This window comes from Streptomyces sediminimaris (assembly GCF_047049295.1).
In the GTDB taxonomy this organism is placed as follows: Bacteria; Actinomycetota; Actinomycetes; order Streptomycetales; family Streptomycetaceae; genus Streptomyces; species Streptomyces sediminimaris.
In genome coordinates this window covers 7,043,341-7,153,177 of record NZ_JBJWOT010000001.1, presented here as the reverse complement: position 1 = coordinate 7,153,177, position 109,837 = coordinate 7,043,341, and the positions used below count along the sequence as shown (strand labels likewise).

The window sequence follows — 109,837 nt, the reverse complement described above, 5'->3', positions numbered from 1 at the left end:
AGCGCGTCGGCGAACTCGGTGACGTGCGCCGCCTCGGCCGCGCGGCGGACCTCGGCGTCGGTGGCGCCCGGCCGGGCGAAGGCGATGTTGTCGCGCAGGGTGCGGTGGAACATCGCCGGGTCCTGCGGCACGTAGGCGATCAGGCCGCGCAGGTCGGCCTGGCGCAGCGTGCTGATGTCCTGGCCGCCGATCAGGATGCGGCCGGACTGGACGTCCGTCATCCGCAGCAGCAGCCGGGTCAGGGTGGTCTTGCCGCCGCCGGACCGGCCGACGAGGCCCAGTTTCGTCCCCTCGGGCACGGTCAGGTCGAGGTTCTCGAAGAGGGGAGCGGCACCGTTGCCGTGGGCGAAGGTCACCCGCTCGAAGCGGACGTCGGCGGGGCCCGGCAGCAGCGGCTCCGGCCGGGCCGGGTCGAGTACGGTCGGCCGGGCCAGCAGCAGTTCGGTGAACTGCGCGGCCTCGGTCATCGAGCTCTCCAGGCGACGGTAGATCTGGTTGAAGTCGAACATGATCTTCGTGGCGTTGGTGTAGTACGTGAAGGCGACGACCACGGCCTCCACCCCGTGGCCGCCCCCGCCGATCGAGACCGCGAGCAGCAGGCCCAGGACGTTGGTCAGCACGGACATCGGCGCGACCAGCGTGTCGATGCGCAGGTTGCCGTAGTCCCACGACTTCAGCGTGAGCCGGCGCGAGTGGGCGACGCGGCGGCGGTGCTCGGCGGCCTCCATGGGCTCGGCGGCGAACGCGCGCACCGTGTCCATGTTCATCAGGCTGTCGGCGACGTGGCCCGCCACCCGGGCGATGGCTTCCTCGCGCCGGTCGACGAGCGCCTGGCGGCGCCGGATGAGCGGGGCGACGCACACCGCCGTCAGCGCGATCATCGCCAGCAGGCCGACGACGAGCAGGGGTTCGTAGCGCCACAGCACCACGGACCCGAACGCCAGCGGCACGAGACTGCCCAGGACGTTGAACGTCAGGGTGTCGGCGAAGTCGTTGAAGCGGGAGGCGAAGCTCAGCACCCGCTTGGTCAGCGCCCCGGCGAAGTTGTCGTGGAAGAACGCGGCGTCCTTGGCGAACAGCTCGTCCATCCCGATCACGTACAGGTGCTCGACGCCGAGGGCGCCGAGGCGGTTCAGACAGTGCAGGCCGATCCGCCACAGCACCTCCGCCAGCAGCAGGATGCCGGCGAAGCAGAGGACGTAGGGCAGAGCGGTTCTGATGCCGCCGTCGCCGTCGGCGGCGATACGGCTGACGAGCTTGGCGACGACGAGCGGCGCGACGTAGCTGATCCCGATGTTGCCCGCCGCCGGCAGCAGCATCGCGGGCACCGTCAGCCGCCGTAGCCGGGCCATCTCTCGTCCGTAGTGGCGCAGCGCCAGGAGCACGGAGCCCCCGCGCGGTGGAACCTCACGCGATTCAGGTAATCCCATCCCGATCCTGTGTGGTCGTCGCAATACGGGCAGGCAGGAAAGGGAGTGTCCCGCGAGAGGGCCCGCGCAGTCCAAGTGTTTTGTCCGGGTCGTCTCCGCCGGGCGCAGGCCGGCGCTTCCCGGGGGCCGCCGATCCGCCGCGTTACCCCCTCGGGGTACATTGACGGCGACGGGGCGTTTCAACTGGAGCACGGGCGGAAGCGATGGCGACAGCCGATCACCGAAGGGGTGACGTTCGTGGCGCCGCGCTCCGGTGGACGCACGCGGCCGCCGTGGTCCTGGTGGCGGTGCTCGCCGTTCTCGTCCACCACGAGACGGCCGGGGCGGTGGCCCATGCGCCCGCCGCCGCGGCCTCGGGGACGGCTCGCCCCGCAGGCACGCACCACTCGGCCGTGGCGGCCGTGCCCGCCGTCACGTGTGGTCACGCCGTCGAAATGGCGTCCGGCGCGACGGCGCCGGTCGCGTCCGACCCGGACGGGGCGTGCTCCGGCACCGGTACGCAGCACTGTTCCGCCGCGGGTGTCGACACGGCGAAGCTCGCGCCTCCCCACCGGCCCTTCACCGGCTGGGCCCCGGGCCTGCCTCCCGGTGCCGCCGCCGGCCGGGACGTCCCGGGCACGACGGACCGGGCCCCACCGGACCTCTCGGTCCTCTCTCGATTTCTGCTCTAGGCCGCCGCACACGGCCGCGCGCGTGCACACGCGCGCTCAGCCGTGCCCGCACGCGACTGGAACCAAGCGACATCGAGACAAGGACACCCCCTGTGAACAGCATGAACCGCCGCTCCGTCCTGCTGGCCGGACTCGGCGCCGCGGGCGCGGGCGCGCTCGCCGCCTGCAGCCGCTCCGGCAGTGCGCCGGCCCTGGTCAGCCCGTCGGGGCCGGCCGTGTCCGCCGTCGACGAACAGCGCGTCAGGACCGGCAGGACGCACGAGCTGACGCTGACCGCGGCCCGGGCCAAGGTCGATCTGGGCGCCGGAATCACCCCCGTGACCTGGGCCTTCAGCGGCCGGACGCCGGGCAGGGAGCTGCGCGTCCCGGCCGGCGACACGCTGGCCGCCACGCTGTCCAACCAGCTGCCCGGCCGGGCCACGACCTCCGTCCACTGGCACGGCATCGCCCTGCGCAACGACATGGACGGCGTGCCGCCGGTCACCCAGACGGCCGTGCGGGCGGGGCGCGACTTCACCTACCGGTTCACCGCGGACACCCCCGGCACCTACTTCTTCCACCCGCACGTCGGCGTCCAGCTCGACCGCGGCCTGTACGCGCCGCTGATCGTGGAGGACCCCAGGGAGCCCCTGCCGTACGACGAGGAGTGGGTGGTCGTCCTCGACGACTGGCTCGACGGCGTCACCGGCACCCCGGACGAGGTGTTCGCCGAGCTGCGGCACGGCATGGGCGGGACGGACACGGGCGGTGCGGGCATGGACGGTACGCACATGGGCGAGGACTCCGGCAGCCCGTCCGGCGCCCCGGGCCACGACATGGGCCACGACATGGGGGACATGGGCGGGACGGACATGGGCGGCTCCGGCTCCACGGGAGCGGCGAGCACGGCCGGTTCGCCGTCCCCGGCCGCCACTGGAGGCGCGGGCCACTCGTTCATGCTGATGGGCGCCGAGAGCCCGCTGCTCGGGGGAGACGCCGGCGACGTGAGGTACCCCTACCACCTGGTCAACGGTCGCGTTCCGGCCGACCCGGAGGTCTTCCGCGCCAAGCCCGGCAAGCGGGTCCGGCTCCGCCTGATCAACGCCGGCGGCGACACCGCGTACCGTGTCGCCCTCGGCGGTCACCGGCTCACCCTGACCCACACCGACGGCTTCCCCGTCCGGCACCAGCAGGTCGACACCGTGCTGATCGGCATGGGGGAGCGCTACGACGCGCTGGTCACCCTGGGCGACGGTGTCTTCCCCCTGGTCGCACTGGCGGAGGGCAAGAACGCCCTCGGCAGGGCGCTGGTGCGCACGGGCCCGGGCGCCGCGCCGGCAGCGACGGTGCGTCCGAAGGAGCTGGACGGAATGATCATGACTGCCTCGCAGCTGCGCGCGGCGGAGGACGTCCGGCTGACACAAAGGAAGACGGACCGGGTCCACCGGATCGAGCTGACCGGCGGCATGACGTCCTACGACTGGGCCGTCAACGGCAAGCGGTTCGATATGAGCCACCCGGCCGCGAACCCGATCACGGTCGAACGGGGCGAGCGGGTGCGGCTGGACTTCGTCAACACCACCACCATGTGGCACCCGATGCACCTGCACGGCCACACGTACCAGATCGGCGGCAGCGGCCCGCGCAAGGACACCGCGATCGTCCTGCCGAAGAAGACCATGTCGGTCTTCTTCGACGCGGACAACCCGGGGCGGTGGATGCTGCACTGCCACAACGCCTACCACGGCGAGGCGGGAATGATGGCTCTGGTGGGCTACCGGGCCTGAACACGAACGGCCGCTCTCCCCTTCACGGGAGAGCGGCCTCCGACCGCGTCAAAGCTGGTCGGGACGACAGGATTTGAACCTGCGACCCCTTGACCCCCAGTCAAGTGCGCTACCAAGCTGCGCCACGTCCCGGTGCGCCTCGCGTGGTGGAACCACGTGATCGCGCGGACAGTACTTTACCCCACGCCGGGGACCGCCTTCGAGACGGGCCGCGGGGCGCGCGACAATCGGTGCCATGGCCAGCACTTCCTCACAGGACTCAGGACGGTCGGCCCTCCCGCGGGACCGGGACGGCGAGGGGCGGGCGCGCAACGCGCGCCCGCGCGACGGGCTCGGGCGGCCGCTGCCGTACGGCGCGGAGGGGGTGGACCGGCAGCCCGAGGGCGTCGTGCGTACGCCCTGGCGGACCGTCGCCGAGGCGCAGGAGCTGCTGGACGCGGGAAAGCCCTTCCACGCGCACGAGGTGTTCGAGGACGCCTGGAAGTCGGGCCCGGAGCAGGAGCGGACCCTGTGGCGGGGGCTGGCGCAGGTCGCCGTGGGCCTGACGCACGCGGCCCGCGGGAACGCCACGGGCGGCGCCCGGCTGCTGCGGCGCGGTGCCGGGGCCGTCGAGGAGTGGGCCGCGCGGACGGGACAGCGACGGCCGTACGGGATGGATCCGGCCGGAGTGGTCCGCTGGGCGCGGGAGCTGGCGGCCGATGTGGAGGAGGGCGGCGGCCGGCCCGTCGACGCCGGGGCGCGGGCCCCGCGGCTGCGGGGCCGGACCCCGTAGGCAGGCACTGTCAGTGGCGTACGGCAGACTCGGGGTGTGCGAAGGATTCATGTCATCGGTATCGGCGCGGGCGACCCCGACCAGCTGACGCTTCAGGCGGTCAGGGCGCTGCGGAGCACGGACGTGTTCTTCCTGCTCGACAAGGGCGAGGTGAAGGACGACCTCACGCAGCTCCGCCGGGACATGCTGGACGCGCACATACCCGACCCGGGGTCCTACCGCGTGGTCGAGGCGCGGGACCCGGAGCGGGACAGGAAGGCCGGCGGCGCGGCCTACTCGCCCGCCGTCGGGGACTGGCGCCGTGCCCGCGCGGACATCTACGAGCGGCTGATCGCCGAGGAGCTGGGCGAGGACGACAGCGGCGCGTTCCTGGTGTGGGGGGACCCGGCGCTGTACGACAGCACGCTCGCGATTCTCGAGGAGGTGCGGGAGCGGGGCGGCGTCGACTTCGCGTACGACGTCGTGCCGGGCATCAGCAGCGTCTCGGCCCTCGTCGCCCGCCATCGCACGGGGCTGAACCGCGTCGGCCGGCCCGTTCAGATCACCACCGGGCGGCGGCTCGCCGAGGGCTTCCCCGAGGGGGTCGACGACGTGGTGGTGATGCTGGACGCGCACCAGTCGTTCCGCCAGTACGCGGGCGAGGACATCCACATCTACTGGGGGGCGTACCTGGGCACCCCGGACGAGATCCTCGTCTCCGGACCGATCGGCGAGGCCGGACCGGAGATCGAGCGGGTGCGGGCCGAAGCGCGGCAGCGCAAGGGCTGGATCATGGACACGTATCTGCTGCGCCGCCATCCCGGGAAGTGAGCACGCTCCTCCGGCCGCGTACGGGATGCCACGCCCGGCCGGGGGAACGGGTCCGGCGGGACGTCGGCCGCCCTCGGGCAGCCGGCGGGACGTCGGCCGCCCTCGGGCACCGATCCGCGGCTCGGGGCCGCGGGCACCGGTCCGCGGGGCCAGGGCCTCGGGCGCCGCCTGCGGGCTCGGGCCTCGGCACCCGGCCTGCGGGGGCAGGGCCTCGGGCGCTGCCTGCGGGGGCAGAGTCTCGGGCGCCGCCTGCGGGCTCGGGCCTCGGCACCCGGCCTGCGGGCTCGGGGCCTTGGGCACCGGCCTGCGGGGGCAGGGCCTCGGGCGCCGCCTGCGGGCTCGGGCCTTGGCACCCGGCCTGCGGGCTCGGGGCCTTGGGCACCGGCCTGCAGCCACGGGGATGGGAGCTGCGACCTGCGGATACGGGCCGAGGACACGAGCTGCGGACCCGAGCTGGCCCGCCGGGCCGCAGGCCGCAGGCCGCAGGCCGCAGGCCGCAGGCCGCAGCGGGCAGGATCGCGCGCGTCCGCCGGTCGGGGGCCCGGACCCGCGGGTGGTCGGCGGAGCCGGGGGCGAGCGGGCGGGCCGGACGGCGGTCAGGGCCCCGACCGGCGCCTTCCCGTCACCCCGTTCGTCTCACGGTGAGCCGAGACCCAGCCGTTCGAGCGCTCCCGCCACGTCCGGTACCGCGCGTACGCCCTGCGGCAACGGCGGCCGGCGAACCACCACCACCGGCAGCCCGAGTCGGCGTGCGGCCGTGAGCTTGGCGGCCGTCGCCGCTCCCCCGCTGTCCTTGGTCACCAGGACGTCGACGAGGTGCTCCCGCAGCAGCGAGGTCTCGTCGGCGACCGTGAACGGCCCCCGGGCGAGCAGCACTTCGGTGTGCGGGGGCATCGGCGGCCCGGGGGGCTCGACCGACCGTACGACGAAGTGCAGGTCCGTCAGGTGCGCGAAGGCGGCCAGGCCCAGTCGGCCGGTGGTCAGGAACGCCCGGGAGCCGAAGCGCGGCAGCAGCTCCGCGGCGGCGGTGAGCGACGGGACCATGTGCCAGCGGTCGCCGGGGCCGGGCCGCCAGCCCGGGCGGCGCAGCACCACCACGGGCACACCGCTCGCCGCCGCGGCCTGCGCCGCGTTCGCCGTGATCTTCTCGGCGAAGGGGTGCGTGGCGTCGACGAGGGCGTCCACGTGCTGTTCGCGCAGCCAGTCGGCCAGGCCAGCCGCCCCGCCGAACCCTCCGACGCGTACGTCCCCCACCGGTGCGCCCGGCCGGGTCACGCGCCCGGCCAGGGAAGTGGTGACACGCACACCCGGGCGCGCCGCGAGCGCGGCGGCCAGCTCGCGGGCCTCCGTGGTGCCGCCGAGGATCAGGATGTGGGGGGACATGGGGTGAGCGTACGAGGCAGTGGGCGGACCGGTGTGCGGGGGACCGCACTCGCGGCGCTCCGGCCACCGGGCACCGGCCACCGGCCAACGGCCACCGGCCACCGGCCACCGGCCGAGCGATCGGCGGCTCAACGTCCGACGGCTCACCGCTGATCACCGACGACCGCCTGGGCGGTGCGGTGGCCGAACGCCGGTGGCGCGGCGGCACGGTGGCCTGACCGCGGACGGCCGCCCGGTGGCATGCCGGGCGGCCGTCCGTGGTGGCGGACTCCGGGCCGCGTCAGCCCTGGCGGGCCTTGACGCGCGGGTCCTTCTTGTTGATGACGAAGACCACACCGCGGCGGCGGACCACCTGAGCGCCGGGCCTGGACTTCAGTGAGCGCAGGGAGTTGCGCACCTTCATGATTCTGCTCTCCTGGTTCTCCTACTTCTCCTGCTTTCCCTGCTTCTCCCGGTCGTCCTGGTTCTCCTGGTGACGCGTCGCAGCACGGCCGTAGCGGCGCTCGAAGCGCTCCACTCGGCCGGCGGTGTCCAGGACCCGCGACCTGCCGGTGTAGAAGGGGTGGCTCGCCGACGAGATCTCGACGTCGATGAGCGGGTAGGTGTTGCCGTCCTGCCACTCGATCGTCCTGGCCGAGTCGGCGGTGGAACGGGTCAGGAACGCGGCGTCCGCGGCGCGGTCGCGGAAGACGACGAGCCGGGAGTCGGGATGGATGCGGGGCTTCATGGGGTTACCTCCTCGGTGCCCTGGGTGCCGGGCGGCGCGGGTTCGTTCAGCGCTCCTCGCGGAACGCGACGTGCTCGCCGGCCACCGGGTCGTACTTGCGCAGGACCAGCCGGTCGGGGTGGTTCCGGCGGTTCTTGCGGGTCACGTAGGTGACGCCGGTACCGGCCGTCGACCTCAACCTGACGACGGGGCGCGCGGTGCTGCGTGCCATGAGGTCCTCCTTTCGCCCACGCCCTGGATCTTTGATCCGAGCATGCCAATCACAGTGACTGGAACACCGCCGCCCGCCGCCGCATTCCCGCCGCGCGCCGCCCGCCGCGGGGGCTCAGCGCAGCAGGAGCTGCAGCCCGCCCACGATCGTGGCCGCGATGACGAGCTGTTCGAAGAGGCGCTGGTTGATGCGGCTGACGGCCCACTTGCCGATGAACGCGCCGGGTACGACGAACAGGGCGAGGGCCGCGTCGAGGAGCAGCGAGGAGCCGTCGATCAGACCCAGGCCGGCGCTGAAGGGGACCTTGGAGACGTTCACGATGAGGAAGAAGAACGCCGACGTGCCCAGGAAGCCGAGCTTGCGGAAACCCGCGGACAGCAGGTACATCGACATCACGGGGCCGCCGGCGTTGGCGACCATCGTGGTGAAACCGCCGAGGACACCGTAGGAGCGGGCCTTGGCGCGGCCGGAGCGGGTGCCCACCGAGTCCGGCTCCTCCCCGGCCTCCGCCGTGCGCCGCCGCCAGAGGGTCACGCCCGCCATCAGCAGCAGGATCGCGCCGATCGACGTGCGTACGACGGCGTCGTCGGCCCAGACCAGGAACAGCGTGCCGGCCACCACGCCCGCCGCCACCGCCGGGAACAGCCGCCACAGCGTCGGCCAGTGGGCGTGGCGCCGGTAGGTCAGGACGGCGAGGACGTCGCCCACGATCAGGACGGGCAGGAGCACGCCCGTGGAGGCACGCGCGGGCAGGACCGCCGCGAAGACGGCGAGGCTGACCGTGTTGGCCCCGCTCACGGCGGTCTTGGAGAAGCCGACCAGGAGCGCGGCGAAGGCGAGGGCGGCGAACTCCCAGCCGGATATGTGCCAGAGCGTCATCGTGTTCATGCGGTGACCGATGGTATGTGCAGACATACGGGCCGGTAAGTACCGTCTCGCCTGTCGGCCCTTCCACCCCGCCTGTCGGCCCTTCCGCCGCGGGGAGATCCGGATCATGCTGAGAGTCTTGCGGCACCGTTCACCGACGCAGCTGGAGGAGACATGGCCGACGCCCGCGAGCACGTCCTGGCCGGCACCCGGGGCACGATCACCGCACGCGAATGGGCCCGCGAACGGCCGCGCTGCGTCGCCCTGGTGGTGCACGGCTACGGCGAGCACGTCGGCCGGTACGAGGAACTGGCCGCGGTACTGACCGGGTACGGCGCCGCCGTGTTCGGGCCCGACCACATGGGCCACGGCTCGTCGGCGGGCGAGCGGGTGCTGATCGAGGACTTCGAGGACGTGGTCACCGACGTCCACACCGTGGCCGACCTGGCCCGCTCGACGTGTCCCGGCGTGCCGCTCGTCCTCATCGGGCACTCCATGGGCGGCCTGATCGCGGCCCGCTACGCCCAGCGGTACGGCGACGAACTGGCCGCGCTGGTGCTGTCCGGGCCGGTGATCGGCGCATGGGAGCTGCCGGGGCGGCTGCTGGCGTTGGACGAGATCCCCGACACGCCCATCAGCCCGGCCGCGCTCTCCCGGGACCCGGCGGTCGGGGCGGCGTACGCCGGTGATCCCCTGGTCTGGCACGGGCCGATGAAGCGGCCGACGCTGGAGGCGTTCGCCCGGACGCTGGGGACCGTCGCCGAGGGCGGCGGCGTCGGCCGGCTGCCGCTGCTGTGGCTGCACGGCGACGACGACCGGCTCGTCCCCCTGCCCGGGAGCCGCGTCGGGGTGGAACGGCTCGGCGGCGAGCGCGTCACCGAACGGATCTACCCCGGCGCCCGGCACGAGGTCTTCAACGAGACGAACAAGGCCGAGGTCTTCGCCGACCTTGTCCGCTTCCTGGACGACGTACTCACGAAGTGAGACGGGGCAAGGCGCTCCGGCGGGTGTTTGCCCCACTTCGACCTGGGCACTCGCGGCCACGTGGAGGGGTCGCGGGTGCGGCCTGCGCGGGTGGAGGGCCCGGAGGGGCGGGTGCGGGGACCCGCGCGGGCGCACGCCGCACCGCTCCGCGGCGGCAGGCACTACGCCAGAAGGAGAGCACCCCTATGACTGTGGTGAAGAGCACGCTTCCGGAGCCGGCCCGCAAGATCGCCGGCGAGGCTCTGCAGGGCACCCTCGTGGATCTTCTCGGGCTCTCACTGATCGGCAAGCAGGCGCACTGGAACATCGTGGGCCCGCGGTTCCGCTCGATCCATCTCCAGCTCGACGAGGTGGTGGACACCGCACGCACCTACGCCGACACGGTGGCCGAGCGCGCCGCCGCGCTCGGTCTGCCGCCCGACGGCCGGCCCGAGACGATCGCGACGGGCTACACGCTGCCCGGCCCGAAGGAGGGCTGGCTGCGCGACACGGAGGTCGTCCAGGTGGTCGCGGACGCCCTGGAGGCGGCGATCGGACGGCTGCGCGAGCGCATCGCCGCGACCGGCGAGCCGGACCCGGTCACCCAGGACCTGCTGATCGGCATCACCGCCGAGTTCGAGAAGCAGCGGTGGATGTTCGACGCCGAGAACTGGCCGCGCGACAACTGACCCGCCCCCGGCCTCAGTACCGGCCGAGGGGCCCGGACGGGTACGCGGGCCGCGTACCGACGGACCGGAGCACATACCGACGGAAAGGGGTGCCCGATGACCGACGCCCTCGAACTCGACGCGCTGTGGGAGGACTTCCACCGCGTGGTGAACATGACCTCGCAGGAGCTGGCCGCCTGGCTGCGGGTCGCCGACGCCGACGAGACCACCGAGCCGCTGCCCGATCAGGCGGGCCCGCCCACCGGGCAGCACGTCCTCGCGATCCTGCAGAAGCGGCGCACCGACCTCACCGACGACGACATCCGGGTGATGTACACGGTGGTGGACACGGTGGCGGCGCAGACCGATCCGGAGAACGAGCCCGAGGCCGAGGACTCCGACCGCAGGCACCGGCTGATGACGATCGGCCACGACCCGCTGAAGCCGTGAGCGACCGGCAGAGCGTGGTGCGGGAGCTCGTCGGGGAGCACGGGCGGACGTACGCCGAGGACGCGGGCATCAAGCTCAAGGACACGCCCCAGCCGCTGTTCCAGCTGCTCGTCCTCGCGCTGCTGCTCAGTGCCCGCATCCGCGGGTCCATCGCCGTCGACTCCGCACGCGAGCTGTACGAGGCGGGGCTGCGCGACCCGCGGCGGATGGCCGGGGCCGACTGGCAGCAGCGGGTGGACGCGCTGGGCCGCGGCGGCTACCGGCGCTACGACGAGCGCACCGCCACCCAGCTCGGCGAGGCCGCCGAGCTGGTGAGCGAGCGGTGGGGCGGGGACCTGCGGCGGATGCGCGAGGAGGCGGACGGCGACACCGGCCGGCTGCGCGCCCTGCTCCAGGAGGTCCCGGGCCTGGGGCCGGCCGGCGCCGACATCTTCCTGCGCGAGGCCCAGCGGGTCTGGCCGGAGGTCGCGCCGTACCTGGACCGCAAGGCCCTCGACGGAGCGCGGCGCCTGGGCCTGCCGAAGGACCCCGACCGGATCGTGGAGCTCGCCGGGGACACCGAACCCGCCGTGCTCGCCGCCGCGTTGGTGCGGGCGGCGCTCGACAAGGAGGTGGCCGAGGACAGCCGCCGGCACGCCTCGTGACCGTAGGGTGGCGGGCCTCCGCCGGCCCGGTCGGCCGTGACCGGCCGCGGTGCCGTGCTGTGCCGCTCAGCCCAGCAGCCATCCCCCGTCCACGCTCAGCTCCACGGCGTTGACCGACCTGTTGCGCAGCAGGAAGTCCACGGCGTCCACGACGTCCGCCATGGTGGCGAGGCGCCCGGTCGGGGTCCGCGCCCTGAGGTCGGCCAGCACCGCCTCCGGTTTGTCCCGCCAGTAGGGGCTGTCGCCGACGACACCGGGGTGGACGGCGTTGACGCGGACCGGGGCCAGTTCGACCGCGAGGGTGTTCACCAGGCCCCGGACCCCCGCGTTGACCGTCGCGACCGTGGTGGCGCCCGGATAGGGGCGTTCCTTGGCCTGGCCGCCGAACACGACGATCGCGCTGTCGTCGTGCAGACGGGGCCGCAGACGGTGGACGACCTCGGTGTAGCCGACGAGCTTGAGGGTCACCAGGCGCAGTGCGGCGGTGATGTCGTACTCGGTGGCCCGGTTCTCGTCGCGGGAGACACCCGCGAGAACCAGGTGGTCGACGCGTCCGACATCGGTGAGCGCCCCGGCGAGCTCCCGCGGCCGGGCGAGGTCCAGGGCGAGACCACGGGCGCCGATCTCCTTGGCGACCGCGTCGGCGCGGTCGGGGTCGCGGCCGGTGAGGACGACCTCGTCGCCCCGCTCCGCGCGTACGCGTGCGAACTCGCGGCCGATGCCCGACGTACCGCCGACGACCACCACACTGCTCATGACTCCAGGGCCTCCCTCAGGTACTCCCAGTCCCGGGTGAACCGGTACGAGTGGCGCGGTGGCGGCTGCGGCGCCTGGGTCTCCAGCCACCGCAGCGGCCCCTGACCGGCGTTGGCGAAGCCGTGCACGCAACCGGCGCCGGCCCAGGCGCAGTCACCGGGCCCCAGCCGGTGGTGCTCGCCGTCGAAGACCGCGTCCGCCTCCCCTTCGAGGAAGTAGTAGGTCTCCTCGAAGGGGTGGTCGTGGCTGCCCGCGACGCCGTCGGGCGCGTACTGGACCATGAACATCGTCGAGGCGACCGCGCCGAGGTCGCCGTCGACCATCATCTTGACCGTGATGCCGCTGTAGACGAGCAGGGCGGTGCGCATGCTCGCGGAGACGGCCAGCAGGTCCTGGGACTGCTTGCCCGGGTCCATCTGGGCGGGTTCGAAGTGACCGAAGGAGCGGGTGCGCGGGTCGCGGACGTCGATGCGCACGGGGTGGCGCGCGGGCAGGTCGCGCACCCGCTGCGTGTCGTGCCCGTAGCGGGCCCGCGGCACGGGCGCGAGCATGTCCGCCCAGCGGGCGGCTGTGCCGCCGGTGCCGCGCCAGGCGTGCGGGACGCCCGTGGGGAGGACGCCGTAGTCGCCCTCCTCCAGCAGCCAGGACCCCTCGGGCAGGTCGAGGACGACGGTGCCGCCGAGGATGTGGAAGCTCTCCTCGTAGGAGTGCACATGGGCCGGTACCCGGCCGTCCGGCCGCAGTTCGCACACCCCGAAGCCGGTGTGCACGCTGCCGTCGTCCTCGCCGACCAGGGTCCTGCGCCGGTGACCGTGCGCGTCGTACGGCGGCTCGGGCACGTCCGCGGCCCGTCGCACCAGATACCCGGTCATGCCGTCCGTTTCGCCTCCTTCGCCGCCAGGAGCCGGTCGCGGGAGGCCTCGACGAGGCGGCGCGCCCGGGCGACGTCGCCGGTGAGCCGTCCGTCGCGCTTGCGGATCACGCCGTCGACGATGACCGTCTCGACGTTGGAGACGTCCGCGCACAGCGTGACCGCGGCGGCCGCGTCGTGCACCGGCGCCATGTTCGGCGCGGTGGCGTCGAGGGCGACGACGTCGGCGCGCTTGCCGGGGGTCAGGGAACCGGTGCGGTGCTCCAGTCCCGCGACGTGCGCGCCGTTGGCCGTCGCCGTCTCCAGCATCCGGCGTGCCGTCAGCATCGTTTCGGGGACGGGCACGTCGGCCTGCCAGCACTCGGCGTTGACCCGGGCCCGCTCGGCGCCGAAGGCCGCGCGGATCTGGGTGAACATGTCGCCGGGCACGGTGGTGACGACGTCGATGCTGAGGCTGGGCCGCAGGCCGTGTGCGACGGCTTTCATCACGGGCGGCCAGCCGTGCCCCATCTGCGTCTCCACCTGCGGCGCGATCGACACGGTGCCGCCGCTGTCGGCGACCATCCGCCACTCGTCCTCACTGAGGTAGCAGCAGTGGACGTAGGTGGTGTCGGGCCCGAGGAGCCCCATCTCGTGCAGCTGCCCGACCATGCCGAAGCGGCCGGCCAGCCGTCCCATGGCGACGTGCACGGTGATGGGGATGCCGAGTTCGCGGGCGAGGGCCCATTCGGAGGTGACGACCTCGCTCCGGCAGAAGCCGGGGCCGCGGGTGGCCAGGGCCATGGTCAGCAGGCCGTCGTCCGAGGCGAAGTACTTGGTGCGGATACGGCGGACGTCGTCCCCGGGTATCGCGATCTTGCTGTCGAACCAGTAGTCGGCGAGGGAGGTGTTGGCGCTGCCGTAGGCGTACTGGGCGCGGATGCCGCTCTCGGCGAGCGCCTGGACCGCGGCGTCCGGGTGGTCGGGGGTGTTGTTGATGTGGGACCAGTCGACGAGCGTCGTGATGCCGGCGTTGAGGCACTCCAGGGCACCGGCGAGGTTGGCCGCGTAGACGTCCTCGGGGGTGTAGAGCGGGGCGAAGGTGTCCAGGATGTCGACGAAGTAGTCGTCGAGGGTGGCGTCGGGGGCGACGCCGCGGATCGAGGCCTCCCAGGTGTGGCGGTGGGTGTCGACGAAGCCGGGGATCACGATGCGCCCGGTCATGTCCAGGACCTGGGCGTCCGCTCCGATCTCGGGCCGCACGGCCGCGACGCGGCCGTCCTCGATGAGGACGTCACCCCTCGGCAGCTCCCTGACGGAGGCGTCCATGGAGATCACGTGTCCGCCGCGAAGGAGTATCCGATCGGTCATCGCGCTTCCTCCTCAGGGGTGTTCAGTACGCGGCGAGACTCCTCACGGCCGCCACGACCTTGGCTACGGTGGGGATGACCCGCTCCTCGAGCGCGTCGGCGAACGGCAGCGGGACGCACTCGCCCGCGACCCGGCGCACGGGCGCGTCCAGCAGGGAGAACCCCTCGTCGGCGACGACCGACACGAGGGTGGCGCCCCAGCCGCCCTGGTAGGGGTTCTCCTCGACGGTCACCAGCCGCGAGGTCTTCGCGAGGGAGGCGAGGACGGTCGCGGTGTCCAGCGGGACGAGACTGCGCAGGTCCACGATCTCCGCGTCGACGCCCTCCTCGGCGAGCCGTGCGGCGGCCTCCAGCGCCACCGGCACCATCGCGGCGAGCGCCACCAGCGTCACGTCGGCGCCCTCGCGCACGACGGCCGCGCGGCCCAGCTCGACGACGTGGTCCGGTGGCGGCGGGGCGCCCTTGCTCGCGAGCAGCCCCTTGTGCTCGAAGAAGACGACGGGGTCCTCGCTGCGGACGGCCGCCGCCATCATCCCGATGACGTCGGCGGGGGTGGCGGGGGCCGCGATCTTCAGCCCCGGCACGGTCAGCGCCCAGTTCTCGGTGGCCTGGGAGTGCTGCGCGCCGAAGCCGAGGCCACCGCCGTTGGCGGTGCGCACGACGAGGGGAACGGTGACCTGGCCGCCCGTCATGTACCGCACCTTGGGGATCTCGTTGGCGAGGTAGTCCCAGCAGCAGGCCAGGAAGTCGGAGAACATGATCTCGGCGACCGGCCGCATCCCGGTCATCGCGGCGCCCATCGCCGCGCCCACGATGGCCTGTTCGGAGATGGGCGTGTCCCACACCCGCTCGGGCCCGAACTCCTTCAGCAGCCCGGCGGTGGTCTTGAACACCCCGCCGGCCTCGCCGATGTCCTCCCCCAGGCACACGACGGCCGCGTCGCGCCGCATCTCCCGTGCGATGCCCTCGGCGACCGCCTCCCGGTAGGTGATGACGTCACGGCCCGCCGTCACGTCCGCCATGCCGCACCCCCGTCCGCCCACACGTCGGTCAGCGCCTCGTCCGGATCGGGCGGCGGCGCGTGCTTCGCCGCCTCGACCGCCCGCCGCACGAGGTCGCGGGCGCGCTCGTCGGCGGCGGTGAGCGTCTCCCCGGTCACGCCCAGCTCGGCGAGGCGTCCGCGGGCCACGTCCAGCGGGTCGTGCCCGAGCCAGCGTTCGACCTCCTCGGCCGGACGGTAGGCGGCCGGGTCGGCGCGGCTGTGGCCGAAGTGGCGGTAGGTCTCGGCCTCCAGGAGAGCGGGCCCGTCTCCCGCCCGGGCCCGCCGGGCCAGGGCGGCCACCGCCTCCCGCACGGCGACGACGTCGTTGCCGTCGACGGTCTCGCCCGGGATGCCGTAGGAGGGGGCCCGGTCCGCCGCGGGCCGGGCGACGGCCGTGACGTCGGCGATCGGCGTGTACTCCATGTACAGGTTGTTCTCGCAGACGAACAGCACGGGCAGCTTCCACACGGCGGCCAGGTTGAGCGCCTCGTGGAAGGCGCCGATGTTGGTCGCGCCGTCGCCGAAGAAGGCGACCGCGATCTGTCCGGTGCCGCGCAGCCGGGCGGACCAGGCGGCGCCGACCGCCATCGGGAGGTGGGCGCCGACGATGGCGTAGGAGCCGAGCATGTTCTCGGACGCCTTCGTCAGGTGCATGGAGCCGCCCTTGGCCTTGCACAGTCCCGTCGCGCGGCTCATCAGCTCGGCCAGGCACTCCTCGGGGGTGGCGCCGCGGGCCATGGCGTGGTGGTGGCCGCGGTAGGTGGCGAAGACGTAGTCGTCGGGGCGCAGCGCGGCGCTCGCGCCGACGGCGATCGCCTCGTGCCCGGCGGCGAGGTGGGTGGTGCCCTTGACCAGGCCGGACAGGAACAGGTCGTGCGCGGCCTGCTCCGTACGGCGGATGACGGCCATCTGCTCGTACAGGGTGAGGAGTTCCTCCGGGCCGGCCATCAGGTGCTCCCGTCGCCGCGGGTGTTGAGGTGGGACTGGGACTCCCGGCGGGTGTTCAGCTCGCCGCCGACGGTCCAGTACTTGCGGCCCGCGACCAGCAGTTCCTCGGCCGGGAACTTGGTGATGACCTCGCAGCCGTCGGCGGTGACGACCAGCTCCTCCTCGATACGGGCGGCGGACCAGCCGTCGGCGGCCGGCCAGTAGGTCTCCAGGGCGAAGACCATGCCCTCTTCGAGGACTTCGGGGTGGTCGAGGGAGACCAGGCGGCTGAAGATGGGCTTCTCCCAGATCGACAGGCCGACGCCGTGGCCGTACTGCAGCGCGAAGGCGGCGGTCTCGTCGGCGAAGCCGAACTCCTCGGCGCGCGGCCAGACCCGGACGACGTCGGCCGTGGTCGCGCCGGGGCGGACCAGGGCGATGGCCTCGTCCATGTACGCGCGGCAGCGCACATAGGCGTCGCGCTGCGCCCGGGAGGCGCTGCCGACGGCGAAGGTGCGGTAGTAGCAGGTGCGGTAGCCGAGGTGGCTGTGCAGGATGTCGAAGAAGGCGGGGTCGCCGGGGCGGATCAGGCGGTCGCTGTAGACGTGCGGGTGGGGTGAACAGCGTTCGCCGGAGATCGCGTTGACGCCTTCGACGTACTCGCTGCCGAGGTCGTAGAGGACCTTGCTGACGAGGCCGACGCACTCGTTCTCGCGCACCCCGGGGCGCAGGTGTCCGTACAGTTCCTCGTAGGCGGCGTCCACCATCGCGCAGGCCTGGGTGAGCAGGGAGATCTCGTCGCGGGTCTTGGTGCGGCGGGCCTCCAGGAAGACCTGCTGGCCGTCGACGACGTCGATGCCCTCGGCGCGCAGGGCCATGAGGACGGGCATCTCGGCCACGTCGACGCCGAGGGGCTCGCCCGCGAGGCCGTGGTCGCGCAGTTCGCCGGCGATCTTGCGGGCCACGTCCTCGGCGATCCCCGCGTCCGGATGGAAGGCGCCGCGCAGGGTGGAGATCCCGGCCCGGGCGCCGGTGGGCTCGCCGCCCTTGCCGTCGCTGTAGTCGAGCCAGGGGTTGTAGAGCTGGTGGTGGCGGGCGGCGGAGCCGAAGTCCCAGACGACCGGTTCGCCGCCGCGCACCAGCAGGGCGAAGCGGATCAGCTTGTCCATCGCCCAGGTGCCGATGTGCGTGGCGGTCATGTAGCGGATGTTGGCGAAGTCGAAGCTCAGCAGGGCGCCGAGCGAGGAGCGGTTCAGCCGGTCGTTCAGCCGGGACAGGCGCTCCTTGCGCAGCCGGTCCAGGTCGACGCGCTCTTCCCAGTCGACGGCGTTCGGGCCGTACGTGCGGATCGCCATGGCGACCACCCCCACTCCGGAGTGAACGACCACACGGCGCAGGTGTCAAGTGTCACTGAACACGAACCAGATGCCGACGGCCGGTTCCTCTCCGTCGTTGCGGTAGCGGTGCGGGGTCGCCGACTCGAAGCACACCGCGTCGCCGGGGTGCAGCGGGTACTCCTCGAATCCGAGGGTGAGGACGAGTTCGCCCGAGGTCAGACAGCCGTACTCGGTGCCCGCGTGCCGCATCAGGCCGCCGGAGCCGGAGGATGCGCCGCCGGGCCGGTAGGTCACCCGCAGGAAGTCGACGTCCGTGCCGGGGACGTGCCCGAGCCGCTCCCACACCACCCCCGAGTCCAGCTCCAGCACCTCCCGCTCCCCCGGCGTGACCACCGGCCCGATACGGCGGCCCGGGTCGGCGGCGAAGGCGGCCAGCGCGTGCAGGACGGGCGCCCGGGCCGTCGCCGGGGACCCGACGGCGGCCGGCGGCACGCCGGGCGGGGCCGCGGCGGGCGGGACGGCGGTGGCCTCCCCGGCGTCGAAGAGCGACTCGACGGAGATCCCGAGCGCCGTCGTGATGGCGTACAGCGTGCTCACCGACGGCTGGCTCTTGCCGGTCTCGATCTGGGACACCAGGCTCGCGGAGACACCGACGTCCCGCGCGAGGGCGCGCAGGCTCACGCCTCTCGCCAGGCGCGCCTGGCGGATGCGTGCCCCGACGGGCGGCACGGCGGCGGGAGACACGGCGGCTCCTTCCTCGGGCGGGCATGTGCAGCCCCATTGAACAGCCGGGGCGGGCCGGGGCGCCAGGCCCGCGGGTGACGGCCCGTCGGGTGTCAGGCCTCCAGCCCGAGCACCCGGGCGATGGTGCGCAGCACGCCGTTGTCGTTGTTGGACGGGGCCAGGTGGCGGGCGCGGGCGATGACGTCCGGGTGGGCGTTGGCCATGGCGAAGGACCAGTCTGCGGCGTCCAGCATCTCCAGGTCGTTGAGGTAGTCGCCGAAGACCATGGTCTGGGCGGGCGTGACGCCCAGCTCGTGCTGGAGCCGGCGCAGGGCGGCGCCCTTGTCGGCGGTGCCGTTCATGACGTCGACCCAGTGCTCACCGGAGACGACGACCTTGGGGATCCCCCCGCTCGAGCGAAGTCGAGAGTGCGGGAGGGTGGCGGTGAAGGGCTCCAGCGCGGGGGCGGTGGTGCGCTCGGCGGCACCGAAGTCGAACAGGGCGACCTTGATGACGTCGTCGTCGAGCGCGGTGGCGTCCTCGACGACGCGGTGCTCGGCGTAGTACCTGCGCACCTCGGCCAGGAACGCCTCGTCGCCGCGCTCGACGTAGGCGGAGCGCTTGCCGCAGACGACGGCGCCCACGTCCACGCCGTCGGCCACCAGCTGCCGTACGGCTCGCACGACACCGGCCGCGACGCCCGGCTCCAGCGGGTCGGAGCTGAGCTCAACACCGTCCCGCACCACGTACGTGCCGTTCTCCGCGATGAACACCATCCCCTCGGCCACCTCGGCGAACTCCTTCGCCAGCGTGGCGTACTGGCGTCCGCTCGCCGGGCTGAACACCACCCCGCGCCAGCGCAGTTCGGCCAGCGTCCGCCACAGGCCGGGCGGGACGCGCTTGGCGTCGTCCAGGAGGGTGCCGTCCATGTCCGTGACGATCAGCCGGATGTCGGCGGAGCCGGTGGACGGACCGGTGGCGGTCAGGAGGGGCGACGGGGCGGAGGACACGGCCTGCTTCCGGGTCGGGGCGCGACGGGGCGCCGGGGGTCTGCGGCGGTCCGGTCACCCTACGCGAACCGTGTGAACGGTCAGTTTCCGGACCGGATCAGGCCCGTCAGATAGCGCCACAGCGAGGAGCGCCGCCCGGCGGAGCGGTCCGCCGCGGCCGGTGCGTCCGGCGGATCCGACGGCCGGGCCCCGCCCGCCGCGTCCGCGGTGTGCGGCGGCGCGAGCGACGGCTGCGGCCCGCCGGTCAGCTCGTAGCGCACGGGCAGCGAGCGCAGCCCGCGCATGAAGGGCGAGGAGCGCCAGGGCAGCTGGTCGACGGGAAGGGCGAGCTCGATGTGCCCGAACCGTTCGAAGAGGCGGCCCACGCCCGCCGCCGCGATGGCCGAGGCCAGCTCGCGGGCCGGGCACTGGCGGGGCCCCGCGCCCCAGGACAGGTGGGCCCGGCTGCTGATGCTGGACTCCGCCGGCCTCCGGCCGGCGAAGAGGGGGTCGGCGTGCGCGGCGGCGGCGGAGACCCACACCGGGTCGCCGGCGCGGACGGTGTAGCGGCCCAGCCGGGTGTCCTCGGTGGCGAACCGCGGCACGAAGTTGACCAGCGGCGGCTTGCGCATGACCACGCGGTTCATGGTCTCGCGCACCATTCCGGCGGACAGGGCGGTGCGTACGCCGCCCTCGCTCTCCCCGCAGATCACCTCCACGACGGTGTTGGAGATGAGGATGCCGACGTGGTCGGAGACCATGCCGAGCAGCATGAACAGCTCCCGGGCCAGCGCGTCGACCGACAGCTCCGGATGGGCGGCCGCCAGGTGGGAGGGGAAGTCGTCGCCGGGCTCGTCGGCCTTGGCTGCGGCCAGGTCGCGCAGCGTCACCAGCAGGCGTTCCAGGGCGGGTCCGGCGTCGGGCCCCGCGTCCAGCACACGCCACATGTCCATCAGGGCGTCGTCGCCCTGCGAGCCGGGGAAGCCGAGCAGATGGCTGGCGGCCATCAGCGGCAGCGGGCGGGCGAACTGCGCCGACAGGTCGGCCAGTCCGGTGCGGCCGCCGCGCGCGAGCAGGGTGATCAGCTCGTCGGCGTAGCCGGTGACGGCGGCCCTGAGGCGCTTGGTCCGCTGGTCGCGCGGGTCCTGGAACGGCCGCAGCGCCACGTCCCAGGCGGCGCGCAGGGTGCGGTGGGCGGGGCCGCCCTGGATCAGCACGTGGTTGACCTCGAGGGAGGGGCCGAGCGGCCAGTCGGCGGGCACCCGGCCCTCCGACCGGGCGCGCCAGTTCTCCAGGCCCTTGGGCCAGGCGGCGTCGTCCTGGAGCACTTCCAGCGACTCGCGGTATCCGAGCACCAGCCAGGCCGGCACGCCCAGCAGGTCGACCGGCGCGAGGGGGCCGTGGCGGTCGCGCAGCCGTTCGTAGACGAGCTCGGGGCGGGTCTCGTAGTCCCGGGTCAGCAGGGGCTGCGGGGCGAGGTCCTCCAGCGGGGTGCCGTCCGGCTCCGGGGGCCCTTCGCCGTCCTCGACCAGGTGGAACTCCATGCCTGCGGCGCCCCCTTCGACCCTGCGCGTGGCGGTCCGCGGGCGGCGGTGCGCACGGACCCGGGAGGGACCGTACCCCAGGCCTCACGCCGGTCACAGGGTGGGGTACTGACGAGTAGCAAGCCGGGCCCGGACGGCTGCTCCTGCTGACCGGGCGGTGCGGCCGCGGGCCGGCCCGTTCCGCACGCCGGCCGGCCGATCGCGCGCGAACGGCCGGCCGGTTCCCCGGCGTTCACCGGACACCGTGATCACCGGACGGCACAATGGCCGCGACGGCCACCGGTGTGCGAGGAGGAGCTGAGTCGTGACGGAGAGTCCCACCCCTTCGGACGGGTCGCCGGTGCCCGGCACCGGCGTGCCGCACAACGCGCGCGTGTGGAACTACTGGATCGGCGGCCAGGACAACTACGAGGCCGACCGGCGGGTCGGCGAGCACGTCGCCGGGATGTTCCCGGTCATCCGCGACGTCGCCCGCGCCGACCGGGGGTTCCTGGGCCGGGCGGTGCGCTTCCTCGCCGCGGAACGCGGGGTGCGGCAGTTCCTGGACATCGGCACGGGCCTGCCCACCGGGGAGAACACGCACCAGATCGCCCAGCGGATCGACCCCGGGGCGCGGGTCGTCTATGTCGACAACGACCCCGTCGTCCTCGCCCACGCCCACACCCTTCTCGGCGGCACCGGCGAGGGCGTCACCGAGTACCTCGACGCGGACGCGCGCGACCCGGACACGATTCTGCGACGGGCCGCCGGGACCCTCGACCTCGGCGAACCGGTCGCGGTGCTGATGCTGGGCGTCCTCAATTTCGTACCGGACACCGGCGAGGCCCGCGACATCGTCCGCCGGGTCATGGCCGGGACGCCCAGCGGCAGCTTCCTGGTCCTCACCCACCCGACCTTCGACCCCGAACTCGGCGGGGCGGGCCAGATTCCGGCCATGAAGTTCTGGAACGACAACGCCACCCCGCCCATCACCGCCCGCGGCGGCGCGGACGTCGCCGCCTTCTTCGAGGGCCTGGACCTCCTCGAACCGGGCCTGGTGTCCTGCTCGCGCTGGCGCGCCGGATCCGGAACACCCGCCGTCGTACCGCAGTACGGCGCGGTGGCCGTGAAACCCTGAGGCACGTGCCGCACACCGAGGACGTACCCGTGACGGACGTATCCGTGGAGGACGTATGACCACCCTTGCCGATCCCGTCCCCGGCGGGCGCCCCGGCGACGTCGAACGGGCCACCGCGCTCGGCGGCGAACTGTCGGCCCGTGGTGTGCACGGCGTCGTGCTGTCCTACGTCGACACCGCGGGCGTCGGCCGGATCAAGGCGGTCCCGACGGCCGGGCTCGCCTCCGCCGCCGCGTGGGGCGTCGGGATGTCGCCGGTGTTCGACACCTTCCTGGCGAACGACTCCATCGTCTCCACCGACGTCCTGGGCTCCCCGGACGGCGATCTGCGCCTCTACCCCGACCTCGACCACCTGACCGTCCTGGCGGGGCAGCCCGGCTGGGCCTGGGCGCCCGTCGACCGGATCACCCAGGAGGGCGAGCCGCATCCGGGGTGCGGGCGCACGGCCCTGCGCCGCGTCGTCTCCTCGGCGGCCGAGCGGTACGGCCTGACCTTCCGCGCCGCCGTCGAGGTGGAGTGGTCGGTCGGCTGCGGACCGGCGGAGGGCGGGGAGTTCCTGCCCGCCTGCTCGGGACCCGCGTACAGCGCCGCGCGGCAGATCGAACTCAGCGACTGCACCGCCGACCTGCTGGCCGCGTTCGCCGCGCAGGGCGTGGACGTCGAACAGCTGCATCCCGAGTACGCGGCCGGTCAGTTCGAGATCTCGGTGGGCGCCCTCGACCCGGTGGCGGCGGCCGACCGCAGCGTGCTGGTGCGGCAGACGATCCGGGCCGTGGCCCGGCGCCACGGACTCGTGGTCTCCTTCGCCCCGGCCGTCTTCGCGCAGGGCGTCGGCAACGGCGGCCACGTCCACCTCTCCGCCTGGCGCGACGGCGTCAACCTGCACTCCGGCGGCGGGGGCCGCCACGGCATGACGGCCGAGGCCGAGTCGTTCGCGGCCGGCGTGCTGGCGCACCTCCCGGCCCTGACGGCCGTGACCGCGCCCAGCCCGGCGAGCTACCTGCGGCTCAGGCCCTCCCAGTGGGCCGGGGTGTTCACCTGCTGGGGCCATGAGACCCGGGAGGCCGCGGTGCGCGTCGTCACGGGCACCGCGGGCCTGCGCGACCGGGCCGCGAACCTGGAGGTCAAACCGGTCGACCTGGCCGCCAACCCGTATCTGGCCCTCACCTGCCTGATCGCGGCCGGACTGGACGGCCTGGCCTCCTCCGCCCCGCTGCCGGAGGAGATCACCGGCGACCCGGCCCTCCTCGGACCGGACGACGCGGCGGCCCGCGGCGTACGGCGGCTGCCGGCCTCGCTCGCCGACGCGGTCACGGAGTTCCGCGCGGACCAGCGGCTGCGCGCGGCGCTCGGGCCGGTCCTCGCGGACGCCGTGATCGCCGTACGGCAGGGGGAGATCGCGGCGGTCGACGGACTGGACGACGAGCGGGTGGCGGCGGCGTACCGCTGGAAGTACTGACATGGGCGCGGTCCGGGAGGCGCTCGACGCGCTGGAGCTGGTGGACCACCACTGCCACGGCCTCGTCACCGCCGGCCTGTCCCGGGAACGCTTCGAGGAGCTGATCACCGAGGGCGGGTCCTGGCCCGGGATCTCGACCTTCGACAGTCCCGTCGGCGTGGCCGTCCGCCGGCACTGCGCCCCGCTGCTGGACCTGCCCCGGCACGCGCCGCCCGACGCCTACCTCGCGCGCCGCGCCGAGCTGGGCGCCGACGAGGTGCACCGGCGCTTCCTGACCGCCTCGGCGACGGGCGTGTTCTGCGTGGACACCGGCTGCGCGCCGGACCGCCCGACCACTCCGGCACAGCTGGCCGAGACGGCCGGCGGGACGGCGTACGAGGTCGTACGGCTGGAGAACACCGCCGAGGCGGTGGCCGCACGGGGCGTCGAGGCCGACGAGTACGGCGACGCCTTCCGGGCGGCCGCGCTGGAGGCGGTGGGGCGGCCGGGCGTGGTCGAGGTGAAGTCCGTGGCCGCCTACCGCACCGGCTTCGACCTCGATCCGGCCCGCCCGTCCCGGGCCGAGGTGACGCGGGCGGCCCGGCGCTGGCTGGCGCGCGGCGGCCGGCTGGACGATCCCGTCCTCGTACGGCACCTGCTGTGGACCGCCGTCGACCTCGGCCTGCCGCTCCAGCTGCACACCGGCTTCGGCGACAGCGACATCCGCATGCACCGGGTGGACCCCACCCACCTCACCGACTGGCTGCACCTGACCGGCGGCGCGATCCCGGTGCTGCTGCTGCACTGCTGGCCGTACCAGCGCCAGGCCGCCTATCTGGCGGCGGTGTTCGAGCACGTGTACCTGGACGTGGGTCTCACCCTGCACCACGTCGGCCCGGCGCGCGCCCGGGCCGTGCTGGCGGAGGCCCTGGAGATCACGCCGTTCCGCAAGCTGCTGTACAGCTCCGACGCCTATGGGGTGGCCGAGTTCTACTGGCTCGGCGCGCTCGCCTTCCGCCACGGTCTGGCCGCTCTGCTGCAGGACCGGGTGGACGCCGACGAGCTGAGCCTGCCCGACGCGCTGCGGATCGCACAGTGGGCAGGAGCACACAACGCCTCTCGGGTCTACCGGTTTTCCGGCCCCTGCTGAAAGTATGATCAAGCAATGTCTGACATGACCGAAACCACGCCGGGCTGGCTGAGCGCCGACGACCTCGAATCGGCGCGTGCCCGTATGCCGATCCTGTACGTCGAGGCCGTGCCCGTGCGCGTGGACGACAGCGGCGAAGTCACCAGTGTCGGCGTGCTGCTGCGCATCGGGCCGGACGGCACGGTCAGCCGGACCCTGGTCTCCGGGCGGGTGCTGCACCACGAACGGGTCCGTGACGCGCTGCTGCGCCACCTGGAGAAGGACCTCGGCCCGGTGGCACTGCCCCGGATCCCGGCGTCACTGCAGCCCTTCACGGTCGCGGAGTACTTCCCGACGCAGGGCATCACACCGTTCCACGACCCGCGCCAGCACGCGGTGTCCCTGGCCTACGTCGTCCCCGTCACCGGCGACTGCCGTCCCCGTCAGGACGCCCTGGACCTGGTCTGGTTCAGCCCGCAGGAGGCGGTGTCGGAGGCCGTGCAGAGCGAGATGCCGGGCGGGCACGGGGTGCTGCTCAAGCAGGCTCTGGCCCACGTGGGCTGCTCGGTTTGAGGGTCGCGCTGAACGGCGTGACCGGGCGCTCCTGGCGCTCGCCGTCCACGCTGATGTCGACGGCCTCGTTGAAGAAGGCGAGGAGTCCGCGGATCGGGCCCACCGCGGGCAGCGGGTCCGGGTAGCTCCAGACCAGGTTGGGCGGCACAGCGGCCCCGCCGCGCCAGGACCAGTACTCGGCGGTGCCCTTGTAGGGGCAGCCGCTGTGGTGGTCGGTGGGTTCGAGCAGGTCGAGGCGGACGTCCTGGCGCGGGATGTAGTAGCGGGTGGGCAGGGCGGTCTCGAACAGCAGCACCGGCCGGCGGGTGTCCGCGACGAGCGTCCCGTCGATCTCGACCTGGACGTGCCGGCTGCTGGGCAGGGCGTCGACGCGTTTGTGCGGGTCGCGGGGGTGGATGAAGATCTCTTCCTCCTCCTCGTACCAGTGGTCGAGGCCGGGGCGCCGGAACCACTCGAAGGCGATGTGGCCGGCCAGGTCGGCGGCCGGGAAGGTCCAGGCCGCGTTCGCCACCCGCTCCTCGCCGGCTTCGAGGTCGTAGAAGATCCGCGAGCCGGTGTGGGTGCCGGTGTGCGGGTGCTTGGCGGGGCGCAGGAGGTCCAGGCGGACGTCGGCGCGGGGGAAGGCGTACTGCGGTACGGGCAGCTCGGGCTCCCAGACGAGGACGGGGTGGCGGCTGTCGACGACCGTGACATCGCCCTTGACGCCGCGCACCCACCGCTCGCTGGGCTCCCACTGCAGGCCTTCGGGGGTGGTGCGGAGGCTTCGCTCGGTCGGGAGTGGGCTCATGCCTCAAGTCACGCACAGCGGGAGGGGACCTGCCAGGGGTGGTGTGCGCCATGATGGGCCCATGGACCTTGAGCCGTACCGGGGCGAGCTGGTGGCCTACTGCTACCGCATGCTGGGCTCGTTCCACGAGGCCGAGGACCTGGTGCAGGAGACGATGCTGCGGGCGTGGAAGGCGCGGGAGCGCTACGACGCCTCACGCGCGTCGGTGCGCACCTGGCTGTACCGGATCGCGACGAACGTGTGCCTGACCGCGCTGGAGGGGCGGGCGCGGCGGCCGCTGCCGTCCGGACTGGGGGCCCCGAGCGAGGACCCGGGCGCACCGCTGACGCCGGCCCTCGACATCCCGTGGCTGCAGCCGTTCCCCGACGCCCGCTACGACATCGAGGCACGGGCCGATCTGCGGCTCGCCCTGGTGGCGGCGTTGCAGTGGCTGCCCGCGCGGCAGCGGGCGGTGCTGGTGCTGCGGGAGGTGCTGGAGTTCAGCGCCGCGGAGGTGGCCGAGCAGCTCGGGACGACGGTCGCGGCCGTCAACAGCTCGCTGCAGCGGGCCCGGGCCGCACTCGCCCGTGTGGGCGATCCCGCCGAACTGCCCGAGCCGGACGACGCCGGGGCGCGGGACGTCGTACGGCAGTACGCGCGGGCCTTCGAGGCGGCCGACGTGCCCGCGCTGGTGCGGCTGCTGACCGACGCGGCCGTGCTGGAGATGCCGCCGGTGCCGCTGTGGTACCGGGGGCGCCGCGACTACGGCCTGTTCCTGGAGCGCGTCTTCGCGATGCGCGGCACGCACTGGCTCACCCGGCCGCTCACCGCGGGCGGACAGCCGGCGCTCGCCGCGTACGCGCCCGCGCCGGACGGCGGGCACCGGCTGCACACGCTGCAGGTCTTCACCGTCGGCGCGGGGCGGATCGCGCGCAACGTGGTGTTCGCCGATCCGCGGGTGTTCGCGGCGTTCGGCCTGCCCGGGGAGATCTCCGCGGAGAAATCCGGCAGCGGGCGATGAGTCCGGGCGGTGGCGCCGGTACGTACCGGTGACCATCGATCGTGACCTCCGAGAGGACATCGCCATGAGCGTCATCGTCATCGCGTTCAGCACGCTGGACGGAATCGTCTCCGACCCGGACGGCCGCGGGGGCACACCCGGCGGCGGCTGGATGTTCCGGCACGGCCCCGAGGCGGTCGCCGGGGACAAGTTCCGGCTCGGGGCCACCCTGGACGAGGGGGTCCTGCTGCTGGGCCGCACCACCTGGGAGCAGTTCTCCCGCCTGTGGCCGCAGCGCGAGGACGCGTTCTCCGCCCGCATGAACGCCGCGGCGAAACTCGTCGCCTCCCGCACCCTCACCGATGTCTCCGGCTGGGCCAACTCCCGGCTCCTGGACGGCGACCCGGCCGACGCGGTCGAGCGCGAGCCACGCGACGTGGTCGTCGCGGGCAGCCTGAGCGTCGTCCACGCGCTGAGGGCGCGGGACCTGGTGGACGAGTACCGCCTGATCACCCTGCCCAGCGTCCTGGGCACCGGCGACCGCCTGTTCCCCGCGGGCGGCCCGCCGGCGCACCTGGAGTGCGTGTCGGCCGAGCGGACCGGCCCGGCCGTCCTCACCTGCTACCGGCGGGCAGCCCGGCGGTGACGGGGCGCGGATCAGTGGGCCGCGTCCAGGCGCGCCCGCTGCTCCGCCGTCAGTTCCAGATCGGCCGCCGCCAGGTTCTCCTCCAACTGGGCCACCGACGAGGCGCCGACCAGCGGGATGGTCGGGAGCGCGCCGCCCAGCTGCCAGGCCAGGACGACCTGGTTGAGCGTCGCTCCCGTTTCGCGGGCCACCTCGCGCAGGGCGGCGAGGCGAGGCGGGGTGCCGGGGTGGTCGTAGTCGGAGGGGAGCCGGTCGGGGTGGGTGTAGGCGCCCCTCAGCAGGGGCGAGTAGGCGACGAGGGTCAGGGTGGGCTCGGCACGCAGGTAGGTGACGAGGTCGGGACCGGCATGACCGAGGCTGCCGTCGGGGAACATGTCGCTGGGGACGTCGGCGCGCGGGCGGAGGTAGCTGTGCGCGTACTGGAGGACCTCGTAGCCGGGCAGGCCGGCCCCGGCGGCGAGGGCGCGGGCCCGCTCCACCCGCCAGGTGGCCTGGTTGCTCACGCCGAGCAGTCCGACCGTGCCCTCGCCGACGAGTTCGGCGAACGCCTCGACCGTCTCGCGCTGCGGGACGGCGGGGTCGTCGATGTGGGCGTAGAGGAGGTCCAGCCGGTCCACGCCGAGCCGTTGCCGGCTGCGCTCGGCGGACTCGCGGATCACCTTGGCGGACAGGCCCTCCGGGTTGTCGACATAGCTGGTGCCGGGGGCGAGCGGACGGGCGCCGAGCTTGGTCGCGATGACGATCTCGTCGCCCACGCCGCGGCTGCGCCGCCACCGGCCGAGCAGTTCCTCGCTCTGACCGCCCTGGCCGCCGTCCTCCCAGAAGGCGTAGTTGTCGGAGGTGTCGATGAAGGTGCCGCCGGCCTCGACGTAGCGGTCGAGGACGGCGAACGACGTCTTCTCGTCCGTGCGTGAGCCCATGAGCATCGCCCCGAGGGCGATCACGCTCACCTCACGGCGGTTGGCCGGGTCGCTTCCGATCGTGCGGTACTTCATGGGTGTTCCTCCCGTTCGTACCCGGGTGTTCGGGCACGAACGGGAGTCTTCAGCCTGGAGCGCTCTCCAAGTCAAGGGGTCCGGCCCAGGGGGCCCGGCGCAGGGGGCTCGGCGCAGGGGGCCGTCCCGGGTGGCGAAGGGCCGGAGGGCGCAGGGCCTAGCGGGCGAAGGGGCCCTCCAGCGCCGCCCACTGCAGCAGCATGATGGTCTTGGCGTCGTTGATCTCGCCGGTGCGGATCATCTCCAGGGCGCGGCGGAAGGGCAGTTCGACGATCTCGATGTCCTCACCCTCCTCGTCGAGGCCACCGCCCTCGTGGGTGCGGGTCGAGGGTCCGTACGCGGCGGCGTAGAAGCTGACGCGTTCGGTGACGGAGCCGGGGCTCATGTAGACGTCGAAGACGTGCCGGACGGCGCCGATGGTGTGCCCGGTCTCCTCCACCACCTCGCGCCGCACGGCGAGTTCGGGGTGTTCGTCCTCGTCGTCGAGGAGTCCGCCGGGCGTCTCGATCAGCATGCCGTCGGGGTGGCCGTTGACGTAGACGGGGAAGCGGAACTGCCGGGTGAGCAGGACCGTTTCGCGTTCGGCGTCGTACAGCAGCATGGTGGCGCCGTTGCCGCGGTCGTGCGTCTCGCGCTGCTGGCTGCTCCAGGTGCCGTCGGCGTGCTGGAAGTCGAAGGTGGTGGCGCGCTCGACGTACCAGTGGCTGGAGAGCAGTTTCACCTCCCGCACCCTCACGCGCGGGTTTCCGGTCAGGTCCAGGCCGGTCCGGTCCAGGCCGGTGCGGCCGCGGCGGTCCGGGGTGTCGATGCCGGCGGTCATCGCGCGCCGCCGTTCCGGCTCGGGGTGGTGCGGGAGCTGTTCATGGTCCGCTTCTACCACGTGCGTCTGTCAGCTCGGCTTCTGCCACGTGCGTCTGTCAGCTCAGCGCCGGCACAGGGAACGGCCGGGCCGGCAGGTCGGCCGCCCGGCCGCCGCGGCGGCGCCCGTGCGCGGGCCTCGCCCCCGTGCGCCCGGGTATGCCCCGCCGCGCGGAGGAAGGCCGAGGGTGGGGGTGATCGGATGGGAGGGCCGCCGTTGGTGGGGTGGCTGCTGACAGCTCTCGGTACGGCCACGGGCGTGCTGTGCGCGGTGCGGTCCAGAGCGTGGACGGTGAAGGACCGGTGCGAGCGCCGTATCGCGCGGGCCGAGGCGGTGATGGGCGTCGGGATGGCCCTCATGGCGGCACCCGCGCTGGCCCGCAGGACCGGTGTCTGGGGCCCCGCGGTGCTGGCGGTGGTGTTCGTCGCGCTCGCCGTACGGGCGCTGCTGTTCGCCCGCGGTGAGCCGCACCGCCTGCACCACACGATCGATGCGGCGGTCATGGCCTACATGGCGGTGGTGATGGCGGTCGCCGCCGGCGGCATGACGCCCGAGGCGATGGCGGGCATGCGCCACGGCCACGCCCCGATGGGTTCGCCCCTGGTGGACCTGGCGCTGCTGGGCTACTACATCGCCTACGTGCTGTGGGCCGGGACGCGACTCGTGCCCGTGGCGGCCGTCGAGTGCGCCCCCGCGTCACCACTCCCGGTGGCCGGGCCCCGCCGTGCCGCGCCCAGCGTCTGGCAGGCCCCGGCGGTGGGCACGGCATGCCGTCTGTCGCTCGCCATCGGCATGCTCGCGATGGTCCTGACGATGTGAACGGCCCACCCGTACGCGCCGGTCGTCCTGGGTACCGCGGTCGTGCGGGTACCGGTCGCGCGGGTACCGGTCGCGCGGGTACGGACGGGTACGGGCCGCGTGGACCCTCAGGCGGGGTGGTCGCGGGCGGCGAGGCGGGCCAGGTAGGCGTTGTAGGCGGCCAGTTCGGCGTCGTGGTCGCGGTCGGCCTGGCGGTCGGTGCGGGCGGCGGTGCGGCGGTCGCTGCCCGCCCACTGGACGAGCACGGCCATCAGCACCAGCAGGGTGGGGATCTCGCTGAAGGCCCAGGCGATCCCGCCACCGGTGTTCTGGTCGGCCAGCGGGCTGAGGTGCCAGGCGGCCGGCGGGTGGGCGAAGAAGGTGACGGTCAGGGTGCTGGACATCATCACGGCGATGCCGAAGAAGGCGTGGAACGGCATGCCGATGAACAGTTCCAGCAAGCGCAGCAGGTGGGAGGGGCGCCGCGGTGCGGGATCAACGCCGAGGATGGGCCAGAAGAACAGCAGCCCGGTCGCCAGGAAGTGGGCCAGCATCCACTCGTGGCCCAGCCAGCTGCCCATCAGGAAGTCGAACAGCGGGGTGAAGTACAGCCCGTAGAGGCTGGCGATGAACAGGGGCAGGGTGAAGAACGGTGAGGAGACCACCCGAGCCGGGCGGCTGTGCAGCAGCCTGACGAGCACTTCCCGCGGGCCGGTGCGGCCGCGCCCGGCGGTGGGCAGCGACCGCAGCGCCAGGGTGACGGGCGCGCCGAGCAGCAGCAGGATCGGGGAGAGCATGGACAGCACCATGTGCTGCACCATGTGGACGCTGAACATCTCCATGCCGTAGCCGCCCACGCCGGTACAGGTGACGGCCGCGGCGGTGAGCACGCCCGCGGTCCACAGCAGGGTGCGGGTGAGCGGCCAGCCGTCGCCGCGGCGCCGCAGGCGCCACACCGCCAGGCCGTAGAGGGCCAGGGCGAGGAGACAGGCGAGGGGTTCCACCGGAAGCGGCTGGGGGTGCCAGGCCAGCAGGCGTGGCAGCGTCGGCGGCGCGGTGGGCGCCCACATCGGACCGGTCATGTGCATGTGCATGTTCATGTGCCGCATACCGTCCATGTCAGTCCTCCAGCAGGCTCTGGCCGACGTACTCGCCCGGTGCCGCGCCGCCCGGCACGGCGAACAGGGCGCTGGACTCGTGCCGGACGAATCGGGTGAGGTGGTCGGCGCCGTCGAGTCTCGTCCGCACCGTGAGGAAGGCGGCGGGGTCGGCCTGCCAGGCGATGAACAGCACTCCCGCGTCCGGTCGCCCGTCGGCGGTGCAGCCGTCGTGATGGGAGAAGCCGCGGACGGCGGTGCTGCCGGCCGAAGTGAGCGGCGCGGGGTGGTGCGCGCCCGCGTGGGCGGCCGTGCCGGCGCCCGCCCCGGCCAGGAGCCCGGCGGTGCCCGCCGCGCCCGCCGTGCCCAGCAGCCGCCTGCGGGAGATGGCGCCCCGCGCGTCGTCGTGTCGTGTGGTGTCTCGGGCCATGTCGGAGCCTTGTCGAACCTCGGGAACTCGGGGTGCGGATGTCCGGGTGGGCGAGGGCCGGCCGCGGTCCGTGCGGCTCGGTCGGCCCTCGCCGCCGGTCAGGACGGGGGCCGGTACGTCGCCGGCTCGACCGGCGCCCGTACGGTGAGCGAGTCGGACTCGGCGAACCGCAGACGGAGGGTGACGGTCTGCCCGGCCGTCGGCTTCTTCTTCAGGCCCGTCAGCATCAGGTGGTTGCCGCCGGTGCGCAGCACCAGGCTGCCGCCCGCGGGAACGGTGAATGCCTTCACCGGCTCCATCCGGTTCGCGGCCGTGGTGCGGTGCATCGTCACCCGGTCGGCGACGTCGCTGGTCACGCCGGTGAGTTTGTCCGGCTGCCGGCCGGTGTCGGTGATGGTGAGGTAGCCCGCGGCCATGTCGGGCGTGGGAGGCTGCCGTATGTAGGCACCGGTGACCTTCAGGACCGGGGTGTCGTACGCCGGTGCCGCACCGGACGACGACGAGCAGCCGGTGAGCGCGGTGGCGGCGAGCAGCAGCGTGGCGGCGGCGTGGGCGCGGGTCACGGCGTCTCCCCCGTCACGAGCTTCGGCAGGTCGGCCGCGTATCGCTGCTGCGAGGTTCCGGAGGTGTAGAAGAGGTGGGCTTTGTCGTCCTTGGGCGAGAAGGCGAACACCTCGGCGCCGTGGCTGACGGTCACGGTGCCGTCCTTGTGCCTCACCGGTGCGGAGATGCCGACGCCCAGACTTCGCGCCGCCTTCTGCACGGCCGGGAAGTCGCCGGTCAGACCGGTGAACGAGGAGTCGATCGCGCCGAGCCACCGCTTCAGCCGGCGGGGGGTGTCGCGGGCCGGGTCGGTGCTGACGAAGACCACGCGCAGCTCGCGCCGCTGCGCCGCCGGCAGTTTCCGGGCGGCCAGCGCGATGTCGGCCATCGTCGTCGGACACACGTCGGGGCAGTGGGTGTAGCCGAAGTAGAGCAGCGTCGGGTGGCCCGCGGTCTGCTCGACGAGGTCGTAAGGGTGGCCGTTCTGGTCGGTGAGCGTCAGGGCGGGCTTGGCGTCCGGTGTGTCCAGGGGAACGGTGCCGGACGCGGCGGAGGAGGAAGGGGTGGAGACGGCGGCGGCCGGCCGGCCGCCCGACGGGCCGGCGCAGGCCGTCAGGCCGAGCCCGGCGGCGAGCAGGGCCGCGGTCGCGGCTGTCCGGCGCGCGGTGAAGGTGTACATCGTGAAGCTCCTGTGAGCGAAGCGGCGGTGCGTGCGGCGCGCCCGCTGCGTGAGTGCGGGGGGCGGCGCATGCCCGTGCGTGTGCGCATGCGTGTGCGTGTGTGTGGAAGGTGAGGTGAGAGACCACCCGTGCCGCGGACGGAGCGCCGAGTGCGGCGCCCGACGACCGACCGCAGGACCCGTCCTCCCGTGGCCCCGGAGGACCCGAAGACCTGGCGGCCCTACGGAGGACCCGGAACGCGCGAGGGCGTGAAAGCCCGGGAAACCCGGAGGTCCGGGAAACCCGGAAGCCGGGGGCCCGGGGGCCCGGAGGTCTGGGGGCCCGGAGCACCGGAGGCCCGGGACGCCGAGAGCCGTGAGGCACCCGGGACCTGGAAGGCCGGCTGATCGGGTCACCGGGGTTATCAGGGCCACCGGGAGTCACCGGGGTTGTCAGGGCCACCGGTCTACCGGGGTGGTCGAACGGGTCACCGAGTTACCGGGGACACCCGGGTGGCAACCATGGCAGGCAGGCAGCCTGCCCCGCCCCGGCGTACGAGCGCGCGGGGGGTCTCAGGCTGCCGTGGTCACCATCGGCGGGCCCCGTCGCACGACGCACGTCCACAGGACGGCGGACCGCAGCCGCCGCCCGCCGTCGTGGGCCGGCCGGCGCGGGGCGAGCACGGTCCGCAACCGCTCGAGCAGAGCCGCGACCCGCCTGCGCGCCCGGGCCACGGCGAGCAGCCCGCCCAGCCGTCGCAGCAGGGCGAGCCGTGCCAGCCGGCCCGCCACCAGGGTCGGCAGCCGGACGGCTCGCCAGAGCGCCACCTCGCAGCGGCGCAGCACCCAGCCGGTGGCGACGGCCGCGGTGACGTGCGCGGCGACCATCGGCACCGTGAACATCGAGCTGAGCATCATCGCGTGCCCGCCGTGGCCCGCCATTCCAGGCATTCCGGCCATGGCCGGCGCACCGTGCGCGACGGACACGGCATGGGCCGGGTCGATGTGGGCCTGCCGCAGGATCCGGGCCGCGGTGCCCGGCGTGAGCCGTGTCGCCTCGGCCCCGCACAGCAGCCGTCCGGCCAGCGCCACGACCCGGCTGGAACCGCCGGCCGGAGCGGCGGAGGTCGCGGAGACCTGGCCGAGGGAGAAGAGCAGGTGAAGGCCGAACTCGCCGGCCATCACGGCCAGCGCGATGCCCGGCAGCGACCGTTCCCGCCCGGCCAGAGGCCCCACGAGACACAGCACCCCGGCCCAGCCTGCCGCCAGGGACCACAGGGAGACCCCGCTGCCCGAGGCCAGCACGTGCCCGCCCGCGGACAGCGCCACGCACACCGCTGAGAACACCGTGGCCCTCAGCAGTCTCAGATCGGCGGCAGCCCGCACCGGGACGTTCATGGCGGTCGCCATCATTCCAGCCGCCGCGGAGCCCGCGGACGCCGGGGCGGGGGTGTCAGCCCCGCTGCGCCGGCTGCCGGGCCGGCCGGGGGCGGGCGGCGCGGCGGCGGAGCAGCAGCCGCCGCGCGGGGCGCTCCACCGTCTCGTGGAGGAGCCAGGACAGGCCGAGGGAGACGGCGAAGGCGAGGGCGGTGACCGCGAGCCCCTCGGTGAGGCCGAAGCGGGGCTTGACGCCGATCACGTTGGTCCCGGCGCGGAGCACCAGCAGGTGGACCATGTAGAAGGCGAAGGAGAGCTCGCCGAGTCTGACCAGCCGCGGGCGGCGCCACAGGGAGGGCAGAGAGCGCAGGTCCGCGACGGCCGCGGCCGGGATGAGCAGGGCGAAACCGATGACGGTGCAGGTGGTGGCCCGGTAGTCGGTGGTGACCTGCGGGACCAGGAAGTAGCCGACGACCGCCAGCGCGAGGGATGCCTCCAGGCCGGGGCCGCGCCACCGGTCGAGCAGCACGAGGCGGGCCACGGCGACGCCGAGGACGAACTCGGGCAGCCGCGCCAGCGGCAGGGAGTCGATCGGCTGGCCCACCCAGTGGTGCGCGTTCACCCAGGCCACGGCGAGGACCGCCGACACCGACAGACCGGCCACGACGGTCGCTCCCCGGGCACCGAGGCGGCGCAGCAGGAGCGCCAGCAGCGGGAAGAGGGCGTAGAAGAAGGCCTCGCAGGCCAGTGACCAGCTGACCGGGTCCAGGGTCTGCCACCACGGGCGCCACCAGGAGTGCACCAGCAGGACGTTGGCCAGCCCCTGGGGCAGCGACGGCTTCGACTGGTGCTCCAGCGTGCAGGCCATGAGCAGCGCGATCCCCGCGGTGACCAGGTGCACCGGCAGGATGCGGGCGACGCGCCGCCGCCAGAAGGCGGGGGCGCGGTCGCCCGGCCGCGCGGACCAGGTCAGGACGAAGCCGGAGAGCACGAAGAAGAACGACACGCCCGTCGCGCCGGCCCCGAACGCCCAGGTGACGACGCGGCCCGCGGTGCCGTCGAAGTAGCGGAAGTTGTTCACGTGCAGCCCGAAGACCAGCAGCGCGGCGGCCCAGCGCAGCCCGGTGAGCGACGGCAGCGAGGGCGGTGGAGCGGACCTTGGGCTGTTGGCGGGGGTGGTGGCCGAGGTGGCGGAGGGCGTACTGGTCGCCCTGGTCGCCGTCGTCATCGAATCACCTGCCGGGGGTGGTGCGTGCGGCGCATGGAAAGGGGCATGAGGGGGAACGTTGCCCCGCTCAGCCCCTTTCATTCGGCCCGGTACCCGACGTCACACCAATGCCGCACGCTTCGGGCGTGGCGCCGCTCAGTGCCGGTGGTGCCCCTTGTCCAGGCGTTCGAGGACGGCACGTGCCATCGCTTCCTCGCCCTTGGCGTTCGGGTGCGCGGGGGCCGCGGGTGAGGCCGGCTGGAGCGGCTCGATCCAGCGGACGCCGGGCGCCTTGCACATGTCATGGCCGCGGGTGGGCCCGTAGGTGTCGACGTACTGCGCGTGGTTCACCCTCGCCACCAGCCGGAGCATCAGGTTCAGCCGTTCGCCGGTGTCGCGCAGATAGGGGAAGTCGCCGGTCGCGAACGGCACCGACGGGTAGCAGCCGCTGCCGTCGTCGGGCAGCAGGTCCGGGTAGCCGACGACGAGCACCCGGGCGTGCGGCGCCCTGGCGTGCACGGCCCGCAGCACCGCGGCCACCTTCGGCGCGGTCCGCAGGATGTTGACCGCCAGCTGGTCGTAGCCGGAGGAGGTGTAGTAGCGGCGGCACGGGTCTCCGGCCGGGTCCGTGGGGGCGAGCTTCGCGCAGGTGCCGATGATGGGGCCGAAGCCGATGTCGTTGCCGCCGATCTGCACCGTCACCAGGTCGGTGTACCGGTTCACGGCATCCAGCTGGGGGCCGTTGGTGCCCTGCGGTTTCCACATGTCCTCGGTGGTCGCACCGCTGCAGCTCACGTCCTTGAACGCGCTCACCTCGCGCGCCGCCGCGACGAGCGAGGGGTAATTGTGGTCCGAGCGGGCGCAGTCGGCGTCCACCTGGGTCGGGATGACGGGGCCCGAGGTGTAGGAGTCCCCGAGCGCCGCGTAGCGGGTGCCGTGGCCGTGCCCGCCACCGTGCGCGGCGGCCGGCGACGTCGAGACGGCCACCAGGGCGCAGCTGCCGAGCGCCACCCCCGCCGCGATCCCCTGCCGCCGTCTCGCCGCTCTGCCCGAACGCGTGCCGTCGGTCATGCGATCCTCCCCCAGATCCGCCCCTGCAACGTGGACGTCGCGCGGAACCGGCCCGCACAGTGCGGGCGTCACACGCGACGGAGTCTGTATACCGCTCGGTATGTGTCCGGGGATAGAGGCGGGAGGCAGTCGGTACGCAGGGGTCTGGACCCGTGGGTACGGAGGGTCGGGACGGCGGTTCAGGGCGGGAGTCGGGAGCGGCGGTTCAGGGCGGGAGTCGGGAGCGGCGGTTCAGGGCGGGAGTCGGGAGCGGCGGTTCAGGGCGGGAGTCGGGACCGGCCGGTACGGAGCGGTCGGGGCCCGCTGGTACGGAGCGGTCGGGGCCTGCCGGTACGGCGGGCAGGGGTCGGCGTGTCACAGGCGGGCAACCCATGACGCCATGCCCGTTGGGTCCCCGACCCGGGTGGGTCTATCGTCTGAATCATGGGTCGGGCAGGAGGAGAGCGGGCGTGATGCCGCAGGACGATGCCGTGATCGGCTGTACCGGGAAAGTGCTCATCGGAACCCGCGGATCCGCGGGCCCCGGCGAAGTCCTGGTGCGGGTCCGGGGCGGCTCCGAGACCTTCCTCGCCTGGTCCGAAGAACCACTGCCTACGGGGGCGACGGTGCTCGTGATCGAGTCGCGTGGATGTCGAGAGGTCGGCGTCATCGAGTGGGCGGATCCATTGGACGCGCTCGGCGGTGACACCGCCGGCGCCGACTGAGGAGTAGACAAGAAATGTTCGGATACCGCGTTCCCGCTCCCGACGAGGCGATGCTGATCTCGGGGGGCCGGCGGGGACTGGGGGGCGCGCCGTTCCGAGTCGTCACGGGGCACGGCAAGTTCGTGGTGCCGTTCTTCCGCAAGACCCGCTTCCTGACCCTGTCGATGAACGAGGCCGAGGTCACCGAGACCTGCGTGACCCGCCAGGGCATCGCGCTCAGCGTGCGCGCCGTCATCGCCTTCAAGGTCGGCAACGACAACGAGAGCATCATCAACGCGGGTCAGCGCTTCCTCTCCGACCAGGAGCAGATGTCGGTGCTGACCGGGCGCATCTTCGCGGGCCACCTGCGCGCCATCATCGGCTCGATGACGGTCGAGGAGATCGTCACCGAGCGGCAGAAGCTGGCCGCGGAGGTGCTGGACACCTCCAAGACCGAGATGGCGAAGATCGGCCTGATCGTCGACTCGCTGCAGATCCAGTCCATCGACGACGGCGACGCCGGGTACATCGACGCGATGTCCGCGCCGCACCGGGCGGCCATCCAGCGCCAGGCCCAGATCGCCCAGGCGCAGGCCACCCAGGCGGCGGCGGAGGCCCAGCAGGAGGCGGCCCGCAAGCAGGCCGAGTACGCCCGGCAGACCGCCGTCGTGAAGGCGGAGTACTCCGCCGAGGTGGACCGCGCCCAGGCGCAGGCCGGCCAGGCGGGGCCGCTGGCGCAGGCCCACGCCCAGCAGGAGGTGCTGGCCGCACAGACCGAACTGGCCCAGCGGCAGGCGAAGTTGCGCCAGCAGCAGCTGGTCGCCGAGGTCGTGAAGCCGGCCGAGGCGGAGGCCGAGCGGGTCCGCGTCCTCGCGGCCGCCGAGGCACAGCGCATGAAGATCCAGGCCGAGGCGGCCGCCTCCTACGACCGCGTCGCGCTCGACCGGATGCTCATCGACCAGCTCCCGCAGATCGTGAAGGAGGCGGCGGGCGGCCTGTCCGGCGCCAACGTCAACGTCCTCAACGGCGCGGACGGTTTGGGCGAGATCGCCGCCGGCCTCGTCTCCCAGGGCCTGACGATCCTCGACTCGGTCCGCCAGAACCTGGGCGGCCAGGAGGCCACCGGCAACTCCCGGCCCGAGGACAACGGCGGCAGCGGCGGCAGCGGCGGCGGCAACGGCGGCGGGCTGCTGCAGCTGCGCTCGGGCAGGGAGAAGAAGTCGGACGACGGGCCGGTGGACGTGGACTAGCGGCGGACTAGCGGCCGGCCCCGACCGGCGCACGGTCGGAGCGGCCTGCCCCGGATGCCTCGGCGTCCGGGGCCTCGCCCGACGCGCCGTCGGACAGCGAACGGGGCCCGCCCTCGCTCTACGCGTGGACGGGCCCCGTGTTCCGAGCGCCGGGCAGGCCTTGCACCTGCATCTCCCCGCAGGAAGCGGGGCGTCTTTCCTTGGACCACCAACGCCACACCGGCCCACCGTGGTTGCGGCGACCAGCTCGTGATCGATCTTAGCGTACATATGACCGCCGCGAAGCCGCCGCACGGGCAACGGACCGGGGCCGGCCCCGACCGGCGGTCGCCCTTCGGCTGCCGGCTGCGACCGCTTCGACAGGGGCGGCACGGCGTGGGGACTTCCACGGCGTTCGCCATCGCCTCGGGGGTCAGGCGGAAGGTCTCGGGGCAGGCGCCGGGCCGGATGGTCAGGCCGGATCGGTGCGTCCGGCACGGATCCGCTGCGCGACGTCGCGGAGCTTGACGTTGTGGTTCTGGGAGATGCGGCGCAGCACGTCGAAGGCGTCGTCCTCGCTCAGGCCGTGGCGTTCCATGAGGATGCCCATGGCCTCGCCGATGGCGTGCCGGGTCTCCATGCCGTGCTGGAGCTGGTCGATGGTGCGGGCGTCGGCCAGGGCGACGGCGGCGTGCGAGGCCAGCAGCCAGCCGGCGGTCTCTATGTCCTCGCCGAAGGCGCCGGGGCGGCGCGCGTACAGGTTCAGCGCCCCGAAGTCGTCGTTGTCGGTGTAGAGCAGTACCCCGGCCATGCTGCCGACGCCCAGCTCGCGGGCCGCGACCGCGAAGCGCTGCCAGGACGGGTGGGGCTGGGTCAGGTCCGCGATGCGGTAGACGCGTGCGCCGTTCTTGCGGCGGGCCAGGTCGTAGCAGGGCCCCTCCCCCAGCTCGCCCTGGATGCGGTCGGATTCGGAGACCATGGTTCCGCAGGCGGCGAGGGTGACAGCGCGGCCCTTGCGCACCGCCAGGATGCCGGCCTCGTCGCAGCTCTCCACCAGTTCGACGGCCGCCGCGGCGATCGTGTCGAGCGTCGCCTGGACCGACTCCTGGTCCAGGAGTTTCCGTGCCAGGTCCGCCATCTGCTCGGCGTACGCACGCCACTCCACCGCCACCACCTGCCTCCATCACGGGGTGCCGTCACCGTACCCCCCGGTCCGTCCCCGCCCCGGTCCGTCCCCACCCCGGTCCGTCCCCACCCCGGTCCGGCGCCTCCCGGACGCCCGCCGGTGCCGGAGCCGGCTACAGGCCGTCGATGACGAGATAGCCGTCGACGCGCCGTACGAGGTCGCAGTCGGGGTCCGGTGGGAGTGCGTGGCCGAGGTCGTTGGTGCGGACCTCGCTGATCCACTGGTCGTGCTGGTACTCGTGGTTGATCAGGGTGGTGAGCAAGTGTCCGGCGACGATGGCGAGTTGGGCGGGGGCGCCGACCCGGCCCACGGCGATGTCGCCCATACGGGCGTGCACGCGTTCGGCGACGGTGGTGCGGAAGTCGGTGAGGCGGCGGATCGTGGGCAGGGCTCCGCGGAAGCGCTCGGGGTTCGCCGAGTCCATCAGGGCGTCCAGCTCAGGGTCCGGGCTCGGTTCGGCCGCCGTGAGGTTGCGGATCATGAAGTGCGCGACGTGCGCCTGGTGGCCGAGGTGCCAGCCGATGGCGCTGGAGTTCTCGTGCGGGCGCCAGGTCACCTCGTCCGGGCTGAGGTCCTTCCACAGGTCGTCCGTGTAGGCACGCGCGCGGTCGTACTCGCGCAGCAGTGCTTCCATCTCGTGCATGCGGTAAACCGTACCGGCAGCCTCCGCCACCGGGCCGGCGGAAGACCTCCGGCCCTCCCCGAGAGGCTCGACCGGCACAGCGGAAAGGCGTACTGCGGCGATGAACGGCGATGTCCATGTCCTGTCACTCGACGACCCGGTGGGCGAGTCACTGCGCGGGCACCACTGCCCGCTCGGCCGCCGGCTCGGCCGGGCCGCCGCCTACCTGCCGGAGGTCGCGACCTTCTGCGCGGTCTCCGCCGATCCGGGCCCGGCGGACTGGGCGGACCTGGCGCGGCTCCTCGGGCCGGGCGGGTTCGCGGACATGTTCAGCTCCCCGGCGGTCCCGCCGCCGGACTGGGAGCAGGTGTTCGTCCTCGAAGGCCGGCAGATGGTCCTGCCGGACGGCAGCGGGCCCGGTCAGGCCGACGTCTCCGATGTGGTCGAGTTGGGCGCCTCCGACGGGCCCGACATGCTCGCGCTCGTGGCCCGGACCCGGCCGGGTCCCTTCCGGCCGCGCACCCATGAACTCGGCACCTACCTCGGCATCCGCGACAGCGGCAGGCTGGTGGCCATGGCGGGAGAGCGGCTGCGGCCCCCGGGGTGGGCCGAGATCAGTGCCGTCTGCACGGCTCCCGAGGCACGCGGCAAGGGGCACGCCGCCCGGCTGGTGGGTGCGCTCGTCGCGCGCGTCCTGGCGCGGGACGAACGCCCCTTTCTGCATGTGGCCGAGGCGAACACCGGCGCGATCACGCTCTACGAACGGCTCGGCTTCGAGACCCGGAAGCCGGTGAGGTTCCAGGGCTTCCGCACGCCCTGACCGCTCCGGCGGCTGTGGCAGGCGCGGCGGACGAACTCCCCGATCACCGTCCTCCCCGGCACCCGCACCGTCCTCGTCACCAGGTGTACGGTCCCCTCCACCGCCCGTACCGGCGGGAGCCGGCGGACGACGCCGATCGGCCGGGCTCCGCGTTGCGGCCCCCGAACGCTCGTACTTGACTTGGCCGAGGGAACGAGAGCCAAGGAGGCACCATGGCGCGCTACCCGATGCGGTGGACGGCGTGTGCTGTGCTGGCCGCCGTCGTGGGTGCCGGCCTGACCGGCTGCTCGGGCGACAGCAACAACCCCACGTCCTCCGCCAGCAAGGCGGCCTCGGCCGCGTCCTCGCTCGCCTCGCGCGGCGCTGAGGCGCTGGCGTCGGCGACCGCATCCGCCGGCCGGAAGCTGGACGAGGTGAAGGGCGGCATCGACGCCAAGGACGCGGTACGGCTGGGCACGCCGACGACGGACAACGGGCGGGCGACCGTGAAGGTGACCGCCGAGAACTCGGCCTCCTCCACCAAGTCCTTCCTCGTCCAGGTCAATTTCCGGGACTCAGGCGGCAATCTGCTCGACACGGTCCTCGTCACGGTGTCGGACGTCGCGGCGGGCAAGTCCGGCGAGGCGACGGCCCGCAGCAACCGTTCGCTGTCCGGCCAGGTGAAGGCCGAGGTGGCGCGGGCGCTGCGATACTGACGGACCGCTGCGGCGGAGGGGCCGTCCGTCCTGCCGTCGGCGAACCCTCCCCCGAGGGGCGCCCGGTTCGCGACGTGATGCGCGAGGCCCGGCAGAGCGCGCACGGACTGGGCGTCGTCGCCCGGACCCCGCCGACGCGGAGCCCAAGGAGCCCCGGTCCCGATGACCGTGATCCGGACGCCGCGATCGTCACGCCGTGACGCCCGTCGGGCTGCTGACCTGGGAGAACCTGTAGCCGGTGAAGTCGGCGACCGGGACGTAGCCGATGCGCTGGTAGAGAGCGTTGCTGGTGGGGTTGTCGGGGTTGGTGAACAGGACGACGTCGCTCGCGCCGGCGTCCAGCGCGGCCCGGCTGACCTCGACGGTGACGGCGCCGGCGTAGCCCCGAGCGCGCAGGCGGGCCGGGGTGTAGACGGGGTCGACCCGGATCATCCGGCCGACCATCGATGTCGAGCCTGCCATGGAGACCGGGGTGCCGTCCGGGGTCTCCCAGAACGTGAAGTGCTTGTCGGCGAAGCGCGAGACGGCCCATGCGTCGGCGTCCATGGAGGGGGCTTCTCCGACCTCGGCGACGAACTCGCCGCAGAACCGGACGACTTGGTCGTGGTCCCGCTCGCCCGCCGCCCGCCCGCGGCCCGCTGGGCGCGGCCGTGGTGGCGTGAGGGCGCCGAGCCGGTGGAGACGCCCCCACCAGTGGGCCTGCGACGCCACACCCGCGTGCCGCTGCCAGGCCTCGGCGAACGCGGTGGCGGTGTCGTGATCCGCGGTGACGCCCGCGAGGGTGCGGCCGATGCCGGTCAGGTGGGCGGCGAGGGTGTCGGCCTGCCCGGGGCGGAGGGGGGTGAGGGTCACGCGCCGGGTCGCAAGGCGGTGGAAGGCGGCGCGGACCTCGCCGGCCACCTCCAGATGGCCGAAGAGAGGGGGCTCGGGGCCGAAGGCGTCCGGCCCGCGTGTACGCAGTTTCTCGACCGTCGTCAGCTGCGTGGTGTGCAGGGCGGGGCGCGACCGCAGGAAGTCCCCGGCCCGGTCGAGGAACGCGTGGACGTCTTCGGTGAGGTGCCAGTCAGCCGGGTGCATGCTTCATGATGGCCGACCGGGCCTTCGGGCAACAGGCGCCCCGGGCCGTGCCGGGGGCCACGGTCCGTCGGAGCGGTGTCAGGCGGGCAACCTCGGAACGGGCCGGGGTGGGCGCCTCGGAGCAGGTCGCGGCAGGCGCGGAGCAGGCCGCGGCGGGCACCGCGGAGCAGGCCGAGGCAGGCACCGCGGAGCAGGCCGAGGCAGGCACCGCGGAGCAGGCCGAGGCAGGCAACCTCGGAACGGGCGGAGGCGGGCAAGACCTCGGAACGGGTCGAGGCGGGCTCCTCAGAGCGGGCTGAGGCGGCCCTTGAGGAGGCAGAACTCGTTTCCCTCGGGATCGGCGAGGACGTGCCACTGCTCCTCGCCGGTCTGGCCGATGTCGGCCGGGCGCGCCCCGAGCCGCAGGAGGCGTTCGAGTTCGGCGTCCTGATCGCGGTCGGTGGGGTTGACGTCGATGTGCAGCCGGGACTTCCCCGGTTCCGGCTCGTCCCTGCGGCTGAGGATGATCGTCGGCTGCGGGCCGCCGAACCCCTCACGCGGCCCGATCTCGAGTGTGCCGTCGTCCTCGCGGTCGAGCACGACGAAGTCCAGGACCTCGCACCAGAACCGCGCCAGTACCTCCGGGTCACGGCAACCGAGCACGAGCTCACCGATACGACATGCCATGGACGAAACCTGCTCTCAGCGTGGGAACGGCCGGACCGGCCGCGCACGGAGCGCTCTCGGGCTCCCCGCGGCGGGCACACTCCCGAGACCGTAGCGGGCGGGGTGATCCACCGCGAAGCCTTTTTCGGCTCCCCGCCTCACCCGGCCGGGCCCTGACGGGTCGGGCCCGGCCACCGCGCGGTCACCAAGGGGGTGTGGGCTCCTGGAGATCGCGGTGGCCCTGGGCCACGGCGTCAACCCCGCCGCCCGTGGGCACGCGACGCTCCCGCCGGGACCGGGAAGCTAGGCCGCCCTGGATCGCGCGGCACGCGGGCGCGAGGCGGGCTCCTGCGCGTCCTCGTGCGGGAAAGCCTCGTTCTCCCCGAAGTCCGGGGCCTGGAAGGGGTTGGTCGTCGGAGGCGGCGATGCGGTGGCGGCACCGCGGGGTAGCCCTTCCGGGGCGGAGAACAGCGAGGTCGTTTCGATGAGAGGTCTCCCTTTGGTTACAGATCCCGGAGCGGGCCTGGTGTGCCGTGACCGGGCACAGCGGTCTACAGCTTGGTCATCTTGGCGTACGGGTTCAGGATCCGCATCTGAGTGGAGCCGAAATCCACGAGCACCGCGATTCCGTCCTCGACACCGATCACCCGGCCGAGGCCGTAGACGTCATGAGTGACCTGGTCACCCATGGCGAAGTGCTTGGGAGCCGGGACGACCGGAGCCTTGAAGGGGCTGGTGGGCAGATGGCGCTTCGGTGCAGCAGGCTTTGTCATTGCGCACAGTATGCGCCTACGAAGCGGCGCAGGAGTAGTCGAGCGCCCCACCGACCTCTCCAGCGGGAGCCGGGCGGCGGGACCGCAGACGGACCGCAGACGGACCGCAGTCGGGCCGCAGTCGGACGGCATAGGGCGGTTCGGCGTCGAAGAAGTCCGAACCGCCCGTACCCTTCATGGTGTCTACAGCGTCACATAGCGGGCGCCAAACACTGGAGGCAATACCTCGTGCTGATCGCTCAGCGTCCGTCACTGACCGAAGAGGTCGTCGACGAGTTCCGGTCCCGGTTCGTGATCGAGCCGCTGGAGCCGGGCTTCGGTTACACCCTCGGCAACTCCCTGCGCCGTACCCTGCTGTCCTCGATCCCGGGTGCGGCGGTCACGTCCATCCGCATCGACGGTGTGCTGCACGAGTTCACCACCGTGCCGGGCGTCAAGGAGGACGTCACCGACCTGATCCTCAACATCAAGCAGCTGGTCGTGTCCTCCGAGCACGACGAGCCCGTGGTGATGTACCTGCGCAAGCAGGGTCCGGGTCTGGTCACCGCCGCCGACATCGCGCCCCCGGCCGGTGTCGAGGTGCACAACCCCGACCTGGTCCTGGCCACGCTCAACGGCAAGGGCAAGCTGGAGATGGAGCTGACGGTCGAGCGCGGCCGCGGTTACGTCTCCGCCGTGCAGAACAAGCAGGTGGGCCAGGAGATCGGCCGTATCCCGGTGGACTCCATCTACTCGCCGGTGCTGAAGGTCACGTACAAGGTCGAGGCGACCCGTGTCGAGCAGCGCACCGACTTCGACAAGCTGGTCGTCGACGTCGAGACCAAGCAGGCGATGCGTCCGCGTGACGCCATGGCCTCGGCCGGCAAGACCCTGGTGGAGCTGTTCGGTCTCGCGCGCGAGCTGAACATCGACGCCGAGGGCATCGACATGGGCCCGTCCCCCACGGACGCCGCCCTGGCCGCCGACATGGCGCTGCCGATCGAGGAACTGGAACTGACGGTCCGCTCCTACAACTGCCTCAAGCGCGAGGGCGTCCACTCGGTGGGCGAGCTCCTGGCGCGTTCCGAGGCCGACCTGCTCGACATCCGCAACTTCGGTGCGAAGTCGATCGACGAGGTCAAGGCGAAGCTGGCCGGCCTGGGCCTGGCCCTGAAGGACAGCCCGCCCGGGTTCGACCCGACCGCCGCCGTGGACGCGTTCGACGCGGACGACAACGCGAGCACGGGCTTCATGGAGACCGAGCAGTACTGAGTGCCGCGCCGCGCCGGGGCGCACGGGAGCCGGTGCGGCGGACGCCCGCGCCCCGAGCGTGATCGGGCCGGTGCTCCGCCGCGTGGACCAGCCCTCTCGCACAGATCAGCTCTATCGCACAGATCAGCCCTCTCGGGGATCGCTCCGAGGGGGCTGTTCCACGACGGACCGACGGCCCGCCGTGCGCGATCTCCGCACCGGCGGGACGGGCGCCGATGACCGGCTGGAATGCGGGGCCGCGGGGCTCGGATGATCCTGAAGGCATGGCCGGACCCATTCGCGTCATCGTGCATCCGCCGTCGCCCACCGGCGGCAGGCGTGTGCGCGTGGACGGCGAGATCCTCGGCCTGGCGCACAACGTGGCCGAGGTCGCGGAGTTCCTCCGCCGGGCCGGACTGGAGATCGATCCGGCCGAGGTGGCAGGGGTGGCGTGGATCGACTGGCGCGGGGTAGGGCCCGAGCGCTGGGGTCCGGAGACCAGCGGCTGACCACCGCAGAGGGTTCCTCACACGTCGAGGCGGCCTCGCGAGACCGGACTGCCAGGAGACCGGACTGCCAGAAGACCGGACTTCCAGGACCAACCGTGAGAGGGCGTCGTATCCGTGGGGAAAGCCCGCACACTGCAGCAGGTGTACCGGCACTTCGGCGAGGTGGACGCCGCCGAGGCGTCGCCGCTGTACGAGCGCGTCGCGGTCGCCCTGAGCGAGTCCGAGGAGGCGCTGCGCGCGATCGAGGCGGTGCCGGCGCGCAGACGGCACCCCGCCGTGGTCCTCGCCGCGCTGCACGACCTCGCCCTCGCCGGACGGGCCCCGGCGCTTGCCGCCGCCTATGCGGCCGGGAACGGCGACGCCGCCGCCGGCGCGGCGATCGACACGCTGGTGCGCAGCACGGACGAGGTCACGGCCGTCGCCGTCCGGCGCAGGCCGCGGGCCGACGAGACCGGGCGCTGCGCCGTGCTGTACCCGGCCCTCGCCGAGGCGGCGCGTCGGGTGGGCGCGGACACGGTCGGGCTGATCGATGTGGGGTGTTCGGCCGGCTTCAATCTGAGCGTCGATCGCGTCGGCATCGCCTACGGTGACGGGCGGGTGCTGGGTGACGCGTCGTCGCCCGTGCGGTTCTCGGCCTCGGTCGTGGGGGAACGGCCCGTCCCGGAGCGGGCGATGCCCGAGGTGGTGGCCCGCATCGGCGTCGATGCCGACCCGGTCGACGTGACCGACCCGGACGACGCCCGCTGGCTGCGCGCATGTCTCCCGCCGGACCGGCCGGAGCGGGCCGCGCGGCTGGCGGCGGAGTCGGCGCTGGCGGCGACGGCTCCGCCGCTGCTGCTGGCGGGCGACGCCGTCGAACTGCTGCCCGAGGCGCTGGCCCGGGTGCCCCCGGAAGCGCTGCCGGTCGTCACCACGACCTGGGCGCTGTCGCGGCTGCCGCTCGAGAAGCGGCTGCGCTTCCTGCAGCGCCTCGACGCCGCGGCGACCGAGCGGCCGGTGGCGTGGGTGTCGGTGGAGGGCGTCGGCGTCGCTCCGGCGGTCCCGACCATGGGCGATCGCCACGCCTCCGGCCACAGCATCGTCGGGGTGGCGGTGTTCGGGCACTCGGCCCTGCACGCGGAGGCCGTCGGCCGCTGCTGGTCGCGGGGGCGGCTGCTGGCGTGGCTGGCCGGCTCGTAGAAACGCGTCGGCGTCGAGCGGGCCGGCCCCACGCCTGCGTGCCGTGACGGCTCACCGGCCGAGTCGGCGAGCCCTCGGCCGGTCCGTCCTGACGGTCACCCGGGGACGACACCCTCCCGGTGGGTCACTCGCCCGAAGGCGCGCTCTCCTGATGGGTCACCCGAGGGCGCCCTCCCGGTGGCTCACCCGAAGGCGCCCTCCCGGTGGGTCGCCCGAGGCCCTTCCAGGACGTGCGGTGGTGGCGGGTCATGTCGTACGGGTGGGGACGACGCGGTCCGGTGCCGGGGACTGCACCGTGTGCCGGGACCAGTGCGATGCCGACGGGCCGTCGGGGTCGTCCGTGCGGGCGAAGCGGCCAAGCCGTCGCGAGGACGGCGGTCAGGCCGTCGCGAGGACGGCGGCCAGGGCACAGCCCAGGGTGGTCGGGGCGCGGTGCGTGGTCATCGTCTCCCGGTTCGTCGGGTCAGCTGCCGCCCATGCCGCCCTGGGCGGCGATCATGGTGGTCGGCAGGTCGCGTACTGCTTTCTCCAGGCCGGGCGCGAGTGCGGCGAGGGATGCCGTGCAGGCGTCGATGCGGGCGCGGTAGGTCTTCCGGTCCTGCCGGGAGGCGACCGGAGGGACGCCGCCCGCCGCGGCCAGCGCCAGCAGCGCGGCGTCGGAGGCGGGCAGGTCCCGCACGGGACCGTCGCCGTGCAGCGCGGCGGACACCCGGGCGTGCAGGGCGGCGGTCACGGTCCGGTCCGTCACGGTCGGGCGCCGGGTGCCGAAGGGGGTGCGGGGCTCCTTCACGGTCAGCACGCCCGCCGCGGCGAGCCGGTCCTCCACCTCCGCCAGGGTCCGCCTGCGGTGGGTGCGTACGAGGTGCTTCCAGCCGTGCCCGGCGGTGGCGTCACGCAGCATGCCGTCCAGGACGGGGTTGCCGGTCGGTCCGGTACCGGAGACGGTGACCGTGCCGTCGATCTCCCTGAGCCGGCCGCGCAGCGCGAGGTCGATCAGGGTGGCGGCGCGCAGCAGCAGCCGGGTCCGGGGACGGTCGTAGGGGCCTTCGGCCGCGTCGTCATGGGCGAGCAGATACATCAGGCTGGGCAGGTCGTCGATCACCCTTCGACGCTACGGCCGCGCACCCCGGCCGCGGATCGGCCATGGGAGCGGTCGGGCACTGGGAGCGCGGGAGGACCGCGGCCCGGCCTCCTCCCTGAGGAGGAGGCGGCCGTCAGGGACGGCGCGGCTCCACGAGGCCGTGGTCGTAGGCGGCGACGACGGCCTGCACGCGGTCGCGCAGGCCGAGTTTGCGCAGCACAGCGGTGACGTGGTTCTTGACGGTGGCCTCCGACAGACGCAGCCGGCCGGCGATCTCCGCGTTGGACAGGGCCTGCCCGATGAGGGTGAGCACCTCCCGCTCACGGCCGGAGAGGTCCTGCAGGGAGGGAGGCGGCGCCGGGTCGGGCGCGGTGCGCAGGAACCGGTCGAGGACGCGGCTGAGCGCGGTGGGCGCCAGCAGCGCGTCACCGCGCGCGGTGACGCGGATCGCGTCGACGAGTTCGGTGGGGCGGATGTCCTTGAGCAGGAAGCCGCTGGCCCCGGCCCGCAGGGCGCCGACCACGTGCGCGTCCACGTCCCACGTGGTCAGCACGAGCACCCGGGCCCGGCTGCCGTGCTCCACGATCCGCCGGGTCGCCTCGATGCCGTCCACGACGGGCATGCGTACGTCCATCAGCACCACGTCCGGCGCCAGGTCCCGGGTCAGCCGCACCGCCTCCTGGCCGTCGGAGGCCTCACCGACCACCTCGAGGTCGTCCCGGGCGTCGATGATCATACGGAATCCGGTACGGACCAGGGCCTGGTCGTCGGCCACCACCACGCGCAGCGTCATCACGCCCCCTCCACGGGCAGCCGCGCCGCCACTTCGAAACCGCCTCCGGGCAGCGGACCGGCGCGCAGGCTGCCGCCCACGAGCCGGGCGCGCTCCTTCATCCCCACCAGTCCTCGTCCCGCCGCCGCGGACGGACTTCCTTGTCCCGTACGGCCGTTGTCGGCCACCGTGATCTCCACGCAGTCCCCTTCGGCCGTCACCCGCACGCTCACCTCGTCGGCACCGGCAGCGTGGCGCAGGGTGTTGGTGAGGGCCTCCTGGACGATCCGGTACGCCGCCAGGTCCACCGCGGCCGGCAGCGGGCCGGTGGCGCCCTCGCGGTGCACGTGCACGGTGACGCCGGTGGCGCGCACGGTGTCGGCCAGCTCGTCCAGGCGTGCCAGCGAGGGCTGCCGCTCCGGTCGCTCCGCGGTATCGTCCCGGTCCGGCTCGGGCCGGAACGCCCGTAGCAGCAGGCGCAGTTCACCCAGCGCCGAGCGGGCGCCCGTCTCGATGGCCCGCAGCGCCTCGCGGGCCTGTTCGGGGCGATCGGTGAACACGTCCTCGGCGGCGCCCGCCTGAACGACCATCACCGACAAGGTGTGGGCGACGACGTCGTGCACCTCGCGCGCGATGCGCGCGCGTTCCTCCGTCACCGCCCGGCGCGCCTCCGCCCGTACGCGTGCCTGCTGCGCCCGGCGCCACTGCCCCGCGGTCCACGCCAGGACCACCGTCAGCAGATAGACGGCCAGGCCCGCGGGACCGCCCGCCCCGAAAGCCAGCGGCGCCGGCAGGCACATCGCGGCCAGCGGCCACACCGACACCCGCCGTGGCCGGGTCGCCGACAGCACGCACAAGGTGAGCTGCGCGGCGAGCAGGGCTCCCGTCAGGGAGACCGCGGGCAGCAGCGCCCACACGGCGAGCCCGGTCACCGCGTCCGCGGCCAGTACGGCGACCGGGTGGCGCGCCTGCCACCGCAGGACCCACGCCTGCGCCAGGACCAGGGCTCCGGCCACGGCCAGCCGCCGGCCGTGCTCCGCACCGGCCACGAGCACCGAGGTGCCGAGCACTCCGAGCACCAGACCGGCCGAACCCCACCACAGCGCCCGGGACGCCCGGGGCGACAGTTCGTCGTTCCCCGCCTCCCCGGCGGACACGTCGCCCGGCTGCCTGCTGCTGCGCTCCACGGCCCCGACCCTATCCAGCGGCAGCGGCCCGGCCGGGCCGCTCACGCCTGCCGCGGTCTCGTGGCGGGCTGACGGCCGGCTCGTGGGGGACTCTTGGGGGGTGTGGGGTGTTCGGCCTGGGGACGATCAGGAGTCGGATGTCCAGCTCGGATGTCCCGCGACGGAGTTCCCCGGGGTTGCGCACGACCCGGATGTGCTTGCTCCGCTCCCCCGCGACGTCGAACGCGAACACCGTCACGGTGACACCGCGCTGCCGGGTCGCCAGACCGGTCCTGCGGCCTCGGGCGACCGCGGGAACGGCTCCGTGACGTGCGCGGCTTCGTCCTGACTGCCGTATTCGCCACCCTGCACGGCGACAAAGTAATTGCATTGTGCACTTTCTCACGGGAACGAGACGGCCCGCTGCCGGTAACGTGCTCTCCAGCTGACGTAACGACGGCTCAGGAGAAACGGCCCGTGTCCCTCTCGACCCCGCCCTCGCCCGAGGGCAGCTACTTCGAGGCCATAGACGACCACCGCTACAAGCCGACGGCCCACGCCAGCGGGGCCTGGGACCCGGACGAGCAGCACTTCAGCCCGTTGGGCGGGCTGATCGTCCACGCCCTCGACCGTCATCGGGCGGCAGGACCGGACAACGGACTGCTGCTTTCCCGGATCAGCTACGACATCCTCGGCCGCCTCGCCCTCGACGAGTGCGCGATCGAGGTGGAGACCCTCCGCCCCGGCCGCACCATCGAACTCCTCGAAGCGGTCGTACGGATCGCCGGCCGTCCGGTCGTCCGGGCCCGTGCCTGGTATCTGGCCTCCCTGGACACCGCCGCGGTCGCGGGCGGCCCCGACGACCGGCTCGCCCCACCGGAGTCGCTCACCCGCTGGCGCATGTCCGAGTCCTGGCCCGGCGGCTACATCGCCTCCGTGGACGTCCGCCCGGTCGGACCGCCCCAGCCGGGCCGTACGACCGCCTGGGTCAGTACTCCCCTGAGCCTCGTCGCCGGCGCCGAGGTCAGCCCGCTCGCGTCCTACCTCGCCCTGGTCGACACCGCCAACGGCATCGCCGTGCGCGAGTCGCCCACCGCGTGGATGTTCCCCAACGTCGACCTCACCGTCCACCTCCACCGCCGGCCCCGCGGCCCCTGGACGGGTCTGGACACCACCGTCACCTTCGGCCCCACCGGCCAGGGCCTGACCAGCACGGTCCTGCACGACGTCCACGGCCCGGTCGGCCGCGCCGAGCAGATCCTGACGGTCCGCCCCCGGCCGGGAGCGTGACCGCCCACGGCGGAGCGCCGGCCGACGGACGACTCGGACGGCGGACCGGTCGGTCCATGTGCGAGCGATGGGAGCAATAGGAGCCCTCGCTGAAAGCGTCGGAGACGCGAGAAGATCGGCGTCTGCCGGTTCCCTCCCGCCTCCCGGTCGGCGGCCGATGACCCGGGACACGGCCAGTGCCCCGGCCACGGCCTCCGGCTCGGGCTCCGGCTCGGGCTCCGGCTCCGGCCACCGCCGGAGCCCGAGGCGACCGGGCGCCCTGATCGGCTCCAGCCGGGCGGTCGCCTCTTCGGTGCGGGGCGCTGCGCGGTCCGCCGCCGGCGGCACACCGTCCTGCGCCCAGCGGACCGCTCACGCCGACTCGCGCACCACCAGCTCCGTCGGCAGCATCAACTGCTGCCGGGCCGCGCCCTGTCGGGTGATCTCGCTGAGGATGCGGACCATCGTGCGGCCCAGTTCCTCCACGGGCTGACGCACCGTCGTCAGGGGCGGGTGGGCGTAGCGGGCGAGTGAGTCCTCGAAGCCGATGACGGCGACGTCGCCGGGGACCTGCCGTTGCCGGCGGCGCAGTTCTTCCAGGGCGCCGAGGGCCATGAGGTCGGAGGCGGCGAAGACGGCGTCCAGATCGGGTACGCGTTCAAGAAGCGAACGCATCGCCCGGCGGCCGCTCTCCCAGCTGAAGTCGCCCGTCTCGACCAGGAGTTGACTTGCGGGCACGCCCGCCTCGTGATGGGCGGTGCGCCAGCCCTCGAGCCGGCTGCGGCCGACGTCCATGTCCAGCGGCCCGGCGATCGTGGCGATCCTGGTGCGTCCGCCGGCGAGCAGGTGGCGGACCGCCTCCGCGGCCCCGCCGGCGTTGTCGGCGTGCACGTAGCTCAGCCGTTCGCCGACGTCGCGGCGGCCGGCCAGCACGGTGGGCAGGCCCATGGCCTCCAGCATCGCGGGCAGCGGGTCGTCGGCGTGCACGGAGACCAGCAGGACGCCGTCCACGCGGCGCGCCGCCACCGACTCGGTGAGCTGCTCCCGCTCGGCCTGGTCGCGGACGAGCATCAGCTGCAGTTGCGTCCGGTTGTCGGCGAGGGCCTCGCTGACGCCCCGGATCAGCGCGGCGAAGAACGGCTCCGAGCCGAGCCGGCTCGCCGATTCCGGGATGACCAGGGCCACCGCGTTGGTGCGGCTGGTGACGAGGCCGCGGGCGACCGTGTTGGGTACGTAGTTGAGCTCCTTGATCGCCGCCAGGACCCTGGCCCGCGCGTCGGCGCTGACCAGGTCGGAGCCGTTGACGACCCGGGAGACCGTCGTCCTGCCCACGCCCGCGCGGGCGGCGACCGTCTTGATCGTCGGACGGCGATTCCCAGCCATGCACTCCCCTCCCGGCAGCCGCGGCGGTGTCGGCCGCGCTGGTGACCAGCACCGATTCTTGCAGACGCCGCTGTGGGCCGGGCCCGGGCCGTCCGGGAAGCCGGGCCCCGCGCCGTCCGGGAAGAACGAGCGCGCGGGGCGTCCGATGTCCTTTCGTTGCTTTCAAGTCATTGACAGATCGGCTCGCTGCCGTGAGTCTGCCATGCATCGGTGGGAACGTGCCCACCTAATTTTTGGTCGTCGATGGGCACGTTCCCACCCACTCACCAGAGCCGCACTGGTCGCCGCAAAACGTGTCAATCCAGCACGTCCGCGTCGCCGCCTAGGAGGAGATCCATGAGCAGTCCCGTTTCGTTCGGCAGAAAGAGGCTGGCGTCAGCGCTCGCGGCCGTGGGTGTGCTGGCACTCGTCGCCGGCTGCAGCAGCGGCGGCTCGGTCACGGGCGGTGGCAAGAAGGACGGCAAGGTCACGATCACCATGGGCATGTTCGGGGTGATGGGCTTCAAGGAGTCGGGCCTGCTCGAGCAGTACGAGAAGGAGCACCCCAACGTCCGGATCAAGGCCGAGATAGCCGGCGACGAGCAGACCTACTACACCGCGCTGCAGACCCATCTCGCCGCCGGGAACGGCCTGAAGGACATCCAGGGCATCGAGGTCGGCCGGGCCAAGGAGATCACCGAGACGCAGGCCGACAAGTTCGCCGACTTCTCCCACATGGCGGGCACCGACCACTTCCTGCCCTGGAAGCAGTCCCAGATCACCACCAAGGACGGCAAGGTGCTGGGCCTGGGCACCGACGCCGGCCCGATGGCCGTGTGCTACCGCAAGGACTACTTCGCGAAGGCCGGCCTGCCCACCGACCGCGACGCGGTCGGCAAGCTGTGGGCGGGCGACTGGAAGAAGTACGTCGAGGTCGGCCGCACCTTCAAGAAGGACTTCAAGGGCGGCCACGTGTCGTACATGGACTCCGTCAGCGGCCTGTTCAACGCCATGGTCTACGGCTATCCCGAGCAGTACTACAACGAGAACGGCGACCTGATCTACGCCAAGAACCCCGCCGTCAAGCAGGCCTGGAACCTCGCCGCGGACGCCGCCGACGACGGGCTGAGCGCGAAGCTGCGCCAGTTCCAGCCCGGTTGGGACCCGGGCCTGGCCAACGGCACCTTCGCCACGGCGGTCTGCCCGGCCTGGATGCTGAGCCACATCAGCGAGAAGGCCGGGGAGAAGAACAAGGGCAAGTGGGACGTCGCCAAGGCCCCCAAGGGCGCCAACTGGGGCGGCTCCTTCCTCGGAGTGATGGAGAAGAGCCCGGTGAAGGCCGAGGCGCAGAAGCTCGTCGCCTGGCTGACCGCGCCGGAGCAGCAGGCGTACATCTTCAAGAAGCTGGGCAACTTCCCCTCCTCCCGCCAGGCGCTGGAGCGGGCCGACGTCAAGAACGTCACCTCCGCGTACTTCAGCAACGCGCCCATCGGCCAGATCTTCGGTGCGGCCGCGCAGGAGATCCCCGACAAGCAGGTCCTCGGCCGCAAGGACGGCACGATCAAGGACACCTTCACCCAGGGCCTGGCCCTGGTGGAGCAGGGCCAGTCGCGGGACAAGGCGTGGAAGACCACCGCGGAGCGCATCGACAAGGCGGTCGGCTGACCCTCGGGCTGTTCCACACCCCCGGGCGCGCCGCACCCTGCCGACGCGCCCGGGCCCCGGCTCAGACATCCGCTCTCAGGAAGGAACTCCGGTGGCCACCTCCACCACCAACGCCCTGGCCGGCGAGGAGCGTTCGGGCCCGCCCGCGAAGACCCCCGGCGACGGACGGGGCCGGCGCAGCGCGCTGCTGCACCGGCTGGACCTCAGGGGCGCGCCGTACGCGTTCGTCGCGCCGTTCTTCGTCGTCTTCGCCGCGTTCAGCTTCTACCCCCTCGTCTACACGGCGTGGATCTCCCTGCACCATGTGGAACTGGCCACCCTCAACTCCATGCAGTGGGTGGCGTTCGACAACTACGTCGAGCTGTTCAAGGACTCCAGGTTCTGGAACGCGCTGCAGAACACCATCACCATCGGCGTCATCTCCACGGTGCCGCAGCTGCTGATGGCGCTCGGCATGGCGCACCTGCTCAACTACCGGATGCGCGCCTCACTGTTCTTCCGCGTCGCGTCGCTGGTGCCCTACGCCACCTCGGTCGGCGCGGCGGCCCTGGTCTTCACCATGCTCTTCGAACGTGACTTCGGCATGATCAACTGGGTGCTCAGCTGGTTCGGCGTCCACCCGCTGGACTGGGAGGCCGACAAGTGGCCCGCCCAGGTGGCCATTTCCTCCATGGTGATCTGGCGCTGGACCGGCTACAACGCGCTGCTGTACCTGGCGGCGATGCAGGCCATCCCGGCCGAGCGGTACGAGGCGGCGTCCATCGACGGCGCCTCGCGGTGGAAGCAGTTCACCCATGTCACCGTGCCCGGGATCCGCTCCACGATCGTCTTCACCATCGTGCTCTCCACCATCGGCGCCACCCAGCTGTTCGGTGAGCCGCTGATCTTCGGCCAGGGGCCCAACGGGGTCACCGGCGGCGCGGACAACCAGTACCAGACGCTGGGTCTGCTGCTGTACGAGGAGGGCTGGAAGAACTACCGGATGGGCCGCGCGGCGACCGTCGCCTGGGCGATGTTCCTGCTGCTCATCCTCGTCTTCGCGGTGCAGCGCCTGATCCGGCGGCTGCGCCCCCGCACGCCCTGACCAGGAGCCGTCATGACCGTCAACTCCCTCCCGGTCCGCACGGACGCCCCGGTCCGGACCCCCGCCCCGAAAGCCTCCCGCGGCGGCCGCCGGCTGCTGCGGATGCGCGCCGGCCGCCAGCACCACGCGGGACCGCTCGCCTATGTCCTGCTCGCCGTGATGGCGCTGGTGTCGATCTTCCCGCTGTACTGGACGATGGTGGCGGCCTCCACGGACAACACCCGCGTCAGCCAGACCCCGCCGCCGTTCCTGCCCGGTCCCAACCTGTTCCACAACCTCGCCCGCGCGTGGGACGAGGCGGCGATGGGCAAGGCCATGATCAACAGCATGATCGTGGCCGGGGTCATCGCCCTGTCCACGGTGCTGTTCGCGACGCTGGCCGGCTTCGCCTTCGCCAAACTGCGGTTCAAGGGGCGCAACATCCTGCTCACCCTGGTGATCGGCACCATGATGGTGCCGCCCCAACTCGGCGTCGTACCGCTGTTCATGATGATGTCCGAGCTCGGCTGGGCGCAGCAGCTGCCCGCCGTCATCTTCCCCACGCTGGTGAGCGCGGTCGGGGTGTTCTTCATGCGGCAGTACCTCGCCGAGGCCCTGCCGGACGAGCTCGTCGAGGCCGCCCGCGTGGACGGCGCGCACTCGCTGCGGATCTTCTGGAGCATCGTGCTCCCGGTCGCTCGGCCCGCGATGGCCGTGCTGTTCATGATCACGTTCGTGCACGCCTGGAACGACTTCTTCTGGCCCTTCGTGGTGCTCGACATGACGAACCCGACCGTCCCGGTCGCCCTCACCCAGCTCAGCGCCGGCTATGTCCGCGACCAGTCACTGATCATGGCGGGCGCGCTGCTCGGCACCCTGCCGCTGCTGGCGATGTTCATCGTCTTCGGCCGCCAGATCGTCAGCGGGATCATGGCCGGCGCCGTCAAGGGCTGATCCCGGCCGGCCGGGGCCGGCCGGGTGCACGCCGGCCCGGCGCCCGGCCGCCGGGCTCCGCCCCTCCCCGTTTTCCCTCGACACACCTTTCGCGACCCACCTTTCTGAGAGGATCCACGTGGTCACCGCAGCACGACAAGGCGGAACTGCCCCGGACGCGGCACGCACCTTCCCCGAGGGCTTCCTCTGGGGCACCGCGACCGCCTCGTACCAGATCGAGGGGGCAACCGCCGAAGATGGCCGCACCCCCTCCATCTGGGACGTCTACGCCCGTACCCCCGGCCGTGTCCGCAACGGCGACACCGGCGACATCGCCACGGACCACTACCACCGCTGGCGCGAGGACGTCGCGCTCCTGGCCGAACTCGGCCTCGGCGCCTACCGCTTCTCCCTCGCCTGGCCCCGGATCCAGCCGACCGGCCGCGGCCCCGCCGTCCAGAAGGGCCTGGACTTCTACCGCCGCCTGGTCGACGAGCTGCTGGCCCACGGCATCACGCCGGTGGCGACGCTCTACCACTGGGACCTGCCGCAGGAGCTGGAGGACGCGGGAGGCTGGCCCGAGCGCGTCACGGCCGAGCGGTTCGCCGCCTACGCGGCCCTCGCCGCGGACGCCCTCGGCGACCGGGTGAAGACCTGGACCACCCTCAACGAGCCCTGGTGCAGCGCCTTCCTCGGCTACGGCTCCGGCGTCCACGCCCCCGGCCGCACCGATCCGGTCGCCGCCCTGCGCGCCGCTCACCACCTCAACCTGGGGCACGGTCTGGCGGTCCAGGCGCTGCGCGCGGCGCTGCCCTCCGACGCCCGGTGCTCGGTCACGCTCAACTTCCACCAGGTGCGCCCGCTCACCGGCAGCGATGCCGACGCCGACGCCGCCCGCCGGATCGACGCGCTCGCCAACCGGGTCTTCACCGGCCCGATGCTGCGGGGCGCGTACCCGGAGGACCTGTTGAAGGACACGGCGGCGCTGACCGACTGGTCCTTCGTCCGCGACGGCGACCTGGAGCGGATCCACCAGCCGCTGGACTTCCTCGGCATCAACTACTACACGCCCACTCTCGTCTCGGAGGCCGACGGCAGCGCCGCCCACAACGCGGACGGGCACGGCAGGAGCTCGCACAGCCCCTGGCCCGGAGCGGACCAGGTCGCCTTCCACCAGCCTCCCGGCGCCACCACCGCCATGGGCTGGGCCGTCGATCCCACGGGCCTGTACGACCTGCTGCGCCGGCTGGCCTCGGAGTTCCCGGCCCTGCCGCTGGTCGTCACGGAGAACGGAGCGGCGTTCGACGACTACGCCGACCCCTCCGGCCAGGTCAACGACCCCGAACGGATCGCCTACGTGCGCGGCCACCTGGCCGCCGTGCACCGGGCCATCGCCGACGGCGCGGACGTCCGCGGCTACTTCCTGTGGTCGCTGCTGGACAACTTCGAGTGGGGGTACGGCTACAGCAAGCGCTTCGGCGCCGTCTACGTCGACTACCCCACCGGCACCCGCATCCCCAAGGCCAGCGCCCGCTGGTACTCCGAGGTGGCCCGCACCGGCGTCCTGCCCGGCGCCTGACCGGCGTCCTGCCCGGCGCCCGACCGGCGCCGGTGGCGGCACCGTCCCGCCCTCGTGCCCGCGCCCCTCGCGTGCGGGGCACGGGAACGGGTGCGGCCCCCGACCTGCCGGTCGGGGGCCGCACGCGGCGTGGACGAGGTCCGCGGCAGGCGCTCAGCGCAGCCAGGCGTGGTCGCGGACCACGGGCAGGCCCGCCCACCAGCGGCCCAGCCCCCAGGTGGTGCCCGCGGCGGCGGCCGCGACGGCGATCAGCACCACGGCGTAGATCACGTGGTAGTCGGCGAACGGGTTCGTCGACATGCTCGGCGAGCCGTCGGCCAGGTGCTTGGCCGGCGGCCATTCGGCCATCCACATCAGTGCCATCATCGCCGTGCCCGCGACGGCGGCGGGCCGCAGCGCCACACCGGTCATGACGGCGGCGCCGATGCCCAGCAGGCCGAGCATGAACAGCCAGTCGGCCCAGGTGTCGCCGGCCCACGAGTGGAACGTCGACTGCATCGGTCCGGCGGCCACGGAGCTCAGGAAGCCCTTCGTGGGCGATCCTCCGTCGACCCAGCCCTTGCCGGACGCCGTGGCGTATCCGAGGCCGAAGGTCTTGTCCAGGAACGCCCACAGGAAGACGAAACCGGTCAGGACGCGCAGGCTCGCGAGGGCCCGGGCCGCCACGGTGTGCGTGTCGACGCCGGCCGACACGGCGAGCGCGGAGCCGGTCCGGCCGCTGCGGAAGAACAGACGGAAGCCCGGGCTGCGGTGGGAGTGCTCGTGCACGGCCATGATGGTGGTCCCCTCTGGCATGTTCAGGTCGTCTTTGCTTGACGACCTCACTCTCCCAGCGCGCGCCTGGCGACGCGGGATGCCGAAGGGCTCCGCCGATGGGGACCAACGTCCCCGCCTCCGGGGACGTTTCGCGGTGTCACTGACCGTCCTGCCGCTGCCGGTCCTTGGTCTGGGTGGCGATCACGGCGGCCTGGACGCGGCGCTCCACCCCCAGCTTGGCCAGCAGTCGGGAGATGTGGTTCTTCACCGTCTTCTCGGACAGGTAGAGGCGCTGGCCGATCTGGCGGTTGGTGAGGCCCTCGCCGATCAGGGACAGGATCTCCCGCTCCCGGTCGGTCAGGCCGGACAGCGCCTCCGGTTCCTCCTCCTGCTGCTGCTGACCACCGCGCAACCGGGCCATCAGCCGGGCGGTCGCGCTCGGGTCCAGCAGGGACTGGCCGGCGGCCACGGTGCGCACGGCGGCGACCAGGTCCGAGCCCTGGATCTGCTTCAGGACGTATCCGGACGCGCCCGCCATGATCGCGTCCAGCAGGGCCTCCTCGTCGTCGAAGGAGGTCAGCATGAGACAGGCCAGTTCCGGCATGCGCGAGCGCAGCTCCCGGCAGACGCTCACGCCGTCGCCGTCGGGCAGGCGGACGTCCAGCACCGCCACCTGCGGGCGCAGCGCGGGGATGCGCACCAGGGCCTGCTCCGCCGTACCGGCCTCGCCGACCACCTCGATGTCCGGCTCGTCGTTCAGCAGGTCGCGCACGCCTCGCCGTACCACCTCGTGGTCGTCCATCAGGAAGACCCGGACGGGGTTGTGGGGGCCGAACTGCTTGCCGTCTGCCATCGATCGCTCCCTGTCGCGGCGCTCGCCTCGCCGCCGTCCGTTCCCGAACGGCTCGCCTGCTGTCCGAGATCTTGCCCTCATCCGGGCGCGAGCACCAGGCCCCGCCGTCTCCCCGGTACCGGCGCCCGGCGGGGCCCGGGCAGCCGGCTCACGGTGTCCGCAGGCCGTGTTCCCGGAACCGCCGTCGCACCCGTTCCACCGATTCCGGGTCGGGCACGGGGGTGTCGCGCAGCGGGAAGTCGATGCCGAGGGCGTCGTACTTGTGGGCGCCGAGCTTGTGGAACGGCAGCACGTCCACCCGGTCCACGTTGCCGAGCCCGGCCAGGAACGCACCGAGGCCGTCCACGGCCGAGAGGTCGTCGGTCCAGCCGGGCACGAGGACGTAGCGGATGTACACGGGGACGTGGAGCCGGTCCAGGCGGGTGGCGAAGGAGAGGGTCGGGGCCAGCCGGCCGCCGGTGAGCTTCCGGTAGGCGGAGATGTCGAACGACTTGATGTCCAGCAGCACCAGGTCGGTGTCGGCGAGGAGTGCGTCGGAGGCGCGTTCGCCCAGGAACCCGGAGGTGTCCAGCGCCGTGTGCAGCCCGGCCTCCTTGCAGCGGTGCAGGACGGAGCCCGTGAACGCGCGCTGGAGCAGCGGTTCTCCGCCCGTGATCGTCACCCCGCCCCCGGCCGTGGCAAGGAAGGCCCGGTACTTCTCGATCTCGGCCATGACCTCGTCCACCGACGCCGGCCGGCCGTCCCGCATGTGCCAGGTGTCGGGGTTGGCGCAGTACAGGCAGCGCAGTGGGCAGCCGCTGACGAACAGCACGAACCGGGTCCCGGGGCCGTCCACGCCGGTGGACAGGTCCCAGGAGTGGATCCGGCCGGCCGGCGCCGGCGCCGTCGTGTTCCTCACAGCGACCCGTGGAAGGTGCGGCTGATCACGTCGAGCTGCTGCTCGCGGGTCAGGCGGACGAAGTTGACGGCGTATCCGGAGACCCGGATGGTCAGCTCCGGGTACTTCTCCGGGTGTTCCATGGCGTCCTCGAGGGTGGCCCGGTCCAGCACGTTGACGTTCATGTGGAAGCCGCCCGCGGCCGTGTAGCCGTCGAGGATGCCGACCAGGTTGCCCGCGCGTTCCGCGGGGTCGTGGCCGAGCCCCTCGGGTGTGACGGTCGTGGTCAGCGAGATCCCGTCCCGTGCCTCCTCGTACGGCAGCTTCGCCACCGACAGCGCCGACGCGACGACCCCGTGCCGGTCCCGGCCGTTCATCGGGTTGGCGCCGGGCGCGAAGGGCTCACCGGCGCGCCGGCCGTCGGGGGTGTTGCCGGTGTGCTTGCCGTAGACCACGTTGGAGGTGATGGTCAGCACGGACTGGGTGTGCTCGGCGCCCCGGTAGGCCGGGTGCCTGCGCACCTTCGCCATGAACGACTCGACCAGGTCGACGGCGAGGGCGTCGGCGCGGTCGTCGTTGTTGCCGTACCTGGGGAAGTCGCCCGTCGTCCGGTAGTCCACGGCGAGCCCGGTCTCGTCCCTGAGGTCCTCGACCCGGCCGTACCTGACGGCGGACAGGCTGTCCACGGCCACCGACAGACCGGCGATGCCGCAGGCCATGAAGCGGTGCACGGGGTGGTCGTGCAGCGCCATCTCGATGCGCTCGTAGGCGTACTTGTCGTGCATGTAGTGGATGACGTTGAGCGCGTCGACGTAGGTCTCGGCCAGCCAGTCGAGCATCCGGTCGTACGCGGCGGACAGCTCCTCGTGGTCGAGGTACTCGCCGGTGAGCGGGGGCGTCTCGGGTGCGACCTGCTCGCCGGTCATCTCGTCCCGGCCGCCGTTGATCGCGTACAGCAGGGCCTTGGCGAGGTTGACCCGGGCCCCGAAGAACTGCATCTGCCTGCCCACCGCCATGGCGGAGACGCAGCAGGCGATGGCGGTGTCGTCGCCGGTGCGGGGGCGTATCGCCTCGTCGGACTCGTACTGGATGGCGCTGGTGTCGATGGAGACCCGGGCGCAGAACCGCTTGAACCCCTCCGGCAGGCGCGGCGACCACAGCACGGTCAGGTTCGGCTCCGGTGCCGGCCCGAGGTTGTAGAGGGTCTGCAGGAAGCGGAAGGAGGTGCGGGTGACCAGCGGGCGGCCGTCGGCTCCGATGCCGCCGATGGACTCCGTCACCCAGGTCGGGTCGCCGGAGAACAGGGCGTCGTACTCGGGGGTGCGCAGGAACCGCACGATCCGCAGTTTGATCACGAAGTCGTCGATCAGTTCCTGGGCCCGCGTCTCGTCGATCACTCCCTCGGCCAGGTCCCGCTGGAGGTGGACGTCCAGGAAGGTCGAGGTGCGCCCGAGCGACATCGCGGCACCGTTCTGCTCCTTCACGGCGGCCAGGAAGCCGAGGTAGAGCCACTGCACGGCCTCGTGCGCGGTGGCGGCCGGGCGCGAGACGTCGCAGCCGTACGACGCCGCCATCCGCGTCAGCTCACCCAGCGCACGGATCTGTTCGGCGAGTTCCTCCCGGTCGCGGATGACGTCCGGGGTGGAGGGCCGCGCGTCCAGCAGGGCGCGTTCGGCCCGCTTCGCCCGGATCAGCCGGTCGGTGCCGTAGAGCGCGACGCGCCGGTAGTCGCCGATGATCCGGCCGCGGCCGTAGGCGTCCGGCAGCCCGGTGATGATGCCGGCCCTGCGCGCGGCACGCATCCGGGGGGTGTACGCGTCGAAGACGCCGTCGTTGTGGGTCTTGCGGTAGGTGCCGAAGACCTTGGTGACGAAGGGGTCGGGCGCACGGCCGTACGCCTTCAGCCCGTTCTCGACCATCCGCAGGCCGCCGTTGGGCATGATGGCGCGCTTCAGGGGCGCGTCGGTCTGCAGTCCGACGATCAGCTCGCGTTCCCGGTCGATGTAGCCGGGCGCGTGCGAGGTGATCGTGGAAGGGGTGGCGGCGTCCACGTCGAGGACGCCCTTGCGGCGCTCCTCGGGGAACAGGCCGCTGACCCGGTGCCAGACGGACAGCGTGCGCTCGGTCGGGCCGGCCAGGAACTCGGGGCCGCCCTCGTACGGCGTGTAGTTGGCCTGGATGAAGTCCCGCACGTCGACACGCTCGCGCCACCGCTGCCCGGTGAAGCCCCGCCAGGCATCGGTGGGTGCGGCCACGTCCGTGTGGGGTGCCATCGTCATCTCTGCCTCCGCATCGCTTGCGACACCGCCCGGAGGAGAGTCCCCCGGGCGGCTCCACCGTCGATGTTCTACGCCCGTAGCCGGGCGGGGCAGGGTCGGCGGGAGCCCGCCGCCGCGCCGTCCGGCCCCACCGCCGCGGGACGTTGGTCCCGGTCGTACGAGGGGAGGCGCGGGCGTCAGGCCGGCATGGCGTCCATGGTCCGGCCGGTGACGAGTTCACGCCCGGTGACCAGTTCGGACGCGATGCGGACGAAGACCTCGTCGGGGCACGGCGACCAGGAGGGCGGGACCCTCCGCCGCAGGCGCCCCAGCTCCGCCCCCTCGGTCACGACCTCGGCGTGGCCGGTGACGACGACGCTCCAGCCGGCCCGCCCGGGCACGTCGACGGCGTCCGCCTCGAAGGCGACGACCGCGCCGTCGACCGCGCGGGCCAGCTCGGAGGCCGCGGCGGTGCGCAGCACCACCGCCCCGTCCGTGTCGAGGCCGAAGCCGACCGGCACCACCGCGGGCAGGGCCCGCCGCGTGAAGACGACACGGCCCACGGGTGCGGTGGCCAGCAGGCGCAGGCACTGGCTGTGGGCGAGTTCACGGAAACCATCGTCGGGATACATGGCCCAGCCCTCCCTCGAGGCGGTGCGCGCGGCCTGTGTTCATGCTGGGCCCGGCCGCCTCCGTGGGTGAGGGCCTCCGGTCCCGCTGTCGACCGGAGAGTGGCCCACGAAAGCGTGCCGTTCGCCGGGCAACGTGCGGTCCTTCGGGCCCGGTCGGGCCCGTCGTCCTTCCACGGGGCGTGGCCGGCGCCCGCGTCAGGTCCGCGCGCGGCCCCGTACGGCCGGGGTCAGCCGCCCGTCAGGGCGTGCTCACCGGCCGTGGGCGAGGGGTCCGCGGACAGGGGTACGGTCCATCGCAGCAGCGTGCCGGAAGGGTCGCGGCGATCGGCGTGGAAGGTGCCGCCGAGTTCCTCGGCACGGCTTCGCAGGTTGGCCAGGCCGCTGCGGCGGGTGGCGGCGGGGTCGATGCCGCATCCGTTGTCGGCGACGATCAGCCCCAGCGTCCGGTCGGAGGCCTCGGCGGTGACCTCCACCGCCGTGGCCCCGGCGTGCCGGGCCGCGTTCGACAGGGCTTCGCGCAGTACGGCGAGCAGGTGGTCGGCGTGGCCGGCGGGCACGTCGGTGTCCAGCAGACCGGTCATGCGCAGCGCCGGGGCGAAGCCGAGGACCTGAGCGGCCTCGTCCGTCACGGCCAGCAGCTGGGCCCGCAGTCCGCCGGAGCGCTGCCGCCGGTCGCGGTGCTGGAGACCGAAGATGGTCGAGCGGATCGTCTTGATGGTGTCGTCCAGGTCGTCCACGACCCGCTCGATGCGCTCGGCGGCGGTGGGCTGGTCGCGCACGTGACCGAGCACGGTCTGCAGGGTCAGTCCGTCGGCGAAGAGACGCTGGATGACCTGGTCGTGCAGGTCCCGGGCGATGCGGTCACGGTCACCGAGCAGCGTGAGCTGCTCGGCCTCGCGACGGTGCTCGGCGAGCTCCAGCACCAGGGCCGCCTGGTCGGCGAAGGTGAGGACCATGTCGAAGGTCGCGTCGCTGAACGGGGGCCTGCCGGGCACGTTGGCCACCTGGAGCACGCCGCGCACCTTCTCTGTGCTCCCCACGGGCACGAAGAAGGCGGGGCCCAGGCGGACCACGGAGGCGCTGCCGCCCGACCCGCGGGAGTCGTCGCTGAGGGCCTCGCTGGTGATCGGCTCCCCCGTGGTGAACACCTTCGCCGCCAGGGTGGTCGCCGGCAGCGCCAGGCCCAGCACCTCGTCGGCCGCCCGGCCGGCCGCGGCCTCCACGACCAGGTCCTGGCCCCGCCCCACCGGCCGGGCCAGGGTGACCAGGTCGCTGCCGGTCATCTGCCGGACCGTGTCGGCCAGGGACCGCAGGATCTCCTCCGGCGGCTCCCCCGACAGCAGCGCACGCGTCATGTCCGCGCTGGCGGACAGCCGGCGCTCGCGGTGGCGGCTGTCGTCGTACATGCGGGCGTTGTCGATCGCGACGCCCGCGGCGGCGGCCAGGGACTGCAGCACCACCTCGTCGTCGGTGTCGAAGGGCAGCCCGCCCCGCTTGTCCGTCAGGTAGAGGTTGCCGAAGACCTTCCCGCGCACCTGTACGGGGGCGCCCAGGAAGGTCCGCATCGGCGGATGCCCCGGCGGGAAGCCCGCCGACTCCGGATGCTCACCGAGATCGTCCAGCCGCAGCGGGTGCGGCTCGCGGATCAGCAGGCCCAGGATCCCGTGCCCCTCGGGGTAGTGACCGATCTCCGCGATGGTCCGGTCGTCCATGCCGACCGTGATGAACTGCCGGATCACGCCCTCTTCACCCGGCACGCCCAGCGCGCCGTAGGTGGCGTCCACGAGGTCGACGGCGGACTGCACGATCCGGCGCAGCAGATCCTCCAGGTGGAGGTCGCTGCCGATCGCCATCACCGCGTCCAGCAGGGTCTGCACGCGGTCCCGGCCACCGCGCACGCGCTCGACATGTTCCTGCAGCTCGCTGAGCAGCGCGTCCATCCGCAACGGCGGGACCGGGCCGGAACGCTCCGCCGCGCTGCGCTCGTCCATCCCGGCTCCCTCCGCGTCTTCCCTCATCACGCAGAACAGAATGCCCGAAGGGCCCTGGCGGAGAACACCGAACTTGTGCCAAGGAACAGCCCCGTCGGCGCGCCGGGACCGGTCCCGCGGCAGACCCCCGGCGCCCCGTTCGAACAGGCCGGTGGGGGGTGAAGGGGGTGAATGGGGTGAATGGGGTTAAACGGGTGAAGGAGGTGAAGGGGGTGAAACCGTGTCGGCCGGTGGCCCCGGCCGGGATCCGGCCCGGTGGCCGCGAGGAGGACACCTGCGAGCGGATCACCGCGTCGCGCTCGCCCCGTCGGACTCGCCGCGTCGCGCCCGCCCGTCGCGCCTGATCTGGCGGACGGGTACTCCGGACCCGCGGGCGCGGGCGCGGGCGCGAGCGCGGGGCGGCCGCGTCGCTGCGCGCGGGAAGAGATGAGGACGGGCGGGCGCGAGGCCATGAGGGCGGGCGGCCCAGGGCCATGACGACAGGCGGCCCGAGGACATCACGACAGGCGGGGCGAGGCGCACGCCGGGGTCCGCATGCCGGAGCAAGCGCGCGGCCGGCGCACGAGGCGGGCCGTGTCCGGTGGCCGCCGTCACGGGTGCTTCGGCTGCCGGACCCACCCCAGGGACCGTTCGACCGCCAGCTTCCAGCTTTCGTACTCCCACTCCCGCCGTTCGGGATCCATGTCCGGCAGCCACTGGGCGGCCCGGTGCCAGTTGCGGCGCAGCACCTCCAGATCGGGCCAGTAGCCGGCCGCCAGCCCGGCCGCGTAGGCGGCGCCCAGGGAGACCGTCTCGGCGACCAGGGGCCGTACGACCGGAACGTCGAGCACGTCGGCCAGGATCTGCATGAGCAGGTGGTCGGACGTCATGCCCCCGTCGACCTTGAGCTGTTTCAGCGCGAGTCCGGCGTCGGCGTTCATGGCGTCGACGACCTCGCGGGTCTGCCAGCCGGTGGCCTCCAGGACGGCCCGGGCCAGATGGCCCTTCGTGATGTACGAGGTCAGGCCGACGATGACGCCCCGTGCGTCGCTGCGCCAGTGCGGCGCGAACAGGCCGGAGAAGGCGGGGACGATGTAGCAGCCGCCGTTGTCCTCGACGGTGCGCGCCAGCGTCTCGATCTCGGGTGCGCTGTGGATCAGGCCCAGCCGGTCGCGGAACCACTGGACCAGCGAGCCCGTGACGGCCATCGGACCTTCGAGCGCGTAGACCGTGGGCTGGTCCGCGATCTTGTACGCGACCGTGGTGAGGAGCCCGTGCCCGGAGCGCACGAGGTCGGTGCCCGTGTTCATCACCAGGAAGCTGCCGGTCCCGTAGGTGCACTTCGCCTCGCCCGGCGAGAAGCAGGTCTGTCCGAAGAGGGCCGCCTGCTGGTCACCGAGGGCGGCCGTGATGGGCACACCGGCGAGCAGCGCCCGGGCCTCGCCGTAGTGCTCCGCCGAGGAACGGATCTCCGGCAGCATCGAACGCGGCACGCCGAAGAAGTCCAGCAGCGACTCGTCCCAGCTCAGCGTGCGGATGTCCATGAGCATGGTGCGGCTGGCGTTGGTGGCGTCGGTGATGTGCACGCCGCCGTCCGGGCCCCCGGTGAGGTTCCAGATCAGCCAGCTCTCCATGGTGCCGAACAGCACCTCGCCGTCCCGGGCGCGCCGCTCCAGCCCGTCGACGTGGTCGAACAGCCAGCGGATGCGGGGCGCGGAGAAGTAGGTGGAGGGAGGCAGGCAGCAGCGCTCCAGGAAGTACTCGTCGCCGGGCCGGCTCCTCAGCTCGTCGACGAGCGGGCCGGTGCGGGTGTCCTGCCAGACGATCGCCCTGCCCAGCGGGACCCCTGTGCGCCGGTCCCAGAGCACCGTCGTCTCGCGCTGGTTGGCGATGCCCACGGCCGAGATCTGTCCCACGTCCACCTGGGCGTTCGACAGTGCCTCGGGTACGACGCGCTGGAGGTTGCGCCAGATCTCGACGGCGTCGTGCTCGACCCAGCCCGGCCGGGGGAAGTACTGCTGGTGCTCCCGCTGGGCGACCGACACCAGCCGCCCGCCGTGGTCGAACAGGATGCATCGTGTGGAGGTGGTGCCCTGGTCGATGGACATCACATACCGCTCAACCATGATCGGCCCTGCCTTCCGTTGTGTCGCGGGAGTGCCGGGGACCTACCAGCGGGCCGCACCCAGGTCCCTGGAGATCGCGCGTGCCGCCTCCCGCAGCACGGTGATCAGGGCCGGTTGGGGCCGGCCTTTGGTGTCGCAGATCCGCTCGACGGCGCCGGACACTCCGATCGCGCCCACCACCAGACCGCCCTGTCCCCGGATCGGGGCCGCGATTCCGGCTTCGCCCATGCTCATCTCCTGCACCTCGGCGCCCCAGCCGAGGTCCCGTATCTCGCTCAGCGCCCGGTTGAGTTCCTCCGGGTGGACCAGGGTGTGCCGGGTGTACGACTCCGGCGCGGCCTCCAGCACGGCGTCCACGGGCGTGACCCCGTAGGCCAGCAGCACCTTGCCGAGCGAGGAGGCGTGCAACGGCAGCAGCGCGCCGACGTCCAGGGTCTGCAGGGTGTCGTCCGGCCGGAAGACATGGTGGATGACGAGCACCCTGCCCTCCAGGGGCGTGCCCAGGCGGACGGCCTCCCCGCTGCGGGCGGCCAGGGCGTCGGCCCAGTTGATGGACCGCGAACGCAGTTCGTTCACGTCGAGGTAACTGGTGCCGAGGTGCAGCAGCGCCGCCCCCAGCTGGTACTTTCCCGTCTCCGGGTCCTGCTCCACGAAGTCGACGTGCTGCAGGGTGCGCAGTATCCCGTGTGCGGTGCCCTTGGCCAGGCCGAGCGAGGACGCCACCTCGCCCAGTCCCATCCGACGGGATCCGCCGGCGAGCAGGCGCAGGATCGCCGCGGCTCGCTCGATGGACTGGACTGGGCCGGCCATGAAGCGATGGTAGTCCGTGTTTTTGCGGTAGGGGACTGCCGTTCGGTAATGCCGACCGGGGTTCGTTGACCGGCGGGGGTTCCCTCCCTAGCGTCTTTCTCGCGTGCCGTCGCGCCGAGTCCATGGCGGGCAGCGCTCCGAGGAGGACACATGACAACAGCGCAGCTCGACGCCGCGCCTCGAGGGGAGGTCGAGCACGTTCTGCCGCTTCCGCACGACCCGGGGGCCGTCTCAGCCGTGCGCCGGCGCATACGTACGGTCCTCATCGACTGGAACCTGGCGGCGGACACCGCGGAAGACGTACTGCTGGTGGTGTCGGAGCTGGTCACCAACGCGATCGTGCACGCCCTGCCCCCGGCGACGCTGACGCTCTCCCGGACCGCGCCGGACGGGTGCGGTGCCGTCCGTGTGGAAGTGACCGACAGGGGGCCCGCGGCTCCCACGGCACTGTCCGCCGCCGCACTCGACCCGGACGAGTGCGGCCGCGGCCTCGCCATCGTCACCGCCCTGGCGGCCCGCTGCGGCGCCCGCGCGGACTCCGGCGGGACCATCCGCTGGGCGGAACTGCACTGCGACCGGGGCTGAGGCTCGCCACCGCGGACACAGCCCGAGGGAGTTCTTGCGCTCGGGTCCGAGACGTTCCCGGCTACCTCTTCCGCCCGGCGAAGGCGCTGACGATGCCGGCGAAGGCGAAGATGGCGGCGATGACGACGGCGGCGGTCGGCCAGTTCATGACGTGCTCCCTTCTGCTCCCATGACCACTTGACACCGGCCGGGCCCGGGCTGCCAGGTACCGAACGTCCCGGCGGCCCGTCCGAACGGGCCGAGGGGGGAGGGGATCCGCCGCCTCGGTCACGCCGGTCACGCCGGTCACGCCGAACGGCGCAGCGGCGCAGCGGCCGTGGGGCGGGCGAGGTGGGCGGTGAACCAGTCCTCGGCCAGCTCGGCGACCGTGGCCAGGGCGCCGGGCTCGGTGAACAGGTGGGTGGCACCGGGAACGACGGCGACGCGGTGTTCGCAGTGCATCCGGCCGGCGGCGAGCCGGTTGCGTTCGAGAACGGCGGTGTCCCGGCCGCCCACGATGAGCAGCGTGGGCGCGCGCACCCGAGCCAGTGCGGCGGGGGCGGCCAGGTCGGGGCGGCCGCCCCGGGAGACGATCGAGCGGATGTCGGCCTCGGGTGCGCAGGCGGCCTCCAGGGCGGCGGCCGCGCCGGTGCCGCGCCCGAAGTGGGCGACGGGCAGACCGGTTTCGTGCCGCAGCCAGACGGAGGCCGCGCGCAGCCGCCGGGCCAGCAGGAGGACGTCGAAGACCTTGTCCCGGTCGTGCTCCTCGTCCTCGGTGAGCAGGTCGAGCAGCAGGGTGCCCAGCCCCGCCCGGTTCAGCACGTCGGCGATGTACCGGTTGTGCGGTCCGTGCCGGCCGCTGCCGCTGCCGTGCGCGAAGGCCACGACCGCCGGGGCCGCGGCGGGGAGGGTGAGACGAGCGGCCAACCACTCGCCCGCGGCCGGCAGTTGCACCTGCCGGTGCGACAGGCGGGGGCTCGGCGCGGCGGCCACGAGCGGGACGGCGGGCACGGGGTGGGCGGCTCGGGCGAGCAGGTCGGCCACCTCGGCGTCGGACGTCCGGGCGAAGTCGTGGTACCAGGCTCCGACCGAGTCCAGGTGCCGGAGGGTCTGCAGACAGACGACGTCGTCGGCCACCTCACGCAGTTCCGTGACGACGGCCACCGGTCCGACGGGCACGGCGAGGACGACCTCAGCCGCTCCTCGGGCGCGGGCCACCCGGCAGGCGGCCCGGGCCGTGACTCCGGTGGTCAGCCCGTCGTCCACGATCACCGCCGTACGTCCGGCCAGCGGCACCGCCTGCCGGCCCGTGCCGTAGCGGTGCGCCCACCGGTCGAGTTCGGTGCGGACCGGCTTCTCCACGGCCGTCTGCTCCGCCGGGCTCAGTCCGGCCGCCTGGACGACGGCGTCGTCCAGGACGCGCACTCCCTGTTCGCCGATGGCGCCGAAGGTCCACTCCGGCTGCCACGGCACGCGCAGCCTGCGCACCACGAGTACATCCAGCGGCGCGCCCAGCTCCTGGGCCACTTCATAGGCCACCGGGACCCCGCCCCGCGCCAGCCCCAGCACCACCGCGTTGTGGCCGCGCAGGAACTCCAGGTGCCAGGCCAACTGCCGCCCGGCCTGCCTGCGGTCGTCGAAGAGCATCGCCGCCACCCCCCAGCCCTGACAGCAGCGCGGCGGCACTCAACCGCCGCACCGCGGGGGCGAGTTGTTCCTCACCTCTCATTGCATCGCGCTTCGCCGGACGCCGGTAGGGACGGCCGGCCCGGACCCGGGACCAACGGGCCCTGCCGCCAGGCGACGGCCGGTGGACGGTCTTTGTGCCGTGCCGTGCCGTGCCGTGTGGTGTCGCGTCGAGTACGGGCATGTCCCGGTGCCGTGCCGAGCACGGGCATGCTGGCGCGACGGCGCCGCCCATGCGGGTGGGGCCGAGCCGGTCCGCTCGGCCCCACCCGGATGCGGACGGGTCAGGTCCGACCCTTCGCCCGCCTCGCGAGGAGCCCCGTGATCGCGGCCAGGATGACGGCGAGGCCGCCGACCACGGCGTTGCTGACAACCTCCGCGGCGGGGTGCGAGCTGCGCGCGCCCGACACCACGAAGGGGGCGATGACGGTCCACACACCGATCCCGGCCGCCGCCCAGCTCATCGCGTGCGTGCGCTCGTAGGCGGAGCCGAATCCGCCGCCCATCAGGAACGCGTACGCGAGCCCGGCGATCAGGTTGGTCACGGCGAGTGTCGGCAGGGTGGCGTCGAATCCCACGATCCATGCCGAGGCCGCCAGGTACAGACCGGCCAGCAGGCCGAGTCCTTCGCAGATCTGCGCTGTCACCGACGTCGTCACCCGTTCGGAGCGGGCTCGCAGCGCAAGGATGTCCGGGTGTTCCTCGATACCCGGGAATGTGCGTTCGGTCATGTCAGACACCTCCCGTGTCATTCCGAACCCACGGCACTCATGTCGCATCGGGCAGATGAAAGCCGCGACTCCCTTCTTATGTCCTCCTTATATCGTCTGCCGTCGCCCGCCCGATGTCGTGGGCCGAACGGCCCTGCCTTCGTGGACGGTCCCGGGACAGAAGAAGAGCCCTCACAGAAGAAGGGCCCTCGCAGGCACTCGCCTGCGAAGACCCTTCGCACCGTCGGGACGACAGGATTTGAACCTGCGACCCCTTGACCCCCAGTCAAGTGCGCTACCAAGCTGCGCCACGTCCCGGTGCCTGTCTGACCTGGGGTTTCCCCGGGCCGGACGTGCACAGAAACCATACCGCACTCGGCTCGGTGGTCGTGCATGGGTTTCGCGGCCGACGCCCGCGTCGGGAGGTCAGGCCGTCGGCTTCGAGCAGGGCTGCTCGCGTACCGGTCTCGTCGCCGCGATCGCGCTCGGAGCGTCGGCGCGGACCAGGTCGCGGATCGCCGGGACCGAGAGCAGGGCGATCGGAACGGCGAGGCTGACCGCTCCGGAGACGAGGAGGACATGGCCGGAGCCCAGGGCCCCGGCGGCGGGGCCGGCCAGGGCCTGGCCGACCGGCATCATCGCCAGGGAGCCGGCGACGTCGTAGGCGTGGATGCGGTTGAGGACGTCGGGCTGTACCTGGGTCTGGACGCTGGTGGCCCACATGACGCCCCAGAAGGACATCCCCGCTCCGGCGGCGGCCGCCCCCGCCGCCATGAGCGGCAGGTGCAGGCCCGCGCCGACCGTCACCGGGAAGCCCGCGAAGGCGAACAGGGAGACGGCGCCGGCGCGGAGCATGCGGCGGGGGCGCAGGCGCAGGGCGAGGACGCCGCCGACGACCGTTCCGGCGCCGAGCGCGGAGTTGACCAGGCCGTAGGCGCGTGGGCCGTGCTGCTGCACCACCTCTGTGGCCACGAGCGGGACCGTCGGCCCCCAGACGGCGATCATGTAGACGCACCAGACGGCTATGACGCCCCACAGCCAGGTGCGGGAGCGGAATTCGCGCCATCCTTCGATCAGGTCGGCGCGGAAGGCGCCGGAGCCGCCGTGACCCGCCGGGCCGCCGCCGGCGGCCGGTGGGGGCAGACGGAGCAGCAGGAGGCACAGGGCGCTGATCGCGTAGGTCGCGGCGTGGGCCGCGAAGACCCCGCCCGGTGAGGCGAAGCCGACGAGGAGACCCGCCGTGGCGGGGCCGGCGAGCTGGGCGGCCGACTCGGCGATGCGGATGGCGCCGTTCGCGCCCTGGACGTCGGCGGCGAGCCGGGGGACCGTGCTGGCGACGCCGGGCTGGAACACGGCGCCCGCGACGCCGTTGACGAAACCGATCGCGCAGATCTGCCAGAGCACGACGTGCCCGGAGTAGAACAGTGCCGCGGCGAGGGACTGCGTGCCGAGGCGGACCAGGTCGGCGCCGATCATCAGCTTGCGGGTGCTGAAGCGGTCGGCGATGACCCCGCCGAAGACGACCAGGCCGGCGAAGGCGGCGGCCGTCGCGGCCATGGCCAGGCCGACCGCGCCCGCCCCGTACCCGTGCTGGAGCAGACCCGCGGCGAGGGCGACGGGAAGCATGGTGTCGCCGAGCCGGGCGACGGCACGGGCGACGAAGAACAGCCCGAAGTCACGCGACCACACCGGCCGTTCGCCCGCCGGCAGCCCCGCCCTCTCTCCGGCCACGACGTCATGACCTGCGCCCATCCCCGCGCGCTCCCCTCCCCGCTCGATGCCCACCGGACGTCGCCCCGGGCACGGCCCGCCGGATGCCGTCGCCCCGGCCACCGCCGTCGCCCGGCCACCACGCCTGTCCGGAATCATGCCACGCGGCACCGACGGCGCCCGAGCCGTTTCTACTCGCCCGGAACCCCCAACTCCGGGTAGGCGTCGAGCAGTCGGGACGGGGCCGCCTGGCGCCAGGAGTCGGCGAGGATGGCGCGCAGCTCGTCCTCGTCCTCGATCGCGGAGAGGCGGGCCCGCACCCAGGCGAACTGCGCCTCGTGGCCGGCGATCCAGAACTTCCCCGGCTCGGCCAGCACCAGTTCCGCGCGCTCCTCCTTGGGGCAGCGCACGGCGATGGAGGTCTCGTCCTCGGGCAGCGTGGCGAACATCTTGCCCGCGACGCGGAACGTGGGCATGCTCCAGGCGATCTTCTCCGTCGTGTCCGGCAGGGCGAGGCAGATACGGCGTACGTCTTCGGCGTCCAGCATGCCCGGCACCGTAGCCGCCGCCACTGACAATCACCTGGTGGGAGCGGCGGGGATCAGTCTCTTGAAGTAGATCGACGTCGGCCGCAGCGCGCCGTCCGGGGCGGCCGCGTAGTCCGGGATCGCGCCGATGCGGGTCCAGCCGGCCGCGTCGTAGAGGCGCTCGGCGGGGCTGCCGGTCTCCGTGTCCAGGTGCAGGAGCGTGATGCCGGACGTGCGCGCCGCCTCCTCGGCCGTGGCCAGGAGCGTGCGGCCCAGTCCCCGTCCGCGCGCGTCGCGGTGCACCATCAGCTTGACCAGTTCGCCGCGGTGGCGGCTGTTGGGCTTGTCCGGGTGGGCCAGGCCGATGGTGCCCAGCGGCCGGACGCCGTCGTCGGCCGCCCATACGGCCAGCCACCCGGCGGCGACGAGCGCGGCGCGCTCCTTCCACCAGGCGAGGGCCTCCGCCCGGTCCAGCGGTGCGAGGAAGCCGACGGAGGCACCGCCCTCCACGGTGTCGACGAGCAGGTCCGCCAGCTGTTCCGCGCGCGCGTGGAGTCCGCGGGCGTCCAGCCGGGTCACGGTCACGTCCACGTTCACGGCAGCACCACCGCCAGTACGTACCGCGCCCCCTCGGGTCCCGCGCACCGGAACCGCGTCGGGCCCCACACCCGCAGCCGCAGGCAGTCCCCGGCGGTGAGGCGGTGTTCCACGTCCTGTGCCGTCACCTCGAGAGCTCCTTCACGCAGCCAGATGTGCTGCTCCAGGCCGGGCACGGGCGGCCGGTCGTAGGCGATGTCGGCGCCCGCGGCGAGCCGTCCCTCGACGAGTTCGCCGCGCAGCCCCGCGTGCGGCGGCGACACGGACCGTCGTACGAAACCGGAGGCCTCGTCCCGCCACACCCGCTGTTCGGCGGCCCGCACCAGTTGCGCCGGTTCCGCCTCGACCTCGCTGAGCAGCTGGGACATGGTGCGCCCGTACACGCCGCACAGACGGTTCAAAAGCGAGGCGGTGGGGCTGATCTGCGCGCGTTCGGCACGGGAGAGGGTCGAGCGGCTGACCCCGCTGCGCTCCGCCAGCTCACCCAGGGACCAGCCTCGTTCGGCCCGCAGCTCGGCGAGGCGGACACCGAGCCGGGTGTCGAGCCGGACGTCGAGCCGGGTGTCCGCGGCGTCCGGCCCGGCCTCGGCGCTGTTCTGTCTCATATCAGGGATGCTATCCCGTATCCGGGAAGGCGGCGGACTTCTTCCAGGCGCCGCAGCGCCGTCGCGCGGTCGGCGCCGGTGTTCCGGCTCTTGCGGCGCTCGGCGCGGCCGGCGTCGTCGGCGGTCCCGAAGCCGGCGAACGGGCGTCTGCGGGCGTGAGGGGCCCCTACGCCCGCGCCGCCTCGGCCAGCGCCGTCAGCACCGGCCGGATCAGCGGGTGCTCCTCCGCCCCCCGCCGTACCGCCGCGAACACCCGCCGGGTCGGTGCCACCCCGTCGACGGGCCGGACGACCACGCCCGTCAGGTCCGTCCCCCGCAGCGCCGAACGCGGGACGAGCGCGACGCCCGCGTCCGCGGAGGCGAGCGCCACCACCGCGCGGAAGTCGTCCGACGAGTGCTCCAGACGGGGCTGGAATCCGGCGGCCTCGCAGGCCAGCACCACCACCTCGTGGCAGGGGTTGCCCGGGTAGGGGCCGATCCACGGGTCCTTGGCCAGTTCGGCCAGCGGGACCTCACCGGCGCCGGCCAGGCGGTGGCTGAGCGGGACGACGGCGTCGAAGGGCTCGGCGTACAGCGGCACGTGGGTCAGGCGCGGGTCGTCGGCGGGCGGCGCGCCCCGGTACTCGACCGCGACCGCGACGTCGACCTGCCGGTCCAGGACCATCGGCAGGCTGGCGTCGCCCTCCGCGTCCTGGACGCGGACGCGGATACCGGGCGCGGACTCGGCGAGCCGGGTCACCGCCGGGGCGACGACCTGCGCGATGCCGGTGGCGAAGGAGGCGACGGTGACCGTGCCTGCGGCGCCCGAGCCGTAGGCGGCGAGCTCCGCCTCGGCTCGCTCCAGCTGGGCGAGGACCGCGTTGGTGTGGCTGAGCAGGATCTCGCCCGCCGGGGTCAGCCGCACGCCCCTGGCGCTGCGCTCGACCAGGCGGTGGCCCGTCTCCTGCTCGAGCGCCGTGAGCTGCTGGGAGACGGCGGAGGGCGTGAGGTACAGCGCGGCGGCAGCCGCCGTCACCGTACGGTGGTCGGCCACCGCACGGAGGATGTGCAGCCGCCGCGCTTCGATCACGGCACGATTATCGCAAGCCGCGCGCGAACCCCCGGCGGTGGCTCGGCCGGGGCGCGCCGACGTCCCGCCCCGTGGGACGCACCGAGCGGCCCGCCCCGGCTCCGTGGGCCCCGCCGGCGCTCAGCTCTCCAGTTCGGCCCGCGCCGCGACGAACGCCTCCACCGCGCGGTTCACGTCCTGCGCCGAGTGGGCCGCCGACAGCTGGACCCGGATCCGGGCCTGACCCTGCGGGACCACCGGATAGGAGAAGCCGATGACGTACACGCCGCGCTCCAGCAGCAGCTCCGCCATCCGGCCCGCGACCGACGCGTCGCCGATCATCACGGGCGCGATGGCGTGGTCGCCGGGCAGGATCTCGAAGCCCTCCTCCCCCATCCGGCGGCGGAACAGCGCCGTGTTCTCGGCGAGGCGCACCCGCAGGTCGTCCGCCGACTCCAGCAGGTCGAGCACCTTCAGCGAGGCCGCGGCGATCACCGGGGCGAGGGTGTTGGAGAACAGGTACGGCCGCGAGCGCTGGCGCAGCAGGGCGACGATCTCGGCGCGGGCCGCGACGTAGCCGCCGGAGGCGCCGCCGAGTGCCTTGCCGAGGGTGCCGGTGATGATGTCGACGCGGTCCATGACGCCGTGCAGCTCGGGGGTGCCGCGGCCGCCGGGGCCGACGAAGCCGACGGCGTGGGAGTCGTCGACCATGACCATGGCGTCGTAGCGGTCGGCGAGGTCGCAGATGTCCCGCAGCGGCGCCACGTAGCCGTCCATGGAGAAGACGCCGTCCGTGACGATCAGTTTGCGGCGCGCACCCGCGGCCTCCTTCAGCTGCCGTTCCAGATCGGCCATGTCACGGTTGGCGTAGCGGAACCGGCGGGCCTTGGACAGGCGGATGCCGTCGATGATCGACGCGTGGTTCAGGGCGTCCGAGACGACCGCGTCCTCGGGGCCGAGCAGCGTCTCGAAGACGCCGCCGTTGGCGTCGAAGCAGGAGGAGTACAGGATCGTGTCCTCCTGGCCGAGGAACGCGGACAGGCGCGCCTCCAGCTCCTTGTGCACCTCCTGGGTGCCGCAGATGAAGCGGACCGAGGCCATGCCGTAGCCCCAGCGGTCCAGGGCCTCGTGCGCGGCGGCGACGACCTCGGGGTGGTCGGCGAGGCCGAGGTAGTTGTTGGCGCAGAAGTTGAGGACCTCGCCGGGGCGGCCGCCCGCGGTCACGTTCACGGTCGCGGACTGCGGGGTGCCGATGACACGCTCGGGTTTGTGCAGGCCGGCGGCACGGATCTCGTCGAGGGTGGCGCGCAGGTCGTCGCGGGCGGAGTCGAACATGGGGGAAGCTCCTAAAAAGCCGTCGCCGAAGGGGAGTTGCGCGGGAGTTACGCGGTCCAGTCGAGGATGACCTTGCCGCCGCGGCCGCTCGCCGCGTCGGCGAACGCCGCCTCGAAGTCGCGGTGGCCGTACCGGCCGGTGATCACGGGCGACAGGTCGAGACCGCCTTCCAGCAGCACCGACATCGCGTACCAGGTCTCGAACATCTCACGGCCGTAGATGCCCTTGATGGTGATCATCGAGGTGACGACGCGGGCCCAGTCGACCGGGAACTCGGCGGCCGGCAGGCCGAGCATGGCGATCCGGCCGCCGTGCGTCATGTTGTCGATCATGTCGCGCACGGCCTCGGGGCGGCCGGACATCTCCAGGCCGATGTCGAAGCCCTCGCGCAGTCCCAGCTCCCGCTGGCCGTCGGCGATCGCGGCCCGCGAGACGTTCAGGGCGAGGCTCACGCCGATCTTGCGGGCCAGTTCCAGGCGCTCCTCGCTGACGTCGGTGACGACGACGTTGCGGGCACCGGCGTGCCGGGCCACCGCGGCGGCCATCAGGCCGATCGGCCCGGCGCCGGTGATCAGGACGTCCTCGCCGACGAGGGGGAAGGACAGCGCGGTGTGCACCGCGTTGCCGAACGGGTCGAAGATCGCGGCCACGTCGAGGTCGACGGGCACGCGGTGCACCCACACGTTGGACGCGGGCAGCGCGACGAACTCCGCGAAGGCGCCGTCCCGTCCGACGCCGAGCCCGACGGTGGAACGGCACAGATGGCGCCGGCCGGCCTGGCAGTTGCGGCACTTGCCGCACACCAGATGGCCCTCACCGCTCACCCGGTCGCCGATCGTGATGTCCGCGACGTCCCGGCCGGTCTCCACGACCTCGCCGACGAACTCGTGCCCGACCACCAGCGGGGTGCTGATCGCCTGTTGCGCCCAGCCGTCCCAGGCCCTGATGTGCAGGTCGGTGCCGCAGATACCGGTACGCAGCACCTTGATCAGTACGTCGCCGGGCCCGACCGTGGGTTCCGGAACGTCCGCGAGCCACAGCCCCGGCTCCGCCTTCTCCTTGACCAGCGCCTTCACGCTACGGCTCCTGTGCTCGAGGGACCGGGCGCGGGCATGCCGGAACAGCCCGCCTCCGGGGTGGGGGTGGAATCACCCGGCAATCTGCCGCACCGCACCACGCCGGGTCCATCGAGGATTTCTTAAGCCGCGTCCCAGATCCGCTTCACACCTGTCCCCGTTCGAAGTAGGCGACCAGGTCGTCGTCCGGCGGCGGCACCTCTTGCACGGCACCTCCGGCGCGCAGCGACGCGGTCGCCCCGTACCCGGCCGCGACCGCCATCCGCGCGGCCACCGGTGAGGTGTCGGTCGGGCCGCCCTCCCGTACGAAGCGCAGGAACTCGTCGATGAGCAGCGGGTCCGCGCCGCCGTGCTCGGCGTCCTGCTCGGGCTCCGGCACCCGGTACTCCGCGTCGGGCTCGGCCCGGTACCCGGAGCGCCGGGCGTTCCACACCCGCACCACTCCCCCGGGTATGTCGCCGAAGTTCTCCAGGCGGCCCGCGTCGCCGATGACGGTGTAGTTGCGCCAGTAGTCAGGGGTGAAGTGGCACTGCTGGTAGGCGGCCAGCACCCCGTTGTCCAGGCGCAGGTTGACCACCGACACGTCCTCGACGTCGATCACCGGATTGAGGGCGCGCTGGGTGTGCGGGGGCCAGTGGCCGTCCTCGGTGTACCAGTCGGCGCTCTTGGGCTCGCCGGGCGCCCGGCGGTGCGGGTTGCCGCCGTAGACCATGAGGTCGCCGAAGGCCTGTACCTGGCGCGTGCAGCCGCCGGCCAGCCAGTGCAGCACGTCCAGGTCGTGGGCGCCCTTCTGCAGCAACAGGCTTGTGGTGTAACGGCGTTCGGCATGCCAGTCCTTGAAGTAGAAGTCGCCGCCGTGGCCGACGAAGTGGCGCACCCAGACCGTCCTGACGGTGCCGATGTCGCCGCGCGTGACGAGGTCCCGCATCCGGCGGATCACCGGCATGTGCCGCATGTTGTGGCCGACGTAGAGGCGTGTGCCGGTCTCGCGGGCGGTGCGCAGGATGCGGTCGCAGCGCTCCACGGTGATGTCGAGGGGCTTTTCGACGAAGACGGGCTTGCGGGCGCGCAGCGCCGCGCAGGCGAGGTCGGCGTGGGTGTGGTCCGGGGTGAGGATCAGCACGGCGTCGACGTCCTCGGCCTCGATGACCTCGCGGTGGCCGTCGACCGTCCGGACCCCGTCGATCAGTTCGGCGGCCTGTTTCCGGCGCTCCGGGTCGTGGTCCGCGACGACGGTGACGCGGGCGCCCCCGCCGGGCCGGTGGGCGACCCGGGCGAGGGAACCGCGCAGTCCGAAGCCGAGAACGCCGAGGCGCAGGTCGGTCATGGTGGACCCTTCCTTGGCCCTGCGCCCCGGAGCCGCTCGCGCGGACCGGCCTGGTCGAGGCGGGAGACCTGGTAGTGGCTGAGGAACCAATCGTCGCCCACCCGGGTGGCCGGCACCGAGAGCTTCACCCGCAGCGCGGGCCGGTCCGTGAAGGAGAACTCGACGTCCAGGTAGCCGAGGACCAGGCCGTCGGCGGGCCGTCGGGTCTCCAGGACGCGGTACGCCGCCTTCGTCCCCGGGGGCTGGGAGTCGTAGTGGGCGGCGACGCCCGCCCGTCCGACGCTGTAGGGGTGCAGCCCCTGGAGGATGGCGTCCTCGGACTCGCAGCGCAGATCAGCGGTTCCGGGCGCGCCGCGTGCCCGTCGGCCCGCCGTCGCCTGCGCCGGCGGGAGGGCCGGCCGTGTTCACCAGCTGATCGCGGCCGCCACCGGCAGATGGTCGCTGCCGGTGGCCGGCAGCACCCAGGAACTTCTCGGCTTCACGCCCCTGACCAGGATCTGGTCGATCCGCGCCACCGGGAACGCCGCCGGCCAGCTGAAGCCGAAGCCGTCCCCGGCCACCTCCTGGGCCGACCGCATCCGCGAGGTGACGCCGGCGAACGCGCGGTCGTCCAGGGTGCCGTTCAGGTCGCCGAGCAGCACCACCCGCTCGTTCCTCTCGGCGGCGACGGCCTTGCCGAGCGCCTGCGCGCCCCTGTCCCGCTGGGCCGTCGAGAAGCCGGCCCTCGGGTTCACGCGTACGGAGCCCAGGTGGGCCACGTACACCGCCAGCGGTCCCTGTTCGGTGGCCACCGTGGTGCGCAGCGCCCGGGCCGAGGCGAGCCTGACGTCGGCCGGCTTGGTGGCCGCCAGCGGCCCGTAGTCCATGCCGACGTCGACCGGCCGGGTGTCCGACAGCGGCAGCCTGCTCCACAAACCGACCGTGCCCTGCACCGTGTGGTACGGGTACGCCTTCGCCAGCCCCTTCTCGTACACGCCCCGGGCCTGCTCGCTCAGCTCGACCAGGGCCAGTACGTCCGCTCCGGAGGCGGCCAGGTCGCGGGCGGTGCCGGCCGGGTCGGGGTTGCCGGCGTCGACGTTCTGGCCGACCACGGTGAGGTCACCGCCCGGGTGCGACTTGTCGGCGAGCAGCCCGCCGAAGAGGTTCAGCCACACCGTGACCGGCAGCAGCAGCGCGGCCACCGCGGAGGCGGAGCGGCGCCACAGCGCCCCGGCCAGCAGGACCGGGACGAACAGGCCGAACCACGGCAGGAAGGTCTCCACCAGGCTGCCGAGGTTCCCGATCCGGTTCGGGATCCACGCGTGCAGCAGCATCAGCAGACCCAGCAGCAGCGCCAGCGCCGTGAGGAACGGGCCGCGCCTCCAGGGCCCCGGCCGCAGCACCGGACGGATCACCCGGCCGAGGACCGCAAGCCCTGTCCCGCCGCCGGCATCCGGGCCGTCAGCGCCGCGCCCCCCGGTCTCCGCCGCGTCCACCCGCGTCATCGCCTGTCCTCGCTCACTGCCGCCGCCACCGCTCGCTGCCACTTGCTGCCCTCCATCGCCGATCACCGCCGCGTCCACGGTCGTGTGCGGCCCGTCCCCCGCGGCCGAGGCGCGCGCCGGGCGGTCGGGACGCCGACGACCGGGCCGCTGTCGGTGCTGGTTCGCTGCCGCGCATTCCCCGAGTCAAGGCAGCACGGTGTTGCCGGCACGTATGCGGTTTCCGATATGCCGGCGATATGCGCGGGCTCGTAGCGTGGAGGGCATGCGTGTGCTGATCGTCGAGGACGAGCCCTATCTGGCGGAGGCCATCCGCGACGGTCTGCGCCTGGAGGCGATCGCCGCCGACATCGCGGGCGACGGCGACACCGCCTGGGAGCTGCTGAGCGTCAACGGCTACGACATCGCCGTCCTCGACCGCGACATCCCCGGGCCGTCGGGTGACGAGATCGCCCAGCGGATCGTCGCCTCCGGCAGCGGGATGCCGATCCTCATGCTCACCGCGGCCGACCGGCTCGACGACAAGGTCTCCGGGTTCGGGCTCGGTGCCGACGACTACCTCACGAAACCGTTCGAACTGCGGGAGCTCGTTCTCCGGCTCAGGGCCCTCGACCGCAGGCGCGCGCACAACCGGCCGCCGGTGCGGGAGATCGCGGGTCTGCGGCTGGACCCGTTCCGCAGGGAGGTCCACCGGGACGGCCGCTACGTGGCGCTGACCCGGAAGCAGTTCGCCGTGCTCGAGGTCCTCGTCGCCGCCGAGGGCGGTGTCGTCAGCGCCGAGGAGCTCCTGGAACGCGCGTGGGACGAGAACGCCGACCCGTTCACCAACGCCGTACGCATCACGGTGTCGGCCCTGCGCAAGCGCCTCGGCGAACCCTGGCTGATCGCCACGGTGCCGGGCGTCGGATACCGCATCGAGGCACCCGGGAGCCGGTGCGAGGGGCGGGACCGTGGATAGGCAGCCCGGATTGAGCGTCCGCCTCAGACTCACCCTCAGCTACGCCGGCTTCCTCCTGCTCGCCGGCTTCCTGGTGCTCGCGGCGGGGTGGGTGTTCCTGAGCCGCGTGCCCCACGTCGGGCTCATCATGGTGCCCAACTACCGCCTTGCCATCCTGCGCGCCTTCGCTCCGATCGCGTCCTGCACACTGGGGTTCCTGCTGGTGTTCGGACTGGTGGGAGGGTGGTTCCTCGCCGGCCGGATGCTGGCGCCGCTGACCCGGATCACCGACGCCACCCGCCTGGCCACGGACGGATCGCTCTCCCACCGGATCCGGCTCCCGGGCCACAGGGACGAGTTCCGCGAACTCGCCGACGCCTTCGACACCATGCTCGCGCGGCTCGAGGCACACGTCGCGGAGCAGCGGAGATTCGCCGCCAACGCCTCGCACGAGCTGCGCACCCCGCTGGCGATCTCCAAGACGCTCATCGACGTGGCGCGCACCGATCCGCACCACGACACCGGCGAGATCCTCGACCGCCTGCACACCGTCAACACCCGGGCGATCGACCTCACGGAGGCCCTGCTCCTGGTCAGCCGCGCAGAACAGCGGTCGTTCGCCCGGGAGCGGGTCGACCTGTCCCTCCTGGCGGAAGAAGCCACCGAGACCCTCCTGCCCCTCGCGGAGAAGCACGGCGTCGCCATCGAGACCTCCGGCGACATCGCCCCCACCGCCGGTTCGCAGACCCTCCTGCTCCAGCTGACCATGAACCTCCTGCACAACGCGATCGTCCACAACCTGCCCGAGCAGGGCACCGTGCGGGTCTGCACCGGCGTCCGCCCCGGGACGGTGGTGCTCACGGTGGAGAACACCGGCGAGAAGCTCGCCCCCGAGGCCGCCTCGACGCTCACCGAGCCGTTCCGGCGCGGCACCGAGCGCGTGCACACCGACCACGCGGGCGTCGGCCTCGGCCTGGCCATCGTCAAGACCATCGCGCAGGCACACGACGGAACACTCGCCCTGGCCCCCCGCTCCGCCGGAGGGCTCCGCGTCACCGTGGAGCTGCCCGCCGTGTCAGGGGACTGAGATGCCGCCGGCGGCCGATCGGGTCAGCGCGCGGGCGCGTGCGGGTCGTCGGCCGGCAGCCAGGCGTCCGCGGCATGGACGCCGAGGTCTCCCACGCCGTCCCGGAGGGCGTCGACGAGACCGAGGACCGCGTCGCGCCGCTCGTTCTCGCGCCACACCAGCGACCACGTCCAGTATACCTTCGGTGCCACGATCTCCCGGCGGACCAGGTCCGGAGGCAGCGGAGCCGTCTGCCCCTTGGGTGAGTTGACGACCGGGCGGGAGCAGCGCCGGACGTGGTCGAAGAAGGCGGGCCCGGTGATCGCGCCGTCGGAGATCCGCACCGTACGGGCCCCGGTGGCCCGCGCCAGCTCCTCGCCGTAGACGTTCCACGACGCCCAGGAGGTGACGTCGTCGTCGATGAGGACGTCGGTGTCGCGGGCCGCCACATCCGGCACGTCACGGCTGTCACCGCCCTTGGCCACGGCGTACAGCCGGTCCGCACCGATCAGGTGGGCGCGCAGGCCGAGGCGGTCGAGGTCCTGGCCGCGCACCCAGCACACGGCCAGGTCCAGGCTGCCGTCGGCGACCCGGGCGGCCTGGGTGTGCGAGGGGGCGACCCAGGCGTCCAGGTGCAGCCGGGCGACCGCGGCCGTCCGCGAGCCCAGGTCCGGCGGCAGCCAGTTGACGTAGCCGAGCCGCACCGCCTGCGAGCCCGCCAGCCGGCCCGCCCGCCGCCTGAGGTCGTCGGCCCCCTCCAGCAGGGCGCGGGTGTGCGGCAGCAGGGCGGCACCGGCCGGGGTGAGGGAGACCGAGCGGCGGTCGCGGTCGAACAGCCGCACCCCCAGGTCCCGTTCGAGGGCCTTTATCTGCTGGGAGAGCGAGGGGCCCGCGATGAGCAGCCGCTCCGCGGCCCGGCCGAAGTTCAGCTCCTCGGCGACCGCGACGAAGTACCGCAGCTGGCGCAGTTCCACGGGCGCCATGCTACGCGCGCTGAGAGGCCGCGCCTCCCAGCAGCGAGGCAGCCGGTCGTGGCATCGGCGCCGGTGACGGGCCCACGATGAGGGCACGTCACGCAGATCGGAGGGAACCGTGCGAGAGTTCCTGGTCGAGATCACCACCACCGTCCCCGAGGGCACCAGCCAGGAGGAGGTCGACCGGCGGCGCGCCGCCGAGGCCGTCCGCGCCGGGGAACTGGCCGCCGCGGGCAACCTGGCCCGGCTGTGGCGCCCCGTCGGAGAGCTGCGCAGCATCGGCGTGTGGCGCGCCGCCGACGAGGCGGAGCTGCACGAGAAGGTGCTCGGCACGCTGCCGCTGCGCCCGTGGATGACCCTCACCGTCACCCCGCTGGAGTCCCACCCCAACGACCCGGGGCGGGTGGACGGCACCCGATGAGCACCACCTCCTCCTGGCGCCTGGTCGCCCAGGCCGGGGCGGCGCTCGCGGCGGGCATGGGCGTCGGCCGCTTCGTCTACACGCCGATCCTGCCCCTGATGCACTCCCAGGCGGGCCTGTCCGCAGGCGCCGGCGCGAACCTGGCCACCGCCAACTACGCCGGCTATCTCGTCGGGGCCCTGGCGGGCATCCTCTTCCCCGCGCTGATCCGCTCCCGCACCGTCCTGCGCGTCTCCCTGCTGGTGCTGACCGCCACGCTCGCCGGCCTGCCGCTCACCCACAGCGTGGTGGTGTGGGGCGGACTGCGGCTGCTGGCCGGGGTGACGAGCGCCCTGGTCTTCGTCGTCGCGGCCGGCTCGCTCCTGCACCATCTGCGCGGGCACCCGGCGCATCTGTCCGGGTGGGCGTTCGGCGGGGTGGGTGCCGGCATCGCCCTGTCCGGGCTGCTGGTCCTGGCGCTGCGGTCGGTCGCCGACTGGCGGGCGGCCTGGTGGTCGGCGGCCGCGCTCACGGCGGTACTCGCCTGCGGTGCGTGGCGGCTGCGGCCGGAGGACGCCCCCGCCGTGCAAGCGGCCCCGAGCACTCCCGGGCCCGGGACGCACCGCTGGTTCGCCGCCCTGTTCGTCAGCTACACGCTGGAGGGCGTCGGCTACATCGTCGCCGGGACCTTCCTGGTCGCCGCGGTCGGCCAGGGTTCCCCCGGCCCGCTGGGCAGCGGCGTCTGGGTGCTGGTGGGGCTGGCCGCCGTACCGTCCTCGGCGCTGTGGGCCCGCCTCGGGCACCGCTTCTCCCGCCCCGGCCTGCTGCTCATCGCACTCGTGATCCAGGCGGCCGGCATCGCCCTGCCCGCCCTGAACGGCACGACGGCCGCCGCTCTCGTCTCGGCGGTGCTGTTCGGCGCCACCTTCCTGGGGGTCAGCACCCTCGCCCTGGCCACCGGCGCCCATCTGCGCTTCCCCCGCTCCGTGGCTCTGCTGACCACGGGATACTCCGTCGGCCAGATCCTGGGTCCCCTGGCCGTCGCCCCGCTGCTGCGCCACGGCTACCAGCAGGCCCTGCTCCTGGCCGCCCTGGTCGTCCTCGCCGCGGCCGCGGCCGCCGCGGTGCTGCGGATCGGTTTCCCGCACCACATGGTCGTAGTACGACACACGGAGCCGCGCCGGCAGCGAGAATCGGCCCAGGACGCACGGCCCGCCTGAGGCCGACGCCCCCCGCGCCCGCCCCGCACCCGGCCAACTGACGTGGAGCCGCTCATGAACACCGCACGGGACCTCGCACTCGTCGCCCTGGACGCGGCACCCGACCGCCCGGTGGAACAGGGCGACCTCTCCCTCGCGCTCGCGGGTGCCGAGATCCTCGACCTCGTCGAGGCCAAGGCGCTCGTCCTGGACGGCGAGCGCATCCTGCCCAGCGCCCAGGCCCCCACCGGCGACCGCCTGCTGGACGAGGCCACCGCCGCACTCATGCGGCAGGAGCCCTACGAGTCGGTCGAGGACTGGCTGTGGCGCCGGGGCCGCGGGCTGGCCACGGCCTACGTGGACGACCTGGAACGGGTCGGCCTGACGACCCGTGGGCGCGGCCGCCGGCTCCGGATGAGGACCTGGCGCACGGAACCGGTCGACTCGGCGGCGCGCCGCCGGGCGACCGAACGCCTGGCGCAGGCCGAGCCCGTCCTCACGGCCCTGGCGGCCGCCGCCGGCGTCCGGGACGAACCCACCGGGCAGGACGTCGACGACGAGGCCGTCACCACCGTACTGGCCGCCGTCGGGGACTCGGTGATGGAACTGGAGGCGGTGCGGCAGCGCCGGCAGATCGAGGACGCGGCGTTCGACAACGTGTGGCGCGGTTACTAGGACTGTTGCGCAAGCGGCGCCCGCCGCGATGCGGAGCGGGCCGGGCGGAGGAGCAGCGGCCGGCTGGGCGCGGTGCCGGCGCTCGCGCCCGGTCAGAATGAGCCGCGTGGACGCCGACGTGCAGACCTACCTCGACGGGATCGCCACCGAGCACCGCCCGCTGTCGGACCGGATGCACCGGCTGACCCTGCGGGCGTACCCGGACGCGGGCCTCGCGCCGTCCTACGGGATGCCGGCCTACCGGGCCGGCGACCGGAGACCGCATGCCGGGGTGTGGCGGCACGGAGTGTCGGTCGACGGCCGGGAGAAAGGCCGGGCCACGGGGTTCGTCTCCCGCCACCCCGACCTCGTCAGCGGGAAGGGCACGATCCGGCTGCGCTCCCCGGCGGCCGCCGCGCTCACCGACGACGAGTCGGGCGATCTCGTTCGCGCTTCGCTGGAAACCTGAGCGCCCATCCTGCCTTCCGGGGTGCGCGCCTCTTCCGGCATGCGCGCCTCTTCCGGGATGCATGCCGGCGTCCCGTCAACGGCCTTGCACACCGGGCGCGTTGAGCCGATGGGTGGGGCCTGGAGTCAGGGGGGAGTCACACGAACGGCCGCGCCCGACAGGAAACCTGCCGCGGGGGCATGCAGATTGGTCCACATGAAGCACACACACGAAACCCGATGGGAGATATCCATGCCCCGGACATTCGCGATCAGCGCCGCCCTCGGCCTCGCTCTCGCAACCGGATTGGCCACGGCCGGATACGCGGTGGCCGCGCCCGCCGCCCCGCACGCCGCGAAGGCCGCGACGGTCCAGTCCAGTCCTGTCTCCGCCGCCGACCACGGCGGCTGGGGCGGTTGGGACGACGACGACGGCGACTGCAACGGCACCGGCAACATCTGTGCGTGAGACCCGTTCGGCATGAGCCGGGGGCAGGCGAAGGAGGAGGGCCGTGTGCCTGTGCAGTTCCTCCTCCGCCTCCCTTCTCTCAAGCGCCCGAAGCTCCCAGCAGTGCACGGCAGTTGCGCCACAGCGGACCCAACCGGCCAGTGCTGTTGTAGAGCTTGGCGAACAGAACCTGGCCCTCCATCTGGGCCACCACCGCACGCGCCGCCTCTCCCGTGTCCGTCACGGTGACGTCACCGCGCCCGCGTGCCTCGGCGACGACCGACTCGACCATGTCGACCTGCGCCTCGAAGATCTCCTGAAGCCGCCGTCGTACGGACTCGGTCTGGTTGCTCAGTCCAGGGTGAGATTGCCGAACAGACACCCGGACACGGTGCCGCAGCCCTGCTGCGCGGCGTACTGTGCGGCCTCGGTCTCCTCGAACAACCGCCGCAGCCGTTCAAGCGGTTCCGCGTCCGCGTCCAGCACGCGCGCCCAGTCGCGCCGCTGGGCCGCCCAGTGCTCGTCCACGACGGCCAGCGCGAGGGACTCCTTGGACTCGAAGAAGTGGTAGAAGCTGCCCTTCGGTACACCGGCCGCCGTACAGATCTCGGCCACGCCCAGCGCCGAGTAGCCACGCGCCTCGATCAGCGAGCGGGCGGCGGCGAGGATCTTCTGCCTGGCGTCACCGGTGCGTCCCACGGCGCCAGAGTACGCGATTACTAGACCGGTCGGCTGGCCGCCGGGGCGGGGTGTCACAGCACCGGAAGCCCGTCCGCCTCCCGCCGCTCCAGCCGGGCCACCAGCTCCGCCGCCGACGCCTTGATCGTCTCCAGGCCGGGCCTCCCCCACGGCCGCGGCTCCACGTCGACCACGCACACGGTGCCCAGCGCCATCCCGGTGCTGTCGATGAGCGGTGCGCCCAGGTACGAGCGGATGCCGAACTCGTCGACGACCGGATTGCCCGCGAACCGCGGATAGTCGCAGACGTCCTCCAGCACCAGCGCCTTGCGCCGCACCACCACATGCGGGCAGAAGCCCTGGTCACGGGCCAGCTCCCGGCCCAGCACGGGCGTGGTGCCGTCCGGCCTCACCACCGGGAACGGCACGTCCGACAGGTGCAGTCCGGCGAAGAACTGCCGGTGCTCGTCGATGAAGTTGACCATGGCGTACGGCGCCGCGGTCAGCTCGGCCAGGTGGTCGGCGTAGACGTCCAGGGCGGGGTCGGCGCGCTCTCCCAGACCCAGCCTGCTCAGGCGCAGGGCACGCGCGGGGGCCTCCTTGTCCTCGGGGGTGAGCAGCAGACGACCTGCCGGGCGCGACGGGTCGTACCTCATGGGCGGGCTCGGTCACTGTGGACGTGGGTCATGTACGGACTCCGTGGCGGTGTGCGGGGATCACATGTGGGCGCGGTGGCTCGGCGCCGGCGCGGGCGCGTGGGCGAGGAGGTGCCGTACGAGCGTCAGCAGGGTCTGCACCCCGGAGCTGGAGATCCGGGCGTCGCAGCGCACCACCGGGATCTCCGGGGGCAGGTCGATGGCGGCCCGGACCTCCTCGGGGTCGTAGCGGTAGGAGCCGTCGAACTCGTTGATCGCGACGATGAAGCCGAGGCCGCGTTGCTCGAAGAAGTCGACGGCCGCGAAGCACTCCTCCAGGCGGCGCGTGTCGGCGAGGATGACCGCGCCGAGCGCACCCTCGGAGAGTTCGTCCCACATGAACCAGAACCGCTCCTGCCCGGGCGTGCCGAACAGGTACAGCACATGCTCGGGATCGAGGGTGATGCGGCCGAAGTCCATGGCCACCGTGGTCTCGACCTTGTTCTCGATCCCGTCGAGACGGTCGGTCGCGGCGCTGACCGTGGTGAGCAGCTCCTCCGTGCTGAGCGGCGCGATCTCGCTGACCGCCCCCACGAAGGTCGTCTTGCCGACTCCGAACCCTCCCGCGACCAGGATCTTCAGTGCGGTCGGGAAGGGGTCAGAGCTGTCGTCGTAGTCCATCGAGCACTGCCTCCAGAAGGGCCCGGTCAGTCGGGTTGTGGTGGAACTCGGGGGGCTTGGTGGTGAGCGCCCCGCAGTCGACGAGGTCCGACAGCAGCACCTTGGTGACCACCGCCGGCAGCTTCAGGTGGGCGGCCACCTCGGCGACCGAGACGGGCGCGCGGCACAGGTCGAGCACCTGCGTGTGCTCGGGTCCCAGATAGCCGAGGGGGGTGGCGCCGGTGGCCATCACGTGCGACAGGAGGTCGAGCGCGATGGTGGGCCGGGTGCGGCCGTTGCTGACGGTGAACGGGCGCACGAGCCGGCCGGCCGCGTCGTCGAGCCAGGGCCCGTCGCCGACCGCCGCCACGCTCAAGGCCTCATCGCCGGCGGTTCGACGGCGTGCTGCCGGGGCGCGGTGACCAGGTAGGGGCGGACGCTCTTGACGAGCATCGCCATCTCGTAGCCGAGCACAGCCGCGTCCGCCTCGCGGCCCGCCAGCACGGCGAGACACGTGCCGGAGCCGGCGGTCGTCACGAACAGCAGGGTCGAGTCGAGTTCGACGACGACCTGGCGGACGTCGCCGCCGTCGCCGAAGCGGACTCCGGCGCTGCGGCCCAGGGAGTACAGGCCGGAGGCCAGCGCGGCCATGTGGTCGGCGCTGTCCGGGTCGAGGCCGTGGACCGACTTCACGAGCCCGTCGCAGGACAGGAGCACCGCACTGGTGGTGTGGGGCACGCGCTGCACGAGGCCGCTCATCAGCCAGTCGAGATCGGATACATGGCCGGTCGGCACATCGCTCGCCATGGTGGATCGACTCCTTGGGGTACGAAGGTCTGCGGGAGCGGTGGGGGTGGTGGCAGAGGTGGTCATCCGGCCGGCGCGCTCCCGTCGTGCCGGGTGGGGTGGTCGATGCCGCGGGCGGACGCGGGGCGCGCCTCGGTCATGTGGGACGGGTCCATGGGGGTTGGGTCCATGGGGTGCGGCGGGTGGGGAGGGGTGCGGCCCGCGTTGAGCGCATCCAGGGCCGAGGGCGGAAGGGTGGCGGGGGGTTCCGTGTGGCCCGGGCCCATGAGCGGGTACAGCCCCGCGTGCGCGGTCCGCTCCCCCGGGCCGGGCTCCCGGTGCGCCGGGAACGCCGTGTGTTCCGGCACGCCGTGGATGACCCCGGTGTGCCCGGACTCCAGGTCCTGCTGGGCCTCCGCCAGGCCGATGCCCCGCTGGAAGGCCGCCATCAGGCCCGGGTCGTGGCCGGCGACGTGGTCGGTGTCCTGCCGGGGGGCCGGGCCGTCGCGCAGCTGGGGCACGATGTGCTCCTGGGCGCGGCGGCGGGGCAGACGGGGCTTGCCCATGGTGCCGCGGACCGTTCCGGTACGGGGTGCGGGCGGCTCGGCCGTGTTCTCCGCGACGCGCTGCCGCTCGTCGGGGCGGATGCCGGGCACGGCCTCGGCCGGGTTGGCCCGCTCGTCGTGGGCTCCGCGCACCGGCAGCGGTCCGCCCGCGCCCGGGGCACTGCCGTGGAGAGGGGGCCCGTCGGGCACGGACTGCGCGGTCTCCTCCCGCGGTTGCGCACGGCGCGGGGCCCGTGGCTCGGGCACGACACGCAGCCCGGCCGTCCCGGACGCGGAGGGGGCCGGCGGCTGCGCCTGCAGCTGCGGTTGCGGTTGCTGCTGCGGGGAGGGCGCCGGCGGCGCGGACATGCCTCCCGCCCCCACCGCTCCCATGCCGCCCTGCAGTTGCGCCTGCGCCTGGGCGGCGGCGTCTTCGGGGACGCCCGGCCCGGAACCCAGCAACTCCTGCGGCACCACGAGGACGGCCTGCACGCCGCCGTAGATATTGGTCTGCAGACGGACGTCGATGCCGTGCCGCCGGGCGAGCTGGGAGACGACGAACAGTCCGATACGGCCGTCCGCGAGCAGGCTCGCGACATTGACCTGGTCGGGGTCGTCGAGCAGGGCGTTCATCTTCTTCTGCTCGCCGACCGGCATGCCCAGGCCGCGGTCCTCGACCTCGACGGCGAGGCCGGAGGTGACGAGGTTGGCGCGCAGCAGGACCTGGGTGTGCGGGGCGGAGAACACCGAGGCGTTCTCGACGAGTTCGGCCAGCAGGTGGATCACGTCGGCGACGGCGTGGCCGCGCAGGGTGCCGTCGATCGGGGGCACCAGCTTGACCCGGGAGTACTGCTCGACCTCGGCGATGGCCGAGCGCAGCACCTCGGTCATGGAGACGGGACGGCTCCACTGGCGGCGCGAGACGGCGCCGCCGAGGACGGCGAGGTTCTCGGCGTGCCTGCGGATGCGGGTGGCGAGGTGGTCGACGTGGAAGAGCCCCTTGAGCAGGTCGGGGTCCTCGATCTCGTTCTCCAGCTCGTCGAGGATCGAGATCTCCCGGTGCACCAGCGACTGCAGCCGCCGGGCGAGATTGACGAAGACTTCGAGCTTCTGCTCGCTGCCCGCCTGGCTGGAGAGCTGCGCGGCCTGCACGACGGCGGTGACGGCGCCGTCGTGCGCCCGGCTCAGATCGGCGGCGAGCAGTTCGAAGTCGTCGGCGCCGTCGGGCGGGCCGCCGCGCGGCTTGCGCCGGGGCGGCGTCTCGCCGCGGCGCAGCGTCTCGACGAGGGCCCTCAGGTCGGCCTCGCCGCGGGCGCTGCTGCGCCGCAGCGCCCCGACGCGGTCGCTGACCGAGCGGGCGGCGCGGTCGGCGGCCACGACGGCGATCAGGATGCCGGCGAGCGTGACCGCGGCGGCGCCGGCCATCACCCCCCACAGGGTCGGGCCCGGCCGTACGCCGGTCGAGCGGACGGTGAACAGCACGGCCGCGGCCGCGCTCAGGGCCACCGCGACCGGTGGCAGCACCGCGAGCCGCATCAGCTGGGGCCGTATGTGAGCCTCGGGCAGCAAGGGAACGGGACGGGCGACCGGCCGTCCGTGCCGCCCGCCCTCGCGGCGGTCTGCGCGTGCGGCCGGGGCGCGGAGGTGAGACATCGGTGTCCTCGTCGTACTGGTCCGTCGGTGCCGAAGCGCGGGCTGCGCTTTTCGGGCAGGCGGCGCCCGATGGACACTCACAGTAGTCGGCAACGCATCATGTGCGGTGGGCAGTTGACAAAGTCCCACGCGTAGCGTCCCGCTCTGGTATGAGGCTTCGTACGACAGACCGACAAACCGAGCGGAGTCATGTACCTGTCGGCGAACGGATCGATCAGAGCTGGTCAGAACCGGTCACGAGGGAACGGTGACGGCCGGGCGGCGACCGCTCCACGGCGTGCACCGACTGATCCCTCCCGCTCGCCGCCGATCCCTTCCGGACCGCCCCGAGGCGCTCCCGCACCCACAGAACCACTCCCCCGAACATCACTCAGAGTGTCGACAGCAGTCGTGGGCACGGTCCCTCGCGTGCCGGGCCCCGCACCGGGAGCGGGAGCGGCCACCGTGCTCCGGACCACGCCGTCGGCCACCGGCGCGGCATCGCGCTCCCGCGGGCGCGAACCGTCAGCGCAGGGCCGCCAGGTCACCGCCCGGCAGATGGATCCAGCCCTCCTGCCGGGCGGCGGCGCGTTCGTCCGCCGTGCGCGGCCACCGGGTGGCGCCGAGCAGCACGGCACGGGCGACCAGCGCGCAGATCAGGGCGTCGAGGTGGTCGTGGCTGTCGAGGCACGCCGCGCGCGCCGGCCCGGGCAGGGGGAGGCCGAGGCCCGCCTCGATGGAGGCGAGCACGTGTGCGCGCATCTCTCGCGACTCCGGCCCGGCGTTCTTGTAGCTGCGGAGGGGCCGGACGTCCCACAGCCTCAGCGCGGCGGCGGGGTAGACCTCGGCGACCGGGCCCGAGCCGTCGCGGGGCACCGGGACGTCCGCGGCCGCGAGAGCGTCCAGCAGGCGGGCCGCGCGCAGGGCGACGACACCCAGCAGGTCGGTGGAGACCGACAGCGGGGGGCGCGTCGTCGTGGCCTTCCAGGTGAGGTCGTCGGTGAGCCGGAACCGCAGCGGGTCCAGGCCCGCCCGGCCGTCCGCACGCTCCTCGAACCGGGGCCGCGGCGGCAGCCGCAGGCCCTGGTGGTGGGCCAGGACCGTCGCGACGAAATCCGACGGCCAGCCGAGCGGGCAGTCCAGGCCGGTCTTGTCGGCGGACCGGATCAAGGCGAGCAGGTCCTCGTCGGCCGACGCTACGGCGAACTCCGCCGTCACGGTGCCCCGGTCCGTCCACTCCATCCGGCAGACGGCGGTCCGCCGGGCGCTCGCGGCGAGGTCGATCCCGACGGTCACCGCCTGCCGCCGCCGCGTGCCGGTGTCCTCCCCCGGCACCTCGGCCCCGCTCACGGCCTGCTCCGGGCGGCTCACGGCCTGCTCCCCTCCGGGCGCGGTCAGTTCACCGGAACCGTCTCGGGCTCCCCCGTGCCCTCGGCGCCGTCCGCGTCGGCCGGGGCATCGCCGCGCGGGCCGGCGGCCGTCCCCGCCGCGTCGGCCGGGGCATCGCCGCGCGGGCCGGCGGCCGTCCCCGCCGCGTCGGCCGGGGCGTCGGACCAGCCGCCCACCGGGGTCAGGGCGACGGCGCGCCACCACGGCTCGGCCGGGACGGCCTCGGCGGTGGGCTCGAAGGGCTCGCCGGGCCGCGGCACGGCGATACGGGAGCCCGTCGCGCGGGCGGCCGTGACGGTGCCCTCGCCGGGCTCCGCCCACGCGTGCGTGGCCAGGTTGAAGGTGGCCCAGTGGATCGGCATCATCACGCCCCGGGGCTCACCGCCCTGCAGGTCGAGGTGGGCGCGCATGCCCTCGGTCGGCGTCATGTGGATGTCGGGCCAGAAGTCGGAGTACGCGCCGATCTGGATCATGGTGGCGTCGAAGGGGCCGTGTTCGGCGCCGATGTCCCTGAAGCCGTCGAAGTACCCGGTGTCGCCGCTGTGGAAGATGCGGTGCTCGGGGCCGGCGACGGACCAGGAGGCCCACAGGGTGTGCTGGGTGTTGCGCAGCCCGCGGCCGCAGAAGTGGCGGGCCGGGGTGGCGGTCAGGGTGAGGCCGCCGGCCTCGGTCGTCTCGTGCCAGTCCAGCTCGCGCAGCCGGTCGGCACGGACGCCCCAGCGCTCGAGGTGGGCGCCGACCCCGAGGGGCACGGCGAACAGCGTGTCCGTGCCCGCCAGGGCCTTGATGGTGGGCAGGTCGAGGTGGTCGTAGTGGTCGTGTGAGATGACGACGACGTCGACCGGCCCGAGCGCGGCCAGCGGCAGCGGCACCGGGTGCAGCCGCTTGGGCCCGACGAAGGAGAAGGGGGAGCAGCGCTCGCCCCACACCGGGTCGAAGAGCACCCGCCGCCCGTCGATCTCGGCGAGCACGCTGGAGTGGCCCATCCAGGTCAGCCGCAGCCCGGTGGCGGGCGGCCGGGCGATGTCGGCGAGCGTCGTGGGGTGGACGGGCACGGTGCCCTCGGGGGAGCGCCGGGGGCGCTCGTCCTTGTCGAAGAAGACCTTCGCGAAGTCCGTCGCCGAGCCGGAGGGCCGGGTCCGGGCGGCACCGCCGGGATTCTGGAAGACACCGTCCTTGAAGTGGGGCGATCTGCGGATGCGCGCCATGCGCTCACCGCTCGGGTCCGCGCCGAAGGCCTCGGGCCGCAGCGCACGGAGCCCGGACCTCAGGGAACGGAAACCGGACACGGTACCTCCAGGTGGATCGGGTGAGGCGTTCCATTATGGTCGGCGGCTCCGACAACACCCCTCTGGTGCGGGGGCACCGCGCGCTTTCCAAGGAAAGCCCAAAGAACCACGTCCTCGATGAACCCCGGAACGCCGGCGTCCATTCCTGTCACCATGCACATGCCCGCCTCCCGTCACCACGCGCCTGCCCGTCGCGGTGCCGTACGGGAACCGTTTCCGAGGAGTCTCATGACCGCCCCCCTGATGTCGCTCACCTGGACCGACCACCTCACCGGCCGCCAGGGCTTCCTGGTCGTCGACCGGCTGGTGCGCGGCGTCTGCAGCGGCGGCCTGCGCATGCGCGAGGGCTGCACCCTGGAGGAGGTCACGGGGCTGGCCCGCGGCATGACCATGAAGGAGGCGCTGCACTACGACCCCGAGGGCCGCTACGTCCCCCTCGGCGGCGCCAAGGGCGGCATCGACTGCGATCCCCGGGACCCGCGGGCGTACCCGCTCCTGGTGCGCTACCTGCGCGCCGTGAAGCCGTACGTCGAGCGGTTCTGGACCACCGGTGAGGACCTCGGCCTCAGCCAGGACCTGGTGGACCGGGCGGCCGCCGAGGCGGGGCTGGTGTCGTCCGTCCAGGCCGTCTACCCCCTGCTCGACGACGAGGCGGCCGCGAGACGGCGGCTCTCGGACGCCTTCGCGGTCGAGGTGGACGGCATCGGGCTGGACGAACTGGTCGGCGGCTGCGGCGTCGCCGAGGCGGCGCTGACGGCCCTGGACCGGGCGGGCGTTCCGCACCCGGGGACGCGGGTCGCCGTGCAGGGCCTCGGCACCATGGGCGGGGCCACGGCCCGCTTCCTCACACGTGCGGGCCTCACCGTGGTGGCCGTCGCCGACATCAAGGGCACCATCGCCAATCCGTCCGGCCTCGACGTCGAGACCCTGCTGGCCGCACGGGACGCCTACGGCACCGTGGACCGCGCGGTGCTGCGGCCCGGCGACCGCGAACTGCCCGGCGAGGCCTGGCTGTCGGTTGAGGCGGAGGTGCTGGTGCCGGCGGCGGTGTCGTACGCGATCGACGCCGCCGAGCAGGAAAAGGTCACCGCCCGCTGGATCGTCGAGGCGGCCAACATGCCCGTCCTGCCCGAGGCGGAGGAGCGGCTGGCCGCGCGCGGGGTGACCGTGCTGCCCGACGTGGTCGTCAACTCCGGTACGAACGCCTGGTGGTGGTGGACCCTGTTCGGCGACATCGGCCCCCGCGCGGACGAGGCGTTCGGCCGCGTCCGGCGCTCGATGCGCACCCTGGTGGAGCGGATGCTGGCCCGCGCGGAGGCCGACGGCACCACCCCGCGCGCGGCCGCGCACGCCATCGTCGCCGACCGGCTGCCGCTGATCGCCGAACGCTTCGGGTGGTACCGGTGACGGCCCCGGAAGCGCGCGGTGCGTCCTGCCCCGGCCGGCGAGCGGGCCGCATGGGACCGGTGCCCGGACCGGCCGGCTCCGGCAGGTGGTCCGGGACGGTGGAGAGGGCGTCGGTAGGGTCGGGCACCATGACCGTTCAACTGTGCGTCGTGCTGTGGGGGCGGCCCGGTGCCGCCGGGGCCCTGGCCGCCTACGAGGACAAGGTGCTGGCCCTGCTGGGCGGACACGGCGGGCGGCTGGTGCAGCGCGCCCGGGCCGACGGGACGGACGGCAGGCCGGACGAGATCCAGCTCATCGAGTTCGCCTCGCAGGCCGGGTACGACGGCTACCTGGCCGACGCGCGGCGCACCGCGCTGGCCGCCGAGCGCGACGCGGCGATCGCGCGCACCGATCTGTATCCGGTCGAACTCGTCAAGTGACGGTCCGGCCCCGGCACCGTGCGCCGCGACGCAATAGGGTGACCGGGTGGCGAGAGTGCGGTTGGGCGTGGCCGAGCGGCGTGCGGAGCTGCTGCGGGCCGCCATCGAGCAGATCGAGGCGCGGGGCGTGGCCGCGGTCAGGATCGCCGACGTCGCCTCGGCGCTCGGTGTGAGCAACGCGCTGGTGCTGTACCACTTCTCGACGAAGGAGAAGCTGGTCGCCGCCGCGTTCACCTTCGCGGCCGAGGACGACCTCGCCCATCTGCGCAAGCTGCTCGGCCGCCGTACGACGGCGCTGCGGCGGCTGCGCTCGGCGGTGCGCTGGTACGCGCCGACGGGCCAGGCCAAGGGCTGGCGGCTGTGGATCGAGGGCTGGGCGGCGGCGCTGCGCGAGCCGGCGCTGCGGGAGGTCACGCGCGACCTGGACAAGCAGTGGAAGGCGGCGCTCGCCGAGGTGATCGCCGAAGGGGCGGCCGGGGGCGAGTTCCGCTGCCCGGACCCGCACGGCGCGGCCCTGCGCCTGACGGCCCTGCTCGACGGGCTCGCCGTGCAGATGACGTCGTACGGCGGCGCGATCTCCCGCGCGCGGGCGCAGGAGTGGGTGGACGACGCGCTGGCACGTGAACTGGGCATGGAGCGGGCGGCGTTGACGGCGTCCGGGCACTGAGCCCCCGCCCGGGGCGGGGGCCCACGTCCGGCGGACCCGGAGGCCTCAGGCGACCGAGGAGATCCGCATCCTGATGTCGTCCGGGGACAGCGTGCCCTTCGCCGTCACGTGATCGCCGGAGGACTCGCCGCGCAGCCGCCGGCCGATCCAGGGCACCAGGTACTCGCGCGCCCACTGCACGTCGTCCCGGCGGATCTCCAGGGCGCCGCGCGGCGGCAGCGGCGGCCAGGGCTGGTCCGGGTCGGCCGGGATGTCGAGACCGAGGACCTGCCCGGCGCGCAGCGCGACGCGCGTGTGCCCTTCGGGTGAGAGGTGGAGCCGGTCGCCGTCCCAGGCCCGGCGGTCCTGCACGGTCTTGAGGGACCACAGGTCGAGCACCGGGCAGCCGTAGCGGTCCGCGATGGCCCGGACATGACCGTTGTAGGTGGCGATCTTGCCGCGCAGGCGCTGGAGCACGGGAACGCCGCGGGTGTCGAACCCGGTCGTCACCATGACCGTTCCCGCGGCCTCGGTGAGCCGGGCGACGGCCCGCTCGAAACGCTCGGCGACCTCGTCGGGGTCGGTGCCCGGCCGGATGATGTCGTTGCCGCCCGCGCAGAAGGAGACCAGGTCCGGCTCGAGGGCGATCGCCTGCGGCACCTGGTCCGCCACGATCTGGTCGAGCAGCTTCCCGCGCACCGCCAGGTTCGTGTAGCCGAAGTCGCCCTCGGGCCGCCGGTCCGCGAGGAGCACGGCGAAACGGTCGGCCCAGCCGACGTACGCCCCGTCGGGGCCGGGATCGCCGACGCCCTCGGTGAAGCTGTCCCCCACCGCGACGTACGACCCGATCACTGCTCTGCTGTCACTCTTCGAATCGTCTGCCACGTCGACCGATGATCCACCTTTGAATGTGACCTACGCGACCGTAAGAAAGCGCCGGAAGGGCTTGACGGGCGGTGAGATAAGACACTTCTAAAGTGTTCGCCAAGCTCGGAATAACCGTCCGGACCGCACTGTTGCCTTCTCAACTGCCCTGTCTGTGCGCGGAGTCCGTGCGCGGACATACCGAAGGCCGGACCCGGGGATCGAGGTCCGGCCTTCGGCAGCGTGTCAGGAGAGGTGGCAGGGGGGGTCAGCCGACGGTGACGCCCTTCGAGCGGAGGTAGGCGACCGGGTCCACGTCGGAGCCGTAGTACGGCGTGGTGCGGATCTCGAAGTGCAGGTGCGGGCCGGTCACGTTGCCGGTCGCACCGGAGAGGCCTAGCTGCTGGCCGGCGGTCACGGCCTGGCCGGCCGAGACGGATATCCGGGACAGGTGGCCGTACTGGGCGTAGTGGCCGTCGGCGAGCCTGATGACGACCTGGTTGCCGTACGCGCCGCCCCACCCGGCGGAGACCACCGTGCCGGTGCCGACCGCCCTGACGGTGGTGCCGGTCGGGACCACGAAGTCGACGCCGGTGTGGTAGCCGCTGGACCACATGCTGCCGGCCACCTTGTAGCCGGTGCCGATGGCGGAGCTGTTCACCGGGAGGGTGAAGCCGCTGCCGGTGGTCTCGGACGCCTGCGTGGCGGTGGTCTTCCTGCCGGCCGGCTTCTTGGCGGACGGCTTCTTGGCGGAGGCCTTCGGAGCCGTGGAGGACCGGGCGGCGCTCGGCGCGGCCTTCTTGCCGAGCGTGAGCTTCAGGCCGGGGTGGATCAACGACGGGTCGTCACCGACGGCCCGGCGGTTGTCCGAGTAGAGCTTCTTCCAGCCGCCGTCCACATGCTGCTCGCCGGCGATCTTCGAGAGACAGTCACCGGCGCGCACCGAATAGGTGCGAACGCCGTTGCCGGCCACGGCATTCTTCTTCTCCGTGGCCTTTTTCCCGGCGCTCGGAAGGGACTGGACGGCCTTTTGGGAAACCGACTGGGAAACGGAGTCCGCGGTGGCGGCGTGGGCGCCGGTGGCCCCCATCAGCGGGAGTGCGAGCGCGGCGCCACCGGTTCCGGCGACGGCCATGGTGCGGGTGAAGCGCAGGGACTTCGGACGGCGGTGCTTACCCTTCGCGGGCATGACGAATTCCTCTCCGGCGCCTACGAGGTGAGCTGTCGGGTGCGGGCTGGAGATGCCCGGCCGCGCGTTCGACGCGGCTTTACCCCTAGCCGTTCCGGAGACCGGAACAGGCGGTGATTCCTGTGGGTCCCCCGCTCCTGCCGTTCACGGGTGAGTTGTGCGGGCACCGGACGGCGGCAGGATTGGGCGTCCGTCCGGATCGGTGGTGAACGTAGGCGACGAGGACGCAAAGGGACAAGTGACGGTTCCCCGTGAAAGCGATTCTGTTGATCCTTGAGGGGAAACCGTGGTGACCCAGCGTTATTCGAAGGCTGTCTTCGCAGGCGAATTCCCTTGTCCGGCGCGTCCATTACGTGAACATGACGGACCACGTTCGGTCACGGATATGACGCTCCTCACGCACCGCGCCGCCAGGAGGCCCTATTTACGAGCGAGTTGGAGCGAAAAGACCAATACGGACACACCGCTCACACGCGGCGCAGACGGACGACGGCCGCGTCGAGATCGCCGCGCAGCCCGGTGCGCAGTCCGTGGTGGAGCAGTACGGCACCTCTGTGGATTTCACCCGTTTCAAGGCATTCGTACGAAGCGGCCGGATCGAGACCCCTGAGCCGCAGCGCGGGCACGGGTTCGCCGTGGCTCTGCGCCTGCAGCCAGGCCAGGACGACCGCCTCGTCCCCGCGTACGTACTGCACCGCGCTCAGCCCGCCCGCGGGCGGCCGCAGCCGGTAGAGGTCCCCCTGCTGCACCAGGGGGCGGATCTCCTTGTAGAGGGCCACCCACTCCCCCGCCTCGGCCAGCTCCTCCTCGCTCCAGCGGGTGAGGTCGCCGCCGACGCCGAGCACTCCGGCCATGGAGCTGACGAACCGGAAGCGCAGCGAGCTGACGCGGCCGTTGAGCTGGGTGTTGGGGCTGTCGGTGACCCAGGCCGCCATCACGCGCGCGGGGTGGATCTGGCTGAAGCCGTGCTGGATGGCGAGCCGGTCGAGCGGGTCGGTGTTGTCGGAGGTCCACACCTGGTCCGTACGGCCCATGATCCCGAGGTCGATCCGGCCGCCGCCGCCCGAGCACGACTCGAAGGCGACACCCGGGTGGGCCGCGCGCAGCCGGTCCAACAGGCCGTACAGGGCGTGGACATGGTCGGTCCACAGCCGCTGCGGGTAGGGCTCGCCGGGCCAGCCCGCATCGGTGAAGCAGCGGTTGAAGTCCCACTTCACGTAGTCGATCGGGGCGCTGGACAGCAGCGCGTCGAGCTGCTGCCACAGGTGGTCCTGGACATCCTCGCGGGCCAGGTTCAGTACGAGCTGATTGCGGAACTCCGTCCGCTTTCGTCCCGGCTGGAACTGGACCCAGTCCGGATGCTCGCGGTAGAGGTCGCTGTCCGGGTTGACCATCTCGGGCTCCACCCAGATGCCGAACTGCATGCCGAGGGCGTGCACGTACTCCGCGAGGGGCCTGAGCCCCTTCGGGAAGCGGTCCGGGTTGGGCGACCAGTCGCCGAGCCCGGCCCGGTCGCTGGTGCGCCGGCCGAACCAGCCGTCGTCGACGACGAACAGCTCGACGCCGATCGCGGCGGCCCGCCGGGCGAGCACCGACTGCTGCTCCTCGGAGATGTCGAACTCCGTGGCCTCCCAGGAGTTGAACAGCACCGGCCGGTCCCGCTGCGCGTCCGGGATCACGTACGCGCGCTGGTAGGCGTGCCAGGCACGGCTCGCCCCGCCGAAGCCGCCCTCGCTCCACAGGCCCGCGAAGACGGGCGTGGTCCAGGACTGCCCCGCCTCCAGGCGCAGCAGCCCGGAGTCGTCGTATCCCGAGCCGCCGGTGATCTGCACGCGTGCGTCGGGCAGCTGCGCCACCGCGATCCGCCACGAGCCCGACCAGCCGAGCGCGCAGCCGTAGACCTCGCCGCGCTCCTCGCTCGCGTCGGTGTCGAGGGCGACCCAGGGCAGGTGCTGGTGCCCGGTGTGACCGCGTCGGCTGCCGATGACCTTCTCGCCGTAGGTCAGGGGTGCGCGGGTCAGCCGGGACTCGGCGGCCCAGCGGCCGTGCAGCTGGGACAGTCGCCAGTCCTCCCGCTCGGGCAGCGTCCAGGTGGCGGAGTCGGCCCGCAGCAGCTCCAGGGCGGGGCCCTCGTTGTCCAGGCTCACCCAGCGTTCCAGGACGTCGTGCCGCATCCGGTAGTGCAGTGTGATCGTCAGGCCGCCGTCGCGGAAGCGCAGGCGCAGTGCGCCGTCGTCGCCGGGCTCGGTGCCGTGGCCGTCGAAGCGCCACTCGGTGCCGCGCCGCTCGTCGGTGCGGACGGACAGGGCGGGGCGCACGAAGCGGGGTCCGCCCTCGACCGGGTACTCCTCGCGCCCGTCGAGCGGCGACTCGAAGGGCCGGTAGTCGGGCAGCGGGCGCACGGCGAGGGCCTCGGCGTCGGCGAGCGCGATCCTCGGGCCCCAGTGCAGGTGCAGCAGTTCGTCGTCCTCCGTGAGGTGGACGGCGTAGCTGCTCGCCGGCCCGCTCAGGAGCCATGTACGGCCGTTGTCGGCGATCTCGAGCATGACAGCCCCCACAGATAAGAAACAGATACGAACAGGTGCGCTCAATCCCCAACATCATCAAGGGCGGCGGGGCCCGGCCGCAACGCCTGTGGACAACTCATTGCCTCAGGAATCCATGTCGTATGGTCGACTGAGCGCCCGTCGACGAGTCGCGCCGTTCGGGCGGAGTGGGAGGAGCACACGTGACGCAGCAGGTCCCGTCGACCGAACCCGAACTCGCCGGTGTCCGCAACTTCCGTGACGTCGGCGGCCTCCCGACCACGGACGGACGACGGGTGCGGTACGGGGTGCTGTTCCGCAGCGGGCACCTCGCGCACGCGACCGAGGAGGACGCCGCCTTCCTGTCCTCCCTGGGGCTGCACACCATCTTCGACTTCCGCAACGCCGCGGACCAGAAGCTGGAGGGCCCGGACGTCGAGCTGCCGGGCGTGCGCAATGTGAACCTGCCGCTGAGCGACCCGGCGGACGGCGCCGAGTTCTGGAAGATGGTGCGCGACGGCGAGATCGAGCAGCTGCGCGGCATCCTCGGCGACGGGCGGGCGGCCGGCCGGATGGTCACCTCCTACCGCACCATCATCAAGGAGCGCACCGCCGAGCACGCGCGTGTGCTGCGCTCGCTCGCCGACGACAGCGTGCCCGCGCTGATGCACTGCGCGGCGGGCAAGGACCGTGCGGGTCTGTCGATCGCCGTGACGCTGCTCGCCCTGGGCGTCGAGCGCGAGGCGATCGTCACGGACTACCTGGAGTCCAACGCCAAGCACCGCCGCTACAAGGTGCACCGCAGCAGCTCCTCCGGCGCCGGCTACTCGCCCGAGGTCATGGAGCTGCTCAGCCCCCTGTTCGAAGCCCGCGCCGAATACCTGGCGGCGGCCTTCGAGACGATCGAGGAGACCTGGGGAGACGTCGACTCCTACCTGGAGCAGGGACTCGGGCTCACCGCGCGGCTGCGCGCGGGCCTGCGCGAGCGGCTGCTCGACTGAGCCGGGGCGCCGCGGCGGCACCCCGGCCCTACTTCGCGCCGACCGAGAACAGCAGATAGACGAAGGCCGCGAACAGGTGCCCGACGGCGATGTAGATGACCAGCCGCACCCACAGGCCGCGGGGGAACTTCTCCTCCATGTCGCTGTTGCTCATGGCATGTCTCCGGTGATCGGGCCCAGGCACAACGTGGCAGTGGGGCTCTGCAGCAGGGTGTGGACGAACAGGAGCTCGACGCCGTCGGTGCCCTGGGCGGCGATCCGGTGCGGGGTCAGCGAGTCGAAGTGCGCGCTGTCGCCGGGGCCGAGCTGGTGCGTGGTGTCCCCCAGGCGCAGCCGGAGCCGCCCTCCGAGGACATGCAGCCACTCCTCGCCGGGGTGCACGCGCACGATGTCACGCTGCGAGCCGTACGGGACGTGCACGCGCAGGGCCTGCATCCCGCGACCGGGCGCGCCGGCCTGCCAGTAGGTCCAGCCGCCCGCGACGGTCGGCTCCATGTCCGCGGCGCGCACCACGGCGTCCCGGTCGGCGACCGTCTCGCCGAGCAGTTCCGAGACCGTCGTACCGTAGATACGGGCGAGAGCGAGCAGCACCGGCAGCGAGGGCTGGCGCTGGCCGGTCTCCAGCCGGGAGAGATGGGCCGGTGACAGCCCGGCCGTGCGGGCCGCGGCCTCCAGCGTGAGGGAGGCACGGCGGCGCAGGGCGCGGAGCTGGGGTGCGACGGAGGGCAGCAGGTCCTCCGGCCCGGCCGGGGCGCCGCCCGGCGGCGCGGGCCGGGTCTCGGGAGAGGTCATGCCCTCCATTCAGCCGCAGCTTTGCCCCCCGGGCAATTTTCTTGCCTCTGAGGCAAAAACCCGCGTGCGGCCCTCAGCGGTTGGCCACCGCCTGCTTCATCAGTGTCTTGCCGAAGTCCCACATCAGGGTGCCGCCGCTGTGCGCGTCGTCCATCACGGCCGTGAAGGCGTCGACGAAGCGGTCCACGTCGGCCTCGTCGATGACCAGCGGCGGGATCAGCTTGATCACCTCGAGGTGGTCGCCGGAGACCTGGGTGAGGATGCGGTGGCGCTGCAGCAGCGGCACCACGACCATCTGCGCGAACAGGCCCTTGCGCGCGGCCTGCAGCATGGTCCAGCGGCTGCGCAGCTTCAGCGACCTGGGCCGGCCGAACTCGATGCCGATCATCAGGCCGCGGCCGCGGACGTCGGCGAGCAGCTCGTACTTGTCGATCAGAGCCGCCAGCCGGGACTTCAGCCGCTCCCCGGTCACCCGCGCGTTGGCGACGATCTGCTCCTGCTCCATGACCGACAGCACGGCGAGGCCGGCCGCCATGGCCTGGGCGTTGGAACCGAAACTCGCCGAGTGGACGAGAACCCGGTCCAGCGACGAGTAGACCTTCTTGAAGATCCAGTCCCTGCCGAGGGTGGCGGAGACCGGGACGTAGCCGCCGGACAGTGCCTTCGCCACGCACACCAGGTCCGGCTCGACGCCCTCCTCGTGCTGGTAGGCGTAGAAGTCGCCGGTCCGGCCGAGGCCCGTCTGCACCTCGTCGGCGATCAGCAGCGCCTTGTGCCTGTGCAGCAGCTCCTGGGCGGCGCGCAGATAGCCGGGCGGCGCTGCGTGCACGCCCTTGCCCTGGATCGGCTCGACGATCAGCGCGGCGACGTCGCCGCGCTTCAGCTCCCGCGCCAGGGCGTCGAGATCGCCGAGGGGTACGGGGGTGTCGGGCAGCAGCGGGGCGAAGCCGTCGCGGAAGCCGTCCTCGCCGTTGACCGACAGGGAGCCGGTGGTCAGGCCGTGGAAGGCGTGGTCGCAGTACAGGACCCTCGGCTTCCCGCTCGCGTACCGGGCGAACTTCAGCGCCGTCTCCACCGCCTCCGTGCCGCTGTTGCCGAAGAACACCCGGTCCAGGTGCGGGCTGTGCGTGAGCAGCTTCTCGGCCAGCAGCCCGGGCAGCGGCTGGCAGTCGAAGCGGGTGAGGTCGGCGAGCTGGGCGTCGAGGACGTCGTGCAGCGCCTTGCGGACGACGGGGTGGTGGCGGCCCAGGCCCATCACCCCGAACCCGGCGAGCATGTCCAGGTAGTCGTTGCCGTCCGCGTCCCAGAAGTGGGCGCCCTCGGCGCGCTCGTAGACCTTGTCGAAGCCGATGGTGTGCAGCATGCGCGGGAGCTGCGGGTTGAGGTGTCTGCCGTGCAGCTCGTAGCGCTCGGCTCCGCGCTCGGCCAGGAGGGCGCCGAGGTCGAACTCCTTGGTCATTCCGCCTTCTCCTTGAGGGTGCCGCCCGGCTGCTGCCCGACGGCCAGGGTGTCCTCGGCCTCCTTGACGGCGAGGCTCGCGCTGATCCGGCCGGCGACCTCGACGGGGGTGAGGCCGATGTCGGCGAGGACCTCGCCGCGCTTGGCGTGGGCGAGGAACTGCTCGGGGATGCCGAAGCGGCGTACGGGGACGTCGACCTCGGCGTCGCCGAGTGCCAGCGCCACCGCGGCGCCGACCCCGGAGGCGCGGCTGTTGTCCTCGACGACGGCCACCATGCGGTGCTCGGCGGCGAGGCCGGGCAGCGCCGGGTCGACGGGCTTGACCCAGCGGGGGTCGACGACGGTGCAGCCGATGCCGCGGGCCTCGAGCAGTTCGGCGGCCTGCAGGCAGACCGGCGCCATCACGCCGACGGCGACGAGCAGCACCTCGGGCGTGCCCGCGCCGCGGTGCAGGACGTCCAGACCGCCCACCCGGTCGATCGCCGGTATCCGCGGGCCGACGTTCTCCTTCGGGAAGCGGACCAGGGTGGGCGCGTCGTCGACGGCGACGGCCTCGCGCAGCTGGGCGCGCAGCTGGTCGGCGTCGCGCGGGGCGGCGATTCTCAGGCCGGGGACGACCTGGAGGATGGACATGTCCCACATGCCGTTGTGGGAGGGCCCGTCGGCGCCGGTCACGCCGGCCCGGTCCAGGACGAAGGTGACGCCGCAGCGGTGCAGGGCGACGTCCATCAGGAGCTGGTCGAAGGCGCGGTTGAGGAAGGTGGCGTAGACGGCGACGACCGGGTGCAGGCCGCCGGTGGCCAGGCCGGCCGCGGAGACGGCGGCGTGCTGCTCGGCGATGCCGACGTCCCAGACGCGGTCGGGGAAGCGCTCGGCGAACTTGCCGAGCCCGACCGGGTGCAGCATGGCCGCCGTGATGGCGACGACGTCCTCGCGTTCCGCTCCGATGGCGGCGATCTCGTCGCCGAACACCGAGGTCCACGAGGGCCCGCCCGGTACCAGCGGCTCGCAGGTGCGCGGGTCCATCACGCCGACGGTGTGGAAGTGGTCCTCCTCGTGGGCGAGGGCGGGTTCGTAGCCGCGGCCCTTCTCCGTGAGGCAGTGGACGAGGACCGGCCCGTGGAAGCGTTTCGCGCGCCGCAGCGCGGACTCGACGGCCCCGATGTCGTGCCCGTCGATCGGGCCCACGTACTTCAGGCCCAGGTCCTCGAACATGCCCTGCGGGGCGAAGGCGTCCTTGAAGCCTTTCTTGGCGCCGTGCAGCGACTCGTAGATGGTGCCGCCGACGACCGGTGTGTGCAGCAGGACCTCCTTGCCCCAGGCGAGGACCTTCTCGTAGCCGTCGGTGGTGCGCAGGGTGGCCAGGTGGTTGGCGAGGCCGCCGATGGTGGGCGAGTAGGAGCGCTCGTTGTCGTTGACGACGATGATCAGCGGCCGGTCCTTGGCGGCCGCGATGTTGTTGAGCGCCTCCCAGGCCATGCCGCCGGTCAGGGCGCCGTCGCCGATGACGGCGACCACGTGCCCCTTCTCCCCCTGCACCTGGCGGGCCTTGGCCAGGCCGTCGGCCCAGCCGAGCGCCGTGGAGGCGTGGCTGTTCTCGACGATGTCGTGCTCGGACTCCTCGCGCGAGGGGTAGCCGGACAGGCCGCCCTTGCCGCGCAGCTTGGAGAAGTCCTTGCGGCCCGTCAGGATCTTGTGCACGTAGCTCTGGTGGCCGGTGTCCCACACGATGCGGTCGACGGGCGACTCGAAGACCCGGTGGAGTGCGATGGAGAGTTCCACCACCCCCAGATTGGGCCCGAGGTGTCCGCCGGTCCTGGCGACCGCGTGCACCAGGAACTCCCGGATCTCCTCGGACAGTTCGCCGAGTTCCGCCTCGGACAGCGCCTTCAGGTCACGTGGTCCCCGGATGTTCTCCAGAATCGTCACGCTCGGGCCCCCTCTCGGTCCGTGCCTTGCTTCAACTCACAGTCACTGCCGGTTTCCCCGTGACGGTGGGGGCGCCCGATGCGGCCCCGTCCTGCTCCATCTGCTCGGCGATCTTCATCGCCTCCTCGATCAGGGTCTCCACGATCTTCGACTCGGGGACGGTCTTGATGACCTCGCCCTTGACGAAGATCTGGCCCTTGCCGTTGCCGGAGGCGACCCCCAGATCCGCCTCCCGTGCCTCGCCGGGACCGTTGACCACACAGCCCATGACGGCCACCCGCAGCGGGACCTCCATGCCGGTCAGGCCCGCGGTGACCTCCTCGGCCAGCTTGTAGACGTCGACCTGGGCCCGCCCGCAGGACGGGCACGACACGATCTCCAGGCGCCGCTCCCTGAGGCCCAGCGACTCCAGGATCTGGATGCCGACCTTGACCTCCTCGACCGGCGGAGCGCTCAGCGAGACGCGGATGGTGTCGCCGATGCCCTGGGAGAGCAGGGCGCCGAAGGCGACGGCGGACTTGATCGTGCCCTGGAAGGCGGGCCCGGCCTCCGTCACGCCCAGGTGCAGCGGATAGTCGCACTGCGCGGCGAGCTGCCGGTAGGCCTCGATCATCACGACCGGGTCGTTGTGCTTGACCGAGATCTTGATGTCGCGGAAGTCGTGCTCCTCGAACAACGACGCCTCCCACAGCGCCGATTCGACGAGCGCCTCCGGCGTCGCGCGGCCGTACTTCTGCAGCAGCCGCTTGTCGAGGGAGCCCGCGTTGACGCCGATGCGGATGGGGGTGCCGTGGTCCTTCGCGGCCCGCGCGATCTCCTTGACCTGGTCGTCGAACTTCTTGATGTTGCCGGGGTTCACGCGGACCGCCGCGCAGCCCGCCTCGATCGCGGCGAACACGTACTTCGGCTGGAAGTGGATGTCGGCGATGACCGGGATCTGGGACTTCCTGGCGATGGTGGGCAGCGCGTCGGCGTCGTCCTGCGTGGGGCAGGCGACGCGGACGATCTGGCAGCCGGAGGCGGTGAGTTCCGCGATCTGCTGCAGGGTGGCGCCGACGTCGGAGGTGCGGGTCGTCGTCATCGACTGCACCGAGACCGGGGCGCCGCCCCCGACCGGGACTGGCCCGACGTGGATCTGCCGCGACACGCGCCGCTCGGCGATCGGCCGGGCCGGCATCTCGGGGACTCCCAGGGCGATGGCGGTCACGGCGTCACTCCCGGTTCCCGGACACCGTCTCGCGCATGGCGCGCAGGGACTCCTTGAGCGAACCCATGGTGGCCATGACGGCGGTGGGCTCGTAGCCGCAGTGCGCCATGCAGTTGGCGCAGCGCGGGTCCTTGCCGCGGCCGTACTTGTCCCAGTCCGTCTCCTCGATCAGCTCGCGGTACGTCGGCACGTACCCGTCGCTCATCAGGTAGCAGGGGCGCTGCCAGCCGAAGAGCGAGTAGTTCGGGATCGCCCACGCGGTGCAGGGGAAGTCGACCTTGCCCTCGAGGAAGTCCAGGAACAGCGGCGAGTGGTTCAGCCGCCACTTGCGGCGGTTGCCGCCCGCGAAGGCCTTCTTGAACAGCTCACGGGTCTGCTCCACGCCCAGGAAGTGCTCCTGGTCGGGTGCCTTCTCGTAGGCGTAGGCGGGCGAGATCATCATCTCGTCGACCTGGAGGTCGTCGTTGAGGAAGTTGAGCACCTCGATGATGGTCTGCGGGGTGTCGGTGTTGAAGAAGGTCGAGTTGGTGGTGACCCGGAAGCCGCGCCGCTTGGCCTCCTTGATCGCCTCCACGGCCTCGTCGAACACGCCCTCCTTGGCCACGGACTCGTCGTGCCGCTCACGCAGCCCGTCGATGTGCACCGCGAAGGCGAAGTAGGGGGAGGGCTTGAACTTGTCCATCTTCTTGCGCAGCAGCATGGCGTTGGTGCACAGGAAGACGTACTTCCGCTTGGCCACCAACTGCCGCACGATCTCGTCGATCTGAGGGTGCATCAAAGGCTCGCCGCCCGCGATGGACACCATCGGCGCACCGGACTCCAGCACGGCTCCGACCGCCTGGGCGACCGGCATGCGCTGCTTGAGCACGCCCGCCGGGTGCTGGATCTTGCCGCAGCCCTCGCACTTCAGGTTGCATGCGAAGAGAGGTTCCAGCTCCACGATCAGCGGAAACTTGTCCCGCCTGCGGAGCTTCTGTTCAGCCAAGTACGTAGCGACCTTGATGGACTGGCGCAGCGGCATGGCCATCTGGCTCACCTCCTGGGGAGCAGCAAAGAACGGTGCCATTCGAAAAAAGCCGGAAGAACGGCGCGCAGGACTCGGAAGGCCGATATTCCACCGAGCACGGTGCCGATCCGGACGAGTTCATGTTCTGGAGCGTCCACGACCACCCGTACGGCCGCAACCGGGCGCTCACCGGCGCGGACGGCGCTCAGAAGCGTCGCCGCGGATTCCATGTCGACCCCGATCGCGCCGGTCGCGAGCAGACCGGACCGTTCGTGACCGCGGACGACGTGATCGGAGCCGACGACCGGACCGGTGTGGACGGTCCGTCCGGGCACTGCCCGCGCGAGCTCCTTGGCCAGCAGGTCGGTCCCCACGCACCGGACGGTTCCGTCCGGATCGCGGGTCTCCTCGGCCACCACCAGATCGCCCGGGTGCATCCCGGGCGCGAGCCCGGCGCAGAAGCCGGTGGCCAGCACGGCGGCCTCGCGCAGGGCCGGGCCGGCCAGCCGCCGGGTGACCGACCGCCGCGCCGCCTTCGGCCCCATGCCGGTCCGCACGAAGGTGA

Annotated in this window: 109 protein-coding genes, 2 tRNA genes, 2 pseudogenes and 1 riboswitch (2 of these 114 running past the window's edge); of the genes and pseudogenes, 39 read left to right on the top strand and 74 right to left on the bottom strand. The window is 72.9% G+C overall.

Features of this window, described 5'->3' with window-relative positions; translation table 11 throughout:
* On the bottom strand, positions 1-1,430 hold the 5' portion of the coding sequence (locus ACJ9NR_RS32800) for an ABC transporter ATP-binding protein (RefSeq protein WP_412491060.1). 421 nt of this gene lie to the left of the window's left edge; 1,430 of the gene's 1,851 nt are visible here — the first part of the coding sequence; the start codon lies at positions 1,428-1,430; its stop codon lies off the left edge, out of view.
* A 203-nt stretch (positions 1,431-1,633) separates the two neighbouring features.
* On the opposite strand from ACJ9NR_RS32800, the gene ACJ9NR_RS32795 reads away from it, so the two are divergent.
* Both ACJ9NR_RS32795 and ACJ9NR_RS32790 read left to right on the top strand, forming a co-directional pair.
* Positions 1,634-2,101, top strand: coding sequence for a hypothetical protein (locus tag ACJ9NR_RS32795; protein ID WP_412491061.1), 468 nt, complete (start codon positions 1,634-1,636; stop codon positions 2,099-2,101).
* A gap of 92 nt (positions 2,102-2,193) precedes the next feature.
* Positions 2,194-3,867, top strand: coding sequence for a multicopper oxidase family protein (locus ACJ9NR_RS32790; protein ID WP_412491062.1), 1,674 nt, complete (start codon positions 2,194-2,196; stop codon positions 3,865-3,867).
* Positions 3,868-3,922: 55 nt separating this feature from the next.
* Here ACJ9NR_RS32790 and ACJ9NR_RS32785 read toward each other — a convergent pair.
* Positions 3,923-3,999 (bottom strand) — tRNA-Pro (locus tag ACJ9NR_RS32785).
* 103 nt (positions 4,000-4,102) lie between these two features.
* On the opposite strand from ACJ9NR_RS32785, the gene ACJ9NR_RS32780 reads away from it, so the two are divergent.
* Together ACJ9NR_RS32780 and cobF are read left to right on the top strand one after the other, a co-directional pair.
* A complete protein-coding gene (locus ACJ9NR_RS32780) occupies positions 4,103-4,639 on the top strand; it encodes a DUF309 domain-containing protein (protein WP_412491063.1) in 537 nt (178 codons plus the stop codon).
* A gap of 36 nt (positions 4,640-4,675) precedes the next feature.
* Positions 4,676-5,449, top strand: a complete 774-nt coding sequence (gene cobF / locus ACJ9NR_RS32775; RefSeq protein WP_412491064.1) for a precorrin-6A synthase (deacetylating) — start codon at positions 4,676-4,678, stop codon at positions 5,447-5,449.
* A 636-nt stretch (positions 5,450-6,085) separates the two neighbouring features.
* On the opposite strand, the gene ACJ9NR_RS32770 is transcribed toward cobF, so the two are convergent.
* The 5 genes from ACJ9NR_RS32770 to ACJ9NR_RS32750 all read right to left on the bottom strand — a co-directional run bounded on the left by ACJ9NR_RS32770 (position 6,086) and on the right by ACJ9NR_RS32750 (position 8,658).
* Positions 6,086-6,832: a cobalt-precorrin-6A reductase gene (locus ACJ9NR_RS32770; RefSeq protein ID WP_412491065.1), complete on the bottom strand. Its 747-nt coding sequence runs from the start codon at positions 6,830-6,832 to the stop codon at positions 6,086-6,088.
* A gap of 280 nt (positions 6,833-7,112) precedes the next feature.
* Positions 7,113-7,235 carry a type B 50S ribosomal protein L36 gene (gene ykgO / locus ACJ9NR_RS32765; RefSeq protein ID WP_412491066.1) on the bottom strand — a complete coding sequence of 41 codons (123 nt, stop codon included), beginning with the start codon at positions 7,233-7,235 and terminating at the stop codon, positions 7,113-7,115.
* Between the two features lie 21 nt (positions 7,236-7,256).
* On the bottom strand, positions 7,257-7,559 hold the full coding sequence (locus tag ACJ9NR_RS32760; RefSeq protein WP_412491067.1) for a type B 50S ribosomal protein L31: 303 nt from the start codon (positions 7,557-7,559) through the stop codon (positions 7,257-7,259).
* Between the two features lie 46 nt (positions 7,560-7,605).
* A complete protein-coding gene (rpmG, locus tag ACJ9NR_RS32755) occupies positions 7,606-7,770 on the bottom strand; it encodes a 50S ribosomal protein L33 (protein WP_412491068.1) in 165 nt (54 codons plus the stop codon).
* A gap of 114 nt (positions 7,771-7,884) precedes the next feature.
* Entirely contained in the window at positions 7,885-8,658 is a 774-nt protein-coding gene (locus ACJ9NR_RS32750; protein WP_412491069.1) for a sulfite exporter TauE/SafE family protein, read from the bottom strand.
* 153 nt (positions 8,659-8,811) lie between these two features.
* Between ACJ9NR_RS32750 and ACJ9NR_RS32745 the strand changes: the two genes are divergently transcribed.
* The 4 genes from ACJ9NR_RS32745 to ACJ9NR_RS32730 all read left to right on the top strand — a co-directional run bounded on the left by ACJ9NR_RS32745 (position 8,812) and on the right by ACJ9NR_RS32730 (position 11,362).
* Complete coding sequence (locus tag ACJ9NR_RS32745; RefSeq protein ID WP_412491070.1) at positions 8,812-9,621, top strand: alpha/beta hydrolase; 810 nt, start codon at positions 8,812-8,814, stop codon at positions 9,619-9,621.
* A 185-nt stretch (positions 9,622-9,806) separates the two neighbouring features.
* Positions 9,807-10,289 carry a Dps family protein gene (locus ACJ9NR_RS32740; RefSeq protein ID WP_412491071.1) on the top strand — a complete coding sequence of 161 codons (483 nt, stop codon included), beginning with the start codon at positions 9,807-9,809 and terminating at the stop codon, positions 10,287-10,289.
* A gap of 96 nt (positions 10,290-10,385) precedes the next feature.
* A complete protein-coding gene (locus ACJ9NR_RS32735) occupies positions 10,386-10,718 on the top strand; it encodes a DUF3140 domain-containing protein (RefSeq protein ID WP_412491072.1) in 333 nt (110 codons plus the stop codon).
* Positions 10,715-11,362, top strand: a complete 648-nt coding sequence (locus tag ACJ9NR_RS32730) for an HhH-GDP family DNA glycosylase (protein ID WP_412491073.1) — start codon at positions 10,715-10,717, stop codon at positions 11,360-11,362. The genes ACJ9NR_RS32735 and ACJ9NR_RS32730 overlap by 4 nt, the downstream gene beginning before the upstream one ends.
* Before the next feature lie 66 nt (positions 11,363-11,428).
* Here ACJ9NR_RS32730 and ACJ9NR_RS32725 read toward each other — a convergent pair whose 3' ends face one another.
* The 9 genes from ACJ9NR_RS32725 to ACJ9NR_RS32685 form a co-directional block, all read right to left on the bottom strand.
* Positions 11,429-12,118 carry an SDR family NAD(P)-dependent oxidoreductase gene (locus ACJ9NR_RS32725; RefSeq protein WP_412491074.1) on the bottom strand — a complete coding sequence of 230 codons (690 nt, stop codon included), beginning with the start codon at positions 12,116-12,118 and terminating at the stop codon, positions 11,429-11,431.
* A complete protein-coding gene (locus tag ACJ9NR_RS32720) occupies positions 12,115-12,990 on the bottom strand; it encodes a cupin domain-containing protein (RefSeq protein ID WP_412491075.1) in 876 nt (291 codons plus the stop codon). The genes ACJ9NR_RS32725 and ACJ9NR_RS32720 overlap by 4 nt, the downstream gene beginning before the upstream one ends.
* Positions 12,987-14,339, bottom strand: coding sequence for an amidohydrolase family protein (locus tag ACJ9NR_RS32715; protein WP_412491076.1), 1,353 nt, complete (start codon positions 14,337-14,339; stop codon positions 12,987-12,989). Before ACJ9NR_RS32715 ends, ACJ9NR_RS32720 begins: the two co-directional genes overlap by 4 nt.
* A 22-nt stretch (positions 14,340-14,361) precedes the next feature.
* Positions 14,362-15,360, bottom strand: a complete 999-nt coding sequence (locus tag ACJ9NR_RS32710) for an alpha-ketoacid dehydrogenase subunit beta (protein ID WP_412491077.1) — start codon at positions 15,358-15,360, stop codon at positions 14,362-14,364.
* On the bottom strand, positions 15,348-16,328 hold the full coding sequence (locus ACJ9NR_RS32705) for a thiamine pyrophosphate-dependent dehydrogenase E1 component subunit alpha (protein WP_412491078.1): 981 nt from the start codon (positions 16,326-16,328) through the stop codon (positions 15,348-15,350). Before ACJ9NR_RS32705 ends, ACJ9NR_RS32710 begins: the two co-directional genes overlap by 13 nt.
* Positions 16,328-17,662, bottom strand: coding sequence for a M24 family metallopeptidase (locus tag ACJ9NR_RS32700; RefSeq protein ID WP_412512748.1), 1,335 nt, complete (start codon positions 17,660-17,662; stop codon positions 16,328-16,330). The genes ACJ9NR_RS32705 and ACJ9NR_RS32700 overlap by 1 nt, the downstream gene beginning before the upstream one ends.
* Before the next feature lie 45 nt (positions 17,663-17,707).
* Positions 17,708-18,388: a helix-turn-helix domain-containing protein gene (locus ACJ9NR_RS32695; protein WP_412491080.1), complete on the bottom strand. Its 681-nt coding sequence runs from the start codon at positions 18,386-18,388 to the stop codon at positions 17,708-17,710.
* A 92-nt stretch (positions 18,389-18,480) separates the two neighbouring features.
* Positions 18,481-19,377 carry a Cof-type HAD-IIB family hydrolase gene (locus tag ACJ9NR_RS32690; protein ID WP_412491081.1) on the bottom strand — a complete coding sequence of 299 codons (897 nt, stop codon included), beginning with the start codon at positions 19,375-19,377 and terminating at the stop codon, positions 18,481-18,483.
* A gap of 80 nt (positions 19,378-19,457) precedes the next feature.
* Entirely contained in the window at positions 19,458-20,900 is a 1,443-nt protein-coding gene (locus ACJ9NR_RS32685; protein ID WP_412491082.1) for a cytochrome P450, read from the bottom strand.
* Between the two features lie 304 nt (positions 20,901-21,204).
* Between ACJ9NR_RS32685 and ACJ9NR_RS32680 the strand changes: the two genes are divergently transcribed.
* Genes ACJ9NR_RS32680 through ACJ9NR_RS32665 form a run of 4 tightly spaced genes read left to right on the top strand, consistent with a single transcriptional unit; the run spans position 21,205 to position 25,157 of the window.
* Positions 21,205-22,017, top strand: coding sequence for an SAM-dependent methyltransferase (locus tag ACJ9NR_RS32680; RefSeq protein ID WP_412491083.1), 813 nt, complete (start codon positions 21,205-21,207; stop codon positions 22,015-22,017).
* A gap of 55 nt (positions 22,018-22,072) precedes the next feature.
* Positions 22,073-23,476 carry a glutamine synthetase family protein gene (locus ACJ9NR_RS32675; RefSeq protein ID WP_412491084.1) on the top strand — a complete coding sequence of 468 codons (1,404 nt, stop codon included), beginning with the start codon at positions 22,073-22,075 and terminating at the stop codon, positions 23,474-23,476.
* A 1-nt stretch (position 23,477) separates the two neighbouring features.
* Positions 23,478-24,605 carry an amidohydrolase family protein gene (locus ACJ9NR_RS32670; protein ID WP_412491085.1) on the top strand — a complete coding sequence of 376 codons (1,128 nt, stop codon included), beginning with the start codon at positions 23,478-23,480 and terminating at the stop codon, positions 24,603-24,605.
* 15 nt (positions 24,606-24,620) lie between these two features.
* Positions 24,621-25,157, top strand: a complete 537-nt coding sequence (locus tag ACJ9NR_RS32665; RefSeq protein ID WP_412491086.1) for an NUDIX hydrolase family protein — start codon at positions 24,621-24,623, stop codon at positions 25,155-25,157.
* Here ACJ9NR_RS32665 and ACJ9NR_RS32660 read toward each other — a convergent pair.
* Positions 25,120-25,944 carry a DUF427 domain-containing protein gene (locus ACJ9NR_RS32660; RefSeq protein ID WP_412491087.1) on the bottom strand — a complete coding sequence of 275 codons (825 nt, stop codon included), beginning with the start codon at positions 25,942-25,944 and terminating at the stop codon, positions 25,120-25,122. The genes ACJ9NR_RS32665 and ACJ9NR_RS32660 overlap by 38 nt on opposite strands.
* Here ACJ9NR_RS32660 and ACJ9NR_RS32655 point away from each other — a divergent pair.
* On the top strand, positions 25,943-26,944 hold the full coding sequence (locus ACJ9NR_RS32655; protein ID WP_412491088.1) for a sigma-70 family RNA polymerase sigma factor: 1,002 nt from the start codon (positions 25,943-25,945) through the stop codon (positions 26,942-26,944). The genes ACJ9NR_RS32660 and ACJ9NR_RS32655 overlap by 2 nt on opposite strands.
* 64 nt (positions 26,945-27,008) lie before the next feature.
* A complete protein-coding gene (locus ACJ9NR_RS32650; protein WP_412491089.1) occupies positions 27,009-27,569 on the top strand; it encodes a dihydrofolate reductase family protein in 561 nt (186 codons plus the stop codon).
* Between the two features lie 11 nt (positions 27,570-27,580).
* On the opposite strand, the gene ACJ9NR_RS32645 is transcribed toward ACJ9NR_RS32650, so the two are convergent.
* Together ACJ9NR_RS32645 and ACJ9NR_RS32640 are read right to left on the bottom strand one after the other, a co-directional pair.
* Positions 27,581-28,564 (bottom strand): aldo/keto reductase, encoded by a 984-nt coding sequence (locus tag ACJ9NR_RS32645; RefSeq protein ID WP_412491090.1) that lies wholly within the window; start codon positions 28,562-28,564, stop codon positions 27,581-27,583.
* A gap of 157 nt (positions 28,565-28,721) precedes the next feature.
* The gene (locus ACJ9NR_RS32640; protein ID WP_412491091.1) at positions 28,722-29,384 is read right to left on the bottom strand and encodes an NUDIX domain-containing protein; all 663 of its coding nucleotides are present in this window, start codon (positions 29,382-29,384) and stop codon (positions 28,722-28,724) included.
* 240 nt (positions 29,385-29,624) lie between these two features.
* On the opposite strand from ACJ9NR_RS32640, the gene ACJ9NR_RS32635 reads away from it, so the two are divergent.
* Positions 29,625-30,242, top strand: a complete 618-nt coding sequence (locus tag ACJ9NR_RS32635; protein ID WP_412491092.1) for a DUF5134 domain-containing protein — start codon at positions 29,625-29,627, stop codon at positions 30,240-30,242.
* A gap of 107 nt (positions 30,243-30,349) precedes the next feature.
* On the opposite strand, the gene ACJ9NR_RS32630 is transcribed toward ACJ9NR_RS32635, so the two are convergent.
* The 7 genes and pseudogenes from ACJ9NR_RS32630 to ACJ9NR_RS32600 all read right to left on the bottom strand — a co-directional run bounded on the left by ACJ9NR_RS32630 (position 30,350) and on the right by ACJ9NR_RS32600 (position 36,604).
* A complete protein-coding gene (locus tag ACJ9NR_RS32630; protein WP_412491849.1) occupies positions 30,350-31,330 on the bottom strand; it encodes a cytochrome c oxidase assembly protein in 981 nt (326 codons plus the stop codon).
* A 10-nt stretch (positions 31,331-31,340) separates the two neighbouring features.
* Positions 31,341-31,625: pseudogene (locus tag ACJ9NR_RS32625) on the bottom strand (iron uptake transporter deferrochelatase/peroxidase subunit); the annotation flags it as partial.
* Positions 31,626-31,846: 221 nt separating this feature from the next.
* Entirely contained in the window at positions 31,847-32,311 is a 465-nt protein-coding gene (locus ACJ9NR_RS32620; RefSeq protein ID WP_412491095.1) for a copper chaperone PCu(A)C, read from the bottom strand.
* Positions 32,308-32,970, bottom strand: a complete 663-nt coding sequence (locus ACJ9NR_RS32615; RefSeq protein ID WP_412491096.1) for an SCO family protein — start codon at positions 32,968-32,970, stop codon at positions 32,308-32,310. Before ACJ9NR_RS32615 ends, ACJ9NR_RS32620 begins: the two co-directional genes overlap by 4 nt.
* A 552-nt stretch (positions 32,971-33,522) precedes the next feature.
* Positions 33,523-34,347, bottom strand: a complete 825-nt coding sequence (locus tag ACJ9NR_RS32610) for a hypothetical protein (protein ID WP_412491097.1) — start codon at positions 34,345-34,347, stop codon at positions 33,523-33,525.
* A 55-nt stretch (positions 34,348-34,402) separates the two neighbouring features.
* Positions 34,403-35,554, bottom strand: coding sequence for an acyltransferase family protein (locus tag ACJ9NR_RS32605; protein ID WP_412491099.1), 1,152 nt, complete (start codon positions 35,552-35,554; stop codon positions 34,403-34,405).
* Positions 35,555-35,689: 135 nt separating this feature from the next.
* On the bottom strand, positions 35,690-36,604 hold the full coding sequence (locus ACJ9NR_RS32600; RefSeq protein ID WP_412491101.1) for an SGNH/GDSL hydrolase family protein: 915 nt from the start codon (positions 36,602-36,604) through the stop codon (positions 35,690-35,692).
* Between the two features lie 452 nt (positions 36,605-37,056).
* On the opposite strand from ACJ9NR_RS32600, the gene ACJ9NR_RS32595 reads away from it, so the two are divergent.
* Together ACJ9NR_RS32595 and ACJ9NR_RS32590 are read left to right on the top strand one after the other, a co-directional pair.
* A complete protein-coding gene (locus tag ACJ9NR_RS32595; RefSeq protein ID WP_412491103.1) occupies positions 37,057-37,308 on the top strand; it encodes an NfeD C-terminal domain-containing protein in 252 nt (83 codons plus the stop codon).
* Between the two features lie 14 nt (positions 37,309-37,322).
* Complete coding sequence (locus ACJ9NR_RS32590) at positions 37,323-38,537, top strand: flotillin family protein (protein WP_412491104.1); 1,215 nt, start codon at positions 37,323-37,325, stop codon at positions 38,535-38,537.
* A gap of 451 nt (positions 38,538-38,988) precedes the next feature.
* Here ACJ9NR_RS32590 and ACJ9NR_RS32585 read toward each other — a convergent pair whose 3' ends face one another.
* Together ACJ9NR_RS32585 and ACJ9NR_RS32580 are read right to left on the bottom strand one after the other, a co-directional pair.
* Positions 38,989-39,654, bottom strand: coding sequence for an ANTAR domain-containing protein (locus tag ACJ9NR_RS32585; RefSeq protein ID WP_412491850.1), 666 nt, complete (start codon positions 39,652-39,654; stop codon positions 38,989-38,991).
* A gap of 160 nt (positions 39,655-39,814) precedes the next feature.
* Complete coding sequence (locus tag ACJ9NR_RS32580) at positions 39,815-40,345, bottom strand: DinB family protein (RefSeq protein ID WP_412491105.1); 531 nt, start codon at positions 40,343-40,345, stop codon at positions 39,815-39,817.
* 100 nt (positions 40,346-40,445) lie between these two features.
* Between ACJ9NR_RS32580 and ACJ9NR_RS32575 the strand changes: the two genes are divergently transcribed.
* Both ACJ9NR_RS32575 and ACJ9NR_RS32570 read left to right on the top strand, forming a co-directional pair.
* Positions 40,446-41,144 (top strand): GNAT family N-acetyltransferase, encoded by a 699-nt coding sequence (locus ACJ9NR_RS32575; protein WP_412491106.1) that lies wholly within the window; start codon positions 40,446-40,448, stop codon positions 41,142-41,144.
* Positions 41,145-41,356: 212 nt separating this feature from the next.
* Complete coding sequence (locus ACJ9NR_RS32570; protein ID WP_412491107.1) at positions 41,357-41,839, top strand: hypothetical protein; 483 nt, start codon at positions 41,357-41,359, stop codon at positions 41,837-41,839.
* Between the two features lie 189 nt (positions 41,840-42,028).
* On the opposite strand, the gene ACJ9NR_RS32565 is transcribed toward ACJ9NR_RS32570, so the two are convergent.
* The 3 genes from ACJ9NR_RS32565 to ACJ9NR_RS32555 all read right to left on the bottom strand — a co-directional run bounded on the left by ACJ9NR_RS32565 (position 42,029) and on the right by ACJ9NR_RS32555 (position 44,334).
* Positions 42,029-42,916 carry a GNAT family N-acetyltransferase gene (locus ACJ9NR_RS32565; protein WP_412491108.1) on the bottom strand — a complete coding sequence of 296 codons (888 nt, stop codon included), beginning with the start codon at positions 42,914-42,916 and terminating at the stop codon, positions 42,029-42,031.
* 285 nt (positions 42,917-43,201) lie between these two features.
* The gene (locus ACJ9NR_RS32560) at positions 43,202-43,582 is read right to left on the bottom strand and encodes a VOC family protein (RefSeq protein WP_412491109.1); all 381 of its coding nucleotides are present in this window, start codon (positions 43,580-43,582) and stop codon (positions 43,202-43,204) included.
* A gap of 530 nt (positions 43,583-44,112) precedes the next feature.
* Positions 44,113-44,334, bottom strand: coding sequence for a hypothetical protein (locus ACJ9NR_RS32555; protein ID WP_412491110.1), 222 nt, complete (start codon positions 44,332-44,334; stop codon positions 44,113-44,115).
* Positions 44,335-44,562: 228 nt separating this feature from the next.
* Between ACJ9NR_RS32555 and ACJ9NR_RS32550 the strand changes: the two genes are divergently transcribed.
* From ACJ9NR_RS32550 to ACJ9NR_RS32540, 3 genes are all read left to right on the top strand, one after another.
* Entirely contained in the window at positions 44,563-45,585 is a 1,023-nt protein-coding gene (locus ACJ9NR_RS32550; protein WP_412491111.1) for a DNA-directed RNA polymerase subunit alpha, read from the top strand.
* A gap of 263 nt (positions 45,586-45,848) precedes the next feature.
* Positions 45,849-46,073 carry a hypothetical protein gene (locus ACJ9NR_RS32545; protein ID WP_412491112.1) on the top strand — a complete coding sequence of 75 codons (225 nt, stop codon included), beginning with the start codon at positions 45,849-45,851 and terminating at the stop codon, positions 46,071-46,073.
* 141 nt (positions 46,074-46,214) lie between these two features.
* Positions 46,215-47,252, top strand: coding sequence for a DUF2332 domain-containing protein (locus tag ACJ9NR_RS32540; protein ID WP_412512747.1), 1,038 nt, complete (start codon positions 46,215-46,217; stop codon positions 47,250-47,252).
* 463 nt (positions 47,253-47,715) lie between these two features.
* Here ACJ9NR_RS32540 and ACJ9NR_RS32535 read toward each other — a convergent pair whose 3' ends face one another.
* The 3 genes from ACJ9NR_RS32535 to ACJ9NR_RS32525 all read right to left on the bottom strand — a co-directional run bounded on the left by ACJ9NR_RS32535 (position 47,716) and on the right by ACJ9NR_RS32525 (position 50,292).
* Positions 47,716-48,354 carry a GOLPH3/VPS74 family protein gene (locus tag ACJ9NR_RS32535; RefSeq protein ID WP_412491114.1) on the bottom strand — a complete coding sequence of 213 codons (639 nt, stop codon included), beginning with the start codon at positions 48,352-48,354 and terminating at the stop codon, positions 47,716-47,718.
* Between the two features lie 112 nt (positions 48,355-48,466).
* On the bottom strand, positions 48,467-49,126 hold the full coding sequence (locus ACJ9NR_RS32530; RefSeq protein WP_412491851.1) for a response regulator: 660 nt from the start codon (positions 49,124-49,126) through the stop codon (positions 48,467-48,469).
* Entirely contained in the window at positions 49,126-50,292 is a 1,167-nt protein-coding gene (locus tag ACJ9NR_RS32525) for a sensor histidine kinase (protein ID WP_412491115.1), read from the bottom strand. The genes ACJ9NR_RS32530 and ACJ9NR_RS32525 overlap by 1 nt, the downstream gene beginning before the upstream one ends.
* Before the next feature lie 456 nt (positions 50,293-50,748).
* Here ACJ9NR_RS32525 and ACJ9NR_RS32520 point away from each other — a divergent pair, with 456 nt between their 5' ends.
* On the top strand, positions 50,749-51,561 hold the full coding sequence (locus ACJ9NR_RS32520) for a thioesterase family protein (protein WP_412491116.1): 813 nt from the start codon (positions 50,749-50,751) through the stop codon (positions 51,559-51,561).
* Positions 51,562-51,912: 351 nt separating this feature from the next.
* Here ACJ9NR_RS32520 and ACJ9NR_RS32515 read toward each other — a convergent pair whose 3' ends face one another.
* Positions 51,913-52,923, bottom strand: a complete 1,011-nt coding sequence (locus ACJ9NR_RS32515; RefSeq protein WP_412491117.1) for a LacI family DNA-binding transcriptional regulator — start codon at positions 52,921-52,923, stop codon at positions 51,913-51,915.
* Positions 52,924-53,259: 336 nt separating this feature from the next.
* Between ACJ9NR_RS32515 and ACJ9NR_RS32510 the strand changes: the two genes are divergently transcribed.
* The 4 genes from ACJ9NR_RS32510 to ACJ9NR_RS32495 all read left to right on the top strand — a co-directional run bounded on the left by ACJ9NR_RS32510 (position 53,260) and on the right by ACJ9NR_RS32495 (position 58,142).
* A complete protein-coding gene (locus ACJ9NR_RS32510) occupies positions 53,260-54,567 on the top strand; it encodes an ABC transporter substrate-binding protein (RefSeq protein ID WP_412491118.1) in 1,308 nt (435 codons plus the stop codon).
* 91 nt (positions 54,568-54,658) lie between these two features.
* Positions 54,659-55,651: a carbohydrate ABC transporter permease gene (locus ACJ9NR_RS32505; RefSeq protein WP_412491119.1), complete on the top strand. Its 993-nt coding sequence runs from the start codon at positions 54,659-54,661 to the stop codon at positions 55,649-55,651.
* A gap of 12 nt (positions 55,652-55,663) precedes the next feature.
* Positions 55,664-56,584, top strand: coding sequence for a carbohydrate ABC transporter permease (locus ACJ9NR_RS32500; RefSeq protein WP_412491120.1), 921 nt, complete (start codon positions 55,664-55,666; stop codon positions 56,582-56,584).
* A gap of 118 nt (positions 56,585-56,702) precedes the next feature.
* Positions 56,703-58,142: a GH1 family beta-glucosidase gene (locus ACJ9NR_RS32495; RefSeq protein ID WP_412491121.1), complete on the top strand. Its 1,440-nt coding sequence runs from the start codon at positions 56,703-56,705 to the stop codon at positions 58,140-58,142.
* Between the two features lie 153 nt (positions 58,143-58,295).
* Here ACJ9NR_RS32495 and ACJ9NR_RS32490 read toward each other — a convergent pair whose 3' ends face one another.
* The 8 genes from ACJ9NR_RS32490 to ACJ9NR_RS32455 form a co-directional block, all read right to left on the bottom strand.
* Positions 58,296-58,916 (bottom strand): hypothetical protein, encoded by a 621-nt coding sequence (locus ACJ9NR_RS32490; protein WP_412491852.1) that lies wholly within the window; start codon positions 58,914-58,916, stop codon positions 58,296-58,298.
* A gap of 139 nt (positions 58,917-59,055) precedes the next feature.
* Positions 59,056-59,751: a response regulator gene (locus tag ACJ9NR_RS32485; RefSeq protein WP_412491122.1), complete on the bottom strand. Its 696-nt coding sequence runs from the start codon at positions 59,749-59,751 to the stop codon at positions 59,056-59,058.
* 148 nt (positions 59,752-59,899) lie between these two features.
* On the bottom strand, positions 59,900-60,649 hold the full coding sequence (gene pflA, locus ACJ9NR_RS32480) for a pyruvate formate-lyase-activating protein (RefSeq protein ID WP_412491123.1): 750 nt from the start codon (positions 60,647-60,649) through the stop codon (positions 59,900-59,902).
* On the bottom strand, positions 60,646-62,907 hold the full coding sequence (gene pflB, locus ACJ9NR_RS32475) for a formate C-acetyltransferase (protein ID WP_412491124.1): 2,262 nt from the start codon (positions 62,905-62,907) through the stop codon (positions 60,646-60,648). The genes pflA and pflB overlap by 4 nt, the downstream gene beginning before the upstream one ends.
* A 176-nt stretch (positions 62,908-63,083) precedes the next feature.
* On the bottom strand, positions 63,084-63,518 hold the full coding sequence (locus ACJ9NR_RS32470; RefSeq protein ID WP_412491125.1) for a pyridoxamine 5'-phosphate oxidase family protein: 435 nt from the start codon (positions 63,516-63,518) through the stop codon (positions 63,084-63,086).
* Between the two features lie 227 nt (positions 63,519-63,745).
* Entirely contained in the window at positions 63,746-65,509 is a 1,764-nt protein-coding gene (locus ACJ9NR_RS32465) for a GAF domain-containing sensor histidine kinase (RefSeq protein WP_412491126.1), read from the bottom strand.
* 590 nt (positions 65,510-66,099) lie between these two features.
* Positions 66,100-67,614: a glycerol kinase GlpK gene (gene glpK, locus ACJ9NR_RS32460; protein WP_412491127.1), complete on the bottom strand. Its 1,515-nt coding sequence runs from the start codon at positions 67,612-67,614 to the stop codon at positions 66,100-66,102.
* Positions 67,615-67,656: 42 nt separating this feature from the next.
* Positions 67,657-68,424 carry an IclR family transcriptional regulator gene (locus tag ACJ9NR_RS32455; RefSeq protein WP_412491128.1) on the bottom strand — a complete coding sequence of 256 codons (768 nt, stop codon included), beginning with the start codon at positions 68,422-68,424 and terminating at the stop codon, positions 67,657-67,659.
* A gap of 150 nt (positions 68,425-68,574) precedes the next feature.
* Between ACJ9NR_RS32455 and ACJ9NR_RS32450 the strand changes: the two genes are divergently transcribed.
* Positions 68,575-69,009 (top strand): ATP-binding protein, encoded by a 435-nt coding sequence (locus ACJ9NR_RS32450; RefSeq protein ID WP_412491129.1) that lies wholly within the window; start codon positions 68,575-68,577, stop codon positions 69,007-69,009.
* Between the two features lie 285 nt (positions 69,010-69,294).
* Here ACJ9NR_RS32450 and ACJ9NR_RS32445 read toward each other — a convergent pair whose 3' ends face one another.
* The 12 genes from ACJ9NR_RS32445 to ACJ9NR_RS32390 form a co-directional block, all read right to left on the bottom strand.
* The gene (locus ACJ9NR_RS32445; protein WP_412491130.1) at positions 69,295-70,635 is read right to left on the bottom strand and encodes a phosphoribosyltransferase family protein; all 1,341 of its coding nucleotides are present in this window, start codon (positions 70,633-70,635) and stop codon (positions 69,295-69,297) included.
* 323 nt (positions 70,636-70,958) lie between these two features.
* A complete protein-coding gene (locus tag ACJ9NR_RS32440; RefSeq protein WP_412491131.1) occupies positions 70,959-71,405 on the bottom strand; it encodes an SPW repeat domain-containing protein in 447 nt (148 codons plus the stop codon).
* Between the two features lie 223 nt (positions 71,406-71,628).
* Positions 71,629-71,702, bottom strand: a tRNA-Pro gene (locus ACJ9NR_RS32435).
* Between the two features lie 108 nt (positions 71,703-71,810).
* The gene (locus ACJ9NR_RS32430) at positions 71,811-73,136 is read right to left on the bottom strand and encodes an MFS transporter (protein ID WP_412491132.1); all 1,326 of its coding nucleotides are present in this window, start codon (positions 73,134-73,136) and stop codon (positions 71,811-71,813) included.
* Positions 73,137-73,285: 149 nt separating this feature from the next.
* Positions 73,286-73,642, bottom strand: coding sequence for an MmcQ/YjbR family DNA-binding protein (locus ACJ9NR_RS32425; RefSeq protein ID WP_412491133.1), 357 nt, complete (start codon positions 73,640-73,642; stop codon positions 73,286-73,288).
* A gap of 30 nt (positions 73,643-73,672) precedes the next feature.
* Entirely contained in the window at positions 73,673-74,206 is a 534-nt protein-coding gene (locus ACJ9NR_RS32420; RefSeq protein WP_412491853.1) for a GNAT family N-acetyltransferase, read from the bottom strand.
* 8 nt (positions 74,207-74,214) lie between these two features.
* The gene (locus ACJ9NR_RS32415; protein WP_412491134.1) at positions 74,215-74,823 is read right to left on the bottom strand and encodes a helix-turn-helix domain-containing protein; all 609 of its coding nucleotides are present in this window, start codon (positions 74,821-74,823) and stop codon (positions 74,215-74,217) included.
* A 166-nt stretch (positions 74,824-74,989) separates the two neighbouring features.
* On the bottom strand, positions 74,990-75,892 hold the full coding sequence (locus tag ACJ9NR_RS32410) for a LysR family transcriptional regulator (RefSeq protein WP_412491135.1): 903 nt from the start codon (positions 75,890-75,892) through the stop codon (positions 74,990-74,992).
* A gap of 120 nt (positions 75,893-76,012) precedes the next feature.
* Positions 76,013-77,206 carry a glycine C-acetyltransferase gene (locus ACJ9NR_RS32405; RefSeq protein ID WP_412491136.1) on the bottom strand — a complete coding sequence of 398 codons (1,194 nt, stop codon included), beginning with the start codon at positions 77,204-77,206 and terminating at the stop codon, positions 76,013-76,015.
* A gap of 47 nt (positions 77,207-77,253) precedes the next feature.
* Positions 77,254-78,282 (bottom strand): L-threonine 3-dehydrogenase, encoded by a 1,029-nt coding sequence (gene tdh, locus ACJ9NR_RS32400; RefSeq protein WP_412491137.1) that lies wholly within the window; start codon positions 78,280-78,282, stop codon positions 77,254-77,256.
* Positions 78,283-78,427: 145 nt separating this feature from the next.
* Positions 78,428-79,609, bottom strand: coding sequence for a Gfo/Idh/MocA family protein (locus ACJ9NR_RS32395; RefSeq protein ID WP_412491138.1), 1,182 nt, complete (start codon positions 79,607-79,609; stop codon positions 78,428-78,430).
* 404 nt (positions 79,610-80,013) lie between these two features.
* Positions 80,014-81,093 (bottom strand): endonuclease/exonuclease/phosphatase family protein, encoded by a 1,080-nt coding sequence (locus ACJ9NR_RS32390; protein ID WP_412491854.1) that lies wholly within the window; start codon positions 81,091-81,093, stop codon positions 80,014-80,016.
* A 262-nt stretch (positions 81,094-81,355) separates the two neighbouring features.
* On the opposite strand from ACJ9NR_RS32390, the gene ACJ9NR_RS32385 reads away from it, so the two are divergent.
* Positions 81,356-82,048, top strand: a complete 693-nt coding sequence (locus tag ACJ9NR_RS32385) for a response regulator transcription factor (RefSeq protein WP_412491139.1) — start codon at positions 81,356-81,358, stop codon at positions 82,046-82,048.
* Between the two features lie 10 nt (positions 82,049-82,058).
* A complete protein-coding gene (locus tag ACJ9NR_RS32380) occupies positions 82,059-83,114 on the top strand; it encodes a sensor histidine kinase (protein WP_412491140.1) in 1,056 nt (351 codons plus the stop codon).
* Positions 83,115-83,137: 23 nt separating this feature from the next.
* Here the strand turns inward: ACJ9NR_RS32380 and ACJ9NR_RS32375 are convergent, their stop codons facing one another.
* The gene (locus ACJ9NR_RS32375) at positions 83,138-84,076 is read right to left on the bottom strand and encodes a LysR family transcriptional regulator (protein ID WP_412491141.1); all 939 of its coding nucleotides are present in this window, start codon (positions 84,074-84,076) and stop codon (positions 83,138-83,140) included.
* A gap of 109 nt (positions 84,077-84,185) precedes the next feature.
* Here ACJ9NR_RS32375 and ACJ9NR_RS32370 point away from each other — a divergent pair, with 109 nt between their 5' ends.
* From ACJ9NR_RS32370 to ACJ9NR_RS32350, 5 genes are all read left to right on the top strand, one after another.
* Positions 84,186-84,488 carry a muconolactone Delta-isomerase family protein gene (locus tag ACJ9NR_RS32370; protein ID WP_412491142.1) on the top strand — a complete coding sequence of 101 codons (303 nt, stop codon included), beginning with the start codon at positions 84,186-84,188 and terminating at the stop codon, positions 84,486-84,488.
* On the top strand, positions 84,485-85,687 hold the full coding sequence (locus ACJ9NR_RS32365; protein WP_412491143.1) for a YbfB/YjiJ family MFS transporter: 1,203 nt from the start codon (positions 84,485-84,487) through the stop codon (positions 85,685-85,687). Before ACJ9NR_RS32370 ends, ACJ9NR_RS32365 begins: the two co-directional genes overlap by 4 nt.
* Before the next feature lie 54 nt (positions 85,688-85,741).
* Positions 85,742-86,341 (top strand): GPP34 family phosphoprotein, encoded by a 600-nt coding sequence (locus ACJ9NR_RS32360; protein WP_412491144.1) that lies wholly within the window; start codon positions 85,742-85,744, stop codon positions 86,339-86,341.
* Positions 86,342-86,447: 106 nt separating this feature from the next.
* Positions 86,448-86,789, top strand: coding sequence for a DUF1801 domain-containing protein (locus ACJ9NR_RS32355; protein ID WP_412491145.1), 342 nt, complete (start codon positions 86,448-86,450; stop codon positions 86,787-86,789).
* A gap of 231 nt (positions 86,790-87,020) precedes the next feature.
* Entirely contained in the window at positions 87,021-87,236 is a 216-nt protein-coding gene (locus tag ACJ9NR_RS32350) for a hypothetical protein (RefSeq protein WP_412491146.1), read from the top strand.
* Between the two features lie 79 nt (positions 87,237-87,315).
* On the opposite strand, the pseudogene ACJ9NR_RS32345 reads toward ACJ9NR_RS32350, so the two are convergent.
* The 8 genes and pseudogenes from ACJ9NR_RS32345 to ACJ9NR_RS32310 all read right to left on the bottom strand — a co-directional run bounded on the left by ACJ9NR_RS32345 (position 87,316) and on the right by ACJ9NR_RS32310 (position 94,829).
* Positions 87,316-87,914, bottom strand: a pseudogene (locus ACJ9NR_RS32345) (TetR/AcrR family transcriptional regulator).
* Between the two features lie 53 nt (positions 87,915-87,967).
* Complete coding sequence (locus tag ACJ9NR_RS32340) at positions 87,968-88,549, bottom strand: GAF domain-containing protein (protein WP_412491147.1); 582 nt, start codon at positions 88,547-88,549, stop codon at positions 87,968-87,970.
* A gap of 60 nt (positions 88,550-88,609) precedes the next feature.
* The gene (locus tag ACJ9NR_RS32335; protein WP_412491148.1) at positions 88,610-89,209 is read right to left on the bottom strand and encodes a GTP-binding protein; all 600 of its coding nucleotides are present in this window, start codon (positions 89,207-89,209) and stop codon (positions 88,610-88,612) included.
* Entirely contained in the window at positions 89,187-89,558 is a 372-nt protein-coding gene (locus tag ACJ9NR_RS32330; RefSeq protein WP_412491149.1) for a DUF742 domain-containing protein, read from the bottom strand. Before ACJ9NR_RS32330 ends, ACJ9NR_RS32335 begins: the two co-directional genes overlap by 23 nt.
* Positions 89,559-89,560: 2 nt before the next feature.
* Positions 89,561-89,995 carry a roadblock/LC7 domain-containing protein gene (locus tag ACJ9NR_RS32325; protein ID WP_384255112.1) on the bottom strand — a complete coding sequence of 145 codons (435 nt, stop codon included), beginning with the start codon at positions 89,993-89,995 and terminating at the stop codon, positions 89,561-89,563.
* Positions 89,996-90,057: 62 nt separating this feature from the next.
* Positions 90,058-92,172, bottom strand: a complete 2,115-nt coding sequence (locus ACJ9NR_RS32320) for a sensor histidine kinase (protein WP_412491150.1) — start codon at positions 92,170-92,172, stop codon at positions 90,058-90,060.
* Between the two features lie 504 nt (positions 92,173-92,676).
* Entirely contained in the window at positions 92,677-93,522 is an 846-nt protein-coding gene (locus ACJ9NR_RS32315) for a DUF429 domain-containing protein (protein WP_412491151.1), read from the bottom strand.
* Positions 93,523-93,545: 23 nt separating this feature from the next.
* Complete coding sequence (locus ACJ9NR_RS32310; protein WP_412512746.1) at positions 93,546-94,829, bottom strand: MBL fold metallo-hydrolase; 1,284 nt, start codon at positions 94,827-94,829, stop codon at positions 93,546-93,548.
* 228 nt (positions 94,830-95,057) lie between these two features.
* On the opposite strand from ACJ9NR_RS32310, the gene ACJ9NR_RS32305 reads away from it, so the two are divergent.
* From ACJ9NR_RS32305 to ACJ9NR_RS32295, 3 genes are all read left to right on the top strand, one after another.
* Positions 95,058-96,236, top strand: a complete 1,179-nt coding sequence (locus ACJ9NR_RS32305) for a glutamate dehydrogenase (protein ID WP_412491153.1) — start codon at positions 95,058-95,060, stop codon at positions 96,234-96,236.
* 128 nt (positions 96,237-96,364) lie between these two features.
* Positions 96,365-96,655 carry a hypothetical protein gene (locus ACJ9NR_RS32300; RefSeq protein WP_412491154.1) on the top strand — a complete coding sequence of 97 codons (291 nt, stop codon included), beginning with the start codon at positions 96,365-96,367 and terminating at the stop codon, positions 96,653-96,655.
* Between the two features lie 46 nt (positions 96,656-96,701).
* Positions 96,702-97,322 carry a TetR/AcrR family transcriptional regulator gene (locus tag ACJ9NR_RS32295; RefSeq protein WP_412491155.1) on the top strand — a complete coding sequence of 207 codons (621 nt, stop codon included), beginning with the start codon at positions 96,702-96,704 and terminating at the stop codon, positions 97,320-97,322.
* Positions 97,323-97,367: 45 nt separating this feature from the next.
* On the opposite strand, the gene ACJ9NR_RS32290 is transcribed toward ACJ9NR_RS32295, so the two are convergent.
* The 3 genes from ACJ9NR_RS32290 to ACJ9NR_RS32280 form a co-directional block, all read right to left on the bottom strand.
* On the bottom strand, positions 97,368-98,153 hold the full coding sequence (locus tag ACJ9NR_RS32290) for an SGNH/GDSL hydrolase family protein (protein WP_412491855.1): 786 nt from the start codon (positions 98,151-98,153) through the stop codon (positions 97,368-97,370).
* Positions 98,154-98,433: 280 nt separating this feature from the next.
* On the bottom strand, positions 98,434-99,354 hold the full coding sequence (locus ACJ9NR_RS32285) for a M23 family metallopeptidase (RefSeq protein WP_412491156.1): 921 nt from the start codon (positions 99,352-99,354) through the stop codon (positions 98,434-98,436).
* A 4-nt stretch (positions 99,355-99,358) separates the two neighbouring features.
* A riboswitch (cyclic di-AMP (ydaO/yuaA leader) is annotated at positions 99,359-99,526 on the bottom strand.
* 295 nt (positions 99,527-99,821) lie between these two features.
* Positions 99,822-101,900, bottom strand: coding sequence for an alpha-galactosidase (locus ACJ9NR_RS32280; RefSeq protein WP_412491157.1), 2,079 nt, complete (start codon positions 101,898-101,900; stop codon positions 99,822-99,824).
* Between the two features lie 182 nt (positions 101,901-102,082).
* Here ACJ9NR_RS32280 and ACJ9NR_RS32275 point away from each other — a divergent pair, with 182 nt between their 5' ends.
* A complete protein-coding gene (locus ACJ9NR_RS32275; protein WP_412491158.1) occupies positions 102,083-102,880 on the top strand; it encodes a tyrosine-protein phosphatase in 798 nt (265 codons plus the stop codon).
* A 28-nt stretch (positions 102,881-102,908) separates the two neighbouring features.
* Here ACJ9NR_RS32275 and ACJ9NR_RS32270 read toward each other — a convergent pair whose 3' ends face one another.
* The 7 genes from ACJ9NR_RS32270 to ACJ9NR_RS32240 form a co-directional block, all read right to left on the bottom strand.
* Positions 102,909-103,034: a DUF6126 family protein gene (locus ACJ9NR_RS32270; RefSeq protein WP_412491159.1), complete on the bottom strand. Its 126-nt coding sequence runs from the start codon at positions 103,032-103,034 to the stop codon at positions 102,909-102,911.
* Positions 103,031-103,672, bottom strand: coding sequence for a helix-turn-helix domain-containing protein (locus tag ACJ9NR_RS32265; protein ID WP_412491160.1), 642 nt, complete (start codon positions 103,670-103,672; stop codon positions 103,031-103,033). Before ACJ9NR_RS32265 ends, ACJ9NR_RS32270 begins: the two co-directional genes overlap by 4 nt.
* A 73-nt stretch (positions 103,673-103,745) precedes the next feature.
* Positions 103,746-105,131 (bottom strand): aspartate aminotransferase family protein, encoded by a 1,386-nt coding sequence (locus ACJ9NR_RS32260; RefSeq protein ID WP_412491161.1) that lies wholly within the window; start codon positions 105,129-105,131, stop codon positions 103,746-103,748.
* Positions 105,128-107,059 (bottom strand): 1-deoxy-D-xylulose-5-phosphate synthase, encoded by a 1,932-nt coding sequence (gene dxs, locus ACJ9NR_RS32255; protein ID WP_412491162.1) that lies wholly within the window; start codon positions 107,057-107,059, stop codon positions 105,128-105,130. Before dxs ends, ACJ9NR_RS32260 begins: the two co-directional genes overlap by 4 nt.
* 31 nt (positions 107,060-107,090) lie before the next feature.
* Complete coding sequence (gene ispG, locus ACJ9NR_RS32250) at positions 107,091-108,266, bottom strand: flavodoxin-dependent (E)-4-hydroxy-3-methylbut-2-enyl-diphosphate synthase (protein ID WP_412491163.1); 1,176 nt, start codon at positions 108,264-108,266, stop codon at positions 107,091-107,093.
* 4 nt (positions 108,267-108,270) lie between these two features.
* Entirely contained in the window at positions 108,271-109,293 is a 1,023-nt protein-coding gene (hpnH, locus tag ACJ9NR_RS32245; RefSeq protein ID WP_412491164.1) for an adenosyl-hopene transferase HpnH, read from the bottom strand.
* A 5-nt stretch (positions 109,294-109,298) separates the two neighbouring features.
* Positions 109,299-109,837: the 3' portion of a phosphorylase family protein gene (locus ACJ9NR_RS32240; protein ID WP_412491165.1), read on the bottom strand. Its footprint extends 103 nt past the window's final position; 539 of the gene's 642 nt are visible here — the last part of the coding sequence; its start codon lies off the right edge, out of view — the gene reads right to left on this strand; the stop codon is at positions 109,299-109,301.

What these genes read in the sequence shown, in the direction of transcription:
- ACJ9NR_RS32265 (WP_412491160.1), bottom strand. Translation starts at nt 103,672, where the DNA reads ATGACCTCTCCCGAGACCCGGCCCGCGCCGCCGGGCGGCGCCCCGGCC.
- ACJ9NR_RS32445 (WP_412491130.1), bottom strand. Translation starts at nt 70,635, where the DNA reads ATGCTCTTCGACGACCGCAGGCAGGCCGGGCGGCAGTTGGCCTGGCAC.
- ACJ9NR_RS32360 (WP_412491144.1), top strand. Translation starts at nt 85,742, where the DNA reads ATGAACACCGCACGGGACCTCGCACTCGTCGCCCTGGACGCGGCACCC.
- ACJ9NR_RS32750 (WP_412491069.1), bottom strand. Translation starts at nt 8,658, where the DNA reads ATGAACACGATGACGCTCTGGCACATATCCGGCTGGGAGTTCGCCGCC.
- ACJ9NR_RS32780 (WP_412491063.1), top strand. Translation starts at nt 4,103, where the DNA reads ATGGCCAGCACTTCCTCACAGGACTCAGGACGGTCGGCCCTCCCGCGG.
- ACJ9NR_RS32490 (WP_412491852.1), bottom strand. Translation starts at nt 58,916, where the DNA reads ATGGCCGTGCACGAGCACTCCCACCGCAGCCCGGGCTTCCGTCTGTTC.
- ACJ9NR_RS32430 (WP_412491132.1), bottom strand. Translation starts at nt 73,136, where the DNA reads ATGGGCGCAGGTCATGACGTCGTGGCCGGAGAGAGGGCGGGGCTGCCG.
- ACJ9NR_RS32500 (WP_412491120.1), top strand. Translation starts at nt 55,664, where the DNA reads ATGACCGTCAACTCCCTCCCGGTCCGCACGGACGCCCCGGTCCGGACC.
- ACJ9NR_RS32605 (WP_412491099.1), bottom strand. Translation starts at nt 35,554, where the DNA reads ATGACGACGGCGACCAGGGCGACCAGTACGCCCTCCGCCACCTCGGCC.
- ACJ9NR_RS32700 (WP_412512748.1), bottom strand. Translation starts at nt 17,662, where the DNA reads ATGGCGATCCGCACGTACGGCCCGAACGCCGTCGACTGGGAAGAGCGC.
- glpK (WP_412491127.1), bottom strand. Translation starts at nt 67,614, where the DNA reads ATGGTTGAGCGGTATGTGATGTCCATCGACCAGGGCACCACCTCCACA.
- ACJ9NR_RS32685 (WP_412491082.1), bottom strand. Translation starts at nt 20,900, where the DNA reads ATGGAGTTCCACCTGGTCGAGGACGGCGAAGGGCCCCCGGAGCCGGAC.
- ACJ9NR_RS32640 (WP_412491091.1), bottom strand. Translation starts at nt 29,384, where the DNA reads ATGACCGCCGGCATCGACACCCCGGACCGCCGCGGCCGCACCGGCCTG.
- ACJ9NR_RS32635 (WP_412491092.1), top strand. Translation starts at nt 29,625, where the DNA reads ATGGGAGGGCCGCCGTTGGTGGGGTGGCTGCTGACAGCTCTCGGTACG.
- ACJ9NR_RS32795 (WP_412491061.1), top strand. Translation starts at nt 1,634, where the DNA reads ATGGCGACAGCCGATCACCGAAGGGGTGACGTTCGTGGCGCCGCGCTC.
- ACJ9NR_RS32465 (WP_412491126.1), bottom strand. Translation starts at nt 65,509, where the DNA reads ATGGACGAGCGCAGCGCGGCGGAGCGTTCCGGCCCGGTCCCGCCGTTG.
- ACJ9NR_RS32615 (WP_412491096.1), bottom strand. Translation starts at nt 32,970, where the DNA reads ATGTACACCTTCACCGCGCGCCGGACAGCCGCGACCGCGGCCCTGCTC.
- ACJ9NR_RS32350 (WP_412491146.1), top strand. Translation starts at nt 87,021, where the DNA reads ATGCCCCGGACATTCGCGATCAGCGCCGCCCTCGGCCTCGCTCTCGCA.
- ACJ9NR_RS32555 (WP_412491110.1), bottom strand. Translation starts at nt 44,334, where the DNA reads ATGACAAAGCCTGCTGCACCGAAGCGCCATCTGCCCACCAGCCCCTTC.
- rpmG (WP_412491068.1), bottom strand. Translation starts at nt 7,770, where the DNA reads ATGGCACGCAGCACCGCGCGCCCCGTCGTCAGGTTGAGGTCGACGGCC.
- ACJ9NR_RS32580 (WP_412491105.1), bottom strand. Translation starts at nt 40,345, where the DNA reads ATGCACGAGATGGAAGCACTGCTGCGCGAGTACGACCGCGCGCGTGCC.
- ACJ9NR_RS32485 (WP_412491122.1), bottom strand. Translation starts at nt 59,751, where the DNA reads ATGGCAGACGGCAAGCAGTTCGGCCCCCACAACCCCGTCCGGGTCTTC.
- ACJ9NR_RS32715 (WP_412491076.1), bottom strand. Translation starts at nt 14,339, where the DNA reads ATGACCGATCGGATACTCCTTCGCGGCGGACACGTGATCTCCATGGAC.
- ACJ9NR_RS32415 (WP_412491134.1), bottom strand. Translation starts at nt 74,823, where the DNA reads ATGAGACAGAACAGCGCCGAGGCCGGGCCGGACGCCGCGGACACCCGG.
- ACJ9NR_RS32470 (WP_412491125.1), bottom strand. Translation starts at nt 63,518, where the DNA reads ATGTATCCCGACGATGGTTTCCGTGAACTCGCCCACAGCCAGTGCCTG.
- ACJ9NR_RS32585 (WP_412491850.1), bottom strand. Translation starts at nt 39,654, where the DNA reads ATGGCGGACCTGGCACGGAAACTCCTGGACCAGGAGTCGGTCCAGGCG.
- ACJ9NR_RS32375 (WP_412491141.1), bottom strand. Translation starts at nt 84,076, where the DNA reads ATGGCGCCCGTGGAACTGCGCCAGCTGCGGTACTTCGTCGCGGTCGCC.
- ACJ9NR_RS32650 (WP_412491089.1), top strand. Translation starts at nt 27,009, where the DNA reads ATGAGCGTCATCGTCATCGCGTTCAGCACGCTGGACGGAATCGTCTCC.
- ACJ9NR_RS32760 (WP_412491067.1), bottom strand. Translation starts at nt 7,559, where the DNA reads ATGAAGCCCCGCATCCATCCCGACTCCCGGCTCGTCGTCTTCCGCGAC.
- ACJ9NR_RS32455 (WP_412491128.1), bottom strand. Translation starts at nt 68,424, where the DNA reads ATGGCCGGCCCAGTCCAGTCCATCGAGCGAGCCGCGGCGATCCTGCGC.
- ACJ9NR_RS32280 (WP_412491157.1), bottom strand. Translation starts at nt 101,900, where the DNA reads ATGCTCGAGATCGCCGACAACGGCCGTACATGGCTCCTGAGCGGGCCG.
- ACJ9NR_RS32440 (WP_412491131.1), bottom strand. Translation starts at nt 71,405, where the DNA reads ATGACCGAACGCACATTCCCGGGTATCGAGGAACACCCGGACATCCTT.
- ACJ9NR_RS32510 (WP_412491118.1), top strand. Translation starts at nt 53,260, where the DNA reads ATGAGCAGTCCCGTTTCGTTCGGCAGAAAGAGGCTGGCGTCAGCGCTC.
- ACJ9NR_RS32595 (WP_412491103.1), top strand. Translation starts at nt 37,057, where the DNA reads ATGCCGCAGGACGATGCCGTGATCGGCTGTACCGGGAAAGTGCTCATC.
- ACJ9NR_RS32300 (WP_412491154.1), top strand. Translation starts at nt 96,365, where the DNA reads ATGACCGTTCAACTGTGCGTCGTGCTGTGGGGGCGGCCCGGTGCCGCC.
- ACJ9NR_RS32425 (WP_412491133.1), bottom strand. Translation starts at nt 73,642, where the DNA reads ATGCTGGACGCCGAAGACGTACGCCGTATCTGCCTCGCCCTGCCGGAC.
- ACJ9NR_RS32745 (WP_412491070.1), top strand. Translation starts at nt 8,812, where the DNA reads ATGGCCGACGCCCGCGAGCACGTCCTGGCCGGCACCCGGGGCACGATC.
- ACJ9NR_RS32720 (WP_412491075.1), bottom strand. Translation starts at nt 12,990, where the DNA reads ATGACCGGGTATCTGGTGCGACGGGCCGCGGACGTGCCCGAGCCGCCG.
- ACJ9NR_RS32725 (WP_412491074.1), bottom strand. Translation starts at nt 12,118, where the DNA reads ATGAGCAGTGTGGTGGTCGTCGGCGGTACGTCGGGCATCGGCCGCGAG.
- ykgO (WP_412491066.1), bottom strand. Translation starts at nt 7,235, where the DNA reads ATGAAGGTGCGCAACTCCCTGCGCTCACTGAAGTCCAGGCCCGGCGCT.
- ACJ9NR_RS32670 (WP_412491085.1), top strand. Translation starts at nt 23,478, where the DNA reads ATGGGCGCGGTCCGGGAGGCGCTCGACGCGCTGGAGCTGGTGGACCAC.
- ACJ9NR_RS32735 (WP_412491072.1), top strand. Translation starts at nt 10,386, where the DNA reads ATGACCGACGCCCTCGAACTCGACGCGCTGTGGGAGGACTTCCACCGC.
- ACJ9NR_RS32560 (WP_412491109.1), bottom strand. Translation starts at nt 43,582, where the DNA reads ATGGCATGTCGTATCGGTGAGCTCGTGCTCGGTTGCCGTGACCCGGAG.
- ACJ9NR_RS32575 (WP_412491106.1), top strand. Translation starts at nt 40,446, where the DNA reads ATGAACGGCGATGTCCATGTCCTGTCACTCGACGACCCGGTGGGCGAG.
- ACJ9NR_RS32530 (WP_412491851.1), bottom strand. Translation starts at nt 49,126, where the DNA reads ATGACGCTGCGCGTGGTGGTGGCCGACGACCAGGCCCTGGTCCGTACC.
- ACJ9NR_RS32340 (WP_412491147.1), bottom strand. Translation starts at nt 88,549, where the DNA reads ATGAGGTACGACCCGTCGCGCCCGGCAGGTCGTCTGCTGCTCACCCCC.
- ACJ9NR_RS32335 (WP_412491148.1), bottom strand. Translation starts at nt 89,209, where the DNA reads ATGGACTACGACGACAGCTCTGACCCCTTCCCGACCGCACTGAAGATC.
- ACJ9NR_RS32325 (WP_384255112.1), bottom strand. Translation starts at nt 89,995, where the DNA reads ATGGCGAGCGATGTGCCGACCGGCCATGTATCCGATCTCGACTGGCTG.
- ACJ9NR_RS32515 (WP_412491117.1), bottom strand. Translation starts at nt 52,923, where the DNA reads ATGGCTGGGAATCGCCGTCCGACGATCAAGACGGTCGCCGCCCGCGCG.
- ACJ9NR_RS32305 (WP_412491153.1), top strand. Translation starts at nt 95,058, where the DNA reads ATGACCGCCCCCCTGATGTCGCTCACCTGGACCGACCACCTCACCGGC.
- ACJ9NR_RS32645 (WP_412491090.1), bottom strand. Translation starts at nt 28,564, where the DNA reads ATGAAGTACCGCACGATCGGAAGCGACCCGGCCAACCGCCGTGAGGTG.
- ACJ9NR_RS32365 (WP_412491143.1), top strand. Translation starts at nt 84,485, where the DNA reads ATGAGCACCACCTCCTCCTGGCGCCTGGTCGCCCAGGCCGGGGCGGCG.
- ACJ9NR_RS32385 (WP_412491139.1), top strand. Translation starts at nt 81,356, where the DNA reads ATGCGTGTGCTGATCGTCGAGGACGAGCCCTATCTGGCGGAGGCCATC.
- ACJ9NR_RS32660 (WP_412491087.1), bottom strand. Translation starts at nt 25,944, where the DNA reads ATGAGCCCACTCCCGACCGAGCGAAGCCTCCGCACCACCCCCGAAGGC.
- ACJ9NR_RS32285 (WP_412491156.1), bottom strand. Translation starts at nt 99,354, where the DNA reads ATGCCCGCGAAGGGTAAGCACCGCCGTCCGAAGTCCCTGCGCTTCACC.
- ACJ9NR_RS32405 (WP_412491136.1), bottom strand. Translation starts at nt 77,206, where the DNA reads ATGTTCGACTCCGCCCGCGACGACCTGCGCGCCACCCTCGACGAGATC.
- ACJ9NR_RS32260 (WP_412491161.1), bottom strand. Translation starts at nt 105,131, where the DNA reads ATGACCAAGGAGTTCGACCTCGGCGCCCTCCTGGCCGAGCGCGGAGCC.
- ACJ9NR_RS32320 (WP_412491150.1), bottom strand. Translation starts at nt 92,172, where the DNA reads ATGTCTCACCTCCGCGCCCCGGCCGCACGCGCAGACCGCCGCGAGGGC.
- ACJ9NR_RS32710 (WP_412491077.1), bottom strand. Translation starts at nt 15,360, where the DNA reads ATGGCGGACGTGACGGCGGGCCGTGACGTCATCACCTACCGGGAGGCG.
- ACJ9NR_RS32770 (WP_412491065.1), bottom strand. Translation starts at nt 6,832, where the DNA reads ATGTCCCCCCACATCCTGATCCTCGGCGGCACCACGGAGGCCCGCGAG.
- hpnH (WP_412491164.1), bottom strand. Translation starts at nt 109,293, where the DNA reads ATGGCCATGCCGCTGCGCCAGTCCATCAAGGTCGCTACGTACTTGGCT.
- ACJ9NR_RS32600 (WP_412491101.1), bottom strand. Translation starts at nt 36,604, where the DNA reads ATGACCGACGGCACGCGTTCGGGCAGAGCGGCGAGACGGCGGCAGGGG.
- ACJ9NR_RS32630 (WP_412491849.1), bottom strand. Translation starts at nt 31,330, where the DNA reads ATGCGGCACATGAACATGCACATGCACATGACCGGTCCGATGTGGGCG.
- ACJ9NR_RS32705 (WP_412491078.1), bottom strand. Translation starts at nt 16,328, where the DNA reads ATGGCCGGCCCGGAGGAACTCCTCACCCTGTACGAGCAGATGGCCGTC.
- ACJ9NR_RS32570 (WP_412491107.1), top strand. Translation starts at nt 41,357, where the DNA reads ATGGCGCGCTACCCGATGCGGTGGACGGCGTGTGCTGTGCTGGCCGCC.
- ACJ9NR_RS32675 (WP_412491084.1), top strand. Translation starts at nt 22,073, where the DNA reads ATGACCACCCTTGCCGATCCCGTCCCCGGCGGGCGCCCCGGCGACGTC.
- pflB (WP_412491124.1), bottom strand. Translation starts at nt 62,907, where the DNA reads ATGACGATGGCACCCCACACGGACGTGGCCGCACCCACCGATGCCTGG.
- ACJ9NR_RS32610 (WP_412491097.1), bottom strand. Translation starts at nt 34,347, where the DNA reads ATGAACGTCCCGGTGCGGGCTGCCGCCGATCTGAGACTGCTGAGGGCC.
- ACJ9NR_RS32740 (WP_412491071.1), top strand. Translation starts at nt 9,807, where the DNA reads ATGACTGTGGTGAAGAGCACGCTTCCGGAGCCGGCCCGCAAGATCGCC.
- ACJ9NR_RS32270 (WP_412491159.1), bottom strand. Translation starts at nt 103,034, where the DNA reads ATGAGCAACAGCGACATGGAGGAGAAGTTCCCCCGCGGCCTGTGGGTG.
- ACJ9NR_RS32545 (WP_412491112.1), top strand. Translation starts at nt 45,849, where the DNA reads ATGGCCGGACCCATTCGCGTCATCGTGCATCCGCCGTCGCCCACCGGC.
- ACJ9NR_RS32665 (WP_412491086.1), top strand. Translation starts at nt 24,621, where the DNA reads ATGTCTGACATGACCGAAACCACGCCGGGCTGGCTGAGCGCCGACGAC.
- ACJ9NR_RS32395 (WP_412491138.1), bottom strand. Translation starts at nt 79,609, where the DNA reads ATGACCGACCTGCGCCTCGGCGTTCTCGGCTTCGGACTGCGCGGTTCC.
- ACJ9NR_RS32450 (WP_412491129.1), top strand. Translation starts at nt 68,575, where the DNA reads ATGACAACAGCGCAGCTCGACGCCGCGCCTCGAGGGGAGGTCGAGCAC.
- ACJ9NR_RS32565 (WP_412491108.1), bottom strand. Translation starts at nt 42,916, where the DNA reads ATGCACCCGGCTGACTGGCACCTCACCGAAGACGTCCACGCGTTCCTC.
- ACJ9NR_RS32590 (WP_412491104.1), top strand. Translation starts at nt 37,323, where the DNA reads ATGTTCGGATACCGCGTTCCCGCTCCCGACGAGGCGATGCTGATCTCG.
- ACJ9NR_RS32390 (WP_412491854.1), bottom strand. Translation starts at nt 81,093, where the DNA reads ATGACGCGGGTGGACGCGGCGGAGACCGGGGGGCGCGGCGCTGACGGC.
- ACJ9NR_RS32655 (WP_412491088.1), top strand. Translation starts at nt 25,943, where the DNA reads ATGCCTCAAGTCACGCACAGCGGGAGGGGACCTGCCAGGGGTGGTGTG.